Below are 84,819 nucleotides of genomic sequence, written 5' to 3' on the forward strand. Positions count from 1 at the left end.
AAACATCCGCGCCCGGCTTGAACTGCAACATATGGCTGGCGAACCGGCGCAGGCCCACACCCCGCGGGTCCATCACGATCAGCTTGCCACCGCGCTTGGTGAACTGCTTGAAATAGGTCGCCGCGACGGGATGGTTCTCAATCGGGTTGGCGCCGATGACAATCGCCACATCGGCGTTTTCGATCTCGTTGAAGGTCGCGGTCACCGCGCCCGAGCCGACGTTTTCCATCAGTGCCGCAACCGATGACGCGTGGCAAAGCCGCGTACAGTGGTCGACGTTGTTATGGCCAAAGCCTTGCCGGATGAACTTCTGGAACAGGTACGCCTCTTCGTTGGTGCATTTCGCACTGCCGAAGCCCGCCACGGATTTGCCGCCGTGGTCGTCTTTCAGGCGCTTGAGGCCCCCGGCAGCCACGTCCAGCGCCTCGTCCCACTCCGCCTCGCGGAAGAACTGATGCCAGTTGCCCGGGTCCACGTTCAGCCCCTTGGCCGGCGCATCCTCGCGCCGGATAAGCGGCTTGGTCAGGCGGTGATCGTGGTGAATATAGTCAAAGCCAAAGCGGCCCTTCACGCACAAACGGCCTTCGTTCGCGGGGCCATTGATCCCCTCGACGTATTTCACCTTGCCATCCTTGACCTTCAGGCTGACTTGGCAGCCAACGCCGCAGAAGGGGCAGACGCTTTCGACTTCGCTGTCGTAATCGGCGCTATCGCCCACTTGCGCGTCATCCACCACCGTCGCGGGCATCAGGGCCCCGGTCGGACAGGCCTGCACACATTCGCCACAGGCCACACAGGTACTTTCCCCCATCGGGTCGTCAAAATCGAACACCGGATAGGCATCATGCCCCCGGCCGGCCATGCCGATCACGTCGTTGACCTGCACATCGCGGCAGGCACGCACGCAAAGGTTACACTGAATGCAGGCGTCCAGATTGACACGCATCGCCACGTGGCTGTCATCCAGAAGCGGCACGCGGTCTTGTTCCAGCTTGGGAAAGCGGCTTGTCGTGACGCCGTTCAACGCGGCCATATCCCAAAGGTGGCTGGATTGGTCATGCGACGCGTCACGCTCGGGCTGATCGGCCAGCAACAGCTCCATCACCATCTTGCGCGAGGTCTCGGCCCGGGCCGAATCCGTGGTCACCACCATGCCGTCGGCGGCCTCGCGGATGCAGGACGCCACAAGCGTGCGTTCGCCCTCAACCTCGACCATGCAGGCCCGGCAGTTGCCATCGGGCTTATAGCCCGGCGCAGGCTTGTGACACAGATGCGGAATCTTCAGCCCCCGACCATTGGCCACTTCCCAAAGGGTCATGCCTTTCTCGGCTTCTACTTCCTTGCCGTTCAGGGTCAGTTTGATGGTCTCGGACATGGCGGGCCTCCTTGCTCAGGCATGGTAAAGCATGTGCGACAAATTGGGAGTCTTACAATCCCGACACCTCGCCGCGAATTTGCGCCGTACTCCGGCGATAAAGTTTCCGATCAGCAACAGGTTGCGCCTTCGGAAAAATCCCGCGCCCCGCCTTCCAAGTGGCGGCACCCTGTCCTATGCATATGCGCAGGAGGACGCGCATGACCGAAATCACACTGGTCCGGCACGGGCAGGCCAACGCCGCCGCCAAGGATCCCGACAGCTATGATTACCTGTCCGGTCTGGGCCACGATCAGGCCCGGTGGCTAGGCGAATATGTCGCCCCGCTGGCCCGGTATGACCGCGTCGTATCCGGCACCCTGCGCCGCCAGTTGGGCACCGCCGAAGGGGCCAATCCAACCGGCCTGCCGCATGGCACCGACGCGCGCCTCAATGAACTGGATTACTACGGGCTTGCCCATTCCCTGCGCGACAGCCACGGCATCCCCTTCCCCGACAGTCCCGAAGGTTTCGCCGCCCATGTGCCGCATGTTCTGGCTGTCTGGCGGTCGGGCGGCATGTCGCCCGACCTGGAAAGCTACGAGGGTTTTCGCACCCGTATCATGGAGGCCCTGCAAGACATCGCCAAGGATGGCCCCGGCGCCTTGGTCGTCACTTCCACGGGCGTGATTGCCACGCTGACGGCGATTGCCCTAGGGCTGGACACCTCGGCAAAGACCAAGATGTTCCTGACCGTGGCCCACACCTCCATGCATAAATTCGAATTGCGCCGCGACGGGGTATACCTCACCCAATACGGGGCCACCCCGCATCTTGACCCCCCTGAGCGGGCCTTTGCCCGCACTTTCGTATGAAAGGCCTGAAACCGATGAAGTTCTTCTACGCCCCCAAAACCATCGCGGTCGCCACCGCCGTCATGCTCGAAGAAACCGGCCTGCCCTACGAGGGCATCAAGGTCGATTTCGCCAATCAAGAGCAAACCAGCCCCGAGTATCTGGCCATCAACCCCAAGGGCCGCGTGCCCTCCATCGTGACCGAGGATGGAATCCTTACCGAAACCGGCGCGATCCTTGAATATCTTGCCACCCAGGCCCCCGACAAGGTGACCATCCCCACTGCCCCCTGGGCCGCCGCGCAACTGCGCAGCGTGATGTACTATCTCGCCTCCACCTTCCACGTGAACCACGGCCACCTGCGCCGCGGTCATCGCTGGGCGAACGAGGAAAGCTCGTTCCGCGACATGGCCGCGAAGGTGCCCGAAACCATGGCCGCCTCGGCCCGGTTCATCGAGGAAAACTGCGCCCTGTCCCCCTTCGTCATGGGCGCGGCAATCACCCCCGCCGACCCATGGCTTTTCGCCATCTGCACATGGCTTGAAGGCGATGGCGTGGACATCGCCAAAACCCCCAAACTCGCCGCTCATTTCGACATGATGAACGCCCGCCCTTCGGTTGCCGCCGTGCGCGAAATGGGCATTCTCGACTAAGGAAAACCGCATGACACACCTCTGGGTCCGATCCGAGCAACGCCCAAACGAAGACCGCACCGGCCTGACACCCGAAGGCGCGGGTAAACTCATCGCCAAGGGCCTGCGCGTCACCGTCGAGGAAAGCAGCAGCCGCATCATCCCGATTGACGGCTACCGCAACGCGGGATGCGAAATAGCCCCCGAAAATTCATGGCCCGACGCCCCGCGCGATGCCATCATCTTCGGCCTCAAGGAACTGCCCGACGACGGCACGCCCCTGCCGCATCGCCACATCATGTTCGGCCATGCCTTCAAGGGCCAACACGCGGGCCGCCGCCTTCTGGAACGTTTCAAGGCCGGGGGCGGCACGCTTTATGACCTCGAATACCTCGTCGACCCCGAGGGTCGCCGCGTTGCCGCCTTCGGCTACTGGGCCGGCTACGCGGGGGCGGCGGTCAGCCTCATGGCATGGGCCGCGCAGAAATCCGGCGGCCTTTGCGGCCCGGTCTCGGCCTACCCCGACAAACACGCCATGCAAAAAGACCTCGGCCAACAACTCGACGCCACCGGCCTGCCGCGCCCCTCGGCCATCGTGATCGGCGCAATGGGGCGCGTCGGATCAGGTGCCGCCGACCTTTGCACCGCTATGGGCGTCACCCCCACCCGTTGGGACATGGAGGAAACCGCCCACGGCGGCCCCTTCCCCGAAATCCTGCAACACGACATCTTCCTCAACTGCATCTTCGCACGCCCCGGCACGCCGGTCTTCGTGCCGAAAGACGCGCTCACGGCGGATCGTAATCTCTCGGTCATCGGCGATGTCGCCTGCGACCCCGACAGCGATTACAACCCCGTGCCGGTTTATTCGGAAGCCACCACTTGGGATGCCCCCGCAACCCGCGTGCATGACACACCCCCGCTCGACGTGATGGCAATCGACAACCTGCCCTCCCTGCTGCCGCTGGAATCCTCCCAGGATTACGCGGCACAACTCTTGCCCTCCCTGCTGACCTTGGACAGGTTAGATCAAGATGTCTGGGCGCGGGCCGAGGCCACATTCAACGACAACATGAAAGGGATCTGAGCGATGACAATTCACTGGTGCGGCACTGGCCTTTCGGCCATCCCCGGACTTCGCCGCCTGATCAAGGCGGGCCACGACATCTGCGTCTGGAACCGCTCGACCGACAAGGCGCAAAGCGCCGTGGGCGACCTCACTGACAAGATCAAGGCCTTCGATTTCGATAGCCTCTCGGGCGAGGTTTCCGAGGGTGATCTGGTGGTGTCCATGCTGCCGGGCGACTGGCACGTACCACTGGCCGAAATGTGCATCAACAAGGGCGCGCATTTCGTCTCAAGCTCCTACATCGCGCCGGAAATGCGTGACCTGCACGCAAAGGCCGTCGTGCGCGGCATCTGCGCGGTCAATGAAATCGGGCTTGATCCGGGTATCGACCACCTGATGGCGCATCACCTCGTGGCCGAGTACAAGGCCTCCGACGCCTACGACCCCGAAAATGACCTCAGCTTCACTTCCTACTGCGGCGGCATCCCGAAAACCCCCAATCCGTTTCGGTACAAGTTCAGCTGGTCACCTTTGGGCGTGCTCAAGGCGCTACGCTCCCCCTCGCGCTCGATCCGCGATTTCGAAGAACTCAACGTCGCCCGCCCATGGGACGCGATCAGCAGCTACACCGCACCCTTGCCCGAGGCGGAAACCTTCGAGGTCTACCCCAACCGCGATTCCATCCCCTTCATCGAGGACTACCAATTTGCCCCCGACTGGCGGGTCAAGCAATTCGTCCGCGGCACCCTGCGCCTCAACGGCTGGACCGACGCCTGGGCCGACGTCTTCCGCGAAATCGAAACGCTGGAAGGCGAAGCCGGCGAAGCTCGGCTCAAGGAAATGTCCGATCAGTTCTGGCGCGACAACGCCTATGACGAGGGCGAACCGGACCGCGTCGTGCTTTGTGTCTCGCTCAAGGCCGAACGCGGGGGCGAAACCGTCTGGCACAAGACCTACGTCATGGACGCATGGGGCGACGAGAACGGCACCGCCATGGCGCGGCTTGTCTCGATTCCCGTATCACTTGCCATCGAATCCGTCCTCAATGGCGAGATCGAACCGGGCGTTTCCCCCGCCCCGCACGACCCCAAACTGGTCGAACGCTACTTGGGCGAAGTCGGCAAACTCGCCCAACATTTGGCAGTGGTCGACCATCTTGCCTAACATATGAACCAAGACGCCCCGGGCCTCGTCCGGGGCGTCTTGGCACTATCGCCACACCAGTCAGCCTGCCGCCCGGACGGAACAAACCGGCCAGCGCTGCGTTTCTTTCCCAAGATGATGAAACAGAAAGGAGTTCGTCATGAATTGGGAACAAGTCCAAGGCAAATGGGATCAAGTCAAAGGCAGCGCACGTATCGAATGGGCCAAGCTCACCGATCAGGATGTCGAGAAAATCGCCGGTGAGCGCGATAAGCTCGTGGGGCTCATCGAGGAAAAATACGGCCGCACCAAGGAAGAAGCCGAGGAAGAAGTTGACAGCTGGAGCCGGAGGGTGGCCTGATGGCGGATATCGCAGACCTCAAACGCGAATTCTGGCGTCGCCTTGAAGACCAGACCGCTGGCATGATGGGCGTTGAGGGAACGCAGATGCACATGCGCCCCATGACGCCCTATGTCGATCCTGAAAAGAACTCGGTTTGGTTTCTTTGTGCGCCCGACAACCAATTGGCGCAAGCTGAAGACACGGGCAAAGCGCATTTCACCATGCAAAGCCCGGACGAAAAGTTCTACGCCTGCGTCAGCGGCAGACTTGATGTAAGCCGAGATGAAAAGAAACTTGGTGAGTTGTGGAATATCTTCGCCTCGGCCTTTTTCGAGGGCGGCCCAGACGACTCCGACGCGATCCTGCTCGAATTCAAAGTCGAAGAGGCAGAAGTCTGGACCGTCGAAGCAGGCGGCATGCAATTCGCGGCCGAAATCGCGCGCTCGGCATTCGGAGACAAAGACCACCCGGACCTTGGAACGCACGAGGTGATCCGGCTGAATTGATACGGCATGGCGCGATCATGGAACCAAACGCCCGCTTGGGCGTTTGGCCTTCATGTCTGCTGCCATCCGATTGCTTATCATCGCCGCCACGGTCCTGTTTTCCTCAGGCGCGACAGCGCAGGAGAATTCTGACGCATGGTATGCCGCCGAGGTCTTGAACGAAGGCCTCGGGCCGGCCCCCGAGGACATGACACTCGCCACGCCACGCTCCGCGATGCGGAGCTTCGTCGAATTAGGCCAGGACGAACGCTTCGATGACGCGGGCCACGTTCTGAACCTGGAAAATATCCCCCCCGCCGAACAGCCCGACACGGCCGAACAGATCGCCCGGCAACTTTATCAGGTCATTGATCGCCGCGTTTGGGTCGATTGGTCGGGCTTGCCTTCCCGTCCGGATGCAAAGCGCGAACAATCCGCAGGCGGCAGCAATAGCGCCTCCGAGGTGCGGCGCGATCTGGGCATCAAGCTTTTCGAGTTGAACGGCCGCGCCTATGAAATCCGCATCGCCCGCTACAAGGCAGGCGAAAACAGCGAAGCGGTTTGGCTTTTCACCCCGCAAACGGTTGAAGACGTCCCCGCCCTGCACGACGCTTACGGTCCCCGTGCCTTCGAAAAATTCATCCCGCGCGAGATGAAACAGCAAATCGGCGCGTTGCGTATCTGGGAATGGGTCGGCCTGCCCATCATGCTTGGCGTGATGATCGCGATCGGCTGGTCGGTCAACGCCATCGTCACCATCCTGTCGCGCAAGGCCCCCTATGCCTTCCTGCAATACGCCTTTTCCCGCGCGGGGTTTCCCCTTGCGCTTTTTGCCGTGGCCGTGGTCGCGCAACTTGTCCTAAGCCTTGCGGTCTCTTTTTCCGGCCCTGTCACAAGTATCGTCCAACCCGTCTTGATCATCATCATGGCCTCGGGTGTGGGGGTGGCGGCCCTGCGCATCGTTGACGCGATCCTCGATCGCGTCACACAGCGCTACGTCGGCGAGATCGACGATACCCGCAACCTCGACAAACGCGAGCTTTATACCTCGATCTACGCCCTGCGCCGCATCATCGTCTTGTTGATGGTCGGGTTCGCCGTGATTTACGTCCTCAGCCGCCTCAACCTCTTTGCATCCATCGGCATGACCCTGCTTGCATCCGCCGGTGTTCTCACGGTGCTACTGGGTATCGCCGGGCAAGCGGTCCTCGGCAACATCCTTGCCTCGCTGCAAATCGCCTTGGCCAAACCCGTGCGCATCGGCGACAGCGTCCTTTTCGAAGGCGATTGGGCCTACGTGGAGAGTATCTTTTACACCTTCATGCGCCTGCGCACATGGGATGAACGGCGCATCATCGTACCCGTCCGCCATTTCGTCTCGCGTCCTTTTGAAAACTGGTCGGTAAAAGATGCCCGGATCATGCGCGCGGTGCACCTTCACCTGGATCACAGCGCCGATCCGGACATCCTGCGCGACAAGTTCATCGAGATCGCCAAAGCCGACGAAGGCGTCATCGAATACGCACAACTCGCTTGCTACGTCACCGCACATACCGACCAGGGGCAGGTGATAACCTTTTATGCCATGTCGCCCGACCCCTCGACCGGATGGCAGACGGAAATGCGCCTGCGCGAGGGGCTCTTGGGCTTCATTCGTGCAAACCACCCCGACTGGTGGCCGCGCGAACGCATCGCCGGGTCCGATGCCGGAACAACACCCCTCCCGGAATGATCACGGCCTCAGATCAAGGGCCGCTGCATCACGCCCTCGTCGCTGTCCAGATGCGCAAACTCGCAAAGCCGGTCGTGATCCACGATCGTCAGCGTGCCGTTGCGCCATTCTGCCACACCCTCGTCGCGCAACCGCTTGAGCGTCTTGTTGGTATGCACAAGTGAAAGACCAAGCGCATCGGCCAAATCCTGTTGTTTATAGGGCAAAGGCATCTGCGCGCCCTCCGCCAAACCCAGTGATGAGGCACGCGCGAAAAGCAGCACAAAGGCGCGTGCAATGCGTTCGATCCCGCCCAAATGCCCCAAAACAGCAAGGCTTTCACCCAGCATATGCTCCTCAACAGCGGCAAGCCAGGTCAGGTCGTAGGCACGTTCCGGATGATCGCGAAACAGGCTCCACAGGTTCTTGCGATCAAAGACACAAAGCTTCATCGCCGTCGTGGCTTCGGCGGAATGCTTCATTTCCTGCATCACGCCGGCCTGCAAACCGATAAAATCACCCGGCAACACGATGTTGATCACCTGCCGCTCTCCCGAGGGCAAGGTCTTGTATCGCAGCCCCATTCCCTCCAATACGGTAAATAACTGAGGGCTGTTCGATCCCTCCAACATCAATGTCGCGCCCGCCTCCACGTCAAGCTCGCCCACCTTGAAGGTCGCCATGAAGTCGACTTCACGATCCGACATTGGCGAGAAAACGGGTAACTCGCGCAAAGGACAGTTTCGGCAGGATTTCACCATGAAAATTTTCCTCTACAACATGTCTTAGTTTAATGCGCGATGCTGCTTTATGCTTCAAGAAGACCCCATGTTAGACAAAGACGTTAAGAGCGGCAATGTGACCTACCCGAACCCAAGCATTCCCCAGGCAAATCCGGTTTTTCTGGTGCTTGAACGCGATATACTGATCGCCGAGGACATCGTCGCTTCCCTAAAGGACATAGGCCCTTGCCAAACTGTCCACGTAAGCGATCCTCAGGCACTGATTGAGCACTTGAGCGATTACACTCGCATTTCCGCTGCCTTTCTCGAAATGCGATTTGACCAGATGGTGGAACTCGGACTTGATCGGCGTTTGGCCGACATGGGCGCGCGTGTCGTACTCACGATCGGGGAAGACGACGAATCCCTCGCGCTTGCCCACGGATGGTCCATGCTTGTTCGTCCGTTTACAGATGAAATGATCCGCGCAACCCTCGCGAATACCACGTCAAAGGCTTAATCGCCACGCTCACGCATCGCACGACCGGCTTGCATGCCAACCGCGAATCCCTCGGCCATCCGAACGATCGGATCTTTGTCTTCACCGGATCTACCATGTTCGGGCGGATCACCAGGCTTTGGGTCGGGTTCGCGCCCTGATTGCGCGCCAAGCGCCATCAGGCCAAAGCCCAAAACGACATAAAGCGCGCCGATGGTCGTATAAGCCACCAGTGCGCTTTCGTATGCGGCCACGACTATCCATAGCGCAACGGTCAAGAAGCCAAGCCCGGCAAGACCGAAGATCACGCCCATGACGCTGAACACCGTGGCACGCGCGGCGGCGCGCACCCGGTGTTTGGTTGCGGTAACAAGATCAGGCATCGGTTACTTCCGCCCGGTCATGAAACCCAGAAGAAAGCCAAGGCCAACCGCCAATCCAACGGCCGCAGCAGGCTGATTGCGCACGGTATCAGCGGCTTGCTGACCCAGTTCTTCGGCCTTGTGTTGGGCCGAATACAAATGCTCTTGCCCCGCGTCGCGCATATGTGCCGCTTGCTGGCGCACATGGTCGCCGGCGGCTTGGCTCGACGACTTGCCAAGCCCCGAAAGCGTTTGCGATATCTCGGCAATATCCTGTTTCAGTGCCGCGACCTGCTCACCCAGCTGGTCAATGTCTTCTTTTGGCGACGCGTTGCTGGTTTTGGCTTGTGCCATGATCAACTCCTTCAATTGCAAGACTTGCGTATACAACGCGCCCGCGAAGGGGTTGTTCCAAGGGCGGGGGAAAAAGCCTGTGCAAGATGCGCACCGCAAATTGTCGGGAACTTTTCGGCGCATTCGCGGGTTCTCTTAACAATCGCAATCAACCATTGGAGGCACGCTATGCTTTACTGGGCACTTCTTTTCTTCATCGTTGCACTGGTCGCCGGTGTTTTCGGATTTGGCGGCATCGCATCTGCATCGGCCGGGATTGCGCAAATTCTTTTCGTGATCTTCCTGGTGCTGTTCGTCGCGGCACTCGTGATGCGCGCGGTACGAGGGTGATCGCCCGAAAACCGCAACAGACAAGCCTGCCACGCAAAGTGGCTTAAAGCGTTTCACGGACGGCGCGGCACGCATGCTTTGGGCCGCGCCGTCCGAAGAATACACCGATTTGAAGACTCGACTTGGCCCGCGCAAAAATTGCGCGGGCCTTTTGCCTACCCGTTAAGCAATGTCTCGGTACTGGTGAAAAACATCGCTTGGCTTACCGCGGACAGCACCTGATCCTCGGAATAAGGCTTGGTGATCAGGAAAGCAGGCTCAGACCGCTCCCCTGTCAAAAGGCGTTCCGGGAACGCGGTGATGAAGACCACCGGGACATCGCCAATCTCGTCAAGAATATCCTTCACCGCATCAATGCCCGAGGATTTATCGGCCAGCTGAATGTCGGCAAGGATCATATCCGGCGGGTCTTTGCGTGCCAATGCCACGGCCTCGTTGCGGGTGCGGGCATTGCCGGTCACGCTGTGGCCCATGCTTTCGACGATGGCCGTGATATCCATCGCGATAATCGCCTCATCCTCGATCACCATGACACGCCCACGAATATCGCCCGACATCTCGCGCCGTGCGATCGACAAAAGCTCGCTGGCCTCTTCCCGGTCCACATCCAGGATGGCCGCGATCTCGCTGGTTTGAAACCCCTCGACACTATGCAAAAGCAATGCCTCGCGGGTGTTCGGCGTTAGCCTGGACAACCGAAGCTGCGCTTGCGATTCCGCGCCGCCCTCGCCGGGTTCGTCCTCAACCGGGGCACCGGACGACACCCAGATGCGGTGAAAGGCCCGAAAGAGCGCCGCACGCGGGCCCAGATCCTGGCGGAAATCCCCCTGATCGACCAAAAGCGCCTCCAGCGTCGCAGCCGCGTAATGATCCCCGGTTTTCTGACTTCCTGTCAGAGCACGCGCATAGCGGCGCAAAAACGGCAACTCATCGCCAACGGCTTGCGCAAGATCTGGGGTGGTGTGGGTCTCTGTCATGACAGTCCTCAAAAAAATGCTGCTTTCTATGGAACCAAACGCCGACAAGCGTGTTAGGTTCCCGGACAGGCGCAAAAATTACGCATGTTCAAGGATGGCAGAAAAATCGGTTCAATGGCAAACAAACGCAGGACTTCCCGCTTGGAGCAACAAATAGACGATAACCTTCGGCGCGTCTACGCCGACACGGCGAACGAACCCTTGCCCGAGCGGTTCACGCAGTTGCTCGATAGATTGCGCGATCAAGAACAAGACAAATCCGACAAGTCGTCGGAGGATGACGCGTGACCAAATCCACAGATCCTAAAGAAGAAATTGTTGAGCATTTGCCAGCCATGCGCGCCTTCGCCATGAGCCTGACACATAACTCTGCCACGGCCGACGACCTGGTTCAGGATGCGATCGTGAAGGCATGGGGCAATCTCGACAAGTTCCAGCCCGGTACCAATTTGCGGGCCTGGCTTTTCACGATCCTGCGGAACACATATTATTCGCTCTACCGCAAGCGCCGCCGCGAGGTAGAAGACCCCGATGGAACGATGGCCGGGCAAATGTCGGAAAAACCCGAACACGATGGCCACCTTGCGATGACTGATTTCCGCCAGGCCTTCGCGAAACTGACGGACGAACAGCGCGAAGTTCTGGTTCTGGTCGGGGCCGAAGGATTCAGCTACGAAGATGCCGCTGAAATGTGCGGATGTGCTGTCGGGACCATCAAAAGCCGCACCAACCGCGCCCGCAAACGCCTTGCTGAATTGATGCAGATTGACGACGACGATGAACTCGAAATGACGGATGCCGCCACCATGGCCGTCGTTCAAGGCACCTCTTCTGCATGACAACACCACCCGCTCCACCGCGGCGCAGACTGCGGCCGGGATTGGCGATACAGCTCGCCTTCGTCCTTAGCATGGCGATACTTCCGCTCGGCCTGATCTCGGTTTACCAAACCAACAAGGTTTTGGAGGACCGCAAGGAACAGTCCAAGGCCGCCCTCTTGGAACGCACCCAAGAGGCCGCTTCCGAAAGCCGCGAATTGATCCGCGCGGCCGTGGGGGCAGCCGAAACTCTTGCCGTGCAAATGCCGACATTACTGTCCCAGGCCGAAACCTGCGCAACCATTATGTCAAAGCTCGTCGAGCGCTCCGAAAGCTTTGCTTTCGCCGGTTACCGGGACAATGAACAAGGCGTTATCTGTGCCTCCGAACAATTCGGCACCGACGACGGCAACAAACTGGATGCCCTGCCGGCGCTCGAAAAGAACCAACAGGAAGTTCTTATGCTGCCGCTGGAATTTCTTGGCGGCATCGCAACCTTTAGCGTAACAGTGCCCGTCGTCGAACAGGGCCGCTTTCTCGGGACAGTCTGGATCGTGGTCCCCGTTTCGGCGCTCAATAGCGCGCTGTCGCGCACCGGTGAAAACGTCGATCTCGTCCTGTTTCAAAACCAAGGCGAAATCATCGCGACCGAAGATTTTTCCGAAGAGCGGCGCTCGGTCCTGCCAGCCGACATGAACCTTCAAGATCTCGCCATCATCGGGCGTCAGACCTTTCGCACCCAGAACCGCGAGGGCCAGCAACGCGATTTCGCAGTCTCCGCCATCCTCAATGACCGCGTCTTCGCCTTGGGAAGCTGGATGCCCCAGGGCCAGGGTATCGCCCTGCCCGCCTATCAACACCTTTTGGCCCTGTACTTCCCTATCGCGATCTGGATCATCGCCATCATCGCGGCCTATGTCGGGGTGCACCGTCTGGTCATCCGGCATCTCCGGCGGCTTCGCCTGTGGATGCGCGCCTATGCCAGTGACAGCGGCGCCAACCTCGACAAGGCCCGCCTCAGGGGGGCACCCGAAGAAATCGAAGTGCTTGCCGAAACCCTGCGCGCCATGACCCGCCGCCTGTCCGAACAGGATCGCCGCCGCGAAGAGGACCTGCAGGAAAAAACCGTCCTTCTGCGCGAGGTCCACCACCGGGTCAAGAACAACCTGCAACTGATCTCCAGCATGATGAACATGCAAATCCGCGCCACGGATAGCGACGAGGCCAAGAATGTCCTGCGCCGGGTGCAGGATCGGGTCATGGCCCTTTCGGCCATTCACCGCTACCTCTACCTTGCGCGCAAACTGTCGATGCTGCGTGCCGATAAGCTACTCGAAGAGATCATCCAGCAACTCGTGATCGTCGGCACACTGGAAGAATCCGACCAGAAAATCAGTGTCTCGACCCAACTCGACAAGGTGGAAATCAATCCGGACCAATCCGTGCCGCTTTCGCTTTTGGCCACCGAGGCGGCGATGAACGCGGTCAAATACTGCGGCGTGACCTCCGAAGGGGAAGCATGGGTAAACATCGCCCTGAAACTTCAAGAAAACGGCGACCTTTGCCTAAGCATCGTCAATTCCTGCGCACAGGCCGACAACCCGGAGACCCGGATCGAAAGCTCTGGCCTCGGCTCGCGCCTCATTCGCTCCTTTGCCACGCAGTTGAACGGCACACTCGAAACCAGGGACTTGCCCAACCGCTACGAGCTTCACGTGGTTTTCCCCTTGGCATGGCATGACGACTCCAGCGACGATTGATGTGATTTTCGCGGAACCTTCGCGCGCGTTGCACGTTGAACCAACAGCAACAATTGTGGAGGTTCCCATGCTACGCACTCGTATTTCCCTACTTTCGCTTTTGGCCTTTGCCTTCGTTTCCGCATGCGAGACGATTGAAGGCGCGGGCCAAGACATCGAAAACGCCGGCGAGTCGATTTCCGACACCGCTGAAGAGGCCGACAGCTAAGGTCAGGCCCTGCCCGAAGGTGCGCTTCGGGCAGCCATCTCATGGGAAGATCCATCGCTATGCCCGCAAAATCCGAAGCCCAACAAAAGGCAGCCGGGGCCGCGCTCGCCGCCAAGCGCGGCGAGACCGGCGTGTCGGACCTGCAAGGCGCCGCAAAGGGGATGTACGACAGCCTGACCGAGGAAGAACTCGAAAAGCTGGCGTCAACCTCGCATGACGATATTCCCGAAAACAAAAGCAATTAGGGTCTGGGCGGATCTGCATTTGTCAGGCCGCCTAAAGCGTTTCGCGAAAAACCTGAATCACAGATTTTCGCGAAACGCAGTGCTCGGCTCAATCGTGGCACGCGTTCCGCCTTTCGCTGATGCCTCAGGTTAAAGGCGGAACGCTTTAGAACAACACGACAAGACCCCCGGCAATGGCCGCTGCAACAAGCAGCCCGATCATGACCAACAGGCCGTCGCCCATGAATATACCGGTCGTAAGAACCGCGATGATCGCTCCGGCAATGGACGATGAAAACGGGATTACTTCCAACACCGGCATGATCGCCCCAAGGCCAAAGCAAATCCCTTGCGGAAATCGCACCACGGGCGGCGTTACCAGTCCGTGAAGCCTCCTTTGGGTCACCCGGTCCAAGCACCGCACGGGCCGCATCAGCCATGACATGCCTTTGCGCGCCTTATGTGTTGCGACGCTTGCCCGACGCACCCATCCCGGCAACCAAAGCTTTGGACGTTCCATCATTTGCTGAAGGCTGACGATGGCGATCATGAGACCGCAGACAGTGGTAAACCCCGGCACCCCGCTCAGCGGTGAGACCAACGCCAAAGCCGGCAACAGGACAAGCGGCGTATAACTGGCAACACCCAGCGCCTCGACCAGTTCACCAATGCTCATCGTGTCGCCGTTCAACGCGCGCTGCGCGTCACGAAGGACATCACTCGCCGTTTGAGGATGAACTGTGGCTGTCAAAGAAAACTCCGGTCGGCTTGGAACGTCATCCTTGCACAACGCCTTCGCCGCAGATTGGTTCCCCCGCCCGTCTCCGCGTCACATAATGGGTCCACGGCAAAACGTACAAAACTCGCGTACAAAACGTACGTTTCGTACAGAACGCCTTGTTGACGGAATCGGGCCGTGGCGACCGACCTCACCTTCCATCCCGCCACCGATTGACGATCGGATACCGTCGGTCCAACCAAAACGCCCTCTTTGACAACCGCGTTCCCGGCGCTGACTGAAAGCGTTTGTATTCAGAGATATAAAGTAGATGTTCCACCCGCCTAGCGTCATCCCGATCATAGCCTGCGGCCACGCAATCGGCGATACTGCCATCCTGGTCCACGAGAATTTCAAGGATTCCATCCAGCACTGCATATTCGGGCAGGCTGTCCTGGTCTTTCTGGTCCGGGGCCAGTTCGGCACTTGGCGGGCGGTCGATAATCCGCTGTGGGATGACCTCCCCCACGGGGCCATGCATCCAGTCCCGGTGCTGTTCATTGCGCCAGCGACAAGTCTCGAAAACGCGGGTTTTATACATGTCTTTCAATGGGTTATATCCGCCCGACATATCACCGTAAATGGTCGCGTAGCCCACGGCGACCTCGGATTTGTTACCCGTCGTCAGCAGCATTTCCCCGAACTTGTTGCTTAGCGCCATAAGCAGCAGGCCGCGAAGACGCGACTGGATATTCTCTTCGGTGACATCAGGTTCGGTACCCTCAAAAAGCGGTGCAAGCGTGTTCGTAATCGCCTGCCGTCCTTCGGCAATCGGCACGAAGTCATAGCGACAACCAAGGTTTTCCGCCAAGGCCTGGGCATCCTTCAGCGAAATATCGGCGGTGTACTCCGAGGGCAGCATTACACAGCGCACATTCTGCGCGCCCAATGCATCCACCGCCACCGTGGCCACCAGCGCCGAGTCGATACCGCCCGATAACCCCAGCAAAACCTTGGAAAATCCGGTTTTGCGCATGTAATCCCGCAGCGCCAGAACCATGGCGTGATAGTCCTGCTCATGGGCATCAGGGACGGAGGCAAGATTGCCTTTTTCGATGCGCCACCCCTCGGGTCCACGCTCCATAACAAGATGCGCGACCCCCTCTTCCATCAAGGGCATTTGCAAGGCCAATTCACCACCGGGGTTCACGGCGAAGGTCCCGCCATCGAACACCTGGTCATCCTGCCCGCCCACGAGGTTGAGGTAAATCAGCGGCAAACCGGTCTCGATCACCCGTGCCACCATTAACTGATGCCGCACCGCGAGTTTGTCACGGTAATAGGGTGAACCATTTGGAACCAAAAGAAACTCCGCGCCGGTTTCCGCCAGGGTTTCGGACACGTCCTCGTACCAGCTATCCTCACATATGGGTGAGCCGATCCGCACACCATCCACTGTGTAAGGTCCGTTCACGGGGCCGGATTCATACAGGCGTTCTTCGTCGAACACGGTTTCATTGGGCAAGTGATGCTTGAGTACCCGGGCGGTGATTTCACCGCCCTTGAGGATGTAATAAGCGTTATAAAGATCCACGCCTTCCAAGGCTGGGCCACCGATACCAAGCGCCGGACCATCGGCACAGTCCTGCGCCAAAGCCTCGATCGCGGCAATCGCTTCTTGATGAAAAGCAGGTTTTAAAACAAGATCTTGGGTGTTGTATCCGGTGATGAACATCTCGGGAAGCGCAACCAGATTAGCCCCTGCTTTCCTACCAGCCTCCCAAGCCGAGCGCGCCTGTTCCGCGTTACCGCCGATATCCCCCACCGTCGGATTCAGCTGTGCCAGTGTCAGACGAAAGCGATCAGACATGCCCATACCCCCGCGGTTGCATTCTGCGCCAGATTTAGCAGATCGTCGCGCAAGGGAAAGCCGATTTACCCAAAACCCGTTGTCAGCCCCGCGTACCTCCTTTAAATTTCCATTGACCCGCCATATGGGGCGTGCCGGGGTATTGAGGGCAGTTTATGACGAAATCGCTGATAACTTCCGCCATTCTTGGGATATCACTTGCCAGTTTTGCCGCCGCGCAAGACGGCGAGGTGCAGACCAAACAATATGACGATGGCGGGGTCTATGAAGGCACCTTCAAAAATGGCCTGCAACATGGCACGGGCACTTATACGCTCCCCAATGGCTATGAGTATGTGGGCGAGTGGGTCAATGGCGAAATCAAGGGCAAGGGCATCGCACGCTTCCCCAATGGTTCGGTCTATGAAGGCGAGTTCGAAAAGGGCAAACCCAACGGTGTTGGCAAGATCGTATTCACCGATGGCGGCACCTATGAGGGGACTTGGGCCGATGGCAAGATCACCGGACAGGGCGTTGCCGTCTATGCCAACGGCACCCGCTACGAAGGTGGTTTTCGAAACGCGATGCACCACGGCCAAGGCCGCATGGAAAGCGCGGGCGGCTATGTTTACGAAGGCGAATGGGTCAATGGCGTAAAAGAAGGTCAAGCCACGATCACCTACCCTGATGAGGCGGTTTACGAAGGCGCCGTGCAACGCGGCGCACGGCATGGCGAAGGTAAGCTGACCATGCCCGATGGCCTGATCTATGAAGGCCTGTGGAAAGACGGCCAGATCGACGGCGAAGGGCGTTTGACCCAACCCAATGGCGATGTCTACGAAGGACAGCTTGTCAGCGGACGGCGCGAGGGCAAGGGCACTGTGACTTACGAGAACGGCGATGTTTACAAGGGCGACTTTGAGGATGACCGCCGCCACGGTCAGGGCGTATTCACCGGGGTCGATGGATACCGATACGAAGGGTCATGGGTCGCGGGTAAAATCTCGGGTCAGGGCAAGGTAACCTACCCCGATGGGTCGGTCTATGAAGGCGAATTTCGCGATGATCTGGCCAATGGCCAAGGCATGATCACCTATCCCGATGGCTCCACCTATGAAGGGGAATGGAGCGGTGGTGTCATTGATGGCCAAGGCAAGGCAACTTATCCAAATGGCCTTGTCTATGAAGGGGAGTTCGAGAATGCCAAGAACCACGGCTATGGCGTGATGACCTATGCCGATGGCTATCGCTATGAAGGCGAGTGGCAGGATGGGCAACGCCACGGCCAAGGCACGGCCACTTATCCTGACGGCACGATTTATGAAGGGCAGTTCGCCAATGGGCAGCGCCACGGGCAGGGCAAGATCACCATGCCGGATGGCTTTACCTACGAAGGCGAGTGGCAGCAGGGCGAGATTTCGGGGCAAGGTGTGGCCACTTACGTCAACGGCGACGTCTATGAAGGCACCTTTCTGAACGGCAAGCGTCAGGGGGAAGGCACAATGCGCTATTCCACCGGCGAAGAAGCCACGGGCCGCTGGCAAGATGGGGCCTTGGCCGAAGCCACGAGTACCAGTGAGGACGCCACCACCGACACCACTGAATAAACAAGGGCCGGTCGAAACCGGCCCTTTGTAGTTTAGTGTCTGGGTCTATTCCTCGATCTGGGCATCTTCCAGCCACTCCCAAGGCCGCACGAACTGCCCCAATATATCTGATACGGCGCTGTCTTCGACATCCCCCGTCTTTTCAACCAAGGCGACCAAGCCGCGTTTCTTGGTATCGGCCACGCTGACAACGCGGGCATTAACCCCGGCCTCTTCAAGAGCGGCGTTGTAGATGCGGGAGATGGCGCGTTTGCGCAGATCGGGCTTGAAGACCTTGCCCACGGCGGTCTTGGGCAATTCGTCCATAACCTCGACGAACTTCGGCACGGCTGCGCGCTCGTGGACATGCACCTTGCAATGCTCGCGCAACTCCTCGCCGGTGACGGTGCCGCCTTCCACCAGTTCCACATATGCGCAAGGGATTTCGCCGGCATGCGCGTCGGGCTGTCCAATTGCGCCCGCCATGGCCACATCGTGATGCGCCATAAGCGCCTCTTCGATATCAGCGGGGTCGATATTGTGGCCACCGCGAATGATCAAGTCCTTGGCGCGACCTGTGATCCAGAGGTATCCATCCGGGTCGATCCGGCCCAAATCGCCGGTGCGCAGGTGGGTACCATAGTGGTAGAGATCATGGTTTTTCTCAGCCTCGGTATAGGTGTTACCCGCAAAAACCCCGGGATTTGAAATGCAGATTTCGCCCACCTCATCGGCGGCACATTCCACGGGGTTGCCATCCGGCCCGACATTAATGATGCGAATATCAGTATAGGGAAACGGAACACCGACCGACCCGACTTTTTTCTCCCCTTCCGGCGGATTACAAGAAACAAGACAGGTGGCCTCGGTCAGTCCATATCCTTCGATCACGGTCATGCCGGTTGCGCTTTCGAACCGTTTGAACAACTCCAAAGGCATGGGCGCCGAGCCGGAAAACGCGTTCTTCACAGTGGAAATATCGGCATCCACCGAACGCTGCATCAGCGCCGAAACCGCTGTGGGCACGGTAATGACAAAGGTGGTTTTCCAACGTTCGAGCAATTTCCAGAAATTGTCGAACACCCCATCCCCGCGATAACCCGCAGGTGTCGGGAACACCACATGCGCGCCCGATTTGATCATCGCCATGAGGATCACGTGACAGGCAAAGACGTGGAACAAAGGCAGCGGGCACATCACGCTGTCGTTTTCGGTGAACAGCAGGCGATGCCCTAGCCAACCGTTATAAACCATGCCCGAGTAGCGGTGTTGCGCAACCTTGGGCATCCCCGTGGTCCCGCCAGTGTGGAAATAGGCCGCCACCCGGTCACCTGCACTGTCGTCGAAAGACAGGGTCACCGGATATTTCGCCATCTCTTTGGAAAAGCACTTCACATCCGCGTGGTGATTGCCCGGGTTCTTGGGGCGCACCAAGGGCACGATCCAGCTTTTGGGGGGCGTCAGATAGCGGTTCAGGTCAATCTCAAGCACGGTATGCACATTGGCCGCATGGCGCACTGCCTCGGCGGTTTTCTGGGCGATATCTGTTTTCGGGAACGCCTTCAGCGTGACAACCACTTTTGCGTTTGTTTCCCGCAGGATCGCGCCGATCTGCTCGGGCTCAAGAAGCGGGTTGATGGGATTCACGATCCCGGCAATCGCCCCGCCTATGGTGGCCACGGCGGTTTCCAGAGAGTTGGGCAAAACAAGCGCCACAACATCGTTTTCACCCACCTTGAGATCCCGAAACAGGTTGGCCGCGCGGCAAATCTGATCGTGGAATTGCTGCCACGTCATGGTTTCTGCCTTGTCGGTCGCGCCGGACAACAACTGGTAACTTACCGCTGAACGATCGGGAAAAGCATCGACCGTTTCACGTAGCATGGCATAGAGCGTTTCCGGACGCTCACGATCTTCCCATGACATTTCATTCTGAATATCAAGCGCATCCTGCCGCGAGGCAAAACTCATCTTCAATCCTCCCCGAAACGCGCCTCGGATCGCGGGCGCGGTTTTCTTCCCTGCGGGGCAGCATGGTCAGCTTTCCCCGCCCACGCAAGCTTTACGCTGCGTTTCGGAGATTTTCAGCCTGTGACGGCAGGGCCGAAAAATTCCAACTTGCCGTACTGCCAAGGCGCGCGATGATAATAATTAGCCAGCGGCCGGTTAAACGAAAAGACCACGACGGATCAAATTCATACCCGCGACCAGCAAGACCAGCAAAGTCACCCTTTTGAAGGTCGTTTGGTCAATGCGATCCTGAACCACGAACCCAAGACCGATACCGATGACGGCGGGCAAAATGAGTAGCGCGGACAATGGCGCAGTCTCTGACCGCAGCACACCCGACGCCATGTGGGCAAACATCAACGCCACAGCCCCCAGACCGTAAATCACCCCCTGAATACGCATCTGCTCGGCTTTATCCACGTTCTGTGCTGTCAGCATTGCAACCGTCGTCGCCCCCCAGACGCCCGAGATACCCCCGAAAAAGCCGGTCACACCGCCTATGATGGCTTCGGTCAAGGAACTTGGGTTGTTTGGCAGGCGCAGAGGCTGCCCCAAAAGCGATGAGATGGCAAAAAGCGTGATCGGAACCCCGATGATCAGCAGCGTAATATGCTGCGGCAGTACCGCCACCAATTGCGCAGCAAACAATAGAACAACGACCCCGGCCGACAAAAACACCCGAAATCGCCGAATCGCATCCCATGCGGCCTTGGGCCCTTGCCGCAAGGCCTGCCACAGGTTGGTGACAAGTGCGGGTAGAATCATCCCGGCAATGGCCATTTCCGCCGAGATAACAGACCCGAGGCCCGACACCATGACCATTGGCATGGAAAATCCGACAACCCCTTTTACGACACCCGCAAAGAACGCCACGAAAAACATCACGACCCAAGCTGACGGTGCGCCGATTTGCATTAGGTATTCCATCCGAGTCTTCTAGCAGGTTGCGCAAGCGCTGCAGTGCAAAAATCAACGCGCAACTTTTGAACAATAGTGACGCAGTTTAGGCATAATAGTTGCGCTGCACCTGCGAAATAGCTAGGTAAGGGCAACTCGGAAAAGGATATGATTCATGGCACATGACGGACAGGACATCGCAATGGCAGAGTCGATCATTCTGGATAACCTCCTGGAGCTGACGGGCAAAGCCGTCGCTCCGGCGGAATCGGTACTGGAGCAAGCACGCGAAAAGCTGCGCGAAGACGTGGTTGTCGATGGCCGTGTTTCGGGTGGCCTCGTGGAAGCCAACCAAACCGCCGCACATGGTTTGGCGTGGTTGGCCACCTACGTTGAATCGCTGCGCCAGATGCAGAATTGGGCCACGCGCCTGCAAGGGGACGGCAAGTTCGGCGAGGTCGAGCAACTGATTCATCAAATCGCCTTTGGCGAATACCTGCAGCAGATCGCGGGTGGTATTCCGATGAACCAAGGTGAAATGGTCCGGGTACAAGATCTTGGCCTTGGCTGGGACGCCCTGAGCGGGTTCCAAGCGCCCGAGGTGCAAACCCTGATCGCCCACGGCAATACCCAAGCTGCCCGCACCCGTCTTGTGGACCTCATGCAGGAACGCAGCGCCGAGGTCACGGTTGGCAACACCGGCCTTGATGATGAGCTGGAAATGATCCGTGAGCAGTTCCGCCGTTTCGCCGTCGAAAAGGTAGAGCCGCACGCCCATGAATGGCACCTCAAGGATGAGTTGATCCCGATGGAAATCATCGAGGAACTCGCTGAAATGGGTGTCTTTGGCCTGACAATCCCCGAAGAGTACGGCGGACTCGGCCTGTCCAAAGCCTCGATGTGCGTCGTCTCCGAGGAACTTAGCCGCGGTTATATCGGGGTTGGCAGCCTTGGCACCCGTTCCGAAATCGCCGCCGAACTGATCATCGCCGGCGGCACCGCGGAACAAAAGCAAAAATGGCTACCGCGTCTGGCCAGTGCCGAAACCCTGCCCACGGCGGTCTTTACTGAGCCCAACACCGGATCGGACCTTGGCAGCCTGCGCACCCGCGCGGTGCAGGACGAAAACGGCGACTGGAAGGTGACCGGCAACAAGACATGGATCACCCATGCGGCGCGGACCCATGTGATGACCCTTCTGGCCCGGACCAAGCCCGACACCACAGATCACCGGGGCCTGTCGATGTTCCTGGCGGAAAAGACCCCCGGTACCGATGAAAACCCCTTCCCCACCGAAGGCATGACCGGCGGCGAGATCGAGGTTTTGGGCTATCGCGGGATGAAGGAATACGAACTGGGCTTCGACAACTTCCATGTGAAAGGTGAAAACCTGCTTGGCGCGGAGGAGGGCAAGGGTTTCAAACAGCTTATGGAGACCTTTGAATCCGCCCGCATTCAAACCGCCGCCCGTGCAATCGGCGTGGCGCAATCGGCGCTTGATATCGGCATGCAATACGCACAGGACCGCAAGCAATTCGGCAAATCCCTGATCGAATTCCCGCGCGTCAGCGGCAAGCTGGCAATGATGGCCGTGGAAATCATGATCGCCCGTCAGTTGACCTATTATAGCGCTTGGGAAAAAGACAACGGCCACCGTTGTGACCTTGAGGCCGGGATGGCCAAGCTGCTTGGTGCCCGCGTGGCATGGGCTGCTGCCGACAATGGCCTGCAAATCCACGGCGGCAACGGTTTTGCCATGGAATACGCTATCAGCCGTGTGCTGTGTGATGCGCGTATCCTGAACATCTTTGAAGGTGCCGCCGAAATTCAGGCGCAGGTGATTGCCCGCCGCTTGCTTGGCTAAGCGTTCAAGTTTCAAAACATCAACCAGACATCAAAAGGGCCGCCTGATTGGCGGCCCTTCTCTTGTGGCGTCATACCACTTCAGAAACTCAAAACCGTGGTATCGTCGGCCATGAGGGCCGCCGCCATCACAGGGGGTTTTGCGGCGCTCACACCGTCAAGAAGGGCCGAGGCATCGACGCCCTTGTTCGGAAGGTAGATCGCGCAGACCTCAACTTTGGTACCAGTCTTGTCCATGATCATCTTCATCAAGCCCTGAGGGCTCATGCCCTTTGGCTTCTGTGGGGCTGTGGCAGTCTCGGGTGCGTCTTTCAAGGCTATGTCAGCCGCGGGACCGCACAGCAGGATTTGCGCCTTGGCGCCTTGTTGCACCGATTGCATGGTCAACACCATCGACATCAACTGTGTCTGGGCATCCGGCGAGGTGACCACGGTCACCAGCTTCTTGCCATCCTCCGCCTGGAGGGGGCCGGCGAAAACGGCAGTTGCGGCAAGTGTCAGGGCAGTTAGCGTTTTACGCATGGTAAGTCCTCTTTGGTTTGAAGTGGGAATTTGGGTGACAGGTTATTCAGGTTGAAAGACCGCACCGGATGTCACCGCGCGCAAGGTACGCAGTAGTAGTCCGGCAAGGGTTACAGTCAGGATCGAAAGCAAGGCCAACCCGGCCAAACGGTGCACATCCGATCCCGTCGCCTCCGCATAATGCAGGCTGGCAATCGTGAGCGCCGCCAGTGGAAAGCTGAGCGCCCAGAATGACATGGCAAAGGGAAGGCGCAGGATACGCGGCAATTGCACCGCCACGATCAAGGCAAAGAAATAACCACTGTTCAGTAGAATTCGGGCAAAAGGATCAATCCCACCGGTCAGGGTGACCCAAGCCAGGAACCCGACGGCGGGTGGCGCGATAAGGATCACCAAGGTCGGCTGTAGGCGCTCGGGCAAGGGATCGTGAAACACCAGTCGGTTGATGACCAAGGTCAAGAGAACAATCCAGAAGATTAGCCCGACAGACAGGAAGAACCAGCTTAGTTCAACAAAGCCCAATTCCGCCCCGGCGATTGGCACGATGACATTACCCACTGCCGGGATGAACCAAGCCGGTGACAAATGCCCATGCAGGAAAGCGCGCGCGCCGATCCAGCCCGAGATCACGGCCAGCGTCAAAATCCCCTGCCCCGCAGCGCCCGCCAGCCACATGACATGCGCGACAGGCCGGGAGATTGGCAACGTGGCTGTCGCCAAAAGCAGTAAGCCGATTGAGATTGCCGGAAAGAACGCCAATTTTACAGGATGCGACCATTCCGAGCGTACGGCATTTGGAAAGCGAATTACCTTGGCTGTGTACCCGGCGGCGATGACAACGAAAACTGCAAGGGTGACAAGGTAAACAACACCCGAGGCAAGACTGGTGAGTCCCAAAGTTTGTTCACCCGCACGCAACGCAAGCGCCAGCCCCGCCATCCCCATCACGATGGTGAACAGCGTTACGGGATAATGCTCAAGTACCGAATGGTTGTCAGGGTCCATGGAATGCCTCTTGAAAAGATACATTCCACATTCAGCATATGACTCAGCCGCCCTCGTTGATCCAGATCAAGCGGAGGAAAAAATACACCCAAGTAAATCATTCCTTGGGGGCGACCGTAATGTGAACCGCTTCCAGGTCCTCGATCTCACCCAGCAGCTCACTACCCGGCATGATTGGCCCAACACCCGCGGGCGTGCCGGTGTAAATCAAGTCACCGGGACGTAGGTGATAAAACTGCGAAAGATGCGCAATCAGTTCAGGCACCGACCAGACCATATCGGACAACAGCGCCTCCTGAACCCTTTCGCCATTATGGCTTAGCGTAATGGGTTGTGGCCCGGGCGTACCAAAGGCACCGGCCTTGGTGATCGGCGCGATGATCGCGGCATTCTCAAAATCCTTGCCCAAATCCCATGGCCTGCGCTTGTCCTTTGCCGCGGCCTGCAAATCACGGCGGGTCAGGTCTATGCCACAGGCATAACCAAAGATCGCATCCAAGGCACGTTCCTTGCTGATATGAAACGCATCGCCGCCCATGGCCACAACGAGCTCCATCTCGTAGTGGCAGTCCTGCGTACCAAGCGGGTAGGCGATTTGCGCCCCGGAGAGACACAAGGCATGCGCGGATTTGGTGAAATAAAATGGCGCTTCGCGATCTACTTCATTGCCCATTTCCGCCGCATGTGCCGCATAATTGCGCCCCACGCAGAATATCCGCCGAACCGGAAACGCCCGCGCCTCCCCTTTGATGGGAATGACGGGCGGCATCGGGGCATCAAATAGCAAGTTCTGAGTCATGGTTTGCTTATGCGGCTATATTCAAGCCAAGTCAAAACCTCACGCCACCCGCGCACCTTTGGACCAGACCGAGCGCAGCGCCGGTGCCCCCCCGCGCACCGCGAACTGGATCAAATCGGCACGTTTGCCAATGGCAATCTCGCCCCGATCCTCCAACCCCACGGCACGCGCGGGATTGGCCGAAACCGTGGCCAATCCCTTGGCCCAATCGCCCCAAATCTCGGACAGGCGCACTGCCGCAAGCAACAATGCGGCGGGCACATAATCGGAAGACAGGATATCCAGATACCCCGCCTCCGCCAGATCATGTGCCGCCACATTGCCCGAATGTGATCCGCCCCGGATCAGGTTCGGTGCCCCCATGATGACCGGAATGTCATGGGCATGACAGGCGCGCGCCGCTTCGAGGGTGGTGGGAAATTCCGCCATCTGTATCCCGTAAGCCGCCGAAGCGGCGACCTGACCTTCGGTCGTGTCGTCATGACTGGCCAAAACTGCCCCATAGCGTTTCGCCGCAGCAACGGCTTCGGCTTCGTGATGGTCTCCGTGTCGCGCACGCAAATCCTTAAGCTGAGCAACATGTTCGGTGAATTCGTCATCCGTCATCGAAAGCTTGCCCTTCACATAGGCCTCAAGCTTCGAAATATCCCGGAACTGCCGCTGCCCCGGCGTGTGGTCCATCAGGCTGACGATTCCCACACGATCCTGTGGCCCGAATTCTTCCATCTCTTCCACCAAGGTCTCCGAGCATACTTCGGCCCGCAGGTGTAGAAAGTGGCTGATTTTCAAAGCGTCATCGGCACGCAGGGCCAAAAGCTCACTGGCCAGTTCCCGTGCGTACTTCAGGTAACGCCCTTTACCGGAGGGGATCGACCCCACACGCATAGCGTCGAAAACCGTGGTAATCCCGGTACTGGCCAATTCTGCGTCATGCGCAAGGATTGCCGCGTTGTGCGGCCAATCCACTTTGGGGCGCGGCTGAATGTGGCGCTCCAGATTGTCGGTGTGCAACTCGATCAATCCGGGCGCCACGACATCGCCGCCGCAATCGACTGCCCCCGTCGGCACATTGGGTCCGGTGGCGATGTCATTGATGACCCCGTCTTGCACGACAAGGGAGCCGATCACGGTTTCCCCCGGCAAAACGAGGCTGGCATTGGCGAGAATGAAGTCTTGTGTCATGGGAAGGTCACACTGTCTTGGCATGCGGTGATGCGGTTTCGGAGGCATCCATGGAATTCAAAAGATACGCGATATATTTCACGCCCGCGCCGGGGCCTTTGGCCGATTTTGGCGCGACGTGGCTGGGGTGGGGTCCGGTGCAGGGTATCACCGTGGCGCATCCCAACATTGGCGATCTGCCCCGGCCGATATCCGAAATCACCCAAACCCCGCGCAAATACGGGCTTCATGCGACGATCAAACCGCCCTTTCGACCGGCGGCACCTACCACGGAAGACGCGCTGTGCGCGGCGCTTGAAAAGTTTTGCACGGTTCAGCCGGTGATCGCCTTGGACGGTCTCGTCGTGGCTCAGCTTGGCCGCTTTCTTGCCCTGCGGCCCGTCGGGGACGAAACCAAGCTCAATACCATGGCCGCAAATGCCGTGCGTGCTTTCGACCCGTTTCGCGCGCCACTGACCGAGGCGGAACTGGCCAAACGCCGCGCCGGCGGCCTGACCCCAAAGCAGGATGATTTGTTGCAGAGCTGGGGCTACCCCTACGTGATGGAGGAATTTCGGTTTCACATCACGCTTACCGGGAAGCTGCCCAAAGCCGAAGGCAAGGCACTGGTCCCCCGGCTGCAAGCGCTCCTGAACCCGTTTGTGCCACACCCATACCTGATCGACGGCTTGGCTTTGATGGGGGAAGACGGTGCCGGACAATTTCATCAAATCACCCGGCGCACGTTTTCAGGATAAAGCGCCGCAAGCGCCGCGTTTACCGTTCCATCAAGATCGCCGTCGTTGTGGACCTCTATCACGCGCTCCAATCCCTCTGGCAGCGCGAAGTCTCGCCGCGCCAATCGGTCTTCAACCTCGGCCTCGCTTTCGCGTCCACGCTGCATCAGTCGCGCGCGCAGCACGTCTTCCGAGGCGGTCAAAAGCAGCGTCACGAACCCGGGAAAGCCTGCCTGCGCCCGCGCCAAGACCGACCGTGACAGATTGACCAACAGATCGTGCCCTTCGGCCAATTGCCCCCCGATCGCCTGCGTCACCCCATAACTCATGCCATGGGCTTGCCAATGCAGGGCAAACGCACCGACCTCGCGCCGCACTTCAAATTCTTGCGGGGTGACCACATCGCAGTCTTCGCCCACGGCGCTGCCAGCCCGGGTGATCACCCGCCGCACCAGGCGCAAACCCGGACGCGCCTCGGACAAAGCACGCATCACGGTGTCCTTGCCCACACCAGATGGCCCGACAACCCCGATAAGGCGGCCCTGTTCCGTCATGCCGCCACCGGGGTAAAGCCGGTTACGTCGATCTCGCGGTTGCAAACCCTCTGGCGGGCGGCCTCGTCATGGAAAATTCCGACGATGGCGGCCCCGCGATCCTTTGCCTCTTCCACCAGCGACAACACCGTGTCTCGATTTTGGGCATCAAGACTGGCTGTCGGTTCGTCCAGCAAAAGCGCAGGATAGGTATGGGCAAAGCCCCGGGCAATATTCACGCGCTGCTGTTCGCCCCCGGAAAAGGTGGTCGGGCTCAACCCCCAAAGGCGTTCGGGGATATTGAGCCGGGTCAGCAAATCCCCGGCACGGGCAAGCGCCGAATCCCGGTTTTCGCCCACCAACAAGAGCGGCTCTGCGACCACCTCCAATGTCGGCACGCGGGGCACCACACGCAAGAACTGACTGACATAACCAAGGGTCTGTCGGCGTAGGGCCAGAATATCGCGCGGCTTGGCCTGGGCCACGTCGATGCCGCCCACCATGATACGGCCCGAGGCCGCAAGGTAATTGCCGTAAATCATGCGCATCAGTGTGGATTTACCCGCCCCCGACGCCCCGATCAGCGCCACGCATTCGCCCGGCTGAACACTCAGGGTCGCGCCTTCCATCACAGGGATCACCGCACTGCCCTGATTGTGCAGGGTGAAGGTCTTGCTGACGTTTTCGATCTCGATCATCTCATAAATCCCCCGTCAAACCTGCAACACGCTAGACACCAGGAGCTGCGTGTAGCCATGCTGCGGATCATCCAGCACCTGGTCGGTCAGGCCGCTTTCCACCACATGGCCGTCTTTCATCACCATCAGCCGATCCGCCAAAAGGCGCACCACGGCCAAATCATGGGTCACGATGATGGCCGAAAGGCCCATCTCACGTACAAGCCCACGCAGCAAATCCAACAGACGCGCCTGCACGCTGACATCCAAGCCCCCGGTCGGTTCATCCATGAACACCAAGCGCGGCCCGGTGACGAGGTTCCGGGCAATCTGCAACCGTTGCTGCATACCACCGGAAAACGCCGTGGGTTTGTCATCAACCCGATCCTCGGAAATCTCGACCCGGTCCAGCCAATCAATGGCTTGCCCGCGAATATCGCCGTAGTGTCGCGCACCAACGGCCATCAGGCGCTCGCCCACGTTACCGCCCGCACTGACCCCCATGCGCAGACCTTCCCGCGCATGTTGATGCACAAAGGCCCAGTCGGTGCGCGCCAGCATCCGGCGCTCGGGCTCGGACATGGTCAGCGTGTCGCGCGGCCCCTCGCCGCGTGTATCGAACAAAACCTCGCCGGTATCAGGAGCTAACTGACCGGCGAGGCAGCCGAGAAGAGTGGATTTCCCCGAGCCACTCTCCCCGACAATTCCCATGACCTCTCCGGGGTAAAGGTCAAAGCCCACGTCGCGACAGCCAAGCCGCGCGCCGTAGAATTTCGAAATATCGCGGACCTGCAAAAGCGGTGTCATGCGCCTGCCTCCTCTTCCATGACCGCGGCTTGCGCGCCTAGGTGGCCCGCCTCACGCCGCGCGCGGCAATAATCGGTATCCGAGCAGACAAACATGCGCCCGCCCGCGTCATCGGTGATCACCTCGTCGAGATAGCTTTCCCCGGCCCCGCACAGATCACAGGCGTGATCCGCCTTGCTGGGATCAAAGGGGTGATCTTCGAAATCGAGGCTGACCACCTTTGTATAGGGCGGCAGGGCGTAGATCCTTTGCTCGCGCCCTGCGCCGAACAACTGTATCGCCGGGCAATCGGCCATCTTCGGGTTGTCGAACTTCGGGATCGGCGACGGATCCATCACATAGCGGCCTTCCACCTTCACCGGATAGGCATACGATGTGGCAATCGCGCCATGTTGGCTGATGTCCTCGTAAAGCTTCACATGCATCAGCCCGTATTCCTCAAGGCTATGCATCTTGCGTGTCTCTGTCTCGCGCGGCTCCAGAAAGCGCAGCGGTTCGGGAATCGGCACCTGATAGACAAGCACCTGATCCTCGCCAAGCGGGGTTTCCGGAATGCGGTGCCGGGTCTGGATAACGGTGGCCTTATCGGTCTCTTCGGTGGTTGCAACACCCGCCGTTCTCTGAAAGAACTTACGGATTGACACCGCGTTCGTGGTGTCATCGGCCCCTTGGTCGATCACCTTGAAAGTATCCTCGGGCGTCAGGGTGGCGGCACTTACCTGCACCCCGCCCGTGCCCCAGCCATAGGGCATCGGCATCTCGCGACTGGCAAATGGCACCTGATAGCCGGGGATGGCCAGCCCTTTCAGGATCGCACGGCGGATCATGCGCTTGGTCTGTTCATCCAGATAGGCAAAGTTATAGGCTTGATCGGTCATTCCGCGACCTCCGGCATGGATTGGGTTTCGGCCTCGCGCCGCAGCTTTCGCACCAGTTCCAGCTCGGATTGGAAATCGACGTAATGCGGCAGCTTGATATGCTCCAGGAAGCCGGTTGCCTGAATATTATCGGCATGCATCAGGACGAATTCCTCGTCCTGTGCCGGGGCGCCTTGATCCTCTTCGCCAAGTTCATTCCAGCGTAGCGCGCGATCAACCAGTGCCATGGAAATCGCCTTGCGTTCGGTCTGCCCAAAGACAAGACCGTACCCGCGCGTGAACTGTGGCGGTTCGGTTTTCGAGCCCGTGAACTGGTTTACCGTTTCGCATTCCGTCAGGGTTATCTCGCCAATCTCTATGGCAAAACCAAGCTCCGGCACCTCCATCTCGACCGGGACACTGCCAATGCGCAGTTCACCGACGAAGGCGTGGTTGCGGGCGTACCCGCGTTGCGTGGAATAGGCCATCGACAGGATGAACCCTTCATCCCCGCGGCTGAGCGATTGCAGACGCAAGGCCCGATCAGCGGGAAGTTCCATCGGCTCGCGCGTCAGGTCGGGCGGGGTTTCGTCGCTCTCGGGCTCGCTCTGGATCAATCCCTCACGGTTCAAAAACCCCGTAATATGAGGGGTTTGACCCTTGGCCGGCTCGGCCTCGGATGCTTGGGGCGCCTCGCTTTCAGCGGCCAGTTTGAAATCCAGCAAACGGTGCGTGTAATCGAAGGTCGGACCCAGAACCTGCCCGCCCGGCGCATCCTTGAAGGTTGCCGAAATCCGCCGTTCACAAGCCATATCGGCGGTTTTCACAGGCTCCGACGCGCCCAGCCGGGGCAGCGTAGTGCGATAGGCCCGGATCAGGAAAATCGCCTCGATCAAATCGCCCCGCGCCTGCTTGATGGCCAAGGCCGCAAGGTCCGGATCATAAAGCGAGCCTTCAGCCATCACCCGATTGACCGCCAGCGAAAGCTGCTCGCGGATCTGGGCCACCGACAGCTCGGCCACCGAGGTATCGCCACGCCGTTCTTCGGCCAGCCATGCATGGGCATTGTCGATGGCGCGCTCGCCGCCTTTCACCGCAACATACATCAGGTGCCCTCCACTTTGGTCGATCTCGGGAGTGCTGCGACTTGCGAGTCGCAGGTGAAAAAGAAATCCAGACCCAAGGGGTAAAGCGTTGCGTTTTGTTGGAACGGGGCCACCTCGGGTAATGAAAACAATGTGGTCTCTTGGATGCCCGGCCCCGAAAGCACTGCGCCTTCGGTACGCAACTCGGGGACTTCGACGATCAAGGTGGCCGAGCGATCCGGGTATTCCGCCGTGCCGCTTCGGAACTGGGCGATGGGTTGCAATGCGGCCCAATCGCCCAAGGCAAAGGCTGCCATTTCCGGCCCGACAAGGGGTGCCCCGGTATGAAAGGTGATCCAATCGCGAATGGCCGGGGTATCGTGTGAATTTCCAAGAAAAACAGGAGTTTCCGGATCACAGAGCGTCAGGATCAGGGTGCCCGCCGCGCGCGACACCGGGTTCGGGGGCGTGGCGGCATCAAGGGTTTCGGCCCGCCCCGGTCGCGCCATGGCATTCATCGCCGCGCGGAAAGCCTGTGCGGATTGCACCGGGGCATCGGTAAAGCCTCCTTGCAAGGCATCGCTTTGCATCAATCTTCCCCTCTAACCATGGTAAAGAAATCGACCTTCGTGGCCGCCGCCTTGGACGCCCGGGCCGTGCGGGCCTGTACCTGTGACTGTTCCAAAGGCGCCAGGACCGCGAGGCGTAAACGCTCGGCCTCGGGGGTCTGCATCAGGGCATCGATGAGTGCGGCCTGCGTGGCGTGCGCCTTGTCGCGGCCCTGCACATAGGCATGCCCAACCTCACCCTCGGCAAGCTGCACCGAACAGCGCGTGACGGTCATCTCACCAAGGTTGAACGGCGCGCCCGTGGCACCGGCACGGCCCTGCACCATCACGCCGCCCACTTCCGGCGCGCGCAGATACGTAAATTCAGGGTTAAGCGTGACGTCCTCGAAAAGGGCCGCAACATCTTGTGGCTTGGCCTTCGCCAGCAACCCCATCCAGTGTTTTCGCGTTTCAATTTCGGTCATCTAGACACCTTGCGGATTTGTCTATTATCCTATACAACTAGACAAATAATTACGCGATTCTTGTTTTTTCGGCAATCCCCACTGGCGTGAAGTTTTCATGACATGACCAAAGCACCCCCGATCTGGAAATCCATCTACACGAGCCTGAACACCGATATCGGCAGCGGGCATTACCAACCCGGTGACAAGCTGCCGACCGAGGCGGCGCTTGCGAAACGCTTCGGGGTGAACCGGCACACGGTCAGGCGGGCCTTGGGGCAGTTGGCGGAGGATGGGATCGTGCATGCCAGACGGGGGGCCGGGGTGTTCGTGGCGATGGTGCCGGCGGAGTATCCGATTGGACGCAGGGTGCGGTTTCATCGGAACCTGCGGGCCGCTGGGCGGATGCCGGCCAAGGAAATCCTGTCGCTTGAAACCCGGGCCTGCGATGCGCGCGAGGCCGAGGCACTGCACCTGAACAAGGGCGATATGGTGCATGTCTACGACGGCCTGTCACTGGCCGACGCGCAACCGATTGCGCTGTTTCGCAGCGTCTTTCCGGCCGCGAGGCTTCCAGATCTGCCCCGGCTTCTGGACCGGGAACGATCTGTCACCGCTGCCCTTAAAGCATTGGGAATAAAAGATTATACCCGAAAATCAACGCAGCTTACCGCGAAGCTTGCCAGCGCAACGCAGGCGCTGCACCTCAGGGTCAGGGATGGTGCACCGATCTTGCGGAGCGTGGGTATCAACGTGGATGAACACGGCCATCCCATCGAGTACGGGCGCACTTGGTTTGCCGGAGACAAGGTAACCCTGACCTTGAACGAGGACGATCTGTCATGATTCTGTTTCAGATTCGGCCTATTACAACGGGTATTCCGTATCCCCATTTTTTTGAGCACCTAAACCGGGGGTGACCGCAGGGTCACCCCCTATTGGGTGTCGTACGACTCGTACGATTACCCCCCGGTTTTCGTACGAAAATCGACGGGGCTGGCCGGGGTTTCGTACGAGTCGTACGAAACTGTACAGATTGAACATTTTGCACTGGCGTTCTGTACAGACATCGGCGAGTGACAGAGGGCTTTTGTACAGATTGTAAAATCCTACCCAAGAACGCCCCCCCCCCGCACGCTGCCTTGAGCCGTTGTTAACCCTTGGATGGGAAGGTTGCCCCCCGACACAGAGCCACACCGACAGCCACGCCGAAGGATGCCCGACAATGCAGTGCCAAGCCAAACAAGCCGTTCATCAGCCGCCGTATTTTTCCAAGAAGGCCTCGGCGGTCAATTTGCGAAAGTCATCAAGGGCCGCGCGCAGGCGGGCGTGATCCCAATCCCACCAGCCAAGCGCGACGAGGCGGTCGGCAAGGCCGCGCGGCAAGCGATCCCGCACCGGTTTGGCGGGAAGGCCTGCAACGATGGTATAGGGCGCCACATCGCGGATCACCACGGCCCCGGAGGCGACGACAGCGCCATGGCCGATGGTCACCTCGGGCTTGATCTGCGCGTTGTGGCCGATCCACGTGTCATGGCCGATATGGGCCAATCGGCTGCGGCGATGATCGAACCAATCGGTATCGTCCTGGACATCGTCCCAATAGCTGGCGGACCGGTACATGAAGTGGTGCAGGCTGGCGCGGTCAAGCGGATGGTCGGTGGCCCCGATACGGGTGAAGCTGGCGATATTGGCGAACTTGCCGATCCGGGCATTGGCGATATCGCAATAGCGATCACAATAGGAATAATCTCCCACCACCGAATGGGCCACACGACTGCCGCGCCCGATTTCGGTATAGGCCCCGAAACTGGTATCGGTGATCTCGCAATCGGGGTGGATGGTGGGGGTTTCGGCGGAAAGTCTGGGCATTGGCATTGGTCCTTTTCCCGCCGCCCTTAGCCCGCCTTTATGACAGTTTCGTAATGCACCACGAAAAACCCCCGCAGGCGGGTCTGCGGGGGTCAATCCGTTTGATATCGGGGCGAACCCTTAGCTGGTTTTCTTGCCCTTGACCGGGGCCCAGATACGCTTGTTCGTGAGATAAAGCAGCACTGTCAGCACGGTCAGGAAGATCACACCGGTCAGGCCGGCCTGCTTGCGCGCCATCATCTTGGGCTCGGCCGTCCACATCAGGAAAGCGGCGACATCCTCGGCCTCGCTCTGCATGCTGTTGGAGTGACCATCGGCATAGTCGACATCCTCACCGTAGAGCGGCGGGGCCATCGAAATCCAGCCACCCGGGAAGGCGGTGTTTTCATAGAGGGTCACGCCAGCCTGGGTTTTGGTTTCACCGGTGTAGCCGACCAGCAGCGATACGATGTATTCCGGACCACCCATACCTTTGAACAGTTGGTTCAGACCGGTACCATAGGGGCCGCTGAAACCGGCGCGGGCCTTTGCCATCATGCTCAGGTCGGGCGCGGCTTCGAGGTTGGAGCCGGGGAAGTGATCGGTGGGCTTGGCGGTGCGGAACTCGTCAAGCTCAGCGTCATAAACATCGTACCCGGCCGCGTAGGCGCGCACCTGGTCTTCGGGCAGGTGCGGGCCACCTTCATCGCCCAGCGTGCGCAGCGGCACGTATTTCAGGCCGTGGCAGGCCGCGCAGACCTCGGTATAGACCTGAAGGCCGCGTTGCAGCTGGTTCTGATCGAAGGCCCCGAAGGGACCTTCGAAGGAGAAATCAACGTCTTCGACTTGGCCCGCGCCGCCCGCGGCCATGGCGGCCCCCGTCGAAAGGGTCAGGGCGGCAACTGCGGAAATCGCGAGTTTCTTGAACATTATCCCGTTTCCTTTCTTATTCAGCCGGGGTGGCCGAGGGTGCCCCCGCGCCGCCATCGGATTTCTTGGCATGATTGACCGCGAAGTCTTCCTCAATCGTCGCCGGCTGTGGTTGCGGTTTCTCGATCACGCCGAGCAGCGGCAGGATCACGAGGAAATAGGCAAACCAGTAGGCCGAGCCAATCAGCGAGATCGTCGAGTAGGGCGGCTCGGCGGGCATGGCACCGGCCCACATCAGCACGACGAAGTCGATGCAGAGCAGCGCGAACCACCATTTGAACATCGGACGATAGCGACCCGAGCGGACCGACGAGGTGTCGAGCCAGGGGGCCAGCGCCATCACGATGATCGCGCCGAACATCGCCAGCACGCCGAAGAACTTGGCGTCGATGATGCCGCCGGTAATCCAGCTTGCGAACATCACAACCCAGACATCCGAGGTGAAGGCGCGCAGGATCGCGTAGAACGGCAGGAAGTACCATTCGGGCACGATGAATGCGGGGGTCACCAGAGGGTTGGCCTCGATGTAGTTGTCGGGGTGGCCCAGATAGTTGGGCATGAACCCGACGATGGCAAAGAAGATCACCATGATCAGGGCCAGTGCGAAGAGGTCCTTGATCACGAAGTAGGGCCAGAAGGGTACGGTATCTTTCTCGGCCTCGGCCTTGGAGCCGCGGCGCACTTCGACACCGGTGGGGTTGTTGTTGCCCGTGGTGTGGAAGGCCCAGATGTGTACGGCAACAAGCGCCGCGATCACGAAGGGCAGCAGGTAGTGCAGCGAGAAGAAGCGGTTCAGCGTGGCGTTATCCACCGCCGGTCCGCCCAGCAGCCATGTCTGGATCGATTCGCCGATGAAGGGGATCGCGCCGAAGAGGCCGGTAATCACCGTGGCGCCCCAGAAGGACATCTGACCCCAGGGCAGAACGTAGCCCATGAAGGCGGTGCCCATCATCATCAGGTAGATCAGCATGCCGATGATCCATGTCACCTCGCGCGGGGCCTTGTAGGAGCCGTAGTAGAGGCCGCGGAAGATGTGCAGGTAAACGGCAAGGAAGAACAGCGATGCCCCGTTCATGTGCAGGTAGCGGATCATGTGGCCGCCGTTCACGTTGCGCATGATGTGTTCGATGCTGGCGAAGGCCAGGTCGACATGCGGCGTGTAGTGCATCACCAGGATGATGCCTGTGACGATCTGCAAGGCAAGGCAGAAGGTGAGGACGATCCCCCAGATCCACATCCAGTTCAGGTTCTTGGGTGTGGGGATCATGATGGTGTCATAGAGCAGGCCGACGATGGGCAGGCGCGAATGGAGCCATTTCTCGCCGCCCGTCTTGGGCTCGTAATGATCGTGCGGAATTCCGGACATGTGCGCGTTTCCTTATCCCAGTTGGATCGTCGTTTCGTCGACGAATTCGGCCACCGGTACCGGCAGGTTTTCCGGCGCGGGCCCTTTGCGGATGCGGCCGGCGCTGTCGTAGTGCGAGCCGTGGCAGGGGCAGAACCAGCCGCCCACGCCCTCGGGGCCGACGTAATCGCCCGCATCGTTGAGCGGAACGCAGCCAAGGTGGGTGCAAACGCCCATCTGGACCAGCCATTCGCCGCTTTCGTCCAGCGCGCGGTTCTCATCGGTGGCGGGGACTTCGCCGCTGATGTTGTTGTTGCGCGCGATCTTGTCGGGCAGGTCGTCCAGCGACACGGCGCGGGCCTGCTCGATCTCGGCGGGGGTGCGGCGGCGGATGAACACCGGCTTGCCCAGCCATTTCACCGTGACCTGGGTGCCTTCCGACAGGCCCGACACGTCAACCCGGATCGAGCTGAGCGCCTGAACGTCGGCGGAGGGGTTCATTTGATTGACCAGAGGCCAGACGGCAGCCCCTGCGGTTACGGCACCTGCACCGGCGGTGGCATAGTAGAGGAAATCCCTACGGGTGCCTTCGTGATCTTCTGCGTGGGACACGAGGTTTTCTCCATTCTCAAAGCCGGGACCGGCCACATACGGATTCGCAGGCCCCTCCAAATGGAAAAGCCATCTGGCGGGCTATTTAGCCGGGGTTTGAAGGGCAGTCCAGTGTGCATTGCCGCGGAATCGGGAGTGGTGCGGATGTGTCGCGCTTGTGCAATCGCGCGCGCGTGCCCATGTGTCGCGCTTGCCGCCCCCCTTCGGCGGGTGTAAGCACGCGCAAAGATAACCGTTTGAATGGAAGGGTCACACCCATGAAACGCCTTGCCAAAACCGCGATCGCGGCTGTCGCCGCAGGCCTTGTCGCCGCCCCCGCCGCCGCCGAGTTGGAACTGAGCTTCTACATGGGTGTGCAAAGCGTGCAGGACAGCACGGCCTCTGGCACCCTGCCGGGCGGCGCAGCCGTCAGCCAATCGGTGGACTGGCAGGGTAAACCGCTGGAAAACCCCTTCTATTACGGGGCGCGCGGCACGTGGTGGACGGCCAACAACCTTGGTTTCGGCCTGGAAGTGACCCATGCGAAGGCCTATGCCGATGCCGCATCCATGGCGGCGATTGGCGTGAGCCGTCTTGAGCTGTCGGACGGTCACAACATCATCACCGCCAACGTCATGAAACGCTGGCCCGGGGCCTTCAAGAAAACCCCGAAGTTCACGCCCTACGTGGGCGCGGGCCTTGGGATCGCCATGCCGCATGTCGATGCACAGCCGCTGGCCGCCGGGTCGGTTCGCACGTTCGGCTATGAGACCACGGGCCTTGCCGCACGCGGGATCGCGGGCCTGAAATACGAGTTGAACCAGGACTGGGCGCTGTTCGGCGAATACCAGGTGACATGGTCGGACAACGACCTGACCATCGACGGGCCGGCCGGCACCGCGCCCGGCGAACTGAGCACCGAGCTTGTCACCCACGCGGTGAACTTCGGCGTCAGCTACAGCTTTTAAGACCGTCGGCGGCGGGGCAGCCGCCCCTTGCGAGGCGCAAGCCCGAGGAATCGCCCCGCCGTCACGGCCACAAGCCAGGCATCAAGGCCGATCCCCTGATGTCGTTGATACAAAAGGTCGATATGCGCCTTTCGCGGGATGCAGCGCCGTTCATAGGTGCGGTCGGTTTCCTCGGGCGTTTTGCAGGCGCGCAGCAGCTTTTCCTCATGCGCGGCAAAGACCAGGCTGGCCAGCCCCGTCACCCCGGGCTGTGATTCAAGCACCTTGCCGTAGACCTGCGGGAAACGCTCGACATAGATGCGCAGGGGCGGGCGCGGGCCGACGAAACTGATGTCGCCGCGCAGGATATTCCACATTTGCGGCAATTCATCCATGCGCCTGCGCCTGAGCCGGTGGCCCAAGGGCGTGATCCGATCGCGTTTGTCGCCGCCCGAAACACCGCTGTCATTGCCGGCGGGCGTCATGGTGCGGATTTTCCACAGGGTGAACCCCCGTTCGGGGCAGCGCATGCGTTCGGCCCCGTAGAACACCGGGCGTTCGCCCCGGGCCAGCATCAGGGCGACGACAACGAGCAGGATGGGAATCAGGAAAACCGACAACAGCAGCAAGAGCACAAGATCGAAAACACGTTTTGACAGGGTCATGCGAGGCGTCTCTTGCCGAGGTGGGCGCGGGCATGGGGGCCATCGGCGCAAAGACCGCGCCCGCGTCATGAAAAGCGCAGCTATCCCCAGCGGCGCCATTCTGTCAACTCTGCCCCCGGATCGCGCAAGATGGACCAAGGCCCCCCCATGCGCTAGAGGCTGTGGGGCACACTCACCCCCGCCTGCGCATGAGGAGGCCCGCCGCGTGACCCGCCGCCAAGACATCGAAGGCCCGCTTATCCTTGGCGCGACCGGCAAGGTCGGGCAGGCCTTGGCGCGGCTTTGGCCCAAGGCCGCGGGGGCGGGCCTGTGGCAATATCGCCCCGGCACATCCGACGATGTCATCAACGGGTTTCCGGGGCCGTCGGTGGCATGGGATATCCTGAGCGCGCCGCCCCCGGCCCTGCCCCGTGGCCTGAGCGGTGCGATCGTTCTGGCCGGGGTGACGGGCGTGGACGAGCGCGCCCTTGCCCGGAACACCGACCTGGCGCTGGCCGGGGTCAAGGCGGCGCGGAACGCGGGCATCGCGCGGGTCTTGGTGGCCTCGTCTCAGGCGGTTTATGGCAATGAGCGCGCCACGGTTGAAGAAACCACCCCCTGCAACCCGACCACCCCTTATGGCAAGGCGAAGCTGGCCATGGAGCGCGCGCTTGCAGGCGTGCCGGGGGTGACCTGTTTGCGGCTGGGCAACGTGGCCGGGGCCGACAGCCTGTTCGGCGCCGCCGCGCGGGGGCCTGTGACCCTTGACCGTTTTGCCGATGGCAGCAGCCCGCAGCGCAGCTATATCGGGCCGGAAACGCTGGCCCATGTCGTGCAGCGGTTGCTTGACCCGGCCCTGCCCCTGCCGCCGGTGTTGAATGTCGCCAATCCCGGCCTTGTGGCCATGGACGAGATATTGGCGGCGGCGGGCCTTGAGCATGTCACGCGGCCAGCCCCGGCGACGGCGCTGCCGAAACTGCAACTGGATGTCACGCGCCTTTGCGAGCTGGTGCCCCTTCCGGGCGCCGAGGCGCGCGGATTGGTGGCCGAGGCGCGGCGCGGCGGTTGGCGAGCCTGAGGCGGAAGGACAGCCTTGCAGGGGGTCAGCAGGCGGCGCGCACCTGTGTGACGATACCGTCCATGACGTCTTCGAGCAGGGAGATATCCTCGGCCTCGCCCATGACGCGAATCAAGGGCTCGGTCCCCGATTTGCGAATCAGCAGCCGCCCGGCACGGCCAAGCCGCTTTTCGGCCTCGGAAATCGCGGTTTGCACCGCGTCGGTTTCCAACGGGGCTTTGTCCGACGCGTAGCGCAGGTTGACCAGCTTTTGCGGGATCGGGGTGAAGACATGGGTCAGTTTGCTGGCCTTGTCACCGGTTTCGACCATGGCCGAGAGGAATTGCAGCGCGCCGATCAGCCCATCGCCGGTGGTGGCGTAATCGGTCATCACGATATGGCCGGATTGTTCGCCCCCGAGGTTGAAGCCGCCTTCGCGCATCCGTTCGACGACGTAACGGTCGCCGACCTTGGTGCGTTCAAGGCCGATACCGCGGGTTTCGAGGTAGCGTTCCAGCCCGAGATTGGACATCACCGTCGCGACAAGGGCATTGCCCGAAAGCCGCCCTTCCTCGGCCCAGCGCGCGGCGATCAGGCCCATGATCTGATCGCCATCGGCAATCTTGCCTTTCTCGTCGATCAGGATCACCCGGTCGGCATCGCCGTCAAGGCAAATGCCAAGGTCGGCGCGGGTTTCGCGCACCCTTTGGGCGGCCAGTTGCGGATGGGTGGAGCCGCATTTTTCGTTGATGTTGAACCCATCGGGCGACACGCCGATGGGGATTACCTCGGCGCCCAGTTCCCAAAGCACCTTGGGCGCGGCGTTATAGGCCGCGCCATTGGCGCAATCCAGAACGATGCGCAGCCCATCGAGGCGCTGACGGCGGGGGAAGGTTGTCTTGGCGTATTCGACGTAGCGCCCGCGTGCATCCTCGAGCCGCCGGGCACGCCCGATGGCCTCGGGCTTGGCCAGCGACACCCCTTCGCGGTAAAGGCGCATGATTTCGGCCTCGGCCTCGTCCGAGAGCTTGAAGCCGTCGGGGCCGAAAAACTTGATCCCGTTGTCGGTGGCCGGGTTGTGGCTGGCCGAGATCATCACGCCGACATCGGCGCGCATCGAATGCGTCAGGTAGCCGATGGCCGGTGTCGGCACCGGCCCCAGGAGGAACACGTTCATCCCTGTCGAGGTGAAGCCCGCCGTCAGCGCGTTTTCGATCATGTAGCCCGAAAGCCGCGTGTCCTTGCCGATGACCACCCGGTGGTCCTGATGGTCGCGCCGGAAATAGCGCCCTGCCGCGGCGGCGAGTTTCATGGCCACCTCGGCGGTCATCGGCCATGAATTGGCCTCGCCCCGCACCCCGTCGGTTCCAAACAGCGTCTTATCGCTCATCGCGGCATCCTCTTGTACAGACTGCCGATTTCAATACAGCATGGCCCGCGGTGCAACAACACATCGCACAGCGCAAAAGCAAAACGGCCCGGGCGACGCGCGCACCGGGCCGTTTTTCGCCGATGGGGGCGGGTTCAGATGCGGCCCTTCCACGGCACCAGCCATGCCTCGGCCTTGCGCATCAGGATGTCGATGCCATAGCCGATGATCCCGATCAGGATGATGCCCATGATCACGATATCGGTGTTCTGGAAGCGGCTGGCGACCATCACCATCATGCCCGCGCCCTTTTCGGCGGCGACCAGTTCGGCGGCGACCACGGTGCCCCAACAGACCCCCATGGCAACCCGCGCGCCGGTGAAGATCTCGGGCAGGGAGTTCGGCATGATCACGTGGCGCATCAACTGCCATTTGCTGGCCCCCAGCGAATAGGCCGCGTGAACCTTGGAGATCGCCACGCCCGACACGCCGGCCCGCGCCGAGATGGTCATGATCCAGAGTGCGGCGAGGAACAGCAGGATGATCTTGCCCGACTCGCCGATGCCCGCCCAGATGATCACCAGCGGGATCAAGGCCAAGGGCGGCACCGGGCGCATGAATTCGACGATCGGGTCGAACCAGCCGCGGAACCAGTCCGACAGGCCCATGGCATAGCCCAGCGGAATACCCACCGCCGCGCCGATGATGAAGCCCACGATCACCCGGAAGAGCGACCAGAAGAGGTGCTGCCAGAGGGTAAAGTTCTGGTAGCCTTCGCTGGCGATCTCGCCGACGCGGGCGACCACGGCCTCGGGCGCGGGCAGCCAGATGGGTTCCATCTGCATGCCCTTGGCGGGGCTGAAGTTGATCGAGCCCTTGCCGGTCAGGGCAACCTGACCGTCGGCCACGCGCACGCTTTCGCCCGGGGCGATGGGCTGTCCGTCAATCGCGACGATCCTGGCGCCTTCCTTGCGCTTCACATCGTCGTTCTTGTCCATAATCAGAAGCTCGGACCGCCACGCGCCCACCTTGATCGCGTCGTTCTTGGCAAAGCCCTCGCCGGGGTCCACCTCGGGCACCTCGGCATCCTGGCCCACGTTGAAGACCCGTGCATAGACCGTGGCATCGTCGCGCGCGCCGTCGGGGGCCTCCATCGTGTAGGTGAACTCGGTCTCGCCCACGAAGGGGCCGGGGGCATGGACAGGCACCCATTTGGAGCCGGTAAAGGCGCCCCAAAGCAGAAAGATCGTGACCACCGAGATCACGCTGGCCCACCGGTCGGGGCGCACCGCGCTTTCATCGCCGAAGGTCACTGTCTTGAGCGAGGTGAAATCCTGCATCTGGCGGAATTTGCTGACGCCCATGCGGACGATGAAAAAGGCCGCCACGAAGATCGCGGTATAGATAAACAGGATAATCATGCCGAAGCCTCCTCGGTGCGGCCCATGATCTCTTCTTCCATGTCCCAGATCATCGACAGGATTTCCTCGCGCTTCTGGCCGAACTCGGGGTTCTTCTTGACCTCGCGCAGATCCTTGCCGACGCCGTCATCGGCAAAGGGCAGGCGATATTCCTTGTGGATACGCCCCGGGCGCGGGGCCATCACCAGCAGGCGTTCCCCCAGCAAAAGCGCCTCTTCGACCGAGTGGGTGATCAGGATGATCGTCTTGCCGGTTTCCTTCCACAGCTTGAGAACCAGGCCTTGCATCTTTTCGCGGGTCAGCGCGTCCAGCGCGCCCAAGGGTTCGTCCATCAGGATCACGTCGGGATCATTGGCAAGGCAGCGGGCCAGGGCCACACGTTGCTGCATGCCACCCGACAATTCGTAGACGGCCTTTTCCTTGAAGTCCTGAAGGCCCACCACGTCCAGCAGGTGATCGACCGTTTCGGCCCATTCCTTTTCACGCTTGCCGGCCATGCGCGGCCCGAAACTGACGTTGTCGCGCACGCTCATCCATTCGAAGAGCGCGCCTTGCTGGAACACCATGCCGCGTTCGGCATCCGGGCCGGTGACCAGATGATCGTTGAGCATGATCCTACCCTCGGTCGGGGCCAGAAACCCCGCCACGATGTTCAAAAGCGTGGTCTTGCCACAGCCCGATGGCCCAAGCACGCTCATCAATTCGCCGGTCTTGATTTCAAGACTGACGTCTTTCAAGGCCTGCACGTGCCCGCCATTCGGCAGGTCAAAGCGCATCGAGATATTTTCGATGGATAGCGTCGACATCCCCGCCCCCGTTGTTGATTTTTGAAATTATGGATGGCGCGGGCCGATCCTTCGGGCCCGCGCCGCGTGAAAGCGGGGATTACATCCCGCTGGCCTGCTCAAGCGGGCCGATGTTCACGTTGTTTTCATAGGTGTCCAATGCGGCGTCGATGCTGCCGGCTTCGACAAAGACATCGGCCACGCCCTTCATGAACTCCTGTGCGCCGCCGCCCATCCATTTCTCGGTCAGTTGCTCGTCAACCGGCGGGAAAACAAAGGTGTCGATGGTGGCCGCCGTGGCATCCACGTCCATGCCGCTATCCTTGGCGATCACCGGCAGCATCTTGTCGCGGTTGGCATCGTCGGCCCACATGGCGTTGGCATCTGCCGTCACCTTGAGGAAGGTGGCGACGACCTCGGGGTTCTCGGCGATGAAATCCGCCGGGCCGCTGGTGACGTCAAACACCAGAATGCCCAGGTCTTCCTTTTCCGCCCCGGTCAACAGGACATTGCCGTGCTCAAGCGCGCGGCGCAGGCTGCCGCCCCAGCCGCAGAACATGTCAACCGCGCCCTGCGCGATGGCCGCCGCGCCCTCGGGCGGGGCCATGTTAACGATATCCATGCTGGCCAGATCGACACCGAAATGGTTCATCTGCTTGAGGAACCCGTAATGTGCCGCCGTGCCGAGCGGCACCGCCACCTTCTTGCCCGCCAGTTCCCCGGCGTTGGTCTTGTCGATCTCAAGCGCCTCGGCCACGACGCAGTTGTCGTTATCGGCATAGGACACGGCCACATCCACGGCCTGCAAATCCTGACCGGCGCTGGTGGCAACCACGAAGGGCGGCACGCCCTGGCTGACCGAAAGCTGCACATCGCCCGAGGCCATGGCCGCGCTCATGGCCGTGCCGGTATCGAAGGCGCGCCAGTTGACTGTCATGCCCAGCGCCTCTTCGTACATGCCTTCGACCTTGGCGTATTGGAAGGGCATCGGCCATTCGAGGAAATAGCCCACGGTGATTTCCTGCGCGCTGGCGGCACTTGCGCCGGCCAGCATGGCCGCGCCAGCCACAGCCGACATCAGTTTGGTTTTCAGCGTCATGATCTTGATTCTCCCGTTGATTCCTGGTCCGGGCCTTTGCAGGCCCTGTTGTTATAGTTGCGCGGGCAGCTGGCCAGCCGCTTGGGTTGGGCGCAGCGCTCCGATGCAGGTGCATCCGAGACCAAATTGCAATTTCATTCAATGCTTTTGTCGGGCTGCGCCCGGCATTTTGCGCTTCGTGAAGGCAAATTTCGGGAAATCGCAAAGGAAAACGGCACAATTTGCTACAATATATCTGAATGGGCGAATCGCGCGGTTATCCTGGCCTTAATCAAAGGTGATATCTGGCCCTATCGGATTCATGGGATTCGGGGCTGATATGCCAGTCAGACTGTACCGGGCCAAAGCCCGCCCCCCGGCATGCGAAACCCGGGCTCAACAGATGGAGACCCACCATGGATGGCACCCTGAGTAACGATATCGAGAAGGTCGTCGATGCCGACCGCGCCCACGTCTGGCACCACCTGATCCAACACAAGCCGTTCGAGACCGGCGCACCACGTATCATCGTGGAAGGCAAAGGCATGCGCGTCTGGGACCAGCACGGCAAGGAACACCTTGATGCCGTTTCGGGCGGGGTCTGGACCGTCAACGTCGGCTATGGCCGCGAGCGCATCGCCAACGCCGTGCGCGACCAGTTGATCAAGCTGAATTACTTCGCGGGCACCACCGGGTCCATTCCCGGGGCGCTGTTTTCCGAGCGGTTGATCGAGAAGATGCCGGGCATGAGCCGGGTGTATTACACCAACTCGGGCTCGGAGGCGAACGAGAAGGCCTTCAAGATGGTTCGCCAGATCGCGCACAAGCGTTACGGCGGCAAGAAATACAAGATCCTGTATCGCGACCGCGATTACCATGGTTCGACCCTCGCCACGATGTCGGCGGGCGGCCAGGATGAGCGTAACGCCCAATACGGCCCCTTCGCGCCGGGGTTCGTGCGTGTCCCGCACTGCATGGAATACCGCGCGCAGTGGGATCTTTCGGGCGAGGAATACGGCGTGGCCGCGGCCAACGCGATCGAAGAGGTGATCCTTGCCGAAGGCCCCGATACCGTCGGCGCGCTGTGCCTTGAGCCCGTGACCGCCGGTGGTGGCGTGATCACCCCGCCGCCGGGCTATTGGCCGCGCGTGCAGGAGATTTGCCGCAAGTACGATATCCTGCTGCATATCGACGAAGTGGTCTGTGGCGTGGGCCGCACCGGCACATGGTTCGGCTATCAGCACTATGGAATCGAGCCTGATTTCGTGACCATGGCCAAGGGGGTCGCCTCGGGCTATGCGGCGATTGCCTGCTGTGTGACCAATGAAAAGGTCTTCGACATGTTCAAGGAAACGCCCGAGGACCCGCTGGATTACTTCCGCGATATCTCGACCTTCGGGGGCTGCACCGCGGGCCCGGCGGCGGCGCTGGAAAACATGGCGATCATCGAGGAAGAGGGCCTGCTGGATAACACGAACAAGATGGGCGACTACATGCTTGACCAGTTGCGCGCGCTGCAGGACAAGCACGCCGCTATCGGCGAGGTGCGCGGCAAGGGCCTGTTCCTTGGGATCGAACTGGTCGCTGACCGCGACAGCCGCGAGCCGGTGGACGAGAAGCTGGCACAGGCCGTGGTGGGCGATTGCAACGCCCAGGGGGTGATCATCGGTGTCACCAACCGGTCGATCCCGGGGTTCAACAACACGCTGTGCTATTCGCCCGCCCTGATTTCGACCAAGGACGACATCGACCAGATCGTCGAGGCCACCGACAAGGCCCTGACCAAGGTATTCGGCTGATCGCTCTCCCAAGGATCAGCGGCTTCCCTACTCCCCGGCGCGCGGCGCCGGGGTTTTTTCGTTCATCCGCTTGCATTGTGGCGCAGGGGCAGGCCATCTGGCGCAAGGCGCGACTCACCCCGAGGCGCTGGCAGACCAAAACGAGGACCACATGAAAAAGACCCCCGCGATCGCCGCCATGGCCATGCTCACCGCCACCCCCGCCGCCGCGCATTTGCCGCCCGGCGAATACGGCTCGTTCATGGCCGGGGTCACCCACCCGCTTTTCGGGCTTGACCACGTGCTGGCCATGATTGCCGTCGGCCTTTGGGCCGCGCAGATCGGCGGGCGGGCGCTTTGGCAAGTGCCCACGGCCTTCGTTGTGGCGATGCTGACAGGGTTCGCGCTGGCATTGACCGGCCTGCCGCTGCCTTTCGTCGAACCGGCGATCCTGGCGTCGATCATCATACTGGGCCTTGTCGTGGCGATGGCGCTGCGCCCCGCCGCGCATTGGGCCATGGCGCTGGTCGCGGTTTTCGCCCTTTTCCACGGTCACGCCCACGGGGGCGAGCTTGGCACCGCGCAGGCCCTGCAGTTCGGCGCGGGCTTTGCCCTGGCCACGGCGGGCCTGCATGCCATCGGCCTTGTGATCGCGGTGATCTTTGCCCGCGCGCTACGGGCCGGCTCGGGCCTTGTTCTGCGTGTGATGGGCGGGGCCACGGCCCTTGCCGGGGCGGCCATCGCCTTTGGCTGATCCACTTTTGCGCCCCGGGCCTGCGCCCGGGGTGTCTTGACGCAGGGGCCGGTGCGCGCCCCGCCCGGGGCATGACTGCGATGTCTTTTCGCGCACAAGCGAAAGGCCTATGACGGCGGTATGAAACAGGTCGATCTGGTCATCCTGGGCGCAGGCCCCGCAGGGAGCGCCGCCGCCGTCACCGCCCGGCGGGCCGGACTGAGCGTTGCGCTGATCGACAAGGCGCGCTTTCCAAGGGACAAGCTGTGCGGCGGGTTGATCACCGGCCGCTGCGCCGGGCATCTGGCACGGGTCTTTGGGCAGGAGATCACCGCCGACCTGTTCGAAACCCGCCATCATTTCGAGTTTTACATGCAAGGCCGTGACCTTGGCAGATTGACGGATGTGCCGCCCCTGCATCTGACCACGCGCCGCGCGTTCGACGCACGGCTGTTGGGCCATGCGCTTGCAGCCGGGGCCGAGGATTACACCGGCCAGCGCGTGACGCGTTTCGACCCCGCGCAGAACCAAGTGACACTGGATAGCGGCGCCACCCTTGCCTTCAAGGTTCTGATCGGCGCCGACGGGGTGCAAAGCCCGGTGGCCAAGGCCCTGTTTGGCCGGGCCTTTGACCCCGCGCGGGTGGGGTTCGCGCTTGAAGTCGAGGCCCCCGCGCGGCCCCCAGACGAGGCCATGCCGATCAGGATCGACTTCGCCGCGGCCCATTGGGGCTATGGATGGTCTTTTCCCAAGAGCGGATCAACCACCGTTGGGCTTGGCGGTTTGCATCACGAGAACCCGGATATGAACGCGCACCTAGCGGCCTACCTCGATCTGCTCGGGGTTGGCCATGACGCCCGGGTCAAGGGCCATTTCCTGCCTTTTGGCGAGGCCAAGTCACACCCTGGCCGGGCCAATATCCTGCTGGCGGGCGACGCGGCGGGCCTTGTCGATCCGATCACCGGCGAGGGCATCGGCCATGCCATCCATTCGGGCGAATTGGCCGCCCTCGCGGCCGCCCATGCCATCGCAACCGGCGCGCCGGAAACGGCATTGAGGCACTATCGGCGCGCCAGCCGCCCGATCCGGCGCGCGGTGGCGCAAGCCCGCTGGCTTCGCCCGCTGATTTTCACGGCGCGCCTACAGCCCTTTTTCGCCCGCGGCTTCGCCAATTCCCGCCGTTTGAAACATGACTACATGCAGCTTCTGTCCGGCAAGAGCGACTATCCGGACCTGCTTTGGCGGGTGGTCACGCATCTGCCGGCGGCGATTCTGCGCAACATCCGCGGAAAAAATCGTTAAACTCAATCACTTGATTTTGATTTTTCCCTTGGCCGGTGGCAACATAGGTGGCCTGTGCAACAAGGGGAACGCACCAAATGATCAAACGCCGCCACTTCATGGCCACCGGTATGGCCGCCCTCGCCGCACCCGCGATCGTGCCGGGCGCCGCCCATGCCTTCGAGGTCGCCGATAAATTCAAGCCCACCAAGGTGCGGGTTCGCGCGCCCTATGAACCGGGTCAGTTGCTGATCCTGCCGCGGGCGCATTTCCTGTATTTCCTGACCGGCGAGCAAGAGGCGCTGCGCTATGGCGTGGGCGTTGGCAAGGCAGGGCTGCAATTCACCGGCACCGCGACCATCGACGTCAAGAAAAAGTGGCCCACGTGGCGCCCCACCAACGAGATGATCGAACGCGAGCCGCGCACCTATGCCAAGTTCGTGGATAACGATTATGTCCAGCCGGGCGGCCCGGACAACCCCTTGGGCGCGCGGGCGCTGTACCTGTTCCAGAACGGGCGCGACACCTATTTCCGCATCCACGGAACCACCGCGCCCCGCTCGATCGGGCGTTCGGTCTCGAACGGGTGTATCCGGATGCTGAACGCGCATGTGAAGGACCTTTATGAGCGCGTGCCGATCGGCACCACGGTCACGGTTCTTTAAGCGCGGCCCTGACCGGCCCGATGCACGCCCGGGGCGACCTGGGCGTTTTCAGGGCCATGCCGAATCCTTGAAATCGGTTTTGGCTTGGCCCATATTTTTCACTGCGACGTTACCTCTATCGACTACCTGCTCCTCTACGGCTCAGTCACTCGATCTAGCACTGACTACGCCGGGCTGCCGCACTACCGCGGGCAGCATAAGACAACAAGGAGACTGACGGATGGCTTCAGGTACCGTCAAATGGTTCAACACCACCAAAGGCTATGGCTTTATCGCGCCCGAGGGCGGCGGCAAGGACGTTTTCGTTCACATTTCCGCCGTTGAGCGCGCCGGTCTGACCGGTCTGGCCGACAACCAGAAAGTGACCTTCGACATCGAAGCAGGCCGCGATGGCCGCGAGGCGGCGTCGAACATCGCGCTGGCCTAAAAGGCCCTTTCGGTGAAAGATTTTCAGGGCCCCATCGGGGCCCTGTTTTACGTTGGCCGCAGGCCTCTCAGTATAGACCGCGCCAAGGGCCAAGCCCGTTCGAACGGGCTTGTCAAACGCGGTTTTTAAACCGCGTCGAAAGCGCCTTGAAAGGCGCTTGTTCCAAGCCGTTTCGAAACGGCTTGGCTGGCGGTTCGGCAGAAGGTTTCAGGCTCCCGGCCCCTCGACCCGGTCGATCAACGCCATCACTTTCGGCCCCAACCCTTCGACGATCTTCTTGACCCCTTCGGCGTTGGGGTGAATCCCGTCGTCCTGAAAATACTCCCGCGCCTTGGCGGGGTCGGCGGTGCCTATCCCGGCAAAGAAGCTTTCGGCGTAAAGCGTGCCATAGGCCGTGGCCAGTTCGGGGTAAAGGCTGTCGAAATCCTGCTTGTACTCGGGCCCGTAGTTGCCCGGGGCCTGCATCCCGACCAAAAGCACCTCGACCGATTTCGCCTGTGCTACCTTCAGGATCTGCTCGATATTCGCCCGCGTCACGCCCGGATCAATCCCGCGCAACAGGTCATTGCCGCCCAGCGTCACGATCATCGCGTCGACATCGGGTGTCAGGCTCCAGTCCACGCGCGCGGCCCCTCCGGCGCTGGTATCGCCCGAGACACCGCCATTGATCACCGCCACGTCGGCCCCCTGCGCTTCAAGCCATGCGTCCAGTTGCGGAACGAACCCGTTCTCTTCGATCAGGCCGTAGCCCTGGGTCAGGCTATCGCCCAGCGCCAGAACGCGGATATCGTCGGCCATGGCGGCAAAAGGCATCAGGGCACAAAGAATAGCCGCCGCCACCTTGCCCCTTGGCCAAGCCATGCCATATCTGACCCATCGTCTTTGTCCCAGGTGCTTTCGCATGTCCAATCCCGTCTTGTCGCTTACCGATGCCGCGCTTACCCTTGAGGGGAACGCGGGCCCTGTTCAGATACTTGATGCGATCACGCTCAATGTCCACAGGGGCGAGACACTTGGCCTGATCGGGCCGTCGGGGTCCGGCAAATCTTCGCTTTTGATGCTGATGGGCGGATTGGAGCGCGCCACGGGTGGGCAGGTGACCGCCCTTGGCCATGACCTGTCGGCCATGAGCGAGGATGCTCTGGCCCGCCTGCGCCGCGATCATTTCGGGGTGGTCTTCCAATCCTTCCACCTGATCCCGACGATGACCGCGCTGGAAAACGTGGCGACGCCGCTGGAACTGGCCGGCAAGCCCGATGCGCAAACCCGCGCGCGGGAAGAGCTTGAGGCCGTGGGGCTTGCCTCGCGCATGAACCACTATCCCTCGCAGCTTTCGGGTGGGGAGCAACAGCGCGTGGCGCTGGCCCGCGCCGCCGCGCCGCGGCCCGAGATCGTGCTGGCCGATGAACCCACCGGCAACCTTGACAGCCGCACGGGCGCGGGCATCATCGACCTGCTTTTCGGGTTGCGCAACCGGCATGGCGCCACCCTGATCATGGTCACCCACGCGCCCGAACTGGCCGAGCGGTGCGACCGGGTGATCGCCCTTGGCGACGGGCGCATTGCCCCGGAAAGCACCGAGGCCCCGGCATGCGCCTGATCACGGCCGCCCGCATTGCCCGGCGGGAGTTGCGCGGCGGGTTGCGCGGCTTTCGCATCTTCCTGGCCTGCGTCATCCTTGGGGTGGCGGCCATCGCCGCCGTGGGCACGGTGCGCGAAAGCATCACCCAAGGGCTGGCCCGCGAAGGGGCGACGCTTCTGGGGGGCGATGCCGAGATCGAGATCACCTATCGTTTCGCCTCTGAGGCCGAGCGCGCATGGATGGAGGACACCGCCCTTCGGGTTTCCGAAGTGGTCGATTTCCGTTCCATGGTGACCACGCCCGAGGGCGAACGCGGGTTGACCCAGGTGAAGGCCGTCGATGATACCTATCCTTTATTGGGACAGGTCACGCTTGACCCGCCCATGCCGCTGGCGCAGGCACTGGACGGGGCCAACGGCCTGCCCGGCGTGGTGATGCACCCGGTTCTGATGGATCGGCTGGGCCTGAGCCCCGGCGAGACCGTCCGCCTTGGCAGCAAGGAATTTCACCTTTCCGCCCGCCTGACCGGCGAGCCGGACAATGCCACCGCGGGCTTTGGCCTTGGGCCGCGCACCATTCTGCGCACCTCGGCCCTCGACGGTTCGGGCCTTCTTGCCCCCGGCACGCTTTACAGCAGCGATTACCGGCTGGACCTGCCCGACGATGCCGATCTTTCGGCCATGGAAGAGGCCGCGCAGGACGCCTTTCCCGACAGCGGCTTTCGCTGGCGCGATGCGCGCAACGGCGCGCCCAACGTGGCCGAATTCGTGGAACGGCTGGGGGCTTTCCTTGTGCTGGTGGGCCTTTCGGGGCTGGCCGTGGGGGGCGTGGGTATCTCGGCGGCCCTGCGCGCCTATCTTGCCACCAAGACCGAAACCATCGCCACCCTGCGCACCTTGGGGGCCGACCGTCAGACCGTGTTCCTGACCTACCTTTTGCAGACCGGCACATTGGCGCTTTTCGGCCTTGTCGTCGGCCTTGCGCTTGGCGTCGGCCTGCCCGTCCTGCTGGCCCCGCTGCTTGAGGCCCGCCTGCCGGTGCCCGCCGCCTTCGCCCCCTACCCCGGCCCGATGGCCGAAGCCGCGCTTTACAGCATCCTGACGGTGCTTATTTTCACCCTCTGGCCACTGGCCCGGGCGCAGGAAACCCGCGCCGCCAGCCTGTTTCGCGAGGCGCTTTCCGGCGCGCGCAGCCTGCCGCGCTGGCCCTACTTGTCAGCCATCGCCCTGCTGACCGCGCTGCTTGTCACCGCCGCCGCGTTTTTCTCGGGCAACCTGCCGCTGACCCTCTGGACGGCGGGCGGCATTGCCGGGGCCTTGGCGCTTCTGGCGCTGGCCGCTTGGGGCATCCGGCACGCGGCACGGCGCCTGAAGCCGCTGGCCCGGGGCCGCCCCGCTTTGGGCTGGGCCTTGGCGGCCATTGGCGGGCCGGGCACAACGGCGGGGCCGGTTGTCCTGTCGCTGGGGCTTGGGCTGTCGGTGCTGGCGGCCGTGGGGCAGATCGACAGCAACCTGCGCGGCGCCATCGCCCGCGATCTGCCCACCCGCGCGCCATCCTATTTCTTCGTCGATATCCAGAAGGATCAAATGCCGCAGGTGCGCGACCGCCTTGAGAACGACCCGGCGGTGAGTGGTCTTGACAGCGCGCCGATGCTGCGCGGCATCCTGTCCAAGATCAACGGGGAACCAGCAACCGAGGTGGCCCCCGGCCATTGGGTTGTCGAAGGGGATCGCGGCATCACCTATGCCGCCACCCTGCCCGAGCGTACGCGGCTGGTCGCGGGCGAATGGTGGGACCCGGACAACCAAGGCAAACCGCAAGTCAGCTTTGCCGCCGAAGAGGCCGAGGAAATGGGCCTCAAGCTTGGTGATATGCTGACGCTGAATATTCTTGGCCGCGATATCGAGGCGGAAATCACCTCGCTTCGCGAGGTGGATTTTTCCACCGCCGGGATGGGGTTCATCATGGTGATGAACCCCGCCGCGATCGAGGCCGCGCCGCATACTTTCATCGCCACCGTCTATGCCGAGCGCGAGGCCGAGGCGCAGATTCTGCGCGATCTGGCCGGGCGTTTCCCCAATATCACCGCGATCCGCGTGCGCGATGCGATTGCCCAGGTCTCGGACCTTCTGGCCGGGCTTGCCTCGGCCACCACATGGGGGGCGGCGGCCACCCTGCTGACCGGATTTCTGGTGCTGATCGGGGCGGCGGCGGCCGATCAATCCGCCCGCACCCGCGAGGCGGCGATTCTGAAAACGCTTGGGGCCACCCGGGCCCGCCTGCTGGGCAGTCTTGCCTTGCGCGCCGCCCTTCTGGGCGGGGCGGCGGGCCTTGTGGCATTGGCGGCGGGCCTGACCGGCGGCTGGGCCGTCAGCCATTTCGTCATGGAAACCGATTTCGAGATTGCATGGATCTCGGCGGCGGCCATCATCATCGGTGGCGCGCTTATCAGCCTGTTGGCGGGCTTGGGGTTTGCATGGGCGCCACTCCGCGCACGGCCCGCCCGTATCCTGCGGGCGCGCGATTGACCGCGTTGCACATCACGACCTAAGCTGGCACCCCTTCGCACAACAGCCCCCAAGCCCGCGGATACCGCCATGACCGATTCCCTGCCCATTCCCCTTACCTCGCTCAGCACCGCGCAGAAGACCGCGTTGATCAACCTTGTGCGGCGCACCGCCAAGGCCGAGATCATGCCGCGGTTTCGCAACCTTGGGCATGCCGACATCTCGGCCAAATCCTCGCCCTACGACCTGGTGACCGAGGCCGATCTGGCCGCCGAGGCCATGCTGGCGCGCGGCATCCAGGGCATGTTTCCCCATGCCCTCGTGGTCGGCGAAGAAGCCAGCAGCACCGACCCCGAGTTGCGCGGCAAGATCGACGAGGCCGAGCTTGCCTTTATCCTCGACCCGGTGGACGGCACGTGGAATTTCGCCCATGGGCTGCCGCTTTTCGGGGTGATCCTTGCCGCCACCCGTTTCGGCAAGCCGGTTTTCGGCCTGCTTTACGATCCGGTGATGGACGATTGGATTACCGCCGATCTGGAGACCGCCGCGCATCTGTCGCGCAGCATGGGGGCGGCGCGGCCCCTTTCGGTGTCGCGCGGGGGCGATATCGACTCGCTTTCGGGGTATGTCCACCTTTACCTGATGCCGCAGGAGGTGCAGGCGCAAATGGCCAGCCGCCTGCCCGACTTTGCCCGCACCCTGATGTTGCGTTGCTCGTGCCACGAATACCGGACGCTGGCGCAAGGCGGGATGGATTTTGCCCTGTCCAGCGTGCCCAACCCGTGGGATCACGCCGCGGGCCTGTTGATTTGCCAACAGGCGGGCGGGGTGGCGCGGATGCTGGATGGCCGCGATTATAACGCCGGGATCACCGAGGGGCATATCCTGACCGCGCCGGACGAGGACACATGGAACCGCCTGCGCAATCACTTCGCTTTCTTGCTGGACGACTAAAAAGGGGTGGCTTTCCGACGAAAGCCACCCCGCGATGCATCGCCCTAGATTGGTCAGGGCCTATTCCGCCGCTTCGGCATAATCCTCCATCGGCGGGCAGGTGCAGACCAGGTGCCGGTCGCCATAGACGTTATCGACCCGGTTCACCGGCGGCCAGTATTTATCCACCCGGAAGGCCCCCGGCGGGAAGCAGGCCTGTTCGCGGCTATAGGGCCGATCCCAGTCCTTGACCAAATCCTCCATGGTGTGCGGCGCGTGCTTGAGCGGGTTGTTGTCGCGGTCGATATTGCCCTCTTCGATCTCGCGGATTTCCTTGCGGATCGACAACATCGCATCGCAGAATCGGTCCAATTCGGCCTTGGTCTCGGATTCCGTCGGCTCGATCATCAGCGTCCCGGCCACCGGCCAACTCATGGTTGGCGCGTGAAACCCGTTGTCCATCAGGCGCTTGGCGATATCGTCCACCGTCACGCCCGCGCTTTCGGCGAAGGGGCGGGTGTCGACGATGCATTCATGCGCCACGCGGCCATTGCGGCCCTTGTAAAGAACGTCATAGGAGCCTTCGAGGCGCTTGGCGATATAGTTGGCATTGAGGATGGCGACCCGCGTTGCCTGTGTCAGGCCCTCACCGCCCATAAGCAGGCAATAGGCCCAACTGATCGGCAGGATCGAGGGCGATCCGAAAGGCGCGGCACTTACCGGCCCTTCCGCGCCGCCGGTTTGCGGGTGCCCCGGCAGATGCGGCGCCAGATGCGCCTTCACGCCGATCGGCCCCATGCCCGGGCCGCCGCCGCCATGCGGGATGCAGAAGGTCTTGTGCAGGTTCAAATGGCTTACGTCGCCGCCAAGATCGCCGGGGCGGCTTAGCCCGACCATGGCATTAAGGTTGGCCCCGTCGATATAGACCTGCCCGCCGTGGTCATGGGTGATCTGGCAAATCTCTTTCACGCCTTCCTCGAACACGCCATGGGTGCTGGGATAGGTGATCATGCAGCCCGCCAGGTTCTCGGAATGCTGCTCGGCCTTGGCGCGGAAATCCGCGATGTCGATGTCGCCGTTTTCATCCGACTTCACCGGCACGACCTTCCAGCCCACCATTTGCGCACTGGCCGGGTTGGTGCCATGGGCGCTCATCGGGATAAGACAGATATTGCGATGCCCTTCGCCATTGGCCCGGTGATAGGCGGCAATGGTCAGAAGGCCCGCGTATTCCCCCTGTGCGCCCGAATTGGGCTGCATCGACAGGTCGTCATAGCCGGTGATCTCGCACAGCTTGGCCGACAAATCGCGGATCATCTCAAGATAGCCCTCGGCCTGATCTTCCGGGCAGAAGGGGTGCAGCCGCGAAAACTCGCGCCAACTCACCGGCATCATCTCGGCCGCTGAATTCAGCTTCATCGTGCAAGACCCCAGCGGGATCATCGCCCGGTCCAACGCCAGATCCCGATCCGCCAAGCGCCGCATGTAGCGCATCATCTCGGTCTCGGCCCGGTTCATGTGGAAAATCGGGTGGGTCAGGTACTCGGACGCGCGGTGCATATCCTCGGGGATGCGATACTCGGGCGTGAAATCATCGTCCTGCTGTTTGATCCCGAAAGCTCGCCAGACGGCCTCGACCGTTGCCGGGCGCGCGGCTTCGTCCATGGAAATGCCGACCCGGCGCTCGCCCACGCGGCGCAGGTTCACGCCCTCGTCCACAGCCGATTTCAGAACCGCCGATTGCAGCGGCCCCACGTCCACGGTGATCGTGTCGAAAAACACCTTCGGATCCACCTTGAAGCCCGCCGCCTCAAGCCCCTTGGCCAGACGCACGGTCTTGCGGTGAATCCGCTGCGCGATGGCCTTGAGGCCCTTGGGCCCATGAAACACCCCGTACATCGACGCCATGACCGCCAGCAGCGCCTGCGCGGTGCAGACATTGCTGGTCGCCTTCTCGCGCCGGATATGCTGTTCGCGGGTTTGCAGGGACAGCCGGTACGCCTTGTTGCCGTGGCTATCCACCGAAACACCCACGATCCGCCCCGGCATCGACCGCTTGTAGGCATCGCGACAGGCCATGTAGGCCGCGTGCGGCCCGCCGTACCCCATCGGCACGCCGAAGCGCTGCGTGCTGCCCACGGCCATATCGGCATCCATGGCACCGGGTTCTTTCAACAGGGTCAGGGCCAGGGGATCGGCGGCCAGGATGCCAATCGCCTTGTGTTCGTGCAGGGCGGCAATATGGCTGGTGAAATCGCGCACATGCCCATAGGTGCCGGGATACTGGAAGATCGCGCCAAAGACCTTGTCGGCCTCCAGCTTGTCGGGGTTGCCGACGATCACCTCGATGCCCAGCGGTTCGGCCCGGGTTTTCATCACCGCGATATTCTGCGGATGGCAATCACGATCCACGAAAAACGCCTTGGCCTTCGATTTGGCCACCCGCTGTGCCATGGTCATCGCCTCGGCACAGGCCGTCGCCTCGTCCAGCAACGAGGCATTGGCAATCTCAAGCCCGGTAAGGTCGCTGATCATGGTCTGGTAATTCAACAGCGCCTCAAGCCGCCCTTGGCTGATCTCGGGCTGATAGGGGGTATAGGCGGTGTACCACGCGGGGTTTTCAAGAATATTGCGCTGAATCGCCGGGGGCGTCACGGTACCGTAGTACCCTTGCCCGATCAGCGAGGTCAGAACCTTGTTCTTGCCCGCCGTCATCCGCATCTTGTGCATCAACTCGCGCTCGGACAGCGGTTTGCCGAAATCAAGCGCTGCGTCCTGACGGATGGATTTCGGAACGGTCTCGTCGACCAGCCCCTCAAGGCTTTTCGCCCCCAAGACCTCCAGCATCTCGCCCATTTCCTCGGGCGAGGGGCCGATATGGCGGCGGTTGGCGAAATCATACGGCAGGTAATCCGTTGGTTCGAACGGCATCTTTCATGCTCCCCGGGCGGGCTTCCACCGCCCCTGTTTCATCTTTCCAAAAAGCGTTTCGCCGTTAACCTGTGACATCAGATGAAGGCGAAACGCGCGCACCGATCAAGTGCTGCACGGCATTTCACGAAAAGCTGCGTTCAGGTTTTTCGTGAAACGCTTTAAATACTCTCGCCGGAGGCATCCCCGGGCGGCCAGAGGCGTCAGCCCACGAAGTCCTTATAGGCCGCTTCATCCATGTAATCGTCCATCTGGCTGAGGTCGCTGGGCTTGATCTTGAAGAACCACGCATCGCCCGTGGGATCATCGTTCACCTTGCCTGGCTCATCGACCAGCGCCTCGTTCACCTCGGTGATCTCGCCGTCCAGCGGGGCCAGGATATCGCTGGCGGCCTTGACGCTTTCGATCACCACGATCTCGTCGTCCTTGGCCACCTCGCCGCCCACTTCGGGCAGTTCCACGAAGACCACATCGCCCAGTTGCTCGCTGGCGTGCTCGGTGATGCCCACGACCACGACGTCACCCTCAACGCGCAGCCATTCGTGTTCTTCGGTAAATTTCATTGCTGTCTCTCCCTGTGTGTCAGCGTTTGAAGTTGGCCGGGGTAAAGGGCAGGGCCGCCACCGTCACCGGCTGTCGTTTGCCCCGAACCTCCCCGAAAAGCTTTGTACCTTCGGCGGCTTGGTCACCGGGGACATACCCCATCGACATCGGCCCGCCAATCGTCGGCCCGAAGGCGCCCGATGTGACCGCGCCTATCGGCGCACCACCCTCAGGCCCGGCGTAAATCTCGGTGCCTTCGCGCATCGGCGCGCGCCCCTCGGGGCGCAGGCCCACGCGGCGGCGCGGTGCGCCGTTTTCCAACTGGTCAAGAATCACGTCAGCGCCCGGGAAACCGCCCTCGCGCTCGCCGCCCTTGCGGCGCGTTTTTTGAATGGCCCAGGACAGGGCCGCTTCCACCGGTGTCGTGCTTTCGTCGATGTCATGGCCATAAAGGCAAAGCCCGCCTTCCAACCGCAGGCTATCGCGCGCGCCAAGGCCGATGGGTTCCACCTCTTCCTCGGCCAACAGGGCGCGGGCAAGGCCCTCGGCCTGATCTGCCGTGACGGACACTTCATAGCCATCTTCGCCGGTATAGCCCGAACGTGAAATCCAAAGCTCGCCAAAGGGGCTTTCCATCACGGCCACATCCATGAAACGCATCCCGGCCACGCCCGGCACCAGCCGCGCCAGAACCGCCTCGGCCTGTGGGCCTTGCAAAGCCAGAAGCGCGCGGTCGGTGATCTCTTCCACCTCGCAGCCCGGCAGGCCCGCACGCATGTGGGCGATATCGGCCTTTTTGCAGGCCGCGTTGACCACCACGAACAGATGATCGTCCCGGTTGGCCAGCATCAGGTCGTCCAGAATTCCGCCCTGGTCGTTGGTGAACATCGCGTATCGCTGCCGCCCCTCGGCCAAACCCAGCACGCTGACCGGCACAAGACCCTCCATCGCGCGGGCTGCCTCGTCATAGCCGCCCGGCGCCCGTACGATCACCTGCCCCATGTGGCTGACGTCGAACAGGCCCGCCGCCGCGCGACAGTGCAGATGTTCCTTCATCACGCCCAGCGTGTACTGAACCGGCATATCATAGCCCGCGAAGGGCACCATCTTGGCCCCCAACTCCACATGCAGGTCGTGAAGGGGCGTTTGGCGCAAGGCGTCGGTCATCGGGTCGTCTCCCAAGTCTGCGCCGTTTGATGAGGTATCAATCCGGCATCGGTTCCGCACGTGCCCGTCAGGCCGCACAACGATGCCCCCTCTGTCCTTTGGCCTGAGATCGCTATCCCTTCGGCGCCCCGACACTGTGTCAGGATCTCTCCAGAGTTTGTCTTAAATCGAATGGTCCCTGTTGCCTGAGAGTTTCCGGGGCGGTTGCTCCTTCGGCACCGGCAAAGCCGGTTCTCCCATCCGATTTGCGTGAAGGGTATTATACAAACAGGGGTGCTTCAAGCCCGTTCGTGACAGGCCGCCGGCATGAACAGCTCCATCAACGGTGCATTGTCGCAAACCAAGGCGTCCAGCGTGACACTGTCCAGATGCGCGTAGAACGCCTCGGCCGCATCGGCAATCGCCAGCTTCAGGCGGCAGGCATCGACCAAGGGGCAGGTATTGTCGACATCGGCAAAACACTCGGCCAAAGGCACATTCGCCTCCAGTTTGCGAAAGACATCGCCGATCACGATTTTTTCTGCCGCACGGCCAAGGGCAATTCCCCCGCTGCGCCCCCTCTGGGTATGCAGGAAATCCAGTTGCGCCAGACGGTTGATCACCTGCGCCAGATGGCTTTCCGAGGTATTGCAGCGCCCGGCAATCTCGGATTTGGTCACCAGCCTGTCGGCATTGGCGGCACAAAACATCAACACGCGGATCGCGATATTGGTGCGTTTGGTGATGCGCATGGTGACCCCTCATTTGCTTGAACCTGTCCGAAACTGCCTGCAAAACAGGCCTATCAACATGACTCAGATCAAACGTGGGCCAGAAAGATACATGAAACATGCATATTTCTTCGGCTACGGCAGCCTTGTGAATCGCGACACCCACGCCTTTGCCGAAGCCCATACCGCCCGCCTCAGCGGTTGGAAACGCATCTGGCGGCATACCAGCCTGCGACCGGTGGCTTACCTTACCGTGGTGCCCGACGCCGACAGCGAGATCGACGGGCTGATCGCTGCCGTGCCGGGCGATGACTGGGCCGCGCTGGACGAGCGCGAACGCGCCTACACCCGCGTGCCCGCCGCGCATCAGGTCACCCATACCCTCACTCACCAGCCCGAGATCGCGGTCTATTCCATCCCCGATGGCGCCCACGGCCAGCCAACCGAAACACACCCTGCCCTGCTCAGTTATATCGACGTGGTGGTCCAAGGCTACCTGCGCGAATTCGGCGAGGAGGGCGCACGCGCCTTTTTCGACACGACCGATGGCTGGGACACCCCCGTTCTGGATGACCGGGCCGATCCGGTTTATCCCCGCCACCGCATCCTTTCCCCCGATGAACGCGCCTTCGTGAGCGACGAGTTGGCCCGGCGCGATATTCGCCTGATCCGCCGCTAAAGCGACTGGACCCTTCCCCCGGCTTGCCCCATTCTGGCGCAAACAAGGGGACATGATGGCCGACTTCAAAACCGCGTCGCAAACAATGATGATCCTGCTGCGGTTTTCCCGCAGGCTTTGGGTACGTGTGACCCTTATGGCACTGTTGTCCATCGCGGCGGCCGTCGCCGCCATGTTCTTTGAAGATTACATGCCCGACAGCCTGCGAAACAGGATTTCACCCGACACGGTGATGCCGATCCTCACGATCCTCGCCTCGGGCATGCTGGCGGTCAGCACCTTTTCCCTCAATGTCATGGTTTCGGCCCATAACGCCGCCGCCTCGCAGGCGACGCCGCGGGCCCACCGCATCCTTCTGGCCGATACGACCACGCAAACCGTGCTGGCCACCTTCATCGGGGCCTTTGTTTATGCGCTGACGTCGATCATTCTGTTGAAGGCGGGGCTTCATGCGGGCGGCTCATCGGTAACGGTGCTTCTTGTGACCGTGGCAGTGGTGGTGCTGGTCATCCTGGCGCTTCTGCGCTGGATCGACCACCTCAGCGACCTGGGCAGCATGGACGCCACCCTGCGCATGACCGAGGCCGAAGCGCGCTCCAGCCTGCAACTTACCCGCCGTGCCCCCGCGCTCAAGGCCAGCCCGCTGACCGCCGACACCCTGATCCCGACCGAGGCCGCGCCGATCCCCTCGCCGCGCTCGGGCTACCTGCAGTTCATCGACGTCGCCCGTATGAACGAGGCCATCAAGGCATCAGAGGCACGTATCTATTTCCACACCGCCCCGGGACAATTCCTGCTCACCGGGCAGCCCGTCGCCTATGCCACGGGCCTTGCGGACAAAGAGGCAAAAGCCGTGCAAAACAGCCTGACCATCGGTCAGCACCGCACCTTTGAACAAGACGCGACCTATGGCCTTCTGGTCCTGTCGGAAATCGCCGCACGCGCGCTTTCGCCCGGGATCAACGACCCCGGCACCGCCATTGACGTCATCGCACGGCAGGAACGCCTGCTTTGGAACTGGGCCCGCGCCGAGGAGGCCAAGGGCGACCCGAAATTCCCCCGCATCTTCGTGCCTGAACTCTCGCGCAACGAAATGATCCAAAGCGCCTTTTCCCGGACGGCCCGCGATGGCGCGGGCACGGTCGAGGTGGTTTGCCGCCTGCTTCACGCCCTGCGCGACCTGCAAGACGCCCCCGACCAAGGTTTGGCAATGGCAGCCGCCGAAATGTCCCAAACCGCGCGCCAATACGCCGAAGAAGGCCTGACCCTGAAATCGGAAAAAGACGTCATGCGCCGCTCTCACGAGGCCTCGCGCATGGGGTGAGCGGCCAAGGCGTTTCCAAACGCCTTGCTTCCCGAACATTGGAATATGCGTCGCAAGTGCCTTGGAAGGTGCTTGCACGAAGGGGTTTCGAAACCCCTTCGGCGTCCCGTGGGACCGCTCAATTGACAGTTCCCCCGCATGACGAAACCGGTCAGGGCCGATAAGCGCGCCCGCGAAAACGACAATATTTTTCGCGGACGGCCAATGGATTATCCCTTGGCCTTGATATTTTGCAGCAGCGGCAAGACCTGGCTCATGTCCGGCCCGTGGCTCTGCCCGGTCAGCGCCTTCCTGAGCGGCATGAACAGCCCCCGGCCCTTGCGCCCCGTGGCCTCTTTCACGGCACTGGTCCACTGGCCCCAGGTCGCATCGTCAAACGGCCCCTCGGGCAGCAGCGCCATGGCCTCGGCCACGAATTCCTTGTCCTCATCGTCGATCACCGGCTCTGCCCCGTCTCGGAACATCGCCCACCACGCCTCAAGGTCATTGAGGGTCGTGATGTTTTCGCGTGTCACCATCCAGAAACGCTCGGCCAGGTCATCGGGAACGCCGATATCGGAAATCTGGCGTTTCACGTCCTCGAAGCCGCGTTCATGCAGGATACGCGCGGTCAGCGGATAAAGGTCATTCACATCGAATTTCGTCGGTGCGGCCCCGAAACGCGTGATATCGAACCCCTCGATCAGCTCTGCCATATCGCTGCGCAGTTCCACCGGGTCGGCCGACCCCAGCCGCGCCATCAGGCTGAGCAGTGCCATGGGCTCCACCCCGGATGCCCGCAAGTCCCGCAGACTGAGCGTTCCAAGGCGTTTCGACAGGCTTTCGCCCTGCGGCCCGGTCAAAAGCGAATGGTGTGCAAAGCTGGGCACATTTCCACCAAGTGCCTGGATGATTTGGATTTGCGTCGCCGTGTTGGTCACGTGGTCCGAGCCGCGCACAACATGGGTCACGCCCATTTCCGTGTCGTCCACGACCGAGGCGAGGGTGTAGAGAAACTGCCCATCGCCACGGATCAACACCGGGTCACTGACGCTTGCCGCGTCGATCGAGGTATGGCCAAGGATGCCATCCTCCCACTCGATCCGCTCATGCTCCAGCTTGAAGCGCCACACGCCATCGCCCCGCTCGGCCCGCAGCGCCGCGCGCTCCTCCTCCGACAGGGTCAGGGCCGCCCGGTCATAGACCGGCGGTTTGCCCATGTTCAGCTGCTTCTTGCGCTTGAGGTCCAGTTCCGTGGGTGTCTCGAACGCCTCGTAAAACCGGCCCATTTCGCGCAGTTTGTCGGCGGCGGCCACGTAACGATCAAGCCGTTCCGATTGCCGCTCAACCTTGTCCCAGTGCAGGCCCAACCATTCCAGATCGGCCTTGATGGCATCCACGTATTCCTCTTTCGAGCGTTCCGGATCGGTATCGTCGATCCGCAGGATGAACTGCCCCCCGGCCTTGCGGGCAATGAGAAAATTCATCAAGGCGGTGCGCAGGTTGCCCACATGGATATAGCCGGTGGGCGACGGGGCGAAACGGGTGGTGGTCATCTGGTGTCTCCTGGTTCGCGTGGGCCATGTCACAGTGGCACGTGATTGTCCAGATTGCAGCGCGGGCTAGCCCTGCGTCGGCCAGACCCTGTGCTCATCGTCAATCACGAAAACATGGGCATGCCGCCGCCCGCCATGGGCGCGCAAATGCGGGTGATCGGGGGGCAAATCGGGGTGCTGATGCACCACCTCCTGCGGCAGGTCCGCAGGCCAGACCATCCGCGCCACGACCACACCCAAAAGGGCCATAAGCCCCAACAAAACAAGGGTACCCCCCATGCCAACCCCCTGCGCCGCCCATCCCGCCGTAGGGTAGGTCACCAACCAACAGGCATGGCTCAGCGCAAACTGCGCGGCAAAGACGGCAGGCCGGTCCTCGGCATGGGCCGACCGCCGCAAAAGCCGCCCCGAGGGTGTGAGGATCGCGGCATAAAGAAACCCAACCATCGCCCAGACCAGCAAGAACACCGTCCATCCCGGCAAGCCATCCACGACCAAGACCGCCCCCATGACCAGCGCCAACAGGGCCAAGCCCTGCGCGCCACCCATCATCACAGGCCGGTCCGCCATCCGCTCCAACAATCGCGGCACGATCAGCGCCGCCCCCATGGATCCCGCGCCAAAGGCCGCCATCGCGAGGGCAAGGCTACGCTCATCCCCACCATAGCCCGATCGCACCAGAACCACGGTATTGACCAAGACAAACGCCCCCACCGCCGAGGCCGCAAGGTTCAAGGCCCAAAGTCCCCGCAGGCGCGGCGTGGCAAGATAGATGCGGATACCCCGTGTCAGACGCTCGCGAAATGGGCGTTGCCCGGCATCTGCCCCCAAGGGCGGCACGGCGGCGAGTAGCACCAGCAGGCCCGACACGACAAAGCCCAGAACCGTGCCAACAAACAGCCAACTGTAACCCACCAACGTCAACAAAAGCGCCGCCAGGGCCGGGCTCAAAAGGTTCTCCAGATCATAGGCCAACCGCGACATCGACAGCGCCCGGGTATACTCCGCCTCATCCGGCAAGACATCCGGGATCGTGGCCTGAAAAGCCGGGGTGAAAGTGGCCGAGGCCGATTGCAGAACGAAGATCAGCACGTAAATCTGCCAGACCTCGCTGACGAAGGGCAGGCACAGCGCCACCAGCGCCCGCACCGCATCCGCCCCGACCAGGACACCCTTGCGCGGCAGTCGCGTGGCCACTGCTTGTGCCACGGGTGACAGGCCCACATAGGCCACCATCTTGAGGGTCAGCGCCAACCCCAGAACGACACCGGCGCGCTCCCCCGCAAGGTCATAGGCCAAAAGGCCAAGCCCCACGGTCAAAAGGCCCGTGCCCACAAGTGCAATGACCTGCGCCGCGAAAAGCGCGCGAAACGTGGGGTTGTTCAAAATGCCAATCATATCGGCAACATAGCCCGCCATGCCCACGCCGTTAAGGCGGTATTGCGCCTTCACATTCCCGTGAAAGCCCAATGGATCACCTAAAGTCGCGCTACATTCGCCGCAAGACGAGAAGCAACCAGAGAGGATTCGCCATGACCAAAACAGGAATGACCCGTCGCCACGTTCTGGCCTCCGCCGCCGCCCTGCCGCTGGCCGCCGCAGCCTCCGGGCAGGCCCGCGCCGCGGCTCCGATGATGGGCGTGGCCTCCACCCGCTTCAACCGCGTCAAACTGGGTGGGTTCGAGGTCACCACCATCCTCGCCGGCACCCGCACCGTGCCCGATCCGCAAAACATTTTCGGCATGAACGTCAGCGCCGAAGCCTTCGCCGAGGCATCAAAAGCCGCCCATATCCCCACCGACGCGGCGCAGTTCTTCTTTACCCCCACGCTGGTCAATACCGGCAATGAGCTTGTCCTTTTCGACACCGGCCTGAACGCCGAAGGCACCACCGCCGCCATCGAACAGGCCGGCTATACCGTCGATCAGATCGACGTGGTGGTCATCACCCATATGCACGGCGACCACATCGGCGGGTTGATGGCGGGCGAGGCCCCGACCTTCCCCAATGCCCGCTACGTCACCGGGGCCAAGGAATTCGATGCCTGGGCGGCGATGGATAACGACGGCTTCAACACGAAGGTCCGCCCCCTGGCCAAGCAGATGACCATGCTCGACGATGGCGGCAGCGTCGCCTCGGGGATCACGGCCATGGCCGCTTTCGGCCACACCCCGGGCCATATGACCTACATGCTGGAAAGCGAGGGCAAACAGCTTCTCGTCGCCGCCGATTTCGCCAATCACTACGTCTGGTCGCTGGGCCATCCCGACTGGGAAGTGAAATTCGACATGGACAAATCCGCCGCCGCCAAAACCCGCCGCGGCATCCTCGATATGCTGGCCGCCGATCAAGTGCCCTTCATCGGCTATCACATGCCATGGCCCGGCACCGGCTTTGCCGAAAAGCAAGGCGAGGGCTACACCTATGTTCCAACCAGCTACCAATTGATGCTGTAAAGAACCAAAGGGGGGCGTCACCGCCCCCTTTCTTCTTTTCACAAGTATCCTGGGGTACGTTGAAAATCGCATTTTCAACGAAGGGGCAAAGCCCCTTGATCGGCGCGCGACAGCGCGCTTGACCTGCGCGGCGCAAGCCGCTCCTTTTGGTCAAGGGGTCACCCCTTGGCGCCCACCAGCCCGACAATGTCATATGTCTTTTGCAAAATCGGGCTGGCAATCTCGCGCGCCCGCTCGGCCCCGCGGGCCAATATCCGGTCGATCTCGCTCACGTCTCCCATCAGGCGGGCCATTTCCCCGGATATCGGCGCCAAGCGGTCCACCGCGAGGTCGGCCAGTATCGGCTTGAACTCCGAAAAGGCCTTGCCGCCCATTTCGGTCATCACCTGGTCGACGCTCTGCTCGCTGAGGGCGGCGTAGATATTCACAAGATTTCGCGCCTCGGCCCGGTCTTCGAGGCCCTTGGCCTCGGATGGCAGGGGCTCGGGGTCGGTCTTGGCCTTGCGGATTTTCTTGGCAATCGTCTCTGCATCATCGGTCAGGTTGATCCGGCTCATGTCCGACGGGTCGGATTTCGACATTTTCTTCGTGCCGTCCCGCAGGCTCATCACCCGCGTTGCCGCGCCTTCGATCACCGGCTCGGTGATGGGAAAGAATTCCTGCCCGAAATCATTGTTGAACTTGATCGCGATATCGCGGGTCAGTTCCACGTGCTGTTTCTGGTCCTCGCCCACCGGCACATGGGTGGCGTGATAGACAAGGATATCCGCCGCCATCAGCGCGGGATACGCAAACAGGCCAAGCGAGGCATTCTGCTGGTTCTTGCCCGCCTTGTCCTTCCACTGCGTCATCCGCTGCATCCAGCCCATGCGCGCGACACAGTTGAAAATCCACGCCATCTGGGTGTGTTCGGGCACCTGGCTTTGGTTGAACAGGATGGATTTCTCCGGGTCGATGCCCGAGGCAATGAACCCCGCAGCCAGTAGGCGCGTGGCCTGGCGCAGTGCATCTGGATCCTGCCAGACTGTCATCGCGTGCAAGTCGACCATGCAGAAGATCGAGTCGATACCTTCGTTCTGGCTGTCGGCAAAGCGTTTGAGCGCGCCGAGGTAATTGCCAAGCGTCAGGTTCCCCGAAGGCTGGATTCCCGAAAACACGCGGGGGGTGAATGCCGCCTCTGGCATGGTCGATCTCCGTGGTGGATTTTGCTGTCCGCCTCGCTTACCCATGGGGCACAGCCCCGTCAAGGAGAGCAGGCCATGAGCAGCCCCACGAACCACACTCTTGTCAATCCCCTCCCGCCCGTCGTGGTGGCGCTTTTCCTGGTGATCCTCGGGGTCGAGGCCATGTTTTTCCTTGGCACTCGCGGGCTTGTCGGCGGCCCCACGGCGGTGGGTTGGCGCAGTGCCGCCATTCAGGATTACGGTTATAACGCCGATGTTCTGCACTGGATGCTGCAAAACAACATCTGGCCGCTGGAGCATCTCAAGCGCTTTGTCACCTTCCCGTTCATCCATGGCACCTTTACCCATGCGCTTTTTGCCGGTGTCATGCTTCTGGCGCTTGGCAAGTTCGTGGGGGAGGTTTTTGCCCAATGGGCGGTGATCGTGCTGTTCATCCTGTCGGGCGCCATAGGAGCCTTGGGCTTTACCCTTTTCGCCGGGGCGCAGCCTTGGCTGATCGGGGCCTTTCCCGGGGTTTATGGCCTGATTGGCGGGTTCACCTACCTGATGTGGCTCAAGCTGGGGCAGATGGGCGAACAGCAATACCGCGCCTTTACCCTTATCGGGGTGCTGATGCTTTTGCAGTTGATCTTCGGGTTGCTTTTTGGCGCCAACAGCACGTGGATTGCCGATGTCACGGGCTTCGCGGCGGGGTTCATCCTGTCGGTCTTCCTTGCCCCGGGCGGTTGGCGGCGCATCCATCAACGTATCCGGCGGAATTAACCCCGGCGGCGGAAGGCCTTGCCGAACTCCTGTACCCGGAACGCGCCCAGCGCGTGACCGATGCCGAAATAGGCCACCGTACCGATCCCGATCAGCACCAGAAGGGCCAGCCAGCGCAGGCCGCCCAGTTCAAAGAACGGCGACAGCACGAGGTTCACGCCCCAAAGCACCGCGCCCATGGCAATAGAGGCCGCCACGATCCGCCAGACCCGGCGGTGAAACCGCGCGTCGAACCGCGCCACATCGCCCAAGGGCCGCGCCCCGCGCATCAGCAGCCAGACCATGACCCAGCCCGCCACCGTGGTGGCGATCGCCGCCGCGATCCAGCCGATGGCGAAGGCCAGACCGATGGCCAGCACCGCGTTGACCACCATGGCCACAAGGGCAAAGCGGAAGGGGCTTTTGGTATCCTCGCGGGCGAAAAACAGCGGTTGCAGCACCTTTTGCAAAACGAAAGCAGGCAGGCCCACCCCATAGATCGCCACCGCCAAAGCCGTGGCTGCCGTGTCGTCCGAGCCAAAGGCCCCCCGTTCGAACAGGACCGAGACAATCGGCATCGGGATGACCATCAGGGCCACCGCCGAGGGCACCGTCAGCGCAAGCGAGATTTCCGCCGCCCGCGAATAGGCCTCGCGCGCGCCGGCATCGTCGGCGGCCTTCAGGCGGCGCGACAGGTCGGGCAACAGGACAATGCCCACCGCGATCCCCACCACGCCCAGCGGCAGTTGATAAAGGCGATCCGCCGAGTAAAGCCAGCTTACCGCCTTTTCGAAGTTCGAGGCCACCTGCTGACCCACCAAAAGGTTCACCTGCATCACGCCACCGGCCAGGGCCGCGGGCACGGCGACGCGCACAAGCTGCGCCATTTCCGGGGTCCAGCGCGGGCGCGTAGGCCGGATGCGCAAGCCCGCCTTGTCGGCGGCCACCCAGACCAGCGCCAGTTGCGCCACCCCGGCAAAGGGAATGGTCCAGACCAGCGCCGGGGCCACGGGCCTGTCCATCATGGCCGACACCGTCATTGCCGTCACCAGCATGATGTTCAACACCACCGGCGCGGCCGCCGCGGCGGCAAATCGGCCCGAGGCATTCAGCACCCCGGACAGCAAGGCCGCCAGCGAAATGAAGAAGATATAGGGGAAGACAACGCGACCGAACTCCACCGTCAGGTCAAAGCGCTCGTCTTCGGCAAACCCTTCTGCCGTGGCCCAGACCAGAGCAGGCATAAAGACCATGGCAAGGCCGGTCAGGACCAGCAGGACAAAGGCCAGCCCCGACAAGGCTTGTGCGGCAAAGCCCACCGCGTCCTCGTCCCCTTCCAGCCGCTTGGAAAACATCGGCACGAAAGCGGCGTTAAACGCCCCTTCGGCAAAGAAGCGACGGAACATATTGGGCAGGCGGAAGGCCGCGACAAAGGCATCCATCACCGCCCCCGGCCCAAGGAAACTGGCGATCAGAACATCGCGCACGAAACCAAGGATACGGCTGGCCAAAGTCCAGCCGCCGACGGTCAGAACACCGGAAAGCAGGCGAACGGGTCTCATGGGCGGGCCTTCGGGGTTAGGGCGGATTGCCCCTGCCTAGCGGATCACGTCACGGGGGGGAAGACCAAAGCGCGCGCACCCTCTGGACGCCCCCGCCATGCCGTCCTAACGTACCGCCAAATCAAGGAGACAAGCCATGGCAACCGGCAACAATATTCGCACCTATTTTGATGGCACGTGGCATGACGGCGATGTGCCGGTGATGCGCGCCGCCGATCATGGTATGTGGCTTGGCAGTAACGTGTTCGACGGGGCGCGCTATGCCAATGGCCTGACGCCCGACCTTGACAAGCACTGCGCCCGGGTCAATGCCTCGGCCCGCGCGCTGATGGTCGAACCCACTGTGGCGCCCGAGGATATGGTCGAGATCGTCAAAGAGGGCCTCAAATCCTACTCGGCGGACTCGGCGGTCTATATCCGTCCGATGTACTGGGCGCTTGATGGCGGCATGTCGGCCATCGTCCCGAAAGAGGGCGGCGGCACAGGCTTTGCAATCAGCCTTGAGGAAATCCCCATGGCGGCACCCGAGGCCAGCACCTCGCTGGCCCGCACGCGCTTTCGCCGCCCGGTGATGGAGGATGCCGTGGTCAACGCCAAGGCCGCCTGCCTTTATCCCAACAATGCCCGGATGCTGGCCGAGGCCCGCGACAAGGGGTTCGGCAACGCGCTTGTCGCCGATGCCCTTGGCAATGTCGCCGAAGCGGCCACCGCGAATGCCTTTGCCGTCAAGGATGGCGAGGTGTTCACCCCCGTGCCCAACGGCACCTTCCTTGCCGGGATCACCCGTGCGCGCCACATCGAGAACCTGCGCGCCGATGGCGTCACCGTCCACGAATGCGTCATGTCATTTGAAGATTTCCGCGATGCCGACGAGGTGTTCCTGTCGGGCAACATGATGAAGGTCACGCCCGTCACCGCATTTGAAGACCGGCAATACCAGATCGGCCCCCTCACCCGCCGCATCCGCGAGATGTACTGGGACTGGGCCGCCACCACAGCGTAAAGGCAAGACCATGGCAAAGGATCCGTTGCTGCAACCCTATCAGCTCAAGCACCTGACGCTGAAGAACCGGCTGATGATCTCCAGCCACGAACCCGCCTATACCGAAGACGGGATGCCCAAGGATCGCTATCGCCTTTACCATCTTGAACGTGCCAAGGGCGGCGTGGCCCTGACCATGACGGCAGGCTCTGCCGTGGTCTCACGCGATAGCCCGCCCGCCTTCGGCAATATCCTTGCCTACAAGGACGAGGTTGTCGGCTGGATGAAAAAGCTGACCGATGATTGCCACGAACACGATTGCAAGGTGATGATCCAACTCACCCACCTTGGCCGCCGCACCCGGTGGGACGCGGGCGATTGGCTGCCCAACCTCGGGGCCAGCCGCAAGCGTGAACCGGCGCACCGCGCCTTTCCCAAACAGGCCGAGGATTGGGACATCCCGCGCATCATCCAAGACTACGCCGATGCCTGCGAAAGAATGCAGGCGGCGGGCCTCGATGGGGTGGAAATCGAATGTTACGGCCACCTGCCCGATCAATTCCTCAGCCCGCTGACCAACCAGATGGATGGCGCCTACGGCGGAGCCTTTGAAAACCGCGCCCGTTTTGCCACCGAGATCCTGACGGCCTGCCGCGACCGTGTCGGGCCGGATTTCATCATCGGCCTGCGCTTTGTCGCGGACGAGGCCGAGGATGGCGGCATCCCGGTCGAGGAAGGCGTGCAATTCGCCCAGAGCCTCAAGGACCTGGGCGTCATCGACTTCATCAACGTCATTCGCGGGCGGGTGCATACGGACGCCGCGCTTGCCGACGTGATCCCGGTGCAGGGGATGCGCTATGCCCCGCACCTCGATTTCGCGGGGCGCATCCGGCACGAAGTGGGCCTGCCCACCTTCCACGCGGCGCGCATCCCCGATGTGGCCACCGCGCGCCATGCCGTGGCCACCGGACAGCTTGATATGGTCGGAATGACCCGCGCCCATATCGCCGACCCGCATATCGTGCGCAAGATCGAGGCCGGACAAGAAGACGATATCCGCCCCTGCGTCGGGGCCACCTATTGCCTTGGCCGGATTTACCACGGGGGTGCTGCGCTTTGTATCCACAACCCTTCGACAGGCCGCGAAGAATACCTGCCGCATGAGGTGGAAAAAGCCGCAGACAAGAAAACCGTCGTCGTTGTCGGCGCGGGCCCCGGCGGGCTTGAGGCCGCGCGCGTCGCCTCATTGCGTGGCCATGACGTGACCGTTCTGGAAGCCGCCGATGCGCCGGGCGGGCAGGTGCGCCTTGCCGCGCAAGCGCGCGACCGCTCGGAAATGATCGGCATCACCGATTGGCGCGCGGCGCAATGCGAGGCGCAAGGCGTCAGTGTCCGCTACAACACCTTTGCCGAGGCCGAGGATGTTCTGGCCCTCAACCCCGACGTGGCGATCATAGCCACCGGCGGGCTGGCCCGGGATGAGATTCTGGACAAAGGCAACGATCTTGTTGTCTCGGCATGGGATATCCTTTCGGGCGATGTGAAACCCGGCGAAAATGTCCTGCTTTTTGACGAGGTGGGCGATTACGCTGGCATCCAGGCCGCGCAAATGCTGGCCGAAGCCGGCGCGAAACTGGAAATGATGACCCCGCATCAGGCGCTTTCGGTCGAGGTGTCGGGCATCACCCTTGTCCCCTTCATGCGCCAAATGCAGGATCGCGACGTGCGCTTCACCGTCACCTACCGCGTGACCGGGGTTGAACGCGACGGCAATCGCCTGCTGGCGCATATCGGTTCGGATTACATGGATCTGGACCAGATCCGCGAAGTGGATCAGGTGGTGGTCAATTCCGGTGTCGATCCGCTGGACGATCTTTATTTCGACCTCAAGCCGCAGTCGCAAAACCTTGGCGCGGTCGATTATGACGCCCTGCTGGATGGCACGCCGCAAACCCTGAACGGCGGGCCGAAGGGGTTCCAGCTTTTCCGTATTGGCGATGCGGTGTCGTCCCGCAACACCCATGCGGCGATCCTGGATGCCTTCAGGTTGATGCGGGCGAATTAAGCCGCTTCGTAGCTCTGGAAAACCTCGGTGCTGCCATCGGGCCGGATCAGGAACACGTCATAGGCTTCGCGCCGATCCTCCGGGCCCATCCCGGGGGAGCCATAGGGCATGTCCGGCACGGCCAGCCCCGCCGCCTCGGGGCGCTCGGCCAGAAGGCGGCGAATATCGGCGGGTGGGACATGGCCTTCGATCACGTAGCCCCCTACCTTCGCGGTGTGGCAGGACATCATGTTTTGCGGCACGCCATTGTCGAGCTTGTAGCGGATCAGAAGCGAGCCAAAGCCGTCCTCGCTGGTCACGGCGAAACCATCATCGGCAAGAACCTTCATCCACGCTTTGCAACAGCCACAGTTGGGATCTTTCATGACGTGAATCGCCGGGGCCTCTTGCGCCAGGCCCGCGATCGGGGTGGCGGCGATCAGTCCGGCGGCACCGGCAAGCATTTGGCGACGGGTCAGCATGGTATGCGCTCCTGTTTCATGTCTGTTGCTAACATAGTCTGATGCACATCTGCCGCAAGCCCAAGCCTTCGACATGCGGCGGGCGTTCCTCGCGAAAAAGCCCGCAAGCGCTGATGAGCGGGTCCGGATTTTGCACCAACGCGAAACCGACAGTATTTTCAGTTGCGTTTAACGCAGCGTTCAGGGTGACAATCGCGGCGCCCGCAGGCATCGTTGCCGCCGAATAAGGGAGGCCACCATGAGTGAATATCCGCATCTTCTTGCCCCGCTGGACCTTGGGCATGTGACCTTGAAGAACCGTGTGCTCATGGGCTCGATGCACACCGGGCTTGAAGAAACCAAGGATTGGAACCGCGTGGCCGAATTCTATGCCACTCGCGCCCGTGGCGGCGCGGCTCTGATGGTCACCGGCGGCATGGCCCCCAACCCCGAAGGCGGGGTTTTTCCCGGCGCGGCGGGGCTATATACCGAAAAAGATATTGAGAACCACAAGGTTGTAACGGATCGCGTGCATGATGCCGGTGGTTTGATCGCCATGCAGGTGCTGCATGCGGGTCGCTATGCCTATAGCCCCGATTGCGTCGGCCCTTCGTCTGTGAAGTCGCCTATTTCGCCGTTTCCGCCAAAGGAACTGGACGAAGAAGGGATTGAAAAACAAATCTCCGATATCGTCACGGCCGTCGCCCGCGCGCAAGACGCAGGCTATGACGGGGCCGAGATCATGGGGTCCGAGGGGTATTTCCTCAACCAGTTCCTTGTCACCCACACCAACAAGCGCACCGACCGCTGGGGCGGCTCTTACGAGAACCGCATGCGCCTGCCCATCGAGGTCGTCCGCCGCGCCCGCGAGGCGGTAGGCCCCGATTTCATCCTGATCTATCGGCTTTCCATGATTGATCTGGTGCCCGAAGGGTCCACCCATGACGAGGTGGTGCAACTGGCCCAAGAGGTCGAGAAAGCCGGGGCTTCGATCATCAATACCGGCATCGGCTGGCACGAGGCGCGCATTCCGACGATTGTCACCAGCGTTCCGCGCGCGGGCTTTGTCTGGGTCACCAGGAAACTGATGGGCAAGGTGGGTATCCCGGTGATCACCTCGAACCGGATCAACATGCCGGATGTGGCTGAAACCGTGCTGGCCGAGGGCTGTGCCGATATGGTCTCGATGGCGCGGCCCTTCCTTGCCGATCCTGATTTCGTGCGCAAGGCCAAGGATGGCCGTGCCGATACGATCGCGCCCTGTATCGCCTGTAACCAAGCCTGTCTGGATCATACGTTCAGCGGCAAGATCTCGACCTGCTTGGTCAATCCGCGCGCCTGTTACGAAACCGAGCTTACGGTCACACCCACCGAGCGTCCCCGCTCCATCGGCGTGGTCGGGGCCGGGCCTGCCGGGCTGTCGGCGGCCATGACCGCCGCCGAACGGGGCCACAACGTGACCCTTTTCGACCGTGATGCCAAGCTTGGTGGGCAACTTAACATGGCTCGCGAAATCCCCGGAAAAGAAGAGTTCCACGGCCTTGTGGATTGGTTCACCACCATGGTGGATGATCTGGGTATCACCCTGAAACTGGGGGCCGAGGTGGGTGCGGACGATCTGGATGGCTTTGACGAGGTAATCGTGGCCACGGGCGTTGTACCCCGCGACCCCGGCATCGAGGGCCAGGATGGCCCGAATGTCCTGTCCTATATCGACGTGCTGCGCGGCAAGGCCCCGGTGGGCAAGCGGGTGGCGATCATCGGCGCGGGGGGTATCGGGTTCGACGTGGCCGAATACCTTGTCCATGAAGGCGACAGCCCGACCGAGGATTTGGCCGAGTGGAAGGAAGAATGGGGCGTGGGCGACCCGGAACAGGCACGTGGTGGCCTGGCCCCCGAAGGCCCGCAACCAGAACCACCCGCGCGACAGGTTACGCTACTGCAACGAAAAGCCGAACGCGTGGGCAAGCGCCTTGGCAAGACCACCGGCTGGATTCACCGCGCGGCACTGCGGATGAAAGCCGTGCAAATGGTCAGCGGTGTGAATTATGAACGTATTGACGCCTCGGGCCTGCATGTCACCGAGGGCGAAGCGCACGAGAACCCAAGGCTGATCGAAGCGGACACCATCGTGCTTTGTGCGGGGCAACTGTCAGAGCGCAGTTTGGCAGACGCCTTGCAAGAGCGGGGCGTGACCGTCCATGTGATCGGCGGCGCGGATGTGGCCGCCGAACTGGATGCAAAACGCGCGATCGACCAAGGCACAAGGCTGGCTGCGACGCTTTAGACGGTTATTCGACAGTGATCGTGATGACCTCGGACATAACCGGCGGGTCATGGGGGACATGGTTCATATCCCCCAGAACCAGTTGCAGCGTGTGTTGCCCCGGCGCAAGGTCAAGCGAAACCTCGGTCTGCCCGCCGCCGAAATGCACGTGGTGATCATCCGCCGGCAGGCCGTATTCAAGTTCTTCGGCCCCATCCGGCCCTTCGCCCAATGGCGGGCGATCAATCAGGATGTGATGGTGACCGGTATTTTCCTTTTCGGTCCCCGCCGGGGCCACGCCCATGCCCTTCAAGCCAAAGACAACCGTGACCGGTGATCCGACCGTTGCGCCATCTTGAAGATTCGCGAAATAAACCTCGGCCCCCTCGGGCGCGGGTGTGTCCCCAGCAAATGCTGGCCCCGCGACAAGCGCCAGCGCCAGTGTCACCGCTTTGATATATTGGATCATTGTTTCCTCCCAAGCCTGGATTTCAACCATAACACGATAAGCGCCCTTCCCAAATCATGGAAACAGCCGTTTCCCTGTTTCCATGACACGAACGATCCAAGACAAAACCAAGATATTGTCTGGTGCATGCCCAACTTGCGCCCGAATTCGCGACGATACCTGCCTTCAGCAAAACACGCAGAGGTATTGAGCATGGATCGCCTGACGGAAATGGAAGCCTTCGCCACAGTGGTGGATCAGGGTGGCTTCACAGATGCAGCGCGCAAGATGGGCATTTCGAAGTCCGCAGTTTCGAAGCACGTATCGTCGCTTGAAGCGCGGCTTGGCGCGCGCCTTTTGAACCGGACGACCCGCCGGGTGAGCCCCACCGAGATTGGCCTTGCCTACTATGACCGGGCGCTGCGGGTTCTCAATGATGCGGGCGAGGCTGACGCGCTTGTCAGTTCCATGCAATCGGATCCTTCGGGTCTTCTGCGTATCTCGGTGGCGACCGATTTCGGGGTTAATCACCTCAGCCCGATCCTGGGTGGGTTCTTGGATGAATTCCCCGATATCACCGTGAACATGGTGTTGAACAATCGCTACGTGGAACTGATTTCCGAAGGCTTCGATATGGCCATCCGCATTGGAGAGTTGGAAGACAGCACCCTGCGCGCCCGGAAACTGACCGAAACCACGAAGCGCATGATCGCCAGCCCATCGTATATCCAGAAGTACGGGCGGCCGACGAAGATCGACGATCTGAACGAACACAAGCTCTTGCACTATTCCAGCCAGTCCAACGGCGCGGTCTGGAAGTTGACGGCCCCCTCGGGCGAAAAGCGCCAAGTGCGCACCGCTGGCGGCCTGTCGGTCAATGACGGTCAATCCCTTCTGAACGCGGCGATTTCCGGGCTTGGCATCGCTTATCTGCCCAGCTTCCTTTATGCGCAGGCCATGGCCGATGGTCTGGTCGAGGATGTGATCCCCGATTTGCCCATGGAGACCCAAGGCATCTACGCGGTTTATCCGCCGGGCCGTTTCACACAGCCCAAGGTACGCGCCTTCATCGACTTTCTGGTCCATGCCTATGCCGACAAAGGGCCGACCGACTGGTAAGTATCCCCCCGCCATCAATGGCAAACTTCCCCGGCCGCGATTGCGCGCCGGGGCTTTCTTTTTGCCTTCGCACAGGCGTTGTGCGGGGTTTTTCCTTGTTCCCTGCCGTAAGCATGACAGATTGAAGGCAAGTTAAATCACCATAAGAGGGTAATCTTAATGTCAAAACCCAAGCTGCTCACGATCTCGGGGTCGCTTCGCAAAGGATCGTTCAACCGGATGCTTCTGGCCGAGGCTGTGAAGGCCTTTGGCGAGGCAGATGTTACGAGTGCGGACTTGAATCTACCGCTTTACGACGGTGATCTGGAGGACGCCAACGGCGTGCCGCAATCGGTGCAAACCCTTGCAGAGCAAATAAAAAATGCCGATGCCTTGGTTCTTTCCAGCCCCGAGTACAACAAGGGGATCACCGGCGTTCTGAAAAACGCGCTTGATTGGGTGAGCCGCGTGGGCGGCATGCCGTTCAAGGGTAAGCCAACGGCTGTGATGTCGGCCAATGCAGGGCGTACCGGGGGCGAGACAGGGCAGTTCATGGTGTTGAGTTGCCTGACCCCGTTGCAGGCGCAGATCATTGCCGGGCCATTGCTTTGCGTGGCCGGGGCCGGAAATGAATTCGATGAGGCCGGGAACCTGACCAACGACCACTACCTGAAGGTGCTGCGCGGCAAGATGGAGGCACTGCGCGCGGCGATCTAACCTTCTGATTTATTTGATATTTCCAGGAGGTTGCCATCGGGATCACGCAGGTAGATCGAGGTGATCGGCCCGGTGGCCCCGGTGCGGGGCACCGGGCCTTCGATCACGTCAATGCCTTGGCCTTGCAAATGCGCCTGCCAGTCCGACAGCGAATTTGTCGTTAAAAAACAAAGGTCTGCGCTTCCCGGCGTGGGGTGCTTGGCCTTCGGCTCAAACTCGTGCCCTGCTTGATGAAGGTTTATCTTGTGGTTGCCGAAGGTCAAAGCCCAACGGGTTGTGCCATCTGCCGGGGTGAACTGTTCGGCCACCATGCCCAACGCGGTTTCGTAAAAGGCAATGGTTTTGGAAAAATCCGCGACGGTCAGGACAAGGTGATCAAGGCTGTCGAGGCGTGGCATTTAGGGATTGTTCCTTTTATCTCAGGTGGTTAGCTTAGTCATATGAGCGACGTATTACAAGAAATCCACGATGTGATGGACCCTGCACGGGCACGGGCCTTGCAGGTGACGCTGGGCGGTGAGGCGACGATTGGGGCCGGGGAGGCCCTGCCGCCGTTTTACCACCAGATATATTTCTGGACCCCGCAACACCCACAAGATCTGGGCCGGGATGGGCATCCCAAGGTGGGCGGCGTCATCCCTGACATGGGGCTTCCGCGCCGGATGTGGGCCGGGGGGCGGATGGAATTCCACACGCCGCTGCGCGCGGGAAAACCCGCTAAGCGATTGACTTATATGGAAAAATCGGAACGCAAGGAGGGGCGTACCGGGGTTTTGGGATTTGTCACCTTGCGGCACGAGATTTGGCAAGGTGAAACCCTGTGCCTGACCGATTGGCAGGACTTGGTTTATCGCGAAGATCCAAGCCCGGATGCGCCGAAACCCACACCGCCAAAGGCCGCGACGGATGAGGTAGTGTGCGAGACCAAGACGTTCAACAGCACCCTGTTGTTTCGCTATTCGGCCCTGACCTTCAATGGACATCGCATCCACTATGATGTTGATTATGCAAAAGAAATCGAGGGGTATGCGGGATTGGTCGTGCATGGTCCGCTTCTGGCGCAGCATATGATCTCATTGGCTGACCGGGAGCTTGGCGGGCTGAAACGCTTTGCATTTCGGGCCACCGCGCCCTTGATGCATTTCGAAAAAGCCGAGGTATGCTGGCACCCCGAGGGCCGTGTTTGGGTGCGCGGGCCGGACGGGCGGCAATGCCTGACGGCGACGGCGGAATAATCGTACGAGTCGTACGCAAACACCCCGATTTTCGTACGAAAATCCGGGGGTGCCGAAAATGTTTCGTACGAGTCGTACGAAACGCCCCTCAATAAGACGCCTCGGGCCGAAAATCGGGCGGGATGTGATCGGCCCCGTCAAGCATCAGATCGGCCATGACCTGCCCCACCTTGGGGGCCATGCCGAAGCCGATTTTGAAGCCGCCATTGGCGATGAACTGACCGGGATAAAGCGGATGCGCGCCCAGCATCGGGGCGCGGGAGCGACTGCGCGGGCGGACCCCGGCCCAGCGTTCGATCACCGGGGCATTGGCCAGTGCAGGCACCGCGCGGCGGGCGCGGGCGATCACCGCATCGAGTTGGGCATCGGTGGTGTCGGGCGAATCGTAGTCGCGTTCCGAGGTGGAGCCGATGGCAGTGGTGCCATCGGCGTGTGGCACGATGTGGATGGTGTCGGCGAAAAGCTGCGGTGCGTCGGGCATGGCATAATCCAGCAGCGCCCCCTGCCCTTTGACGCCATTGCCAACGGTGCGGGTGTGGTGGCGGGTGAGTTCTTCCAGCCCCTTGGTGCCGGTGGCATGGAGGAAATGGCCGGTGTTGGGGCCTTCGGTGGCAATCTCGGCCCCCTTGGCGCGCAGGGCGGCGACCAGAGCGGCGCAGGCCTGGCGCGGATGCATCCGGGCGGTGAGCGTGTCGTGGATCAGGAAGCCCGTGGGGCTGTGCGGCTCCCACGCAGCCCCGGTGGCGGGGATGACGCGCCATGTGGCGTGATCCTGCCAAAACTCTTTTGCGGTGGTTTCGCGCGCATGGGCAAGGGATAGCGTGTGATCGTCGGCGATGGGTTGCAACCGGCCGGTGCGACCGTAACCGGAGGATAGCCCGCCTGCTGCCTCGACCCCCGCCCAGAAGGGTGCGGCCATCAGCAGGCTTTCGAACTGAAACCCCTTCTTGGCGTTCCAGTTTTCCGGCACATGCGGGGCGAGTGCACCGACCACGCCGCCCGAGGCACCGGCCCCCGGCCCGTGCGGGTCAATCACCCGGACGGTTGCGCCCTTTTGCAGGCAGGCCCAAGCGATGGAGAGCCCGAAGATTCCCGCGCCGCGAATGGTGACGTCGGCCATTGCCATTTCCCTTTTTCCCCGGCAGTGTCGGGCGCGTTATGGCATGAGCACGGCGCGGTGTATATCCGGCGCGCGGGCCTGAACACTCCGAAAGGCGATGAGGGACATGACGGGGCAAGCCGAGTTGGAATGGCGTGAGAGCGTGCCGGTCTCGACCCGGTTCGACGACCCGTATTACAGCCTTGAAAACGGGTTGGCGGAAACGCGGCATGTGTTCTTGGCGGGCAATGAATTGCCGGAACGTTTCGCGGATGGGTTTCATGTGGCCGAATTGGGCTTTGGCACGGGGCTGAACCTGTTGGCCTGCTTGCAGGCTTGGCGCGCGGCGGGGGTGCCCGGTGTGTTGCAGTACACCACCTTCGAGGCCTTCCCGATGGCGGCGGCGGATATGATCCGCGCGCAGGCGGGGTTTCCGGAGGTGGCCGGGATTGCCGGGGAACTGGCCGCGCATTGGCAGCGCGGGGCGCGGGCGTTTGACCTGCATGATTTACGATTCGAGATGGTCGCGGGCGATGCGCGAGAGACATTGCCGCGCTGGCAGGGCCGCGCCGATGCGTGGTTTCTGGATGGGTTTTCACCGGCCAAGAACCCCGAGCTTTGGGAAGAGGGGGTGATGGCGCAGGTGGGCGCGCATACGGCCCCGGATGGGACGGCGGCCACCTATACCGCCGCGGGCTTCGTGCGGCGCGGGCTGGAGGCGGCGGGGTTCAACGTGACACGCCTGCCCGGCTATGGCCGCAAACGACATATGACACAGGCAAGGATGGGCAGCGCATGACCGAACAGAACACGCGGCTTGGCATCACTTTGATGGTGGTGACCACCTTTATCTTTGCCGTGCAGGACGGGATCAGCCGCCATTTGGCGGGGGAATATAACGTGCTGATGGTGGTGATGATCCGCTATTGGTTCTTTGCTGCCTTCGTGATGAGCGTGGCCGCGCGCAAGGCGGGCGGCCTGCGGGCGGCGGCGCAGACAAAGCAACCCTTGGTGCAGGGGTTTCGGGCGCTTCTGCTGGTCGCGGAAATCTGCGTGATGATTTACGGGTTTACACTGCTGGGACTGGTGGAAAGCCATGCGGTGTTCATCTGTTACCCGCTGTTGATCGCCGCGCTGTCGGGGCCGATCCTGGGCGAATATGTCGGCTGGCGCCGGTGGGCGGCGATCGGGGTTGGATTCGTGGGCGTGATCATCATTCTGGAACCCGGATTCGGGGTGTTCCAGCCCGCCGCCGTGGTACCTCTGATCGCGGCACTGATGTTCGCGCTTTACGGGTTGCTGACCCGTTACGTGGCGCGTCAGGACAGTGCCGCGACCTCGTTTTTCTGGACCGGCACGGTGGGGTCGGTGGCGATGACCGCCCTGGGCCTTTGGTTCTGGGAGCCGATGACCGGGCCGGATTGGGTCTGGATGGGCGCGCTGTGCATTACCGGGGCCTTGGGGCATTTCACGCTGATCAAGTGCTACGAGGTGGCCGAGGCCAGTTCGGTGCAGCCCTTCGCCTATTTGCAGCTGGTCTTTGGCAGCGCCATCGGGGTCACCGTGTTTGCCGAAACCATCCGGCCCAACGTGGCCTTTGGCGCGGCGTTGATCGTGGGGGCGGGGCTGTTTACCTTGTGGCGGCAGCGGCAGGCGGCGTGACGGTCTTGTCGACTGCGCCCGGCACGCGGCCTTTGGTCGTTGGTGGTTTGCGGGCCGTGAAACCATTTCAAAAGGCGCGGCAACAGGTCGTCGAGGACAGCGTGGTATGATTGAACGGATATTGCTGAGGCTGGCCGTACTGGCGCGCAATCCGCCTTCGCCCAGAAAGGCGCTGATTGTAGGCTGCATCGTGGCGCTGACCGCCTTGGTCGCGGGCATAGATATGCTGGGCTGGTGGCCGGATTGGGCGCAGGTGGAGCCGCGGACACGCAGGCGGACGATCCTGCCGCAATAAAGCGGTCCGCCTTTCACCCGAGACATCGGCGGACGGCGGAACGCGTGCAACGATTGGGCGAAACGCTTTAGTCCAGCTTGGGCCGGATCGTGGGCAGGACAAGTTCCCGCGAGAACGGCACCGGGTGCGGATCGCGCCCAAGGCGGGCGCGGTAGACCGGCAGGCTTTCGGCGACGCGCATGACGTAGTTGCGGGTTTCGCGGAAGGGGATGTGTTCGATCCAGTCCACCACGTCCATACCGCCGCGCCGGGGATCGCCGAATCGTTCGATCCAGCGGTCGGGGCGCGCGGGCCCCGCGTTATAGCCTGCGGACATCATCACGATATTGCCCTCGAAACGGTCGGCAAGGTAGGCAAGGTAGGCCGAGCCGAGCCTTGCGTTATAGGCCCAGTCGGTCAGCACGCGGCCCCGGTCGTGATCGAGGCCCAGTTCGCGGGCCATGTCCGAGGCCGTGCCGGGCATGAGTTGCATCAGGCCTTCGGCGCCCACGCGGCTTGAGACCCCATGGTCGAATTCACTTTCGCGGCGGGCGATGGCGAGGGCCAGTTCCATGGGCACGGGCAAGTCCATCCCGGACATCGGGTGCAGGGCATAGTATGGCCCCGGAAGGGTGAGGGCGCGGCGGGCGGCGCGTTTGCCGACCATCACCTGCAGGTGCGGTTGGTCGAGGTCGCGTAGCAGGCTGGCCAATTGTTTGAGTTCGGATTCGTCCAGCGTTTCAGCGATATGGGTGAAGAAGCGTTCGGCAAGGTTCAGGCGGCCCGCGGCAAGGGCCAGTATGGCCGATTGGGTCACCGGGCGTTGGATCAGGTCACTTCCGGCATATTCGGCGAAGTCGTTTTCGCCCTTGAGCGCGGGGTCAGAGGGCAGCCCCGCCTTTTCGGCGGCCAGAAGGCCATAAAAGCTGGTTTGATGTTCGGCCCCTTGGGCATAGGCCATTTTCGCGGCCTCCGGATCGTCCAGCGCCTCTTGTGCCCGACCAATCCAGTATCCCGCCCGGCCCAACGAAATCGGCGTTTCAACTGCGGCGCGGAAGCGTTGGAAATGATCGCGGGCGAGTTCGGCATCCTTGAGATAGGTCAGCGCGAGATAGCCCGAAAGCCATTCGAGATCGGCATAGGCCGCGCCTTCGGTCAGTTGATGAGTGGCGGCGAGGGCATAGGCGGTTTGCGGGTTGTCGTCGCGCATCTGGTCGCGCGCCAAGGCGCGGCGCCATCCCGCCCAGCGCCCCGGTTCGCCCAAGCCGCCCGCGATCTGGCTTTGGCTGAGCATGGTGGCGCGCGCGTCCTCGCCCCGGTTGCGTTCAAGGTAGTGGTTGAAAAGCGCGTAGGCGACATGCGGGTCGGATTTGGTGTCTTCCGGCAAGTCATCGATTCGGTCGTCGAGACCACTGCCGGCCTTTTCGATCATCTGCGCGGTTTCGATCCGCTCGCGCTTTTCCTCATCCACCAAGGGCAGCATGAGGGCGACGTCGCGCAGGCCGCGCCAATGGGCCATGTCGAGGCGCGCGGCGTGGTGTGGCTTGAGGAGCGCGCCGTGACGGGCGAGGAACGCCTCGTGTTCCTCGGTGGAGAGGTCGAGGGTGCGCCAAGCCAGCACAAGGCCGGCCTCGGCCTCGCCCTTGCGGCCCGCGGCCAGAAGGGCGCGGGCCTGCGACAATGCGCCGATGCCGGTTTGCGCGCGGGTGCCATCGTAAAACCGCAGGATCAGTTCATCGGGGGCCTCGGCCATCGCCTCTTCGCTTTGTTTGCGCAGGTAGTCGAGGCCGGGCCAATCGGCGTGGGTATCGAGGAATTTCAGCACCTCCAGAGGCGTGCCGTGGCCCGCCCGCAGGCGGTACCATTCGATCAGGGCAACCGCCGCCGGGCCATCGCGGCGGGCCAGATCGGCCGCCACATCCCAGCGCCCGCCCGAGAGCGCATCAAAGGCGCTGGACAGGGGCCGGGGGGCGACGCGCGGGGGCGTTTCGGCCAAAGCCGGCAAACTCTGGCAAATGAGCATCAATGACAGGGCTATGAGGCGCAACATCTCTTGCATTTTTGACCTGTACGAAGGATAGACAGCGCCAGCCTATGCGCGCGGGCGCCCTGCGTCCATTCACATTACCGGCAGGGCGGCGAGGTTCTGCCATGCGCGCGTTGGCACGAGTTTAACCGGCCCGATGGGCCACGACGCAAAAGCAAAGGAGCGTGTCATGTTCAGAGGATCTTTTCCTGCCCTGGTCACGCCGTTCAAGAACGGCGAACTGGATCTGGATACGCTCAAGAAACTTGTGGAATGGCACATCGGCGAAGGCAGCCATGGCCTTGTGCCCGTGGGCACCACCGGGGAAAGCCCGACGCTGACCCATGAAGAGCATGAAACCGTTGTCCAGGAAGTGGTGCGCGCCGTGGATGGGCGTATTCCGGTGATCGCGGGCGCGGGCAGCAACAACACGCTGGAATCCATGCGCTTCATGCGGCATGCCAAGAACGTGGGGGCCGATGCGGCGCTTGTGGTGACCCCCTATTACAACAAGCCCACGCAACGCGGGCTGGTGGCGCATTTCACCGCGCTGCATGATTGCTGTGACCTGCCGATCATCATTTACAACATTCCCGGCCGGTCGGTTGTGGACATGATGCCCGAGACCATGGCGGAGCTGGCCGAGCTTCCGCGGATCGTCGGCGTCAAGGATGCCACCGGCGATCTGGCGCGGGTGAACCTGCAACGGATGATCTGTGGCCCGGATTTCTGCCAGATCTCGGGCGAGGACGGCACCGCGCACGGGTTCAACGCGCAGGGCGGTCAGGGCGTGATCTCGGTTACGGCGAACGTGGCGCCCAAGATGGTGGCCGAGGTGCAGAACGCCACGCTGGCAGGCGATTACGCCAAGGCGCTGGAATTGCAGGACCGGTTGATGCCGCTGCACACGGCGATCTTTACCGAACCGGGGCTAGTGGGGGTGAAATACGCCATGTCGCGCGTGGGTCTGTGCAGTGAAGAGGTACGTTCCCCGCTCACCGGCCTGACGGATGAGACCAAGGCGCTTGTCGATGATGCCTTGCGCTTTGCCGGGTTGATGAACTAGGGGGCGTCTGCATTTTCCGGCCCCCTTGGATCAAAGGGGCCGTGGGCATCCCGCATCGGTCATTCGATGGGTCTGTCGCTGACCAGACGCATGCCGAGGTGCGCCGGGGGCACGCCAACGGCACAGCCGCCACGGGCAGGATCGCGAATAAGGTAGGACATGGCGGCGATATGTTCGCCGCCGACGAAGAACGCGGGGCAGCGCGACAGGTCGGTTTCACCCGACGCCCCGGCAAAGCAGTCTTGTGTCCATTCCCAGACGCTGCCGTCGAGATCCCAGATGCCTTCGGGCGTGACCGAGAAACTGCCCCGTGGCTTGAGCGCGCGGGGGGTTATCCCCTTGGTCAGGTAGGCCGAGGCCCAGGTGAGGGCGGGATCGGTGAAGGCCGGGTCGGGTTTTTCCGGCAGCACGGGGCGGGCCATATCGGCCCATTCGTCCGCCGTGGGCAGGCGGAAGGTGGCCCCGGTGGCATCGTTGATCCAATGCAGGTATTCGGAGACATCAAGGTAACTGAGCCCCGTGGCCGGGGTTGTCTGTGCCTGTTGGTCGGGCCGTACGCGCAGGCGCAGGATGCAGCCGCCCTGATCGTGGCAGGTGTTCCATTCGGCCACGCTGACCTCGTATTTCTGAACATGGAGTTGCGCGCCGGTCGAGAGGGTGACGGGGCGTTCGGCCATATCCGGCAGGAGCGCCGGATCATGCCCGGCGCCGCGCTCATCGGG

At 61.7% G+C, this 84,819-nt stretch carries 87 protein-coding genes and 1 riboswitch (1 of these 88 only partly in view); of the genes, 43 read left to right on the forward strand and 44 right to left on the reverse strand.

Annotation, left to right across the window (positions count from 1 at the left end):
• A protein-coding gene (gene fdhF / locus RBB32_RS05875) for a formate dehydrogenase subunit alpha (RefSeq protein ID WP_306151762.1) crosses the window boundary here: on the reverse strand, positions 1-1,375 show its 5' end (the start). 1,406 nt of this gene lie to the left of the window's left edge; the window shows 1,375 of its 2,781 coding nt (coding positions 1-1,375); the start codon lies at positions 1,373-1,375; the stop codon falls past the left edge of the window.
• A gap of 200 nt (positions 1,376-1,575) precedes the next feature.
• Here fdhF and RBB32_RS05880 point away from each other — a divergent pair, with 200 nt between their 5' ends.
• The 7 genes from RBB32_RS05880 to RBB32_RS05910 all read left to right on the forward strand — a co-directional run bounded on the left by RBB32_RS05880 (position 1,576) and on the right by RBB32_RS05910 (position 7,612).
• On the forward strand, positions 1,576-2,229 hold the full coding sequence (locus RBB32_RS05880; RefSeq protein ID WP_306151763.1) for a histidine phosphatase family protein: 654 nt from the start codon (positions 1,576-1,578) through the stop codon (positions 2,227-2,229).
• 14 nt (positions 2,230-2,243) lie between these two features.
• Positions 2,244-2,861, forward strand: coding sequence for a glutathione S-transferase family protein (locus RBB32_RS05885; protein ID WP_306151851.1), 618 nt, complete (start codon positions 2,244-2,246; stop codon positions 2,859-2,861).
• A gap of 10 nt (positions 2,862-2,871) precedes the next feature.
• Positions 2,872-3,927 (forward strand): saccharopine dehydrogenase, encoded by a 1,056-nt coding sequence (locus RBB32_RS05890; protein ID WP_306151764.1) that lies wholly within the window; start codon positions 2,872-2,874, stop codon positions 3,925-3,927.
• 3 nt (positions 3,928-3,930) lie between these two features.
• Positions 3,931-5,073 carry a saccharopine dehydrogenase family protein gene (locus tag RBB32_RS05895; protein WP_306151765.1) on the forward strand — a complete coding sequence of 381 codons (1,143 nt, stop codon included), beginning with the start codon at positions 3,931-3,933 and terminating at the stop codon, positions 5,071-5,073.
• Positions 5,074-5,212: 139 nt separating this feature from the next.
• Positions 5,213-5,413, forward strand: coding sequence for a CsbD family protein (locus RBB32_RS05900; protein ID WP_306151766.1), 201 nt, complete (start codon positions 5,213-5,215; stop codon positions 5,411-5,413).
• On the forward strand, positions 5,413-5,901 hold the full coding sequence (locus RBB32_RS05905; RefSeq protein WP_306151767.1) for a pyridoxamine 5'-phosphate oxidase family protein: 489 nt from the start codon (positions 5,413-5,415) through the stop codon (positions 5,899-5,901). The genes RBB32_RS05900 and RBB32_RS05905 overlap by 1 nt, the downstream gene beginning before the upstream one ends.
• Before the next feature lie 52 nt (positions 5,902-5,953).
• Entirely contained in the window at positions 5,954-7,612 is a 1,659-nt protein-coding gene (locus tag RBB32_RS05910; protein ID WP_306151768.1) for a mechanosensitive ion channel family protein, read from the forward strand.
• A gap of 8 nt (positions 7,613-7,620) precedes the next feature.
• Here RBB32_RS05910 and RBB32_RS05915 read toward each other — a convergent pair whose 3' ends face one another.
• Positions 7,621-8,352, reverse strand: coding sequence for a Crp/Fnr family transcriptional regulator (locus RBB32_RS05915; RefSeq protein ID WP_306151769.1), 732 nt, complete (start codon positions 8,350-8,352; stop codon positions 7,621-7,623).
• A gap of 67 nt (positions 8,353-8,419) precedes the next feature.
• On the opposite strand from RBB32_RS05915, the gene RBB32_RS05920 reads away from it, so the two are divergent.
• Entirely contained in the window at positions 8,420-8,833 is a 414-nt protein-coding gene (locus RBB32_RS05920; RefSeq protein ID WP_306151770.1) for a hypothetical protein, read from the forward strand.
• Here the strand turns inward: RBB32_RS05920 and RBB32_RS05925 are convergent.
• Together RBB32_RS05925 and RBB32_RS05930 are read right to left on the reverse strand one after the other, a co-directional pair.
• Entirely contained in the window at positions 8,830-9,195 is a 366-nt protein-coding gene (locus RBB32_RS05925) for a phage holin family protein (protein WP_306151771.1), read from the reverse strand. The genes RBB32_RS05920 and RBB32_RS05925 overlap by 4 nt on opposite strands.
• A 3-nt stretch (positions 9,196-9,198) precedes the next feature.
• Complete coding sequence (locus tag RBB32_RS05930; protein WP_306151772.1) at positions 9,199-9,528, reverse strand: YqjD family protein; 330 nt, start codon at positions 9,526-9,528, stop codon at positions 9,199-9,201.
• Positions 9,529-9,696: 168 nt separating this feature from the next.
• Here RBB32_RS05930 and RBB32_RS05935 point away from each other — a divergent pair, with 168 nt between their 5' ends.
• Complete coding sequence (locus RBB32_RS05935; RefSeq protein ID WP_294620873.1) at positions 9,697-9,858, forward strand: DUF1328 domain-containing protein; 162 nt, start codon at positions 9,697-9,699, stop codon at positions 9,856-9,858.
• A 155-nt stretch (positions 9,859-10,013) separates the two neighbouring features.
• Here the strand turns inward: RBB32_RS05935 and RBB32_RS05940 are convergent, their stop codons facing one another.
• Complete coding sequence (locus tag RBB32_RS05940; RefSeq protein ID WP_306151773.1) at positions 10,014-10,835, reverse strand: response regulator; 822 nt, start codon at positions 10,833-10,835, stop codon at positions 10,014-10,016.
• A 141-nt stretch (positions 10,836-10,976) separates the two neighbouring features.
• Here RBB32_RS05940 and RBB32_RS05945 point away from each other — a divergent pair, with 141 nt between their 5' ends.
• From RBB32_RS05945 to RBB32_RS05965, 5 genes are all read left to right on the forward strand, one after another.
• Entirely contained in the window at positions 10,977-11,123 is a 147-nt protein-coding gene (locus RBB32_RS05945; RefSeq protein ID WP_306151774.1) for a NepR family anti-sigma factor, read from the forward strand.
• On the forward strand, positions 11,120-11,674 hold the full coding sequence (locus RBB32_RS05950) for an RNA polymerase sigma factor (protein ID WP_306151775.1): 555 nt from the start codon (positions 11,120-11,122) through the stop codon (positions 11,672-11,674). The genes RBB32_RS05945 and RBB32_RS05950 overlap by 4 nt, the downstream gene beginning before the upstream one ends.
• A 71-nt stretch (positions 11,675-11,745) precedes the next feature.
• Positions 11,746-13,413 carry a sensor histidine kinase gene (locus RBB32_RS05955; protein ID WP_306151776.1) on the forward strand — a complete coding sequence of 556 codons (1,668 nt, stop codon included), beginning with the start codon at positions 11,746-11,748 and terminating at the stop codon, positions 13,411-13,413.
• Between the two features lie 67 nt (positions 13,414-13,480).
• Positions 13,481-13,621: an entericidin A/B family lipoprotein gene (locus RBB32_RS05960; protein ID WP_306151777.1), complete on the forward strand. Its 141-nt coding sequence runs from the start codon at positions 13,481-13,483 to the stop codon at positions 13,619-13,621.
• A gap of 59 nt (positions 13,622-13,680) precedes the next feature.
• A complete protein-coding gene (locus RBB32_RS05965) occupies positions 13,681-13,866 on the forward strand; it encodes a DUF3008 family protein (protein WP_306151778.1) in 186 nt (61 codons plus the stop codon).
• A 145-nt stretch (positions 13,867-14,011) separates the two neighbouring features.
• On the opposite strand, the gene RBB32_RS05970 is transcribed toward RBB32_RS05965, so the two are convergent.
• Positions 14,012-14,596, reverse strand: coding sequence for an exopolysaccharide biosynthesis protein (locus tag RBB32_RS05970; RefSeq protein ID WP_306151779.1), 585 nt, complete (start codon positions 14,594-14,596; stop codon positions 14,012-14,014).
• 178 nt (positions 14,597-14,774) lie between these two features.
• On the reverse strand, positions 14,775-16,433 hold the full coding sequence (locus tag RBB32_RS05975; protein WP_306151780.1) for an NAD+ synthase: 1,659 nt from the start codon (positions 16,431-16,433) through the stop codon (positions 14,775-14,777).
• 155 nt (positions 16,434-16,588) lie between these two features.
• Here RBB32_RS05975 and RBB32_RS05980 point away from each other — a divergent pair, with 155 nt between their 5' ends.
• A complete protein-coding gene (locus tag RBB32_RS05980; RefSeq protein ID WP_306151781.1) occupies positions 16,589-18,019 on the forward strand; it encodes an MORN repeat-containing protein in 1,431 nt (476 codons plus the stop codon).
• A 45-nt stretch (positions 18,020-18,064) separates the two neighbouring features.
• On the opposite strand, the gene RBB32_RS05985 is transcribed toward RBB32_RS05980, so the two are convergent.
• Both RBB32_RS05985 and RBB32_RS05990 read right to left on the reverse strand, forming a co-directional pair.
• The gene (locus RBB32_RS05985) at positions 18,065-19,969 is read right to left on the reverse strand and encodes an acyl-CoA synthetase (RefSeq protein ID WP_306151782.1); all 1,905 of its coding nucleotides are present in this window, start codon (positions 19,967-19,969) and stop codon (positions 18,065-18,067) included.
• 195 nt (positions 19,970-20,164) lie between these two features.
• Positions 20,165-20,935, reverse strand: a complete 771-nt coding sequence (locus tag RBB32_RS05990; protein ID WP_306151783.1) for a sulfite exporter TauE/SafE family protein — start codon at positions 20,933-20,935, stop codon at positions 20,165-20,167.
• Between the two features lie 145 nt (positions 20,936-21,080).
• Between RBB32_RS05990 and RBB32_RS05995 the strand changes: the two genes are divergently transcribed.
• Positions 21,081-22,769 (forward strand): acyl-CoA dehydrogenase family protein, encoded by a 1,689-nt coding sequence (locus tag RBB32_RS05995; RefSeq protein WP_306151784.1) that lies wholly within the window; start codon positions 21,081-21,083, stop codon positions 22,767-22,769.
• A gap of 80 nt (positions 22,770-22,849) precedes the next feature.
• Here RBB32_RS05995 and RBB32_RS06000 read toward each other — a convergent pair whose 3' ends face one another.
• The 4 genes from RBB32_RS06000 to RBB32_RS06015 form a co-directional block, all read right to left on the reverse strand.
• Positions 22,850-23,290, reverse strand: a complete 441-nt coding sequence (locus RBB32_RS06000) for a hypothetical protein (protein WP_306151785.1) — start codon at positions 23,288-23,290, stop codon at positions 22,850-22,852.
• 42 nt (positions 23,291-23,332) lie between these two features.
• Positions 23,333-24,295 (reverse strand): SLAC1 anion channel family protein, encoded by a 963-nt coding sequence (locus RBB32_RS06005; protein ID WP_306151786.1) that lies wholly within the window; start codon positions 24,293-24,295, stop codon positions 23,333-23,335.
• A gap of 97 nt (positions 24,296-24,392) precedes the next feature.
• A complete protein-coding gene (locus RBB32_RS06010; RefSeq protein ID WP_306151787.1) occupies positions 24,393-25,094 on the reverse strand; it encodes a fumarylacetoacetate hydrolase family protein in 702 nt (233 codons plus the stop codon).
• Between the two features lie 39 nt (positions 25,095-25,133).
• Positions 25,134-26,276 (reverse strand): alpha-D-ribose 1-methylphosphonate 5-triphosphate diphosphatase, encoded by a 1,143-nt coding sequence (locus tag RBB32_RS06015; RefSeq protein ID WP_306151788.1) that lies wholly within the window; start codon positions 26,274-26,276, stop codon positions 25,134-25,136.
• Positions 26,277-26,326: 50 nt separating this feature from the next.
• Here RBB32_RS06015 and RBB32_RS06020 point away from each other — a divergent pair, with 50 nt between their 5' ends.
• Complete coding sequence (locus tag RBB32_RS06020; RefSeq protein ID WP_306151789.1) at positions 26,327-27,013, forward strand: DUF1045 domain-containing protein; 687 nt, start codon at positions 26,327-26,329, stop codon at positions 27,011-27,013.
• On the opposite strand, the gene phnN is transcribed toward RBB32_RS06020, so the two are convergent.
• The 7 genes from phnN to phnG are packed head-to-tail and all read right to left on the reverse strand — an operon-like array spanning position 26,983 to position 31,984.
• Positions 26,983-27,546, reverse strand: a complete 564-nt coding sequence (gene phnN, locus RBB32_RS06025; protein ID WP_306151790.1) for a phosphonate metabolism protein/1,5-bisphosphokinase (PRPP-forming) PhnN — start codon at positions 27,544-27,546, stop codon at positions 26,983-26,985. The genes RBB32_RS06020 and phnN overlap by 31 nt on opposite strands.
• A complete protein-coding gene (gene phnL / locus RBB32_RS06030) occupies positions 27,543-28,223 on the reverse strand; it encodes a phosphonate C-P lyase system protein PhnL (RefSeq protein ID WP_306151791.1) in 681 nt (226 codons plus the stop codon). The genes phnN and phnL overlap by 4 nt, the downstream gene beginning before the upstream one ends.
• Positions 28,224-28,238: 15 nt before the next feature.
• Positions 28,239-29,009 carry a phosphonate C-P lyase system protein PhnK gene (gene phnK, locus RBB32_RS06035; protein WP_306151792.1) on the reverse strand — a complete coding sequence of 257 codons (771 nt, stop codon included), beginning with the start codon at positions 29,007-29,009 and terminating at the stop codon, positions 28,239-28,241.
• Positions 29,006-29,887, reverse strand: coding sequence for an alpha-D-ribose 1-methylphosphonate 5-phosphate C-P-lyase PhnJ (locus tag RBB32_RS06040; protein ID WP_306151793.1), 882 nt, complete (start codon positions 29,885-29,887; stop codon positions 29,006-29,008). Before RBB32_RS06040 ends, phnK begins: the two co-directional genes overlap by 4 nt.
• Positions 29,884-30,972, reverse strand: coding sequence for a carbon-phosphorus lyase complex subunit PhnI (locus tag RBB32_RS06045; protein ID WP_306151794.1), 1,089 nt, complete (start codon positions 30,970-30,972; stop codon positions 29,884-29,886). Before RBB32_RS06045 ends, RBB32_RS06040 begins: the two co-directional genes overlap by 4 nt.
• A complete protein-coding gene (gene phnH / locus RBB32_RS06050) occupies positions 30,972-31,541 on the reverse strand; it encodes a phosphonate C-P lyase system protein PhnH (protein ID WP_306151795.1) in 570 nt (189 codons plus the stop codon). Before phnH ends, RBB32_RS06045 begins: the two co-directional genes overlap by 1 nt.
• Positions 31,541-31,984: a phosphonate C-P lyase system protein PhnG gene (phnG, locus tag RBB32_RS06055; protein WP_306151796.1), complete on the reverse strand. Its 444-nt coding sequence runs from the start codon at positions 31,982-31,984 to the stop codon at positions 31,541-31,543. Before phnG ends, phnH begins: the two co-directional genes overlap by 1 nt.
• Before the next feature lie 102 nt (positions 31,985-32,086).
• Here phnG and phnF point away from each other — a divergent pair, with 102 nt between their 5' ends.
• Positions 32,087-32,809 (forward strand): phosphonate metabolism transcriptional regulator PhnF, encoded by a 723-nt coding sequence (phnF, locus tag RBB32_RS06060; protein ID WP_306151797.1) that lies wholly within the window; start codon positions 32,087-32,089, stop codon positions 32,807-32,809.
• Between the two features lie 408 nt (positions 32,810-33,217).
• On the opposite strand, the gene RBB32_RS06065 is transcribed toward phnF, so the two are convergent.
• The 4 genes from RBB32_RS06065 to petA all read right to left on the reverse strand — a co-directional run bounded on the left by RBB32_RS06065 (position 33,218) and on the right by petA (position 36,701).
• Complete coding sequence (locus RBB32_RS06065) at positions 33,218-33,835, reverse strand: chloramphenicol acetyltransferase (protein ID WP_306151798.1); 618 nt, start codon at positions 33,833-33,835, stop codon at positions 33,218-33,220.
• Positions 33,836-33,955: 120 nt separating this feature from the next.
• Positions 33,956-34,744: a cytochrome c1 gene (locus tag RBB32_RS06070; RefSeq protein WP_306151799.1), complete on the reverse strand. Its 789-nt coding sequence runs from the start codon at positions 34,742-34,744 to the stop codon at positions 33,956-33,958.
• A 16-nt stretch (positions 34,745-34,760) separates the two neighbouring features.
• Positions 34,761-36,110 (reverse strand): cytochrome b, encoded by a 1,350-nt coding sequence (gene petB / locus RBB32_RS06075; protein ID WP_306151800.1) that lies wholly within the window; start codon positions 36,108-36,110, stop codon positions 34,761-34,763.
• A gap of 12 nt (positions 36,111-36,122) precedes the next feature.
• Positions 36,123-36,701, reverse strand: coding sequence for a ubiquinol-cytochrome c reductase iron-sulfur subunit (petA, locus tag RBB32_RS06080; protein WP_306151801.1), 579 nt, complete (start codon positions 36,699-36,701; stop codon positions 36,123-36,125).
• A gap of 257 nt (positions 36,702-36,958) precedes the next feature.
• On the opposite strand from petA, the gene RBB32_RS06085 reads away from it, so the two are divergent.
• The gene (locus RBB32_RS06085; protein ID WP_306151802.1) at positions 36,959-37,648 is read left to right on the forward strand and encodes an outer membrane protein; all 690 of its coding nucleotides are present in this window, start codon (positions 36,959-36,961) and stop codon (positions 37,646-37,648) included.
• Here RBB32_RS06085 and RBB32_RS06090 read toward each other — a convergent pair.
• Complete coding sequence (locus RBB32_RS06090; RefSeq protein WP_306151803.1) at positions 37,645-38,292, reverse strand: sugar transferase; 648 nt, start codon at positions 38,290-38,292, stop codon at positions 37,645-37,647. The two genes, RBB32_RS06085 and RBB32_RS06090, sit on opposite strands and share 4 nt — an antisense overlap.
• Positions 38,293-38,497: 205 nt before the next feature.
• On the opposite strand from RBB32_RS06090, the gene RBB32_RS06095 reads away from it, so the two are divergent.
• A complete protein-coding gene (locus RBB32_RS06095; protein WP_306151804.1) occupies positions 38,498-39,349 on the forward strand; it encodes an NAD(P)-dependent oxidoreductase in 852 nt (283 codons plus the stop codon).
• Positions 39,350-39,374: 25 nt separating this feature from the next.
• Here the strand turns inward: RBB32_RS06095 and glmM are convergent, their stop codons facing one another.
• The 4 genes from glmM to RBB32_RS06115 form a co-directional block, all read right to left on the reverse strand.
• Positions 39,375-40,718 (reverse strand): phosphoglucosamine mutase, encoded by a 1,344-nt coding sequence (glmM, locus tag RBB32_RS06100; protein ID WP_306151805.1) that lies wholly within the window; start codon positions 40,716-40,718, stop codon positions 39,375-39,377.
• Between the two features lie 134 nt (positions 40,719-40,852).
• Positions 40,853-42,118 (reverse strand): ABC transporter permease, encoded by a 1,266-nt coding sequence (locus RBB32_RS06105; RefSeq protein WP_306151806.1) that lies wholly within the window; start codon positions 42,116-42,118, stop codon positions 40,853-40,855.
• Entirely contained in the window at positions 42,115-42,924 is an 810-nt protein-coding gene (locus RBB32_RS06110; RefSeq protein WP_306151807.1) for a taurine ABC transporter ATP-binding protein, read from the reverse strand. The genes RBB32_RS06105 and RBB32_RS06110 overlap by 4 nt, the downstream gene beginning before the upstream one ends.
• A 79-nt stretch (positions 42,925-43,003) precedes the next feature.
• The gene (locus tag RBB32_RS06115) at positions 43,004-44,002 is read right to left on the reverse strand and encodes an ABC transporter substrate-binding protein (protein WP_306151808.1); all 999 of its coding nucleotides are present in this window, start codon (positions 44,000-44,002) and stop codon (positions 43,004-43,006) included.
• Positions 44,003-44,059: 57 nt separating this feature from the next.
• Between RBB32_RS06115 and RBB32_RS06120 the strand changes: the two genes are divergently transcribed.
• From RBB32_RS06120 to RBB32_RS06145, 6 genes are all read left to right on the forward strand, one after another.
• Entirely contained in the window at positions 44,060-44,320 is a 261-nt protein-coding gene (locus RBB32_RS06120) for a hypothetical protein (protein ID WP_306151809.1), read from the forward strand.
• A gap of 77 nt (positions 44,321-44,397) precedes the next feature.
• Positions 44,398-45,780: an aspartate aminotransferase family protein gene (locus tag RBB32_RS06125; protein ID WP_306151810.1), complete on the forward strand. Its 1,383-nt coding sequence runs from the start codon at positions 44,398-44,400 to the stop codon at positions 45,778-45,780.
• A gap of 151 nt (positions 45,781-45,931) precedes the next feature.
• The gene (locus tag RBB32_RS06130; RefSeq protein WP_306151811.1) at positions 45,932-46,513 is read left to right on the forward strand and encodes a HupE/UreJ family protein; all 582 of its coding nucleotides are present in this window, start codon (positions 45,932-45,934) and stop codon (positions 46,511-46,513) included.
• A 120-nt stretch (positions 46,514-46,633) separates the two neighbouring features.
• Positions 46,634-47,794, forward strand: a complete 1,161-nt coding sequence (locus tag RBB32_RS06135; RefSeq protein ID WP_306151812.1) for a geranylgeranyl reductase family protein — start codon at positions 46,634-46,636, stop codon at positions 47,792-47,794.
• A gap of 77 nt (positions 47,795-47,871) precedes the next feature.
• Positions 47,872-48,438: a L,D-transpeptidase gene (locus RBB32_RS06140; RefSeq protein ID WP_306151813.1), complete on the forward strand. Its 567-nt coding sequence runs from the start codon at positions 47,872-47,874 to the stop codon at positions 48,436-48,438.
• A gap of 220 nt (positions 48,439-48,658) precedes the next feature.
• On the forward strand, positions 48,659-48,865 hold the full coding sequence (locus RBB32_RS06145) for a cold-shock protein (RefSeq protein WP_306151814.1): 207 nt from the start codon (positions 48,659-48,661) through the stop codon (positions 48,863-48,865).
• A 207-nt stretch (positions 48,866-49,072) separates the two neighbouring features.
• Here the strand turns inward: RBB32_RS06145 and RBB32_RS06150 are convergent, their stop codons facing one another.
• Positions 49,073-49,726 (reverse strand): arylesterase, encoded by a 654-nt coding sequence (locus RBB32_RS06150; protein WP_306151815.1) that lies wholly within the window; start codon positions 49,724-49,726, stop codon positions 49,073-49,075.
• Between the two features lie 40 nt (positions 49,727-49,766).
• On the opposite strand from RBB32_RS06150, the gene RBB32_RS06155 reads away from it, so the two are divergent.
• The 3 genes from RBB32_RS06155 (at position 49,767) to RBB32_RS06165 (ending at position 53,908) form a co-directional block, all read left to right on the forward strand.
• On the forward strand, positions 49,767-50,465 hold the full coding sequence (locus RBB32_RS06155; RefSeq protein WP_306151816.1) for an ABC transporter ATP-binding protein: 699 nt from the start codon (positions 49,767-49,769) through the stop codon (positions 50,463-50,465).
• Positions 50,456-52,975, forward strand: a complete 2,520-nt coding sequence (locus tag RBB32_RS06160) for an ABC transporter permease (RefSeq protein WP_306151817.1) — start codon at positions 50,456-50,458, stop codon at positions 52,973-52,975. The genes RBB32_RS06155 and RBB32_RS06160 overlap by 10 nt, the downstream gene beginning before the upstream one ends.
• Positions 52,976-53,044: 69 nt before the next feature.
• Complete coding sequence (locus RBB32_RS06165) at positions 53,045-53,908, forward strand: inositol monophosphatase (RefSeq protein WP_306151818.1); 864 nt, start codon at positions 53,045-53,047, stop codon at positions 53,906-53,908.
• Between the two features lie 60 nt (positions 53,909-53,968).
• On the opposite strand, the gene gcvP is transcribed toward RBB32_RS06165, so the two are convergent.
• The 4 genes from gcvP to RBB32_RS06185 all read right to left on the reverse strand — a co-directional run bounded on the left by gcvP (position 53,969) and on the right by RBB32_RS06185 (position 59,259).
• Positions 53,969-56,818, reverse strand: a complete 2,850-nt coding sequence (gene gcvP / locus RBB32_RS06170; protein WP_306151819.1) for an aminomethyl-transferring glycine dehydrogenase — start codon at positions 56,816-56,818, stop codon at positions 53,969-53,971.
• A gap of 203 nt (positions 56,819-57,021) precedes the next feature.
• Complete coding sequence (gcvH, locus tag RBB32_RS06175; RefSeq protein ID WP_306151820.1) at positions 57,022-57,381, reverse strand: glycine cleavage system protein GcvH; 360 nt, start codon at positions 57,379-57,381, stop codon at positions 57,022-57,024.
• Between the two features lie 19 nt (positions 57,382-57,400).
• Entirely contained in the window at positions 57,401-58,528 is a 1,128-nt protein-coding gene (gene gcvT, locus RBB32_RS06180) for a glycine cleavage system aminomethyltransferase GcvT (protein ID WP_306151821.1), read from the reverse strand.
• A 162-nt stretch (positions 58,529-58,690) separates the two neighbouring features.
• Positions 58,691-58,777: riboswitch (glycine riboswitch) on the reverse strand.
• Between the two features lie 29 nt (positions 58,778-58,806).
• Positions 58,807-59,259: an Rrf2 family transcriptional regulator gene (locus tag RBB32_RS06185; RefSeq protein ID WP_306151822.1), complete on the reverse strand. Its 453-nt coding sequence runs from the start codon at positions 59,257-59,259 to the stop codon at positions 58,807-58,809.
• 91 nt (positions 59,260-59,350) lie between these two features.
• Between RBB32_RS06185 and RBB32_RS06190 the strand changes: the two genes are divergently transcribed.
• Together RBB32_RS06190 and RBB32_RS06195 are read left to right on the forward strand one after the other, a co-directional pair.
• Positions 59,351-59,917 carry a gamma-glutamylcyclotransferase family protein gene (locus RBB32_RS06190; RefSeq protein WP_306151823.1) on the forward strand — a complete coding sequence of 189 codons (567 nt, stop codon included), beginning with the start codon at positions 59,351-59,353 and terminating at the stop codon, positions 59,915-59,917.
• Between the two features lie 55 nt (positions 59,918-59,972).
• Positions 59,973-61,241 (forward strand): DUF2254 domain-containing protein, encoded by a 1,269-nt coding sequence (locus RBB32_RS06195; protein ID WP_306151824.1) that lies wholly within the window; start codon positions 59,973-59,975, stop codon positions 61,239-61,241.
• 209 nt (positions 61,242-61,450) lie between these two features.
• On the opposite strand, the gene gltX is transcribed toward RBB32_RS06195, so the two are convergent.
• Positions 61,451-62,776 carry a glutamate--tRNA ligase gene (gltX, locus tag RBB32_RS06200; protein ID WP_306151825.1) on the reverse strand — a complete coding sequence of 442 codons (1,326 nt, stop codon included), beginning with the start codon at positions 62,774-62,776 and terminating at the stop codon, positions 61,451-61,453.
• 66 nt (positions 62,777-62,842) lie between these two features.
• A complete protein-coding gene (locus RBB32_RS06205) occupies positions 62,843-64,174 on the reverse strand; it encodes an MFS transporter (protein WP_306151852.1) in 1,332 nt (443 codons plus the stop codon).
• Between the two features lie 134 nt (positions 64,175-64,308).
• Here RBB32_RS06205 and RBB32_RS06210 point away from each other — a divergent pair, with 134 nt between their 5' ends.
• Complete coding sequence (locus RBB32_RS06210; RefSeq protein WP_306151826.1) at positions 64,309-65,232, forward strand: MBL fold metallo-hydrolase; 924 nt, start codon at positions 64,309-64,311, stop codon at positions 65,230-65,232.
• Between the two features lie 158 nt (positions 65,233-65,390).
• Here the strand turns inward: RBB32_RS06210 and trpS are convergent, their stop codons facing one another.
• Positions 65,391-66,416: a tryptophan--tRNA ligase gene (gene trpS / locus RBB32_RS06215; RefSeq protein WP_306151827.1), complete on the reverse strand. Its 1,026-nt coding sequence runs from the start codon at positions 66,414-66,416 to the stop codon at positions 65,391-65,393.
• 75 nt (positions 66,417-66,491) lie between these two features.
• Here trpS and RBB32_RS06220 point away from each other — a divergent pair, with 75 nt between their 5' ends.
• A complete protein-coding gene (locus tag RBB32_RS06220) occupies positions 66,492-67,178 on the forward strand; it encodes a rhomboid family intramembrane serine protease (RefSeq protein WP_306151829.1) in 687 nt (228 codons plus the stop codon).
• On the opposite strand, the gene murJ is transcribed toward RBB32_RS06220, so the two are convergent.
• A complete protein-coding gene (gene murJ, locus RBB32_RS06225; RefSeq protein WP_306151830.1) occupies positions 67,175-68,719 on the reverse strand; it encodes a murein biosynthesis integral membrane protein MurJ in 1,545 nt (514 codons plus the stop codon). The two genes, RBB32_RS06220 and murJ, sit on opposite strands and share 4 nt — an antisense overlap.
• A gap of 136 nt (positions 68,720-68,855) precedes the next feature.
• On the opposite strand from murJ, the gene RBB32_RS06230 reads away from it, so the two are divergent.
• On the forward strand, positions 68,856-69,722 hold the full coding sequence (locus tag RBB32_RS06230; RefSeq protein WP_306151831.1) for a branched-chain amino acid aminotransferase: 867 nt from the start codon (positions 68,856-68,858) through the stop codon (positions 69,720-69,722).
• A gap of 10 nt (positions 69,723-69,732) precedes the next feature.
• Positions 69,733-71,766 carry an NADH:flavin oxidoreductase gene (locus RBB32_RS06235; protein WP_306151832.1) on the forward strand — a complete coding sequence of 678 codons (2,034 nt, stop codon included), beginning with the start codon at positions 69,733-69,735 and terminating at the stop codon, positions 71,764-71,766.
• Here RBB32_RS06235 and RBB32_RS06240 read toward each other — a convergent pair.
• On the reverse strand, positions 71,763-72,209 hold the full coding sequence (locus RBB32_RS06240) for a DUF411 domain-containing protein (protein WP_306151853.1): 447 nt from the start codon (positions 72,207-72,209) through the stop codon (positions 71,763-71,765). The two genes, RBB32_RS06235 and RBB32_RS06240, sit on opposite strands and share 4 nt — an antisense overlap.
• Before the next feature lie 256 nt (positions 72,210-72,465).
• On the opposite strand from RBB32_RS06240, the gene RBB32_RS06245 reads away from it, so the two are divergent.
• Positions 72,466-74,493 (forward strand): NADPH-dependent 2,4-dienoyl-CoA reductase, encoded by a 2,028-nt coding sequence (locus RBB32_RS06245; protein ID WP_306151833.1) that lies wholly within the window; start codon positions 72,466-72,468, stop codon positions 74,491-74,493.
• A gap of 4 nt (positions 74,494-74,497) precedes the next feature.
• On the opposite strand, the gene RBB32_RS06250 is transcribed toward RBB32_RS06245, so the two are convergent.
• Positions 74,498-74,941: a DUF4399 domain-containing protein gene (locus tag RBB32_RS06250; protein WP_306151834.1), complete on the reverse strand. Its 444-nt coding sequence runs from the start codon at positions 74,939-74,941 to the stop codon at positions 74,498-74,500.
• A 192-nt stretch (positions 74,942-75,133) separates the two neighbouring features.
• Here RBB32_RS06250 and RBB32_RS06255 point away from each other — a divergent pair, with 192 nt between their 5' ends.
• The gene (locus RBB32_RS06255; RefSeq protein WP_306151835.1) at positions 75,134-76,039 is read left to right on the forward strand and encodes a LysR family transcriptional regulator; all 906 of its coding nucleotides are present in this window, start codon (positions 75,134-75,136) and stop codon (positions 76,037-76,039) included.
• Between the two features lie 159 nt (positions 76,040-76,198).
• Positions 76,199-76,735, forward strand: coding sequence for an NADPH-dependent FMN reductase (locus RBB32_RS06260; protein WP_306151836.1), 537 nt, complete (start codon positions 76,199-76,201; stop codon positions 76,733-76,735).
• Here the strand turns inward: RBB32_RS06260 and RBB32_RS06265 are convergent.
• Positions 76,732-77,133 (reverse strand): VOC family protein, encoded by a 402-nt coding sequence (locus RBB32_RS06265; protein WP_306151837.1) that lies wholly within the window; start codon positions 77,131-77,133, stop codon positions 76,732-76,734. The genes RBB32_RS06260 and RBB32_RS06265 overlap by 4 nt on opposite strands.
• Before the next feature lie 42 nt (positions 77,134-77,175).
• Between RBB32_RS06265 and RBB32_RS06270 the strand changes: the two genes are divergently transcribed.
• The gene (locus RBB32_RS06270) at positions 77,176-77,970 is read left to right on the forward strand and encodes a MaoC family dehydratase N-terminal domain-containing protein (protein ID WP_306151838.1); all 795 of its coding nucleotides are present in this window, start codon (positions 77,176-77,178) and stop codon (positions 77,968-77,970) included.
• A gap of 88 nt (positions 77,971-78,058) precedes the next feature.
• On the opposite strand, the gene RBB32_RS06275 is transcribed toward RBB32_RS06270, so the two are convergent.
• Positions 78,059-79,090: an FAD-binding oxidoreductase gene (locus RBB32_RS06275; RefSeq protein WP_306151839.1), complete on the reverse strand. Its 1,032-nt coding sequence runs from the start codon at positions 79,088-79,090 to the stop codon at positions 78,059-78,061.
• A 106-nt stretch (positions 79,091-79,196) separates the two neighbouring features.
• Here RBB32_RS06275 and mnmD point away from each other — a divergent pair, with 106 nt between their 5' ends.
• From mnmD to RBB32_RS06290, 3 genes are all read left to right on the forward strand, one after another.
• Entirely contained in the window at positions 79,197-79,868 is a 672-nt protein-coding gene (gene mnmD / locus RBB32_RS06280; RefSeq protein ID WP_306151840.1) for a tRNA (5-methylaminomethyl-2-thiouridine)(34)-methyltransferase MnmD, read from the forward strand.
• Complete coding sequence (locus RBB32_RS06285) at positions 79,865-80,731, forward strand: DMT family transporter (protein ID WP_306151841.1); 867 nt, start codon at positions 79,865-79,867, stop codon at positions 80,729-80,731. The genes mnmD and RBB32_RS06285 overlap by 4 nt, the downstream gene beginning before the upstream one ends.
• A 106-nt stretch (positions 80,732-80,837) precedes the next feature.
• Positions 80,838-81,026, forward strand: coding sequence for a hypothetical protein (locus RBB32_RS06290; protein ID WP_306151842.1), 189 nt, complete (start codon positions 80,838-80,840; stop codon positions 81,024-81,026).
• 67 nt (positions 81,027-81,093) lie between these two features.
• Here RBB32_RS06290 and RBB32_RS06295 read toward each other — a convergent pair whose 3' ends face one another.
• Positions 81,094-83,001 (reverse strand): transglycosylase SLT domain-containing protein, encoded by a 1,908-nt coding sequence (locus RBB32_RS06295; RefSeq protein ID WP_371931024.1) that lies wholly within the window; start codon positions 82,999-83,001, stop codon positions 81,094-81,096.
• A 220-nt stretch (positions 83,002-83,221) separates the two neighbouring features.
• Between RBB32_RS06295 and dapA the strand changes: the two genes are divergently transcribed.
• Positions 83,222-84,097, forward strand: a complete 876-nt coding sequence (dapA, locus tag RBB32_RS06300; protein ID WP_306151844.1) for a 4-hydroxy-tetrahydrodipicolinate synthase — start codon at positions 83,222-83,224, stop codon at positions 84,095-84,097.
• Positions 84,098-84,156: 59 nt separating this feature from the next.
• On the opposite strand, the gene RBB32_RS06305 is transcribed toward dapA, so the two are convergent.
• Positions 84,157-84,819 (reverse strand): SUMF1/EgtB/PvdO family nonheme iron enzyme (locus RBB32_RS06305; RefSeq protein WP_306151845.1); only part of this gene is annotated, 663 nt, incomplete at its 5' end.

This window comes from Roseovarius sp. MMSF_3281 (assembly GCF_030733685.1).
GTDB lineage: Bacteria > Pseudomonadota > Alphaproteobacteria > Rhodobacterales > Rhodobacteraceae > Roseovarius.

Bases quoted from the DNA above. Each gene is read 5' to 3' on its own strand.
- RBB32_RS05880 (WP_306151763.1), top strand. From the start codon at position 1,576: ATGACCGAAATCACACTGGTCCGGCACGGGCAGGCCAACGCCGCCGCC.
- RBB32_RS05885 (WP_306151851.1), top strand. From the start codon at position 2,244: ATGAAGTTCTTCTACGCCCCCAAAACCATCGCGGTCGCCACCGCCGTC.
- RBB32_RS05890 (WP_306151764.1), top strand. From the start codon at position 2,872: ATGACACACCTCTGGGTCCGATCCGAGCAACGCCCAAACGAAGACCGC.
- RBB32_RS05895 (WP_306151765.1), top strand. From the start codon at position 3,931: ATGACAATTCACTGGTGCGGCACTGGCCTTTCGGCCATCCCCGGACTT.
- RBB32_RS05900 (WP_306151766.1), top strand. From the start codon at position 5,213: ATGAATTGGGAACAAGTCCAAGGCAAATGGGATCAAGTCAAAGGCAGC.
- RBB32_RS05905 (WP_306151767.1), top strand. From the start codon at position 5,413: ATGGCGGATATCGCAGACCTCAAACGCGAATTCTGGCGTCGCCTTGAA.
- RBB32_RS05910 (WP_306151768.1), top strand. From the start codon at position 5,954: ATGTCTGCTGCCATCCGATTGCTTATCATCGCCGCCACGGTCCTGTTT.
- RBB32_RS05915 (WP_306151769.1), bottom strand. From the start codon at position 8,352: ATGGTGAAATCCTGCCGAAACTGTCCTTTGCGCGAGTTACCCGTTTTC.
- RBB32_RS05920 (WP_306151770.1), top strand. From the start codon at position 8,420: ATGTTAGACAAAGACGTTAAGAGCGGCAATGTGACCTACCCGAACCCA.
- RBB32_RS05925 (WP_306151771.1), bottom strand. From the start codon at position 9,195: ATGCCTGATCTTGTTACCGCAACCAAACACCGGGTGCGCGCCGCCGCG.
- RBB32_RS05930 (WP_306151772.1), bottom strand. From the start codon at position 9,528: ATGGCACAAGCCAAAACCAGCAACGCGTCGCCAAAAGAAGACATTGAC.
- RBB32_RS05935 (WP_294620873.1), top strand. From the start codon at position 9,697: ATGCTTTACTGGGCACTTCTTTTCTTCATCGTTGCACTGGTCGCCGGT.
- RBB32_RS05940 (WP_306151773.1), bottom strand. From the start codon at position 10,835: ATGACAGAGACCCACACCACCCCAGATCTTGCGCAAGCCGTTGGCGAT.
- RBB32_RS05955 (WP_306151776.1), top strand. From the start codon at position 11,746: ATGGCGATACTTCCGCTCGGCCTGATCTCGGTTTACCAAACCAACAAG.
- RBB32_RS05960 (WP_306151777.1), top strand. From the start codon at position 13,481: ATGCTACGCACTCGTATTTCCCTACTTTCGCTTTTGGCCTTTGCCTTC.
- RBB32_RS05965 (WP_306151778.1), top strand. From the start codon at position 13,681: ATGCCCGCAAAATCCGAAGCCCAACAAAAGGCAGCCGGGGCCGCGCTC.
- RBB32_RS05975 (WP_306151780.1), bottom strand. From the start codon at position 16,433: ATGTCTGATCGCTTTCGTCTGACACTGGCACAGCTGAATCCGACGGTG.
- RBB32_RS05980 (WP_306151781.1), top strand. From the start codon at position 16,589: ATGACGAAATCGCTGATAACTTCCGCCATTCTTGGGATATCACTTGCC.
- RBB32_RS05985 (WP_306151782.1), bottom strand. From the start codon at position 19,969: ATGAGTTTTGCCTCGCGGCAGGATGCGCTTGATATTCAGAATGAAATG.
- RBB32_RS05990 (WP_306151783.1), bottom strand. From the start codon at position 20,935: ATGGAATACCTAATGCAAATCGGCGCACCGTCAGCTTGGGTCGTGATG.
- RBB32_RS05995 (WP_306151784.1), top strand. From the start codon at position 21,081: ATGGCACATGACGGACAGGACATCGCAATGGCAGAGTCGATCATTCTG.
- RBB32_RS06000 (WP_306151785.1), bottom strand. From the start codon at position 23,290: ATGCGTAAAACGCTAACTGCCCTGACACTTGCCGCAACTGCCGTTTTC.
- RBB32_RS06005 (WP_306151786.1), bottom strand. From the start codon at position 24,295: ATGGACCCTGACAACCATTCGGTACTTGAGCATTATCCCGTAACGCTG.
- RBB32_RS06010 (WP_306151787.1), bottom strand. From the start codon at position 25,094: ATGACTCAGAACTTGCTATTTGATGCCCCGATGCCGCCCGTCATTCCC.
- RBB32_RS06015 (WP_306151788.1), bottom strand. From the start codon at position 26,276: ATGACACAAGACTTCATTCTCGCCAATGCCAGCCTCGTTTTGCCGGGG.
- RBB32_RS06020 (WP_306151789.1), top strand. From the start codon at position 26,327: ATGGAATTCAAAAGATACGCGATATATTTCACGCCCGCGCCGGGGCCT.
- phnN (WP_306151790.1), bottom strand. From the start codon at position 27,546: ATGACGGAACAGGGCCGCCTTATCGGGGTTGTCGGGCCATCTGGTGTG.
- phnL (WP_306151791.1), bottom strand. From the start codon at position 28,223: ATGATCGAGATCGAAAACGTCAGCAAGACCTTCACCCTGCACAATCAG.
- phnK (WP_306151792.1), bottom strand. From the start codon at position 29,009: ATGACACCGCTTTTGCAGGTCCGCGATATTTCGAAATTCTACGGCGCG.
- RBB32_RS06040 (WP_306151793.1), bottom strand. From the start codon at position 29,887: ATGACCGATCAAGCCTATAACTTTGCCTATCTGGATGAACAGACCAAG.
- RBB32_RS06045 (WP_306151794.1), bottom strand. From the start codon at position 30,972: ATGTATGTTGCGGTGAAAGGCGGCGAGCGCGCCATCGACAATGCCCAT.
- phnH (WP_306151795.1), bottom strand. From the start codon at position 31,541: ATGCAAAGCGATGCCTTGCAAGGAGGCTTTACCGATGCCCCGGTGCAA.
- phnG (WP_306151796.1), bottom strand. From the start codon at position 31,984: ATGACCGAAATTGAAACGCGAAAACACTGGATGGGGTTGCTGGCGAAG.
- phnF (WP_306151797.1), top strand. From the start codon at position 32,087: ATGACCAAAGCACCCCCGATCTGGAAATCCATCTACACGAGCCTGAAC.
- RBB32_RS06065 (WP_306151798.1), bottom strand. From the start codon at position 33,835: ATGCCCAGACTTTCCGCCGAAACCCCCACCATCCACCCCGATTGCGAG.
- RBB32_RS06070 (WP_306151799.1), bottom strand. From the start codon at position 34,744: ATGTTCAAGAAACTCGCGATTTCCGCAGTTGCCGCCCTGACCCTTTCG.
- petB (WP_306151800.1), bottom strand. From the start codon at position 36,110: ATGTCCGGAATTCCGCACGATCATTACGAGCCCAAGACGGGCGGCGAG.
- RBB32_RS06085 (WP_306151802.1), top strand. From the start codon at position 36,959: ATGAAACGCCTTGCCAAAACCGCGATCGCGGCTGTCGCCGCAGGCCTT.
- RBB32_RS06090 (WP_306151803.1), bottom strand. From the start codon at position 38,292: ATGACCCTGTCAAAACGTGTTTTCGATCTTGTGCTCTTGCTGCTGTTG.
- glmM (WP_306151805.1), bottom strand. From the start codon at position 40,718: ATGAGCGATAAGACGCTGTTTGGAACCGACGGGGTGCGGGGCGAGGCC.
- RBB32_RS06105 (WP_306151806.1), bottom strand. From the start codon at position 42,118: ATGATTATCCTGTTTATCTATACCGCGATCTTCGTGGCGGCCTTTTTC.
- RBB32_RS06110 (WP_306151807.1), bottom strand. From the start codon at position 42,924: ATGTCGACGCTATCCATCGAAAATATCTCGATGCGCTTTGACCTGCCG.
- RBB32_RS06115 (WP_306151808.1), bottom strand. From the start codon at position 44,002: ATGACGCTGAAAACCAAACTGATGTCGGCTGTGGCTGGCGCGGCCATG.
- RBB32_RS06125 (WP_306151810.1), top strand. From the start codon at position 44,398: ATGGATGGCACCCTGAGTAACGATATCGAGAAGGTCGTCGATGCCGAC.
- RBB32_RS06130 (WP_306151811.1), top strand. From the start codon at position 45,932: ATGAAAAAGACCCCCGCGATCGCCGCCATGGCCATGCTCACCGCCACC.
- RBB32_RS06135 (WP_306151812.1), top strand. From the start codon at position 46,634: ATGAAACAGGTCGATCTGGTCATCCTGGGCGCAGGCCCCGCAGGGAGC.
- RBB32_RS06140 (WP_306151813.1), top strand. From the start codon at position 47,872: ATGATCAAACGCCGCCACTTCATGGCCACCGGTATGGCCGCCCTCGCC.
- RBB32_RS06145 (WP_306151814.1), top strand. From the start codon at position 48,659: ATGGCTTCAGGTACCGTCAAATGGTTCAACACCACCAAAGGCTATGGC.
- RBB32_RS06150 (WP_306151815.1), bottom strand. From the start codon at position 49,726: ATGGCTTGGCCAAGGGGCAAGGTGGCGGCGGCTATTCTTTGTGCCCTG.
- RBB32_RS06155 (WP_306151816.1), top strand. From the start codon at position 49,767: ATGTCCAATCCCGTCTTGTCGCTTACCGATGCCGCGCTTACCCTTGAG.
- RBB32_RS06160 (WP_306151817.1), top strand. From the start codon at position 50,456: ATGCGCCTGATCACGGCCGCCCGCATTGCCCGGCGGGAGTTGCGCGGC.
- RBB32_RS06165 (WP_306151818.1), top strand. From the start codon at position 53,045: ATGACCGATTCCCTGCCCATTCCCCTTACCTCGCTCAGCACCGCGCAG.
- gcvP (WP_306151819.1), bottom strand. From the start codon at position 56,818: ATGCCGTTCGAACCAACGGATTACCTGCCGTATGATTTCGCCAACCGC.
- gcvH (WP_306151820.1), bottom strand. From the start codon at position 57,381: ATGAAATTTACCGAAGAACACGAATGGCTGCGCGTTGAGGGTGACGTC.
- gcvT (WP_306151821.1), bottom strand. From the start codon at position 58,528: ATGACCGACGCCTTGCGCCAAACGCCCCTTCACGACCTGCATGTGGAG.
- RBB32_RS06185 (WP_306151822.1), bottom strand. From the start codon at position 59,259: ATGCGCATCACCAAACGCACCAATATCGCGATCCGCGTGTTGATGTTT.
- RBB32_RS06190 (WP_306151823.1), top strand. From the start codon at position 59,351: ATGAAACATGCATATTTCTTCGGCTACGGCAGCCTTGTGAATCGCGAC.
- RBB32_RS06195 (WP_306151824.1), top strand. From the start codon at position 59,973: ATGGCCGACTTCAAAACCGCGTCGCAAACAATGATGATCCTGCTGCGG.
- gltX (WP_306151825.1), bottom strand. From the start codon at position 62,776: ATGACCACCACCCGTTTCGCCCCGTCGCCCACCGGCTATATCCATGTG.
- RBB32_RS06205 (WP_306151852.1), bottom strand. From the start codon at position 64,174: ATGATTGGCATTTTGAACAACCCCACGTTTCGCGCGCTTTTCGCGGCG.
- RBB32_RS06210 (WP_306151826.1), top strand. From the start codon at position 64,309: ATGACCAAAACAGGAATGACCCGTCGCCACGTTCTGGCCTCCGCCGCC.
- trpS (WP_306151827.1), bottom strand. From the start codon at position 66,416: ATGCCAGAGGCGGCATTCACCCCCCGCGTGTTTTCGGGAATCCAGCCT.
- RBB32_RS06220 (WP_306151829.1), top strand. From the start codon at position 66,492: ATGAGCAGCCCCACGAACCACACTCTTGTCAATCCCCTCCCGCCCGTC.
- murJ (WP_306151830.1), bottom strand. From the start codon at position 68,719: ATGAGACCCGTTCGCCTGCTTTCCGGTGTTCTGACCGTCGGCGGCTGG.
- RBB32_RS06230 (WP_306151831.1), top strand. From the start codon at position 68,856: ATGGCAACCGGCAACAATATTCGCACCTATTTTGATGGCACGTGGCAT.
- RBB32_RS06235 (WP_306151832.1), top strand. From the start codon at position 69,733: ATGGCAAAGGATCCGTTGCTGCAACCCTATCAGCTCAAGCACCTGACG.
- RBB32_RS06240 (WP_306151853.1), bottom strand. From the start codon at position 72,209: ATGCTTGCCGGTGCCGCCGGACTGATCGCCGCCACCCCGATCGCGGGC.
- RBB32_RS06245 (WP_306151833.1), top strand. From the start codon at position 72,466: ATGAGTGAATATCCGCATCTTCTTGCCCCGCTGGACCTTGGGCATGTG.
- RBB32_RS06250 (WP_306151834.1), bottom strand. From the start codon at position 74,941: ATGATCCAATATATCAAAGCGGTGACACTGGCGCTGGCGCTTGTCGCG.
- RBB32_RS06255 (WP_306151835.1), top strand. From the start codon at position 75,134: ATGGATCGCCTGACGGAAATGGAAGCCTTCGCCACAGTGGTGGATCAG.
- RBB32_RS06260 (WP_306151836.1), top strand. From the start codon at position 76,199: ATGTCAAAACCCAAGCTGCTCACGATCTCGGGGTCGCTTCGCAAAGGA.
- RBB32_RS06265 (WP_306151837.1), bottom strand. From the start codon at position 77,133: ATGCCACGCCTCGACAGCCTTGATCACCTTGTCCTGACCGTCGCGGAT.
- RBB32_RS06270 (WP_306151838.1), top strand. From the start codon at position 77,176: ATGAGCGACGTATTACAAGAAATCCACGATGTGATGGACCCTGCACGG.
- RBB32_RS06275 (WP_306151839.1), bottom strand. From the start codon at position 79,090: ATGGCCGACGTCACCATTCGCGGCGCGGGAATCTTCGGGCTCTCCATC.
- mnmD (WP_306151840.1), top strand. From the start codon at position 79,197: ATGACGGGGCAAGCCGAGTTGGAATGGCGTGAGAGCGTGCCGGTCTCG.
- RBB32_RS06285 (WP_306151841.1), top strand. From the start codon at position 79,865: ATGACCGAACAGAACACGCGGCTTGGCATCACTTTGATGGTGGTGACC.
- RBB32_RS06290 (WP_306151842.1), top strand. From the start codon at position 80,838: ATGATTGAACGGATATTGCTGAGGCTGGCCGTACTGGCGCGCAATCCG.
- dapA (WP_306151844.1), top strand. From the start codon at position 83,222: ATGTTCAGAGGATCTTTTCCTGCCCTGGTCACGCCGTTCAAGAACGGC.